Genomic DNA, 115,343 nt, shown 5'->3' on the forward strand with positions numbered 1-115,343 from the left:
ACCAACAGCTCACCGATCAATGGTCTCGCAGACTCGATCAGATCATGACAGCCGTAAAAAGCGGTGCCAAAGTCATCCTCACGAGCCGTGACTACATCTACCAGCAGGCGCGTACGCATCTAAAGGAGTACGCATATCCGCTTCTCCGCGAACAGCGCGTCGTAGTTGACGTTGCGCAACTCTCCAAGGAGGAACGGCGCCAGATTCTCTATAACCATCTCAGAGCTGGAGATCAACCTGCCAAATTGCTTCGGCAATGGCGACCGCAACTGCCTGCGGTGGCGGCAAGCTCTGCCTTTCAGCCGGAGATTGCTCGACGCCTGGGCCGTCAAGCATTTACCAAAGAGGTCACAACCAGCAATCAGATCCTCGATTATGTCGAGCGCCCGGTGGACTTCCTGAAGGATGTAATAGCACAACTAGATCCCGCCGCCCGAGCAGCGTTAGCTTGCGTGTACCTTTCGGGCTACGGACTTCCCATTCCACTCGACCTCTCAGCCCAGCTCACCGAGACAGTTTCCAGGTTGGGAGCCACGGTTCACGAAGTGATTCCTGCCTTTAGTCACCTCAACCAGAATTTCCTTAGTGCGGTCACCGATGCATCCGGTGCGCAACACTGGCGTTTCCGCCACCCCACGCTCCGTGAAGGATTCGCCGCCACCATCGCGGATGACCCTAATGCGGTTGAAATACTGGTCAAGGGTCTAACGGACGATGAGCTAGTCGGGCAGGTCGATTGCGGAGGCTCCCAGGCGGGCACGCTGCTAAGCGTCCCGCCGAGCCTGTATCAAATTGTTGCTGCACGTACAACGATGTCGTTAGCCATAGGCAGCGATTGGTACAGCCCGCTCGCGCAGTTCCTGACACGTCGATGCTCAGACGACTTCCTTAGACTCTGGGCGGCGATGCACACGCGAGGATTGCCCAGCCTCTTGAATTTCACGCACCTTATGGGGTCGTCGTGGCGTCCCGTGCTACTCGCTCGGCTTCGTCTTGCCGAGGCTCTTCCAGAGAATCTACGGAGGAGCGCGGTTGACTTACTTGAAACCCGAGCAATCGAGGACTTTGATGGCACTTGGCTGGACTCTGACATCGTCGGCCTATTCACAGAGAGCGAAAGAACTACGCTCCTGGAAAGCGTCATAAATCAAGTGCTGCCGGACATCGATGACTTCATCTATAGGTCAGCGGACGGATTCGACAGCGATGTTCCGGCGGCGGCGCGGTACGAACAAGCCGAGAATACAGTGACCGCATATATAAATGCTCTCAGCGAAGATCCAGAGGTCTCTGGCGTCCTTAGGGCGGCCCAGCGCATGATCGCGCAAAGAGTGGCCGACGCTGAGGAAGACTTCAGCCCGCCCCGCTCCCACTCATTTACTCCCTACGTACACACGGAAACACCGCCCTCGGACCGAGACCAGTTCGACGACGTACACGTCGGCCACTAGATGACCGTACTTCGCAGAAGCCGACGATTGGCTGCTGCGGCGAAGGATGCAGAGCTTCCCATCACTGGTACCGGCGCAGTCCGACTATGGGCCCGAATTATTCGCCTGGATCTGGTGGTCGTCACGTGGGCAGGTCCTACTCACGTGACGACATCCCAAAGGACAAGTCCTTCTTTCGCACTACAGGCATTGGCACTCCGCACTCAATCGCTGTCCACACATTTCAGAAATAGTCGGCGAAAGCGATGATGACTTCACCATGCGGCTCTACCGGGTTTCTGACGATTTCGAGGCACGTCTGGACATGGTGTCGTTGCATCGAAGCGACCCCTACGGTGAATGGCTGGAAGTTCTGCGCCGAGACCTCGAACGCGGCTGCGAGGCTATTCTCGATACCCGGAAATATGGCCGCTACGAATCCTGGCAGGCGACGGGCACTGCGTGGAGTCTGCCGATATGGTGAGCGCCGTGCGGTAGCAGTAGGCAAACGACGGCAGTCCACGCGGCCCGTGCTGTTCCGCAGGGTGAGATACATGGCGTCCGCTGGAGACGCGAACGCCCAGCGCAACTGTCATCACACGAAGCGGATGGACTCTGTATCCATTTCAAGCTGCGTGTGAGGGGGAGTTTGCGCAGCTGCTCGCCGGTGTGGACCGCATTCGGTGTGCTGATGAGGTCAAGGATCTGGTGCTCGGCGGTCTCCTCGCGGTCGCCGTCCTTAGGCTTTCGGTAGCGCTTGATCTCGACAGCACCGCTGGTTCCGCGATGACCGAGTGAGCGTCGAACAGCCAACCGTTTAGTGCAGCGATCTGGTCAAACTTGTTGGCGAAGTCCATTAGTTGGCCACCAAACGGGCTGCCCGGCATTTATCCTCCTTCGATTGGATTGAGCGCAGGGATAAAGCTTTTATGCTTCCCAAGAATTGCGCCGGATAATCTCAATCGGAAGGTTTGGTTGTGCTATCACATGCAGTCAACTTATAACAGGCGGGCATCTTTCTACAACGCAATTTATTTAACCTAAGGCGCACGCTTAGCCCTGTCAACAGAAAGAGCCCTATCATTTCGCTGCACTACATGCGGCACATTTTTTGCATGAAGTGTTGCCGAGTAAGATCGAGGAAAACGTCGGTGATCAAGGAGACGTGCATCATGGCAAAGGACAGAGACGGTGTTGCAGACGGCATCATCTACGGCAGAAGTCTATCCGTGACGCATCGAGAGTACTCGTCGTACATCGAGAGCATGGAGGTACTCTGGCGGCAAACACCTGAGTACAAGCGGCACAAGAAGAAGCAACAGATCCTGTTCGTATGCTTTCTACTCCTTACGATGATTCTGATAGTTGGGTGGATTTTTCTTTCCACCTGGTTCCAGTACATGAACATATCCCCTGCGTTTCAGATTACGCTGTTGACCACTGTTATATTCGCGGCGAGTGCTATATATGCGGCCCTTGGACCGCTTGAGGGAGCAGCGCAGAAGCGACAGTTTGTGAATTTACGCAGACTTGGAATAGTCGAGAATATACAATTCGAAGAGCAAGAACTAGCGAAAGACGCCGATGCGGGAAACCTCGACCTAGCGGATCTTTGGGTAGCGAATCAGCGGCGCATCGACTACTACCACGAGATCGCCATGGACCAGGCGAAGAGCAGCTTCAGAGCCGGTCGGTGGGCAATGATTGGTGGATTCGTCACCGTCATCCTTCTTGGTGTGGCGGCTGCGCTAGCCGTCAACGGAACGGCTTCCATAGCGGCGGGTGTGATCGGAGTTGCGGGCGCAGCCATGGGCTCCTACATTGGCGTCACCTTTATGAAGGCTCAGGCTGAAGCGTCCGCGCAGCTTCGCCAGTTTTTCCTCCAGCCCGTTGAGTTCTCCCGCATGCTCGGTGCTGAACGGCTTTTGTCGACTCTGGAACCCTCAGATCGAACGGCAGCTGTACACCGTGTCATCGAAACTATGATGGTCCCCACGACGGCGCCCACCGAGGCTCAGAAAAGCAAGCCGGAGCCACGGGGCAAATCGAATCCGCCGTCTTGACCTCCAAGGCGATCGGATTCAGAACGCTCCCTTCTTGCCTAGAACCGTGGTCACCCATACCGCGCCATGTCGACGCCATCGTCGTCAGCCTTTACCGGCTCATCCAGTGAGTTGTCGTTCTTATCCAGCTTCCAGGCGTAATTTTCTTGCTCCCTAACTACGTCGAGGCACGAGGGAGGGACTGTCTGATAAACGCTGTGTGGGGTTCGGCGCCGTTCACTACTGAGTGGTTCTTTCGAACGCGCCCGCGAAGGTAATCGCGAACGCTTTTAGCGCAGGCTTCCACCTCATGACCCAGCGTGCCCGACCGCCGCCGGTGGGATCAAGAGCCCTGGTGACGAGGTACAGGCATTTCACGGCAGCGGTCTCGTTTGGAAAGTGCGTACTGCCCTTCGGTAACGGGCGTTGATCGACTCGATCGCGTTCGTCGTGCAGAGCACCCGCCGGATCTCCACGTCGTACTCCAAGAAGGGCACGAATTCGGCCCACGAGGCTTCCCAGAGCCGCACGATCGCCGGATAGCACTGACCCCATTCGGCGGTGAACTCGGCGAACCGGTCCTTCGCCGCTTGCTCGGACGGGGCTGTGTAGACGGGCTTGAGCGCCTTGACGATGCCTTCGCGGTGCTCGCGGCCGGCGTAGCGGAAGCTGTTGCGGATCAGGTGCACGATGCACTGCTGCACCACCATCCGGTCCCACGTGGTCGTGGTCGCTTCCGGCAGGCCCTTGAGCCCATCGCAGCCGGCGATCAACACATCCTCCACGCCCCGGTTCTTCAGCTCGGAGAAGACCTGCAGCCAGAACCTGGCACTTGCACCGCCGTCGCCGGCCCAGATCCCCAGAATCTCCCGCTCCCCGTTCACGGTCACGCCCATGACGACATAGAACGGGTGTTGCGCACCTGCCCCTCACGGACCTTAACCACGACCGCGTCAACGAAGAGCACCGGATAGAGCGGCTCCAAAGGCCGGGCCGACCATTCGGCCAACTCCGAGGAGACTTTCTCCGTGATGCCGCTGATGGTGTCTTTGGAGACCTTGGCCCCGTAGACCTCCTCGAAGTGCGCGGCGATTTCCCAGGTCGTCAGCCCCCGTGCGGACAGTGAGAGGACGATCTGGTCGATCCCATCCCGACGCCGTTTCCGTTTGGGCACAATCACCGGCTCTCACGAGCCGTCCCGATCCCGGGGCACCTCAATCTCGACCGGGCCAATCTCGGTCAGCACGGTCTTGGACCATCCCCCGTTCGAAAGTTCGGGTTTTCGATAAGTCAGGCGGCATGCAGGAAGGCGCCGCGCCACCCCGCAAATGCATACACTTGGTTCCGACGGTCAACAGCAGAGACGGTGACCGCGATCCGTCTCACCAGCAGAAGATGGCACAATGGCACCGAAGATAGGCCCCGAGACGATACTGGCCGAATGGCTATTCGTCGAGACAGTCGCCGATATCCGACGGCGGAGCGAGGATCCTGGCGGGCGGAGCCGATACGAGCTGCTTGGGATTGCACCCCTTCTGCGCAAGCTCCTCATTGATGCCAGTCCCCTTCTCAACACTGTTCGGGCCGCTCGCCCGGAGGTGCCGACGGAGTTCCGCATCAGACAGTGGACCGTTCCTGACAGGGGCCGCGACGACGCAGACCTGCCGTACCTCCTCCGGCTCGGCGGACCAGAGCTGGTTGGCCGACCTGAGGACCCGGCACTCCCCAAACTGAAACACTTCATTGGGGCGACGGTGGGGTTAGTCCGGGGGCGCCCACTGACCGTCATCGAAGTAGTCAAGTACTACGCCAACGTGGAAGGCGGCGTCCACTTCGGTGTGCCCAAGGAAGATGCCGACCGCGTTCTGAGCGATATGGCTCCCTTGCTGCTCGGGCATTCGACCGGTCAGATCGAGATCCTCGCCCATCTCGGAACTATCGTTGTTGACGCGCTGACGCCGCTGTGCAACTCGATCCTCGCCTTGCCCACGATCGACAACCGGATTCACCAAAGCAACGACCGGGGATTCTACGACGGCCACTGGACTGCGGACCATTACGAGAAGGTCAGCCAGTTGCGATAGCCGACACAGCTCACACTGTGGGTCTGGCTGTCGACGACGGCGGGGACAATAGTGGGATGAGCGGATTCGACTTCTTTACAAGGACTGTCACCGACGCCCCGAAGGCGCCAGTAAGGGTGTCGTCGCGCTTATTCCGAAATGCGATCGAAGAAGCGTTCATCTACACCTACACGCGCCAGGACCTCGAAATTGTACTCGCCGAAGAGCTCAAGCTGTCGTGGCCCAATACGGATCACCAGCCTAGCGACAACGAGTACACTAAGCGCGATGTCATCAAGGGGTACACCGAAGGCTGGGATCTACCCCGGCTAGTGGCCTTGGCGCGCCGTATGGTCAGCGATCTCGAGGTGACCGAACTGCGCCTCGCCGCCCTGACCGCTCTGCTCGCAGAGCACGATCGTGGCGGAGGCGTCGGCACGCCGGCCAAGAACCTTATCTTCGCAGCGAACGGGCCCAAGCCCGAGCTCGTGCTGCGTGATGCCCTCAACAACGACATCGAGATTGTCCGCAACGGCGAATACTGCCTCGTCTATGACCAGCCAATCCCTGCCGATGGCCTGACCTACAGCGATCTCATTCAATGGTGGCGACAGCGACAGGGCCTCACCGACAATGTGTCACAGCGAGATGTCGGCCTGGACCTACACGACCGCCTTCGGACGTCGCTGGGTGACAACTCGGTCGAGCTTCGCGTCTTCGACGCTTACGCGGCTCGCTACAAGGACAATGGATTCGACATCCCCGCGCTAATCCCCCAGGTGTACCTGCACTTTGATCCGGCGACTCAGTTGTCTCGCCGGTCTGCAGGCCAGAGCGGCAGTCCATTGGCGCGGCAGCGGATGGACTCCTCATCTTGTTCTCCAACAGGCATCGTGTGGTCCTCGAAGTCGACGGGAAGCAGCATTACGCGAACGGTGATCTGGCGAGCCCAGCTCTCTACAGCGAAATGGTCTCCGAGGACCGACGGCTAAGGCTCGCCGGGTACGAGGTCTACCGGTTTGGCGGGGCCGAACTGATGAAAGACGACGCAGACAGGATGGTGGCAGAGTTCTTCGACCAGCTCGCCGAACGCATGCGCTGAGGGACGAAAACGGCCAACCAAGACTGCCGGCGGTGAGTTGCGCGGTTTCACGACAACGGCCGAGGAGCTCGGCAAAACCGTCGGAGCGGCAACCCTGATGACCAGTGACGCATGGCGTCTTTGGGATCTCCGGCGGGCCAACCACCTCTGAGCCCACAGGCCTCCACGCCCCCCAGGCGGGCGTTGATGTGGTGCTGGACCGTCCAACGCCGGCGTACCTGGCGACCCGCCAACCATGGACTGGCCGGGGAGTCAGACATCCGCCACGTCCAGAGCTGCATGTCTGACTCCCTCTGGCCGATAACGGCGCATATGTCGGGCCGGAAGCAGCCCCGGCCGCGTCCGCACAGCGATCCCGCCAAGCGATGGCATATGCCGAAGAATTTGACCGCTCACGTCATGACGCCCCACCTCAGCCTGCCAATGAATAGCCAAAAGCAACAACGCTGTTTGTCATTCCGATATTTCGATCATTGCTGGACGGCCCTCCGCGCAACCGGCCGCTGACATGCTATCGCCGATCTGGAAGCTTCGCTCGGCGGGCCTCCGCAACTTGGACCCTTCCGAATTTTCCGGACCTGCCCAGGGCATTCCAGCCCCTTACCAGCGCACAGGCCCTATCAGAACGGCCCACAAGACCAAAGACTCAACGCACGCACAAAGGAAAAGGACGATGAATGCGCTCACAATCAAGGACCCAGCAGATTTGCTGAGCTTTATCGGGCACACCCTAGGGTTCTGGCCCAAGGAAAGCCTGGTCTGCATCACCTTGGACAAAGGCAAAGTCGGAGCCACCCTCCGCATCGACCTCCCCCGACACCCCGGAACAGAACTCCCCTACGCCAGGACAGTCAGCAGCTACCTCACGAGCGACACCAGCACGACGAGCATCGTGTTCGCCCTCTACACCTCACACCACAGCGAACCCGGCCGGCCCAAACCGCACGCCGCCACCATCGCCGCCCTCACCGGGGTCCTTGCCGAAAACGGCATCACCATACGCGACGGGATCTTCGTCGGTGACGACACCTACTCCCCCTACGACACCGAACCCGGCCAAGACATCAGCACCACCGAATACAGCCGAGTCAACGCCGAATTCATCTACCGCGGCAGCACCATAGAACCCACCAACCAAATCATCCTCCCCACACCGACCCACGAAGCTGACCACGCCACCGCCGTCGAAATCTGCATGCTTACCATCCGCGCATTGGCACCCCATCAAGCGGCACTACAAGCGAGCCAACTCTGGACGAACATGCTCGACAGCAATGACTTCCCCAGCGACGAGGACTGCGCCGCGCTCATCGCGAATTTCCAGTTCCCCCACATCCGCGACCGGCTCATGGCCGACATCCCCGGCATCGACGAACCACCCCAACACATCCTCTTCGCCCAAACGGAGACAGCGCCCAAATGGTCACGGATCGAATGGGCCCAACAACTCCTCCTCCACGCCTACACCCGAACCAGCCCGCAACACGCAGCACCAATCCTCACCACCATCGGCTACATCAACTGGTGGGAAGGCCGAGGCTCCAAAGCACACCAATACATGCAACTCGCCCTCGACACCGACCCCGGATACCGCTTCGCACGACTCACCGACCACATGCTCGGCGCAGGAATCATCGCAGGCTGGAACACGAACAAGACCACCGCCTACAAAGCCCGCCTCGACATGCCCTAAGCCAATTCGTCCGAGTCAGAACAGGTTTACCGAACATCCGTTAGCGGCGTTAAAACAACGGGAGTAGAAGTAGCTGCAAAAACTCCCGCTCTTGGCGAATCAGGCGTTCCCGCAGGTCAAGCGGCCTTGTTGGGCATGGGAGTCCTGAAGCCAGTGATTGCGACTATTTGACCACATCGATGACCTTGTCGACCGCGAATACGCTGTCGGCAGCAAACGCTGGCTGCCCCTGTTCCGCTACTCACTGGCGTTCAAAGTCTGTTCTGCCTATGGGCTGCGCCGGCGCGAAATGACCATGCTCGACCTCGAAAACTTCGGGCCGAACCCGCACGTCAGCGGTTACGGCCAGTTCGGAGCTGTCCAGATTCGGTTCGCCAAAGGAACGGCAGGTTTAGGGCCCAGGCGACGTACGGTTCTGACCGTGCCGGAGTTCGACTTGGTCGTGGACCAGCTCAAGTCGTGGACGTCCGGTGGGATGCGGCAGCGTTTCCCGACGGCTGATCGTTCCTCCGCTCTGTGGCCGAGCGAGCGTGGTGCCCGGATGTCCCTTGGTTCTTTCGGGGATGCGTTCGCTGCTGCACGGGATGCCGTCGGATTGCCCTAGGAGCTGGGCCTGCACTGCCTCAGGCATTCCTACGTGAGCACCTGATCGAAGCCGGTTACGACGCGACCTTCGTGCAGACGCAGGTTGGCCACTCCTACGCCTCCGCCACCGGTCTCTACACATCGGTATCGTCCGACTTCAAACAGAAAACAGTGCAGCAGATGATTGCGCGTCGCATTGCGAACCTGGAGGACCTAGATGCCTGAACAGCGCCGGATTGGTTACCGCTGGAACCTGCGAGCCCTGATGAATAAGCGGAACCTGTGAAAACCACCGAATTGATGCCTCTTCTGAAGTCTCGTGGCATTAACCTCTCCGAAAGCCAGGTTTAACTGTTGGTCACGGCCACACCGGCGCGCATTTCGGCCAGAACGTTCGGAGCTTTCTGCGACATTCCGGACTGCACCCCCAACGACCTGTTCGAGCCATTCGTTGAGATGCGCGCCGCGCCGACAGCGAACGCCCCGAAACGCAGAGAAGACCTCGGCATCCAATTAGGCAACCCCATCGCACAACGGGTCCGACTCATCACACCTGGGGATGGTGAGTAGGACCCGATCCGCTGGCCAGTCCTCTGCGGCCGCGGCGGCCAGCACCACCAAACCGTCGTGTGTTGGCCCGACGGCGGAGTCTGCGGCTGCTGCTATCAGCAGGCCAAACGCACCCGCGGCGTCCGCAAATGCGGCCACGAAGGCGTCCTGCCCGGAAATATTGATGAGTGGCCGGCATACCGCAACTGCTCGGGCATCCGGCGTAATATCGACTGCGAGGGCTGCGGCGCCGAAGACGAACTCTACAGCGGTGGACGCTGCTGGACCTGCGTCCTCTTAGACGTCGTAGACAACCTGATTATCAACCCGGCCACGGGATCCATGGCCAAGGAACTGATTCCGCTGGCAGCTGCACTGAAGTCAATAAATCGGGCCAACAGCGGCATGACCTGGATCCGGCAAAAGCACCTCACGGCCTGACTTCGTAACCTCGCTACCGCACCTAAAATCAGCCACGACACCTTTGACAACCTGCCTGAATCACGCACCCGCGAATACGTCTGCGAGCTCCTCATCGAACACGGGGTGCTCCCCAACGTAATGCTTTTCTCATGCGATACGACAGCGGGCCGCGCAAGCCTTAGATCGCGTCAGCGACGGCGACCACCATCGCCGCAGTGCTGTTCGTCGTGTTGCTGCTGCGCACAATCACACGTTGGATCGCCCACGCTGCCCTCGCCGGTGGGTTAGGAGCTCTGCTCGGAATTCTTCCCGTGTGGCTAGCCACGGACGTCTTCAACGTCTTTGGCATCCGATTCAACACAATTGCAGTTCTGTGGGTCTCGGCGCTGTGTGGCTCCTTGGCCCTCGCGGCTCTGAACTTCCGCCACAGCAAACTCTGGCGAAAAATAACGGCCGCTATCTCCTTAGTTGTCTTTGTGGTGACGGCTGGACTGGGCATCAACGCCGACATCGGACTAAACCGCACGCTTGGATCGCTGATGGGCATATCAACCGCCAAAGAAATTAGACTCCCGGAGATAACAAGTCCGTCAGCCGTGCCCGCTGGACCGCTCTGGACCGACTGGAGCCCCCCGTCGGACATGCCTGATAAGGGACTCCAAGGAAAGAAGCACGTCCCCGCAACAGTCTCCGGATTTGTTGCCCGTGACGCGGGGATTTACCTGCCGCCTGCCGCGCAAGTAACCAACCCGCCGCAGCTGCCACTGGTCATCATGCTCATGGGACAACCCGGCAACCCCGACCCCGCAGACATCGCATCAGTTCTGGACGGATTCGCCGGAAAGAACAAAGGACTGGCACCAATCGTGATCGTTGCCGATCAGATCGGCCCCGGCCAAAACGACACCGGCTGCCTGGACACAGACCGGTACGGCAACGTGGAAACGTACATCATCAAAGACGTCGTGAACTACGCCAAAAGCCAGCTAAACATCCTCCAAGAGCCGAAATACTGGACGATCGCCGGATATTCCAACGGCGGTCAGTGCGCTGTATCCCTCGGAGCCAAACACCAGAACGTTTTCGGGAACATCCTCAGCATCTCCGGCGAGGAATTCCCCGGAGCCGAAAACCCCAAAGCAACTCTCAACGACCTCTTCAACGGAAACCAAGCCGCCTACGACGCGCAAAAACCGACGCATCTTCTAACCAAAACCAGATTCAAAGACACCACCGCCGTTTTTACCGTCGGTGCGAACGACACCCCCTACAAACCAGCAGCCCAAAAGCTATACCAGGCAGCCACACAATCGGGGATGGCAACGGCATACCAAGAAGTCCCCAATGCAGGACACTTCGCAGACGCGCTCCAAGGAGGGCTCATCAAAGGATTCGATACTCTGTACCCACGCTTGGGACTAATCCCCTAACTCAAGCCCTCACAGATTCCCAGCTCTGTCGAGCCTCACGGAAACCAACATTGCTCAAGAGCGCATTCGCCCGCCTCAAGCAAGGCGGAACAGATAGATGAAGACGCTCTCGGGCTGACGTTGGCCGGAGCCGATGAACATGGTTCTGTTGATCCAGTTGTAGGGACCTTCCACCTCGGCTGTGAGTCTTGGGCAGCAACGGAAATAGATGTTGTTGGCGTCCACCTTCCCTCCGTCCATCAGGGCCGCAAGATCGGCGGGTGAACCTGTCCTTATGGCATGATTCTCCACCAAAATACGATGCCCGTCCGTGAGCTCCAGAATGTAGCTCGCTGAGAGATAGGCTAGGTCTTCGCTTGGGTACTGCTGGAAGTCAGCTCCGGCGCTAAGGATCCGTCCCGAGAAGGCTGGTCCGAAGACTCTTCCGCCCCGGATGGGGACCACCTTGCGGATGCCGTCGACGGTCTTCCCGATGGTCACTGGTTCGTCTACGTCCACCTCAAGGGTGGCCACATAGTGGAGTCCGGGCGCTTCCGGCGCCTCGAGCGAGGCTGGTTCAGACGAATCGTTCATGCGTGCCTGCCCTGGATGTCCCGAACGCGTACTTTGTTGCGTGCCATGAAGCGGTCCAGAACGTTGGTGGTGATTCTCTCAGTGAAGGGATCGCGACCGATCAGCCCGTTGACCCATTCTGTACTCCCTGCGGTGAACACCTCTCCCAATCCACGCTTGAAGGTGGCCACCATGGCCGCACCCCTTACAGTTCCTGTTTGGTACTCAGGCGGATTGCCCGCATATGCCTCCGCGAGAAGATTGGTGACCTCATTCACCGGCGCGCCGATGGGAACCTTTCCGTCCCACCGATCCTCCGCCCCGAACACGGCAGGTGTCATCGCCAGAATCTCCAAGTTGGTTGGCGCTCCACCTTCGCCCGTCGGGTACGGTAGACCCTTACGGAACGTGTAGTCCACGCCGTCGACCTCAAAAGCGGCTATGCAGATCGGCGCGCCGCCAAAAACATCCCCGTAGTACAGATCTGTGCCCTCCAGCGCCCAATGCTCGGGGCGGTACACCGTGAACCCTCCGCTGGCACGGGGGGAGGCTGAACCATAACGGATGTAGGAGCCGGCGACTCCGCTGAGGCCCATGGTTTCAGCCCCCGGTCGTCCGATCGGTTCCCAGTCCCACATGGTGGTCACCCGGCGGATGTCCGTTTCAATATACGGGTCCGCGAATGGCATCTTGTAGCACGTCTGGGTGGTGGCATTCCCATCCAGACGGACCTGCCAGACGTAATTGCCGGCAAATCGTGCCAGCCGCCCGCCTTGGTCAACGAACGCGTCCACATGGTCCCGCATTTCCCACGTCCAGTATTCGTCGTGCCCCACAATCACGACGCACTCGTACCCGTCCAATTCTGCGGCATTCCGGTGCAGCCGACTCTGCGTCGTATGCCCCACCGTGTACCCCTGTTGTTCGGCCCATACAGTGAACGGCCGTTCGTAGGTTGCCCAACCCGCGTCGGCGTGGTGTCGGCTATATCCATTGTGCCAAGCCCACTCATAGGCTTCGTGGCGTGGTATCCACCCCGGGCCAGGCGTGTCGGTGTGGATGTTCCGCGGAGCGCCCTCCGGCTTTCTCAACATGCCCCGGGCCAGTGGACGCTGGGATGATGAGAATGGCGACGGAACGTCGTTTTGGTGCCCATCTTCCCGCCCACGGTAATGGTTCCCTCCACCCCAGTCGTTGTAGGCCAACAAGGTACTTGTGGTGTGGAGTAGAAGGAAATCAACGTCCGATGGTGAGTCCGGCCGCACAATAAAGAAGCCCTCATGCTCCTTGGCGCGCCCGTCGGCGGAGGCAGTCAGAATCACCAGGTAGAAACCCGGCTCCCAGTCCCGTCCAAGTTCGAACTTGAGGGTGTCTTCCCAACCGCAACCACGCTCGTAGGGTTCCGGCAGGGTCGTCTGTACTTGCCCCGGAATGCCATGCCGCTCGTAAACTGTGACAGGCCGGGACCCATCCTTTACTATGCGTATGTTGAAATTCTGCGCCGTCGTATGGACCTTCAGGCCCACCGTCTCCCCCCGTGCGTAGTCGAACGAGTCCGCGTAGCACCACAGCTCCAGCTCCTGGCCCAGTCCGGGGACTTCAACCAGACCTCCGGGACGAGACCACGCCATATCTGCGGCTTGTCCTGATGAGGGTGTCGTTGTGGGGTCTTGGATACACCGGCTACGGTTGGGAGCGTGCGGGGCAGCGTCTGTTGACATTGACTTTCCTTTGACTGGTTGCAGGCGTACTACGGCTTGTGCTTAGTATCGGGAACAATGCCGACAAAGATCTTCCGAGCGGGTTCAAGAGTGTGCCAGATTCCGCTGAAACCGGCAGGAATAACAAAAGCCTCGCCTGAGCCGAACTCGCGGCGGAGTCCAGCGGTGTCCTCTACAGCTACCCTCCCCTCCTGAATGACGCACACTTCGTGGTAGGGCCAGTTGTCAATGCGGACCCAGCCGGGTTGACCTTCCCAGGCAGCTACCTGCGAACGTGTATTGGAAAGCGGCGCGTGGTGCTCCGCCTCCGACCATTCGCCGGAGGAATCGGAATACAACGAAGAATCGGGCACCACGGAAACGCCCCGTCCTTCAAGGAGTACGTGGATCTGGTGAATGGAAGAGCTTTGCATGTGGGTATCTCCTAGGCTGTTGTCTTCGAGAAAGTTGTTGCATTTTGGTCGTCGCTGCCCGTGCTGGTTTCGATGAAGCGGTTAAGGACGGTGCGGGTGATCTGCTCCGTGAAGGGGTCTGAGAGACGCAACCCGTTCACCCACTCGGTACTTCCGGCTGTGAAAACCTCTCCCAACCCCCGCGTGAAGGTGGCAATCATTCCGGCCCCGTAGCATTCGCCCATGAAGCGCTCAGGCAGGTCGTCGCCGTAGATCGCTGCAATCGCGTCAAGGAATTCGGTTACTGGCGCTCCGAGGGGCACTGCGCCGTCCCATTCGTCCTCTTCGCCCAATGTTGCCGGGGTCATCGCAATGATCTGCAGAGTCTCAGGAGCTCCGTCGACGAACGTCGGTTCAGGCATTCCCTTTCGGAAAGTGAAATCCACGCCGTCCAATTCAAAGGCTGCGATGTTGAAGGGGGCAGCGCCGAAAACGTCCCCGTAGTGCAGATCTGTATCCGCAAAGGCCCAGTGACGTGGTCGGTAAACGGTGAAACCACCAGAGGAACGAGGGGCAGCCGCGCCGTAGCGGTTATAGCAGCCGCCGAGTCCGGTCAGGCCGAAGGTGCGTGCGGCCGGCCTCCCCACAACCGGCGCATCCCAGGCCGTGGTCACGCGCGAAGGCTGCGACGCGGTGAGGGGATCCTCTTGCGGGGTCCGGTAGCAGACCTGGGTTTGTCCGTTGTCCTCCAATCGCACCTGCCACAAGAAGTTCCCACCAAACCTGGCCAGGCGTCCGCCCCTGTCCACGTATCCCTCGGCGGCGTCCCTCATCTCGTGCGTCCAGTATTCGTCGTGGCCCACCACGACGCCACAAGAGTATGGGTCCAGAACGTGGGGATCTTCATGGAGATCGTGTTGAGTGAGGTAGTCCAATTCGAACCCCTCCTTCTCGGCCCAGCGAACGAAGTGACGCTCGTACGTTCCCCAGAAGGCGTCGGCGTAGTGCCGGGAGTATCCATGCGCATGGGCGTACTCGTATGCAGGGTGCCTCGGCACATATCCAGGGCCAGGGGTGCTGGGGTTGGAACTGCGTGGCGCTCCCTCCGGCTGACGCAGCATTCCCCGGGCGATGGGACGTTGCGTTGAGGAAAGAGCTGACGGTACATCTTCCCAAGGGTCATCACCAAGCCCTCGGTAGTGGTTTCCCCCTCCCCAATCGTTGTAGGCGAGCATCGTGCTGGTGGTCAGGATCAACGCCAGAGGCGCAGGTTCAGAAGAGCGGGACCTTTTGATAACCGCAAAATGTTCTCTTTCATGCACGCGTCCTTCGTGCTCGTATTTCATGATCAGCAGATAGAACCCCGGTTTCCAATGATCGGAAACAGGTACCGTTACCGCTACCGGCCAACCGCAGCCAACTGCATATGCGTTGGCCGGCGTTGGGTGTGCCGCTCCCTCAAGGTTCCCGCTGCTCCAGACCATCTCCTGGTGGATTCCGTCCCGTACGAGCGTCAGGGTGTATGACGCGACAGTGGAGTGGGTATGGATGTTGATTGTTTCACCGGGAAAGTAGGAAAAGCGGTCTGTGTAGCACCAGCCTTCAGCCGTTCCCGCTACCCCGGAGGGACGTTCAACTGCGAAACCCGGAATTGACCACGCCATACGGGGTCCCTTCTGCGGGGCATCGATGGCGGTTCGACTGTCGGGGTAGGAGGGGATTTCCATCCGGATCACGCTGGTACTTCCATTTCGCTGGTGGTACGGGTCTTAGCATTGCGGCCCGTGGCGAGGCCGATGATGATGGCGAGCATCAAAGGAACGCAGATTAGGACGTTGCCCACGGGGCCCAAAGCAGTCAGGAGATTCAACTGAGTCAGAATGAGGAGCAGAACGAAGGTCATGACTATTGCGGATAACACGGGCGCGATCAGCCGATTCCAGAGCCGTTCCTGGTGCCGGGCCTTCCGGAGGTAGACCACAGCGGAGATGGACGTTGCGATCTGCAGAAGAAGCACGGCAAGGATGGTGGGGGTGTTTGTCCAGAGAACTACTTGCTTGTACGGATCGAGCCCGATGAGGGCGAAAGCGATGATCGCTACAACAGTTATCGTGGTTTGTACGACGGCGGCCTGGCCGGGGCTGCCGGTGCGGGCGTCAACCCGGGCGAGGCGTGTAGGCATGAGACCGTCGCGGGCCATGGAGAACAGGTAGCGGGTTCCTGCGTTTTGCAGAGCGAGAACGCCGGCAATGAAGCTGGTTACCACCAGCAGCTGCATGATGGATGTCATAGCTCCGCCAAGATAGCCGGTGTTCACGTCAAATACGATGGTCGAAAGGTCTCCGGAGAGGGCTTGGTCGAGATTTTTCGGTCCTATGGCCATGAGAATGATCCATGACATGAAGACGTAGATGATCGTCAGAAGTGCGACGGCAAGATAGGTCGCCTTGGGAACTGTTGTACGTGGTGCTTTCACTTCCTCGCCGTAGACGGCTGTTTGCTCGAAGCCTACGTAGACCAGAAACGAGAGGACCAGGAGCGAGCCCAGTTTAGGGATGTCCCAAGTGGCCGGATCCAGTGCAGTGAAACTGAACCCATTGGGCCCTCCCTGCATTAAGACAGCTACAGCTAAGGCAAAGAGGATGGCGATTTCCGCAAGGAGAAGGACGCTAAGGACGCGGGCGCCGATATTAACCTGAAAGTAAGAAAGCGTACCGGTGGCGAGTCCGATGACCACCGCGCTGATGCCCCAATGGACAGAAAGTCCAAGAAATTGCTGCAGGGCATTCGAAGCGAACAGTCCGGCTGCCGCGCAGAAGCCCATCTGACCCAGCGTGTAGGCCGTATAGGCGAGCAAGGCCGCTCCGGAACCGGCCGTCGGTCCCAGACCTTTACGTATGTAGGCCGAGAACGCACCCGCGTTCTGCACATATCGGCTCATGGTGGTGAAACCCACGGAAAACAATAGGTACACAAGTCCGGCTATCAGGTAACCAAGAGGTGCAAGTTCTCCACCGACCATGTAGGCGATGGGGGCAAAGCCTGCCAGCACCGTGAGCGGAGCCGCTGCGGCCAAAACGAAAAAGACAAGATGCCGGGTGGAAATGGTGCCGCTGCGAAGCTTCGGCACTGTTTGGTTCTGAGTTGTCCCTGTCATGGTGACCTTTCAGACGTCGGATGGCCGTGATGAGCCGTTGGGAGTCGCGCTGGCTTCACTACAACCGCCCGGCGCTCCCCTAATTTATGAGGTGATCCACCTAACGACAATCGCCGATCCGTACAGTCGATGAACTCTATCTGTACAGATGGGCGATACTGAGATGTGGGAATTACATATCAGTCCCTTCGGGACGGCCATTTGGCACTAACCATCGCGTCATCTGAAGCGGTATCGAAAAGAGGCAAGGAAGTCACCGGTGCTGTGGCCTCGGACTCTCTGAGCCCTGGTCTACTGCTCGACGGCGGTGAACTACTTCTCACCGAAGGGAGCATGCTCACTCCTGAAACCTATTGCGCTTATGTCGAAGAAGTCAGTGCAGGCGGGGCGTCGATCCTGGTGCTGCGCATCGGGAAGGACATGCCATTCAGCGCAATTCCTCCAGATCTTATTTCGGCCTGCAATGCAGCCGACGTGACCCTTGCAAGTGTCGCGTCGGATGTATCGTCCAGTACCGTAGTGCGCGCGGTCTACATGGCTCTCGCTTCAGAACAGCGCTTGGCCCTTCAGGCGTCAGTGGACCTGTTTGCAGTGATTTCTGCAGCAGTCGGCAGAGGTGAAGGCGTATCGGGAATAGTGGCCGCGTGGAAGAAGCAAACGGGAGTGCCGGTTCTGGTAGCTGACATGTTAGGCCGTGTCCTTGCCGGAAGCGCGAACGATCTCGACATCGACCCCACTCTCCTCCCCGAACTGGCTCTGCAATCACACAAGCCGCGGACCCCGATCCGCATTCCTGATGCGGACGTGACCATTACCGCACTCGGTTCTCCCAAGCCTAGAGGCCTACTCATTGCGGGGACATCTCCCATGGTCCCCGTTGATCTGGCCGCACTGACGTCCTTCCTGGGACTCGAACTCGAACGCCTCTGGCTGGCAGACGAGCCCTCAAGGCAACGCCGGGCTGAAGTTGTCGGGGCCGTCCTGAGCGCTCGCACTGAAGCTGCAGCCAGATCCAAACTCCGAAGTGCAGGACTTGCCGACAAGCTGTATCACGTCGTCGTCGTGGATCCAGGCGGGGAGGACATCACCCAGTTGGTGGCCGAAGCAGCCCTCCTGTTCCGTGGCGGCATGGCCCGGATCCAAGGACGTTACGTTGAAATCATTGTTGGGCACGAAGATCCGGTGCTTGCCAGTCTCGAGAGACTTCTGCACCCGCTGGCGGCAGGAGTCGGTGCCATGGTGACACCAGGTCATCTTGCTGTCTCACGCACCCAGGCCTTGGCCGCAGTCCATGCAAGTGCCGTGGCTGGACGGCCCATTACGTTCAACCAAGGAATCATTTTTGACTGGCTTGCCGACACGGTAGATGCGGTAGAGGCCCTTGCCTTCTCGGACGCCATTCTGGCTCCCATAGAAGCAGGAGACCCCGAAGGCATACTGCTCGCGACCCTGAGGACCTGGATGGAGGAAAACTGTTCCCTGCAGGGAACCTGCGAACGGATGAACATACACAGACACACTCTCCGCGCCCGCCTGCGGAAAATCGAGGCCCAGCTCGGTCAGCCACTCGAGGCCCTCCAGACGCGGACGGAACTGTGGCTTGCCATTAACATCAGACCAATTACTCGCTGGCCCGAGGTTTGAGACATTGTCCGTAGTCCATGCCGCGCTTATTCTAGCCCTACAGGAGGATGCTGATTTGCTGACTCCAGAATCCAAAGCCCTGCAAACAGCCGTCATTAAAAGGTGAGTCATGTTACATCGGCTCAACCGCTATTCGAAGAAATGAGCATCAGATACCGGAGGGCTGTCGGTAGCACTGGGATCTAAGAGATTGCACGACTCACGGCAATCGCGAGAAATCTACCCAGTCGAAACACCGTCATCTTGAACGGTGGTGGCTAAGGTATTGGGAGAAGGGGACGCGGCTCCGGCTATTCCCACTGTCTGTAATGCTGCCATCGTTGACTCCTTTGTTGGACGGATCTAACTACGATCTTTATTTTCCAAATCCTGATCGGCGACGAAGAAGTCCGACTACTCTCCTAAAGATCAGACAAATCCGCCTTCGCACAAACCGCGGGTTGGGGGGTCTGCTCCTTGAGTGATCAGTGATGCGTCACAGTGAACGCTAGCGCCTGGGAGGTGGAGCCATCCCCCACCGTGACCCGGAACTCCCCTGGCTCCAGTACAAACTCTCCGGCTTCCTTGTTCGTCCAGAACCCCAGGTCATCGGCAGACAGTGAGAAGGGGATTTCCCGGCTCTGTCCCGCAGGAACGTGGACCCGGGTGAACCGGCGGAGCCTGCGTACCGGCTGGGTGATGGAGGCCTGGACGTCCGTGATGTACAGCTGAACCACTTCGTCACCATCCACGTTGCTGGTATTGCGGACCGACGCGATGAAGTCTACGGTGCCGCCCTCTTTAAGAGATGACAAAGACACTGTGTCCGACCCTGCAGCTGTGCTCTCAAGATGGAACGTGGAATAACTGAGCCCAAATCCGAAGTCGAACAACGGACCTAGATCAAGGTCCAGGTACTTGGACTTATAGAAGTCATCCGTGTTGTTGGGACCCGTCAGCCCCACATCGGGTTGCTCGCTGGCCAGGGTTCCGCCATGTCGGGCGGGCCGGCCAGTGGACTCGTGGTTGTAGTACACCGGAATCTGACCCACAGACCGCGGGAATGACATAGGGAGTTTGCCGCCGGGATTGGCCTTGCCCATAAGGACGTCGGCAATGGCCGGGCCGGCTTCGGTCCCAAGGTGCCAGGCCAGGAGCACTGCAGGACACTCGTCAATCCAGTCGCTGAGGATGAGTGGCCGTCCGGTCATAAGCACCACCGCGAAGGGAGTGCCTGTCTCAGCGATCCGGTGGATCAATGCCGTTTGGTCACCCGGCAACGTAATGTCGCTGCGGGAACTGGCTTCGCCTGACAGCGCGCTCGGCTCACCCACTGCAACTATCACTATGTCCGCGTCCTTGGCGGCCCGGGCCGCTTCCTCCTGACGCGCGGGGTCGCTCGCGTAAAAGTCAGCACCCGCAAGAGCGGTGATTTCCGCATCCGGGAGCGCTTCTCCCAGGGACTCCACGATGGACTTTCGGGCAGGGGTGGCAAAGTACTGGACCCATGCCCCCAAATGGTCGGTGCTGTCAGCGTAGGGACCAACAACCAGCACACGGCCTGCCTGCTTCTTCAGCGGAAGGACCTGTCCATCGTTCTTCAGGAGCACTGTGCAACGCACGGCCGCCTCCCGGGCCTTTTCGCGCTGTTCTTCTCCTGCTGTCACGGGCGCTGCGTCCTCATCCACGTAGGGATTGTTGAACAGCCCCAGATCCTGCTTTAGTTTCAGGATCCGCAGCACGGCGTCGTCAATCCTGCGTGGGTCAACGTCGCCTTCGGTGATGATGGGCATGTCCCCGCTGAACAGGGCCCCGCCCATCTCCACATCAAGCCCTGCAGACAACGCCAGGCGTCCGGCTTCGGCCATGTCCGCAGCGACTCCGTGCTCCACCAGTTCACCCACGCCGCCGGCATCGGCAACCACAATTCCCCGATGCTTCCACTCATCTTTCAGAACATCCGTCAGCAACTGCCTGTTCGCGTGCATGGGAACACCCGAAAGGGCATTGAAGCTGGCCATCACCGAGGCCACGTTATTCTTCACCGCAGCGTGGAATGGCTCAAGGTACACGTTCCTGAGCCGTTGGATGGAAACATCTGTGGTGTTGTAATCCCGTCCACCTTCAGCCGCGCTGTAGGCCACAAAATGTTTGGCGCAGGCCGCAATGGATCCAGGCGAGGACAAGTCCTGGCCCTGATAGCCCCGGATCTTGGCTGCTCCGAAGACGCCGGTGAGGTACGGGTCCTCTCCGAAGCCCTCCACCACCCTTCCCCATCGGGGATCACGGGAAACGTCAATCATGGGAGAGAACGTCCAATTCACGCCGGTGCCCCGGGCTTCCGCCGCCGAGACACGCGCATCCACCTCGGCCACGTCCGGGTCGAAGCTCGCAGCCTGGGCCAGCGGTGTGGGGAAAATCGTGAACTGGCCGTGGACAATGTCCAAAGCGATCAGGAGCGGGATGCCATGGGGGCTTTCCTCCACGGCAATCCTTTGGAGCTCATTGGTCTTCGCCGCATCCGCGGGCCAAAAAAGAGCTCCGGCCCCCGTCCTTGCCAGGTGCTGGGAATCTTCATCCTTGGGCTTCCAGACGATCCGGAGCTGGGACAGCTTTTCCTCGAAGCTCATGGCCGCAAGGATCTGCTCCGGGCTTGCTTGTTGTTTCATCATGGTCCGAACCTTCATGCGTTTGCCCGGCCTCCAGCTGCAGATGACGTCCGGCCGGGGGCGTCAGCTGTCAACAACCGCGAGAGTGAGTAAGGATCCGATGAGGCTTCCCCCGAAACGTCGTCGAAGATCATGGTGGTCCCGTGCTCTCCGTACGGTGTCCAGCCTGGGTTGCCGTCCTTGCAGAAGCCCACGATCCCGGCGTGCATGGAATCAGCAAGTGCTACGGGCGGGTTGGCCCCCAGCGCGGCTTCCACCCCGTCGGCGTCGAGCAGCCCAAAAGCGAACGGCAGGTCAACGCAGTGCCCGGAGTATCCCGCGGCCGGAGGTTCCCACTGGAATTGGTAAGTCCACACCGGCGCGGTGGCTTGCCCGGCAACTTGCGGAACAAAGCGGCGGAAGGTCAGATCACTGAGGTAGTTCTCCACGATTCGGGAAGTCGGCGTTCCTGCTGAGCGCTCCGCATACTCCGCTGCCACGTCCGGGCTGGCCCCAACGCGCTCCAGCGCCTGGGTGGCCGGCAGTACATCAACTGCCTTGGCTGCGGGCCGAATAAAACCGGCGAATTCATCACGGGTGGTTCCCACGAGGGTGGGTACGGAACCTCCACCGTCCAGGACTGCGTCAACGTCCTCGGTGATGGGACCGAAGACGAGGCTGGTTGTGACAAAATGCGCCCTGCCCAACGCTTGCTCAGCCGCGCTGCCCGAGAACTCGGGGAAGGGGACCATCTGTGCGTCCAACACGGCTTCCTCGCTGACACTTTGGAAACCGGCTTTGCTCACAGGCACGTTCAGGGCCGCAGCAATCCGTGCGGTGGTGGACTTGGCGGCCTCCATGTCCACAGTCAACGGAGCGCCGGACATGATTAATGCTTGGGAGAAGAGCCCTTCAGCCAGCGGGGAACTCCTGAGCGACATGACCGCACCGCCTCCTGCGGATTGCCCGCCAATGGTGACCTTGTCCGGGTCACCCCCAAAAGCCGCAATGTTGCTCTGTACCCATTTGAGGGCAGCAATCCAATCCAACATGCCTCGGTTCAGGGGTGCGTCCGGCAACCAGCCGAAGCCGTCAAACCCCAGGCGGTAGGAGATGGTCACAACAACCACCCCGTCACGATTGAACGCCGCACCGTCGCTCCACGGGCTTGCCGGGGAACCACCGACAAAACCGCCGCCGTGAATCCACACGAGGACCGGATGGAGCAATCCCTGTCCGCGCCCAGGTTCGTGCCCGGGTCCGGCGGGGACCGTAGGAGTGAAAACGTTCAGGTTGAGCGTTCCGGTCCCTGGAATGCTGGGTTCAGGAATGGTGGTTGCCGCTGAGGGTGTCCTGCGCTGGGGCGTGGGACCGTACTCCAAGGCAGAACGGATGCCGCTCCAACTGTCCGGAGGTACCGGGGCCTCGAATCTCAGGGCACCTACAGGGTCCTTGGCGTAAGGCAGGTTCAGGAATGCCGCGGAACCATCCCGCCAAAAACCTTGCACCTGCCCGTAGGTCGTCTGGACCACACTGGTCTTCTTTGTCATCGTCAGCTCTTTTCTGTCACAGTCGGTGGCTCAGTTGTTGGTAGCCAACAGGCGGACCTTGACCACGCTGATGTGCTCAGCGGAGAGGATCTCCAGACGTTCGTCCCCGTTGATGTACCGGCCTTCACTCAACCCGGCATCGCCCAGCACAAGTTCACGGATTGAATCGAGTTCAACGTCCGCTCCAGGCTTGTGGAAGTCCACTTGCGCTCCCTGGCCCACCACGACGAACTCAGTGGAGTTGATGGCAAGAACCATTCCCAAGGGTCGGCCGTCTCCGGGAGTAGGGCCATGGGTAGCGGCCACCGTTTCACCAGGAAGTTCCGGTGCAGGCGGAACCCTCACGCCAGCGTCAAGGAGCATACCTTCAAGCAGCTTTCTGGCGTTTCGGACGGTGATGGTAATGCCGGCCAGTTCCGAGCTGACGGACTCGATGTCGTCTTCGAGCGCGAAACCGATAATCCGCCCATCGCGCTGTGCATCCACAATTTCCGGGGTGAGGGCTTTGATGATCCGGCTTGCCGTACTGAACTGGTTGCCTTCCCTGCCTTCCTCGATACCAAAGACGTTGTAGCCGAGGCCTCCGAAGCCGCCGATTGCCAGAAACGCATCGCCGGCGCGGAAACGCGCTTCGGGAATAAACAACGGGTTCCGGTCCGAAGCATACTGGCGCATGATTTCTGCCGAGTTGGGCACATAAATATCGGGCGCCAGGAAGTCGATAGCTGGCGCTGCAGCCTGCCACACCGGGATCATGCGTGCGGTTGGTCCTCCGCTGGGATACTGGCCGGGCAGTTCCTGCCCACGTTGGGGTCCGAGCCAAGCGTTTGTATACGCAGGGAGCGGAAGGATGTCCTTTCCAGCCGCCGCCAAGCCACCCACAAAGGAGGCGAAACCCCACGCCATGAAAGTCTCTTCACCAAGCGGGTGGTCATCACCAAAGAGGTCAGCCCAACTCCTGTGAAGGCCTGCATTCGCACTGAATACGCGCACTAATTCGGGGTCAAAAGAATCCGGTGCTTCAGATACCGCTGTGAACAGCGCTTCGGGAACCGGCGCATTCCAGATGGTCTCGGCCAGGGCGCTGCGGTCCCTTCCGGCGCCCAACATGCCAACTTCGTTCTCAACCTGAACCATGATGACTGTATGGTCGGGGTCGATCATGGCCACATGGCGCATCAGCGCAGTGTAAGCAGCCCGGTCCGCTTCAAAGAGATTTCGCGAAAAGACGGAGAGACTTGGCCTCGGCATGGACCCTGGATAGGAAAAGGGTGTTTTCAGGGGTTGGGTACCCTTGTCCGCGCGTGGGAAGCGCACACGGTCGGCACGTACCCAGCTTGGTGCGTAGGTCGAGTGCGCGTTCTTGAACGCCCCAAACCAAATCATCACCAAACGGACCCCGGCGGACCGGGCGTCCTGCACCAAACCGTCCACCACCGAAAAATCGAGACGCCCTTCCACCGATTCCACTTGTTCCCATGTCACCGGAGCTATCACGGAGTTGATACCGGCCGCTGCCAGCTTCTCCCAGACGGGAGACATGTAGTTCCGATCTGATGCACTGGAGTTATGCAGTTCTCCGCCGACGCAGAGAAACGGCTTTCCGTCCACGATGAGTCGGACGTGCCCGCCAGTCCGCTCAAGCCGCGGGAGGTTCCCTCCGGAGGTGACTTCTTCCTGGGCTGCAGGGTTCGGGTATGACATGGTGAATTAGTCCTTTTTGTGGTTTGTGGGCAAGGTGGCGTTATTCAACGGCTGGTACCCGTTCTGTGATGCCCGGATCCTGTCCATGGTTTTCATGATGTCCAACGTGTCCTGCCACGGCATGACCGGGCTTTCTTGCTTCCCGGCGCGAAGTTGCCGGGCGACTTCCATGATTTCGTACCGCAGTCCCGGCCCTTCAATGGGCGTTTTGTAGAGGTGTTCCTCCACTGTGCCCGGCCCATGGGTGTTGTACACGGAGAGGCCCACCTCCTGGGGGCACTGGTGCGGTGCGGGTAAACTGATGTAGCCCGTGGAACCCAGGATCCTGGCCTGGTTGGGCAGGGGACTTGTCACGGACGACCGGATCGTTGCGGTGCCGCGGGAGAACGACAGGAGGGCGGATGTATCAAGGTCCGCACCTGAATCGTTGAGCTGGCTACTGGCCGCAACATCCGTGGGGCGCCCCAACATCCAATGGGCCAGTTGGACGGGATAGACGCCCAGCTCCAGGAGGCTTCCTCCACCCATGCGGGCGTCGTGCACCCGGCTGATCCGGCCGGGTCCCTCCGACGGCATGGGAAAGCCAAAGCTGGCTTCAACCCCACGCACCTCCCCGATGGCCCCGCTGTCCACCAACTGCCGGAGCTTGACGTACGCAGGCAGGAACCGCGACCACATGGCTTCCATCGCAAAGAGGCCACGGCGCCGGGCCGTCTCAACGATTGCCAAGGCTTCGGCGTGGTTGAGAGCGAAAGGCTTCTCGATCAGCACATGCTTCCCGGCTTCAAGGAACGTAATGGTGTGTTCCTTGTGGAGACCGGCCGGCGTGGAAATGTACACCACGTCGATATCGGGATCCGCTGCGAGGTCCTCCAGGGATCCGTGGGATTTCCCAACGCCGTGGAGGTCACGCAGCCCGGCAGAGGCGCCGGAATTGCGGGAGGCCACTCCGGCGATGATGGTGCCGTCCAGTCCGGCGAGGGCGCCCGCGAATTCGCGGGCGATCCCTCCGGTGCCGGCCAACCCCCACCGCAAGGGAGAATCACCCATGCTTGGCCTGCAGTTGCCGGACCAGCGCGTGCTGGCGACGCACCTGTTCACGTCCGCGGTAGGGCTCACGCCGGCCTTCGTATTCGCTGGACAGCCACCCTTCCCATCCTGCGTCCTGGAGGGTCGTCACTATGTCTTCCCATGGCACATGAAGGTCATGCAGGTTTTCATCGATTTCAAAGAACTTGGCCTGGATGAAGTGGACGTGGGGAAGGATCCCAGCCAGGTCAGCCATGGGGACTGCCAGCGGTTCCAGGAAGGCGGGCCGCTTGCCGTCTTCGACTTCAATACCTTCATGCCCGTCATCCACGGCAGCAGTCTGGAAGATGCCGGTATCCACCAGCAGCTTGAAGTGCTTGGAGCCGGTCCGCTCGATGAAATCGATGTAACCCTGCGTTACCGGATGCTTGATGGGTGTGGGGCTGTGGATCTCGGGGCAGATGACGATGTCCAATTCCTGTGCCAGGTCCAGCGACCGTTCAACCACACCTTCCCAGATGGGATGCGGATCCAGCTGGAAGGAGGTCACCCCGAACTTGGGACGGATGGAGCTGAAGCCCAGCTGCGAGGCGAGCCTGAGGTCCAGTTGCAGCTGCGCCGCTCCCTCATCCTCGGTCAGGTCCCGGTCATGCCACATGGCAGTGTCGATCCAGGATCCATAGTTTGTTGGAGTCAGGGAATAGCGCTCCAGCATAGCGTGCCAGTGGTCGATCCATGCGGGATCCGGCGTGGGGTAACCGGGGATGTTCCCTTCGCCCAGGATCTCGATGCCGGTGGCCCCCATGTCGGCAATATCCGCCATCACGTCTTCCAAGCTCATGGACGTGTAGATGTCACCGGAATAGCTGTACGTGGAGACAGCGTGGCGGATTCCCCCGGTGGGGACGGAAGGGACGATCGTGGCTTGCGCAGAAGCGGGGAAGGCGGAACGCGAGACTGCCGGCGGGAAATAGGGCCGGCGGAGGTAGATGGTGACCTCGATCGTGTGGACGCCGGCCGAGAGGCCTCCCGGTTTGGGTACCGTGATGGTTGCGTATTCGTCCAGCTGCCACCGGACATCCGTGGTTGCCTTCAGTGAGTCCAAGGTGTGGGTCTGCCCTTGAAGCGTCCACAGGGGCACGTGCGAGTCCCAGTGCTCACCATCCACCGTGACCTCGACGCCGTCCAGCAAGCTGGCCGCCGTGCCCCGGTAGTTCGGATTGCGCAGGACAACCTGGAAGCCGGTGATGCGACCGTTTTCTTCAACGTTCTTGAATCCACGGCCTTGAATGATGCTTCGTTCCAACATGGTGCTAATTCCTTTCGGCATGGAGGGCACGGACAATGTCCCGTGCACCCCGGATGGCCAGTGCTACGGAGGTGAGCGTCGGGTTGCAGGCTGTTGCGGTGGGAATGACTCCGTTGCCCGCAACATAGAGCCCTGCAACGTCCCAGACACGGGATTCGGGCGAGCAAACAGAGGTCCCGTCAGGGGTCTGTCCCATCCGGACTGTTCCCTGGTAGTGCAACGAGGCTCCTGCAGGGAGGGTGATGGGATCGGCATTCAGTGGCTCCCCCAGGGCTGCAGCCGCGCGCCGGACCGACCTTCCCGCAGCCGCGATGGACTCCTTGTCCCGGTCCGTCAGCTGGTAGTGGATGCTCATGGCGGGCATGCCGTAGGCATCCACGCGGTCATCGTCAAAAGCCACCCGGTCGGAGGCCTGGATGTCTTTCGCGCAGAACCAGCCCAAGCCAACAATGGATCCCGGGGCCGGCACATCAGCCGAGGCCAACGGCACCGGCGAGGCGTCCAGCTGCATCACTTGGCCGTGAAACGGTTCTTCATCGGTGTAAGGGACCCAGCTGACCCCGCTCTGGGGAGTGATGGCGGTACCGCTCGACGGCGTGGAGGTCACCGCTGCTTCGGGGATGTCCCGCAGCCGGACTGCGAAAACGGTCTGGGGTTGGTCGTTGAGGTAGCGGCCCAGAGCTTCGGGGCGGACTCCGGAGGCCCACAACAGCTGGGGCGTCCGCAAACTGTCGCCAGCCACCACCACGTAATCGGCGTGCACGGTGTGCTCGTCCCCGGAGAGCATGTCCCGGACAACCACACCCCTGGCCCGTCCATCTTCGACCAGCACCCGTGTCACCAAGGCATCGGCGTAGAGCGAGTGGTGTGGGTTGGACCTGCCGGCTTCGCCGTACACCACGTCCGATCCCGCCCAGGTGACCGAACCGTCGTCGCCGGTTTCCACAGCCAGGGGCATGACGCTTACCTTGCGGTCAGCGGGCCGGCCCGGGTCCAGGGCACCGGACAAACGACGCCGGACCTCATCAGCCAGCGGCGCGCCGGCGAAAGCGCTGGTGCTGACCTTAAGGAGTCGTTCGCCTTCCGTGAGGAGGTCATCCAGGTCAGGGATAAAGGGAATCCGTTCCTGGCCGCCGGGACGTGGGCAGGCAGCTGTCCAGTGCGCCCCCATGCCGCCAACGTTGCTGGACATGGCCGCGGCCGGCAGGCCATCCTCTCCGGGCTGGCGGTAGCCGGAGTCCAGGAGGTACGTGCCGGGCCGGACAAGCCGGGGAGGACCGTCCACTTCTCCGGACGGGGCACCCGACAGGGACGGCTCCAAACCCTGCGAGCGGCGCTGGGCCGAGGCGCGTTCTTCGGGGTTTGCAATGTTCTTGACGTGCAGGCCCGGGCGCTCCGTCAGCTGGGGACCAACTTCAAAGGAGGCAATGCGGGTTTGCGGGGATTCTTCACTGATGATGCGCGCATATGCTGCACCGGTGGGGCCGCTGCCCACGATGGCAACATCCACGTGTGAGGGGAATTCTCTGGTCATGAGGTGGTCTTTCCTGGGTTTTTTGAGCGCACTGAATCAGCCCCAAGGGTGTTCGTCGCTGGAGTGGACGGCGGATGCCGTGGTGCGTGAGCCGGAGGCCCCGGGCGCATTCGCCCGGAGCCAAAGCCCACCTTCTATGCGGCTTTCATGGACTCCGCCAGTTTCTTGCGTGCAGCGCGGCGCTCAGCCTGGCGGCGGGGGTTGGGAACCGGTGCCGCCAGAAGGAGCTGCTGGGTGTAAGGATGCTGCGGGGTGGACGTCACCTGGGCGGAAGGCCCTTGCTCCACAATGCCGCCGCGGTTCATGACGGCCACCCGTTGGCTGATGTGCCTGACGACGGCGAGGTCGTGGGTAATGAAGAGGTACGCCACGCCTGTTGATTCCTGGATTTCGCTGAAGAGCTCCAGCACCCGGGATTGTGTGGACAGGTCCAGGGCACTCACGGGTTCGTCACAGACAATCAGCTGGGGATCCCGTGACAGCGCCCGCGCAATGGCGATGCGTTGCCGTTGTCCGCCGGAGAATTCCCGTGCCAGCCGCCGGCCGGAGTCGGCAGGCAGGTGCACCCTTTCCAGGAGTTCACCCACTTTCCTTTCCGCCTCCGCTTTGGATGTTCCGGCCACCAGCAGTGGCTCCGTGAGGATGTCCCCCACCACCATGGCCGGGTTCAGGGAAGTGTACGGATCCTGGAAGACCACTTGGATGTCTTTGCTGAGTTGCCGACGCGCACGTTTGTCCACGCCGGAAATGACGCGGCCCTGGAACGTGATGGTGCCCTTGGTGACCGGGGCCAAACCCAGGACGGCTCGTCCCAGGGTGGATTTACCTGAGCCGGATTCACCCACCAGACCCACGGTTTCTCCGCGTCCTACAGTGAGCGAGACGCCGTCCAGGGCACGGAAGGGACGCCCGCGCCATGTCCTGGAGGGGTACTCCACCACCAGGTCTTCAATGGCCAGCAGGGCCGTTGATTCTGCGGATGCCAGGTGCTCGCTCATGGCTGGGGCTCCTTCTGGAGTGCTGGGGTGACGGCTTCCCGGGAGGTGAAATCCATGGTCACGGCGTCGGAGGGCGTCGTGGACTCCAGTGATGCCGCCAGGAGCTCCCGGGTGTACTCGTGGCTGGGATTGTCAAAGAGTTGATCCGCGCTGGACGTTTCAACAATGAGTCCCTGGCGCATGACTGCCACCCTGTCGGCCAGGTCTGCCACCACACCGAAGTTGTGGGTCACCAGGATGACTCCCATGTTGCCTTCAGATTGAAGTTCACGGATCAGGTCCAGGACTTCGGCTTGAACAGTCACATCCAGGGCCGTGGTGGGTTCATCGGCGATCAAGAGGTCGGGCTTGCAGCTGACCGCTCCGGCGATCAGGACGCGCTGCGCCATGCCGCCGGAGATCTGGTGCGGATAGGAGTCGAACACGCGCCGGGGGTTTGCGATTCCCACGCGTTCAAGGAGCGCCAAGGCCTCGGCTTTCGCGGCGGCCCGGGACAAACCCAGGTGGTGCCGCATGGGCTCGGTGAGCTGCGCGCCAACGCGGAAGGTGGGGTCGAGGTTGGACATGGGCTCCTGGGGGATGTACCCGATCCGCTTTCCGCGCAGGGCGTTCATTGCGCCGGAACCCAAGCCCCGCAGGTCCTTGCCATCAAAGGTCATGGTGGCGGCGGATGTCCGAGCGTTCACGGGTAGCAGTCCCAGGACAGAGAACGCTGTTTGGGACTTGCCGGAGCCGGACTCCCCCACGATTGCCAGGATTTCGCCTCGGCGCACCGACAGGTCAACACCATGCACCACCGTGGTTTCTGAACCATCGGCCTGGGGGTAGCTCACTTTCAGGCCTTGGACCGCAAGCAGTGCTTTCTCGTCGGCCTTCCCAGCCTGTCCATCCAGAGCGGCCTCAACCAGAGCGGTACCGCCGTTGACCTGCGCAGGCTGGCGCCGCCGTCGGGCCTTTGATACCCGTGACCCGCCCTCCATTGCGTCACGCAGCGCGTTGCCCAGGAGGCTGAAGGCCGTCACTGTGCAAATGATGGCGATCGCGGGCCACAGCAGAAGCTGCGGACTGGTGTAGATGTTCTGGAAAGCGTCGCTAAGCATGCCTCCCCAGCTGGCCTGGTTTGCCGAGCCCAGGCCAAGGAAGTCCAGGCCGGCCTGGATGGCAACCGCTATTCCGGCCAACTGGGAGATCTGGATGATGGTGGGGGCGATCACCACCGGGAGAACGTGGCGGGCCATGATCCGGCCATCGCTGAGGCCGGAAACCCTTGCGGCGTCAACGTAGAGTTCCTCGCGGACAGCGATGACGGATGAGCGCACCAGCCTGAAAACCGCAGGAGCTATCAGCACGCCAAAAACTGTCATGGCCAGTTCGGTGCTGCGCCCGAACTGTGCAAGAACAACCAGCAGGACAACGATTGCCGGAGCGGCCATCAGCAGGCTGCTGAGCCAGTTCGCCACACCATCAAACCAGCCCTTGTAATACCCGGCGATCAGGCCGGCGGGCAGGCCCAGGAGCACTGCCACACCGGCAACAATCAGGGAGCCCGTCAGGCTGGTGCGGCCGCCGTAGAGCAGTTGGGCGAAGACATCGCGTCCCACACCGTCCGTGCCCAGCGGGGAACCGGGTCCGGCCGGCGCCAGGGCGTTGGCGATCTGTGAGGCGGTCGGGCTTGCGGAGGTGAGCAATGGCGCCGCAATGCTCACCACTGCCACCAGCACCAGGTAAACGAAACAAGCCACAGCGATCGGATCTTTCAGAAGCCTCCGCACCACGCCGGCTCGAGGTGCTGCATTGGGGTTCACGGCCGGACCGCCGGCCTGGATGTTGGTCACAGTCATGATGCCCGTACTTTCGGATTGAGGAAGCCCAACAGGATGTCCACCAGGAGGTTTACGATGACCACCAGGACCACCATCACCACCACGACTCCCAGTACCACCGGCACGTCACCTTGGCCCGCGGCAGAGGCCGCGCGATTGCCGACACCTGTCAGGGCAAAAACCTTCTCAATAATCACGGCGCCGCCCAGCAGGGCGATGAACTGAAGTGACAGAACTGTCAGGGAAGCCGGGGCGGCATTCCGGAGTGCGTGTTTGATCAGGATGCTTCGTGAAGGGAGTCCCCTGCTGCGCAGGGTCCTGATGAAGTCCTTTTGAAGAACGTCGATCATGGAACCGCGCGTTTGGGTTGCCACGGTTCCGATTGCCCCGATGGCCAGGGCGAAGGCCGGGAGGGTGATGGAGGCCAACCACTGACCCGGATCATCGGACGGGCTGACGTATCCCAAGGCCGGGAACATCTTCAGTTGGACTGCGAAAACCAGGGAAAGGATGATTCCCACCAAAAAGTTGGGAACCGCGAAGGCGACGATGGAGATGGTCTGGAGAACCTTGTCCAACCAGCCGCCGCGGACGGCTGCCACGACGCCCAGGGCGACACTGACCACTGCAGTGAGGACGACGGCGGCAATCACCACGGACAGCGACACCGGCAATGCTTGCCCAATGAGCTTGGTGACGGGCTGATTGCTCGCCCAAGACTTTCCAAGATCGCCGGTGATGGCCGATCCCAGCCAGTCGAAGTAACGGGTGAGGACCGATTGGTCCAGGCCGAGTTCAGCATTCTTGGCCGTTACTTGTGCAGGGGTCGCGTTGTTGCCCAGGATGCGGCGGGCGGGATCGGATCCCGCCAGCGCAGTGAGGAAAAAGGTCAGTGTGGAGACTGCGAAGACCAGGATGAGGCCGGCGCCGAGCCGGCGGAACAGGAACGTTATCATGAGTGGCTCTCAGTGTGATGATGGACGTGATCGTTGCCAGCTCGGCGCCAGTGGACTACTTGGCGGGGGCGAAGTTGTAGAGCGGCGGGACGGTGACGTTGGCTTGGCCGGAGGTCTTGACGTCCTTGGATGTTACGTAGGCACCTTCTTCGAAGTACCACGGCGCGAACCAGGCTTGGTCCACCACGTACTTGTTCAATTCACGCAGTGCACTGTCCCGGCCGGCGTCGTCAGAGGTCCTTGCGGTGTCCAGCAGTTGCACAATCTTGGGATCGTTCACGTGGTACGGGTTGAACAAGGCATCCGGCGCCACGGCCAACTGTGTGGAGTCCCACGCTCCGGCCGAGGTGAGGCTGAAGAAGTTCATGGGCCACTTTGCACCGATAATGCTTCCCACCACCTGGTCAGCAGTGATCGGTTCGTAAGTGACCGTGATCCCGATTGCTGCCATGGCTTCGGTCATCGCAGCCTGCGCACCCGGGTACACGGGGGAGAAGTCAGGAAGCTTCATGGAAAAGCCTGACGCGTAACCGGCCTCGGCCATGAGCTTCTTGGCCTTTTCCACGTCGTAAGGATAGGTATTGTCGAGTGAGGCGTCGTAAGCCCCGGTGTTGGGCCCAAATATCTGGGCCGTCTTGGTGCCACGTCCATCGCCCAGGGTCTTCAGGATGGTATCGCGGTCCATCGCGTAGTTGATCGCCTGGCGTACACGGACATCCCCCAAAGCCGGGGTGTTTTTGCCTTCCCGATCCCACAACCAGATCCCCTGAACTGAACCGTTGGTGTAGGAGACAACGTTCATTCCGGCGTCTTTTGCGCCTTTTGCGAGATCGTTGGTGGTTGCAGCCACGCCCTGGAGCTGGCCGGCGCGGAGGCCGTTCAATGCCGCGGCAGAGTTTTCGAGAAGCTTGATATCGACTTCGTTGTAGGGGTACGCATCCTTTTGCCAGTAGTTGGCATTCCGGGTGAAGACATATTTGTCTCCGGCGGTGCTCTTGCTCTGGTCAAGGACGTAGGGACCGGAGCCGATCGGGTTGGTCTTCAGGTCTGCGCTGTCCAGCGCCTTGGGGCTTGCCATGAATCCGCTGGACCGTCCCAGGCTTGCCAGGAGGGAGGGATCCGGATCCTTGAGCTTGAGGACCACGTGGGTGGCATCGGTAACTTCAACGGTGTCCAGGGCTTTCAGCGATGACCCGGCTTCGCCCTTGCCGGCCTTTGCCTTGAGCAGGTTGGCCTTGACGGCTTCTCCGTCCAAGGGTGTCTCGTCAGTGAACTTCACGTCGTCCCGCAGGGTAAGGGTGAGGTTCTTACGGGAATCGTCGTAGGACCACTGGGTTGCCACGTTGGGGACGGGCCCACCGTTCTCGTCCAGGTTCAGCAGGGAATCATAGACAGCTTGGTAGTAGTGGTTTTCAGGTCCTGCAGCAGGCATCTCGCCCGGTACGAACGATGTAGGAACCTGCACCACGCCCAGCGACAGCGAGCCGGTCTGGGAGGCAGCCGATCCGCCACTTTGGGCTCCGCTGCAGCCGGAAGCGGTGATCAGGATGGACACCGCCACTGCTGAGGTCAGGAAACTTCTTCTCTTCATGTCTGCTCCATTGGGACTGAGGACCCCCAGGCTTCGCTTGATCACCTGATGATCCAGGCGGCGGCTGTCGGGGTAGAGGAAAGGGGGAACAACTAAACGGTGCTGGTTAGCTTTGCTCCTGCAACAGACTTTAGTTCCGTAGGAACATATGTGTCAATAGTCACTTTAGCCGGTGATTGTTTGTTCGTCAGTGGCCCGCGGCCAAGCGGTGAAGGTTCGCTGCCTGCCCCAACGGCGATCCCTGCTCAATCCACAACCCCAGCGCGGACTGGGCGAAGAGTTGCTCTACGGCCATGAGGCTGGCCCCCACCACCCCTTCCTGGAAGTCCAGGGAGGCAGTGCGCAGGGTCAGCTTCTCCGTCGCCAGCTTGGTGCTCCGCCTCATCACGGTCTCGGCCAGGGCTTCGAACGCCTGCTCGCCACTGCGGAGCATGCCGCCGCCCACCACCACCACGCCGGGGTTGATGAAGTTGACCAGGCTCGACACCGTTGCGCCTACCGTGCGCGCGCCGTCCACCACCGCACGCGAGGCCAGGCTGTCCCCCCGCGATGCGGCGATGCCGATGTCCTCGGGAGTGAGCTTTCCCCTTTCAGCCAATCGCGACGAGAGATACGGGCTGCTCGAGGCAACCGGCGTCAATTGCTGGACCAGGCCCCACCCGCCGGTTACTGCTTCCAGGCATCCTGTCTCGCCACATCGGCAGTTGAGGCCTGGATCGTCACCGACCTTGACGTGCCCAATATCGCCGGCAGCACCCGTGTCGCCGCGATACACGGACCCTCCGGAAACCAGGCCGGAACCAATGCCCGTGCCCACCTTGACGTAGAGGAGATCGCGCCGATCGGAAGGGTGTCCACGGTGCCACTCGCCTAGCGCCATGAGGTTGACATCGTTATCAACCCACACCGGGGCGTCGTAGCGTTCCCGCAGCCAGGAGCGGACGCTGAAACCATCCCAGCCCGGCATGATCGGCGGTGCCACCAGCTGTCCGGTACCAAAATTGACCGGCCCCGGGACTCCTACACCGATTGACCAGGGCTGCGTCTTTGTCCGCTTGGCAAGCCGCTGAAACATGTCCTGCAGCTGGTCCATGGTGGCTTCCGGACCCTCCGAAATGTCCCAGTCGCGGTGCATCGCTGCAACCGGCGCGCCGTCCAGGTCCGACACGGCCGCCCTTATTTCGCCGGCACCCATCAGCCCTGCGTAAACATGCCCGGCGTCGGCCTTGAAGCGGAGCTGCCTGGGCGCGCGGCCACCACCGGAGGGCGCGAAATCACCGTCTTCAAGCAGCCCCACGGCCATCGCCTGCTGGACGCGCTGGGCCACCAGCTTCCTGCCCAACCCAGTGGCCTGCTCCAAGGCAGGGCGGGTCAACGCTTCCCCGGTCCTAACGAGGTTGACCAGCCGGGCATAGATGAATGCGTCCTGCGGGGACGGTTGGGTATTCACGGCGGCCTCCAGAGCTGCGACGGCTTGTTTCTCCACTTTTGTTCCTGTAGAACATATGTTACATCTCACTTCCCAGGCAGGAAAGCATACGGCTTCTGCCTCAGAGCCTGGAGAACAACACTATGTCCACGCCACCAGTTACCCGGCGCTCCTGGAGCGGAACCACCGGACCGGCGCCGCTGAACACCGATCCCGCTCCGTTGTTCGAACAATTCGTCACGCCCCCGGATGCTGCCCGCCCGCGGGCTTGGTGGCATTGGATGGACGGCAATGTGAATGAAGACGGCATAGACGCCGACCTTGCGTGGCTGAAAGGGATAGGCGCAGGCGGCGTCCAGATGTTCTTCGGTTCTTTTGGGGCACCGGCATTGGTGGAACAGCCAGTGAAGTTCCTCTCCAAAGAATGGCAGTCAGCTGTGCGCAGGGCGGCATCGCAGACCAAGCGACTGGGCATGGAACTGTCAGTGGCAACCTCAGCGGGCTGGAGTGCCACGGGTGGGCCATGGGTTGCACCGGAAGCCGGGATGAAGAAAGTGGTGTGGTCAACCACCGTCATCGAATCAGCGCACCTCCCCTGCCAACTGCCCACGCCACCCGCAGCCTCAGGCCCTTTCCAGGACGTCCCCTGCGCCGCAACGCGCCACGTCACGGCGGAAATACCGGACTTCTACAAGGACATCGCTGTCCTGGCCTTCCCCGCCAAGGAGGGCCACCGCTCCCTGATTCCCGCCTCCATCACGTGCAGCTCAACGGTGACAGGCGGTCCGGGCCTCGAAGACCTGGCTGACGGCACCTTCTGGCCACCGGTGGTGATCGATGCCAGCCCACGGATCACCATCACTGCTGACTACTCAGAGCCGGTGACCGTCACATCTGCCCGTGTGGGACTCCCTGCGTTCGTCGGATTCGGCGGAGGTTCCCTCCCGGAGGCTGTGCTCGAAGCCAGCAATGACAACCAGGCGTTCTGGCCGGTGGCGGATTTCCAAGGAACCAAGGCTCCAGTCCGCTCCTTGTCATTCCCCGCACAAGAGGCCCGCTACTTCCGGCTGGTGATCACCACGCCCCCTTCAGGCAGCGCCCCCGTTGCCGCAGGCATCAAGCCCTTGACGTTTCCCAGTGCCGGCTCCGGCGTCAAAGTGTCGTGCTTCCAATTGTTCGGCGGCTCGCGGGTCTCCCGCGCTGAGGAGAAAGCCGGCTTCGCCCCCGTTGCTGACTACTACGCGCTGGAAGCTGAACCAGCCGACGTCCGGGAGGCCGTGCCCGTGGATGAGGTAGTGGACGTCACCGGCTACGTTAACGCCGACGGGATACTCAGCTGGGCTCCGCCGGCAGGACGTTGGACCGTGCTCAGGCTGGGCTATTCACTCACCGGACATGTCAACGCCCCGGCAGCGGCGGAAGCAACCGGCTTGGAAGTGGACAAACTGGACGCCGGCCACGTAACGGATTATCTGCACACGTACCTCGGCTTTTTCCGGGACGCCCTGAGCGAAGAACCGGAGGCCCTGGCCGGGATCGATGCCCTCCTCAGCGACAGCATCGAGTCCGGGCCGCAGAACTGGACCCACAACATGCTCAGCGAGTTTCAGACCCGTCGGGGGTACAGCCTCCTGCCATGGCTCCCGGCACTGACCGGAATCCTGATGGAAGGAACCCGGGAAAGTGACGCTTTCCTGTGGGACTTCCGGAGGACCATCTCCGAACTCCTCGCGGAAAACCATTACGGAACCATCGCATCAATCGCCGCCGGCCATGGAATGGATTACTACGCGGAGGCCCTGGAGGATCACCGGCCCCAGTTGGGTGACGACCTGGAGATGCGCTCGCATGCCGACGTTCCCATGGGAGCCATGTGGTGCTACCCGCCGGAGAGTGGACCGCGCCCAACCTTCGTGGCGGATCTCAGGGGTGCGGCCTCCGTTTCGCACGTCTACGGCAAGCCACGGACAGGCGCGGAGTCGATGACTGCCTTTGGACAGCCCTTCCGCTACACACCCGCCATCCTCAAGCCGATCGTGGACATGGAGTTTGCCCTGGGCGTGAACCTGATCAACATCCACACGTCCCCGCATCAGCCCTCAGGTGTGGAGAAACCCGGAATCACCCTGGCGCCGTACCTGGGCCAGTCCTTCTCACGCAATGAAACCTGGGCGCATGCGGCAGGACCGTGGATTGACTACCTGGCACGCTGCAGCCAGCTTCTGCAGCAAGGTACCTACGCTGCTGACATCGCCTATTTCTACGGCGAGGAGTCGCCGGTCACCGGGGTCTTCGGTGATGCCCCCGCAGAGGTCCCCCAGGGATATGGCTTTGACTTCATCAACCTCGATGGCCTCAGCAACCACATCACAGTGACACCTGCGGGTGCGCTCCTCAGCAGCGGTGGGACCCGCTACAAAGCCCTCTATTTGGGTGGCACCAGCCAGCGGATGACCCTGGCCATGCTGCGGCGTCTCCAGGAACTGCTCGACGGCGGCGCAACAGTGATCGGGAAACGACCGGAAGGATCGCCAAGCCATGGGGACGACGCCTTGGCGTGGCGGACAGCGGCGGACAAGATCTGGAACGGCGGTCACAGCCGGTTGCTGGATGGTGGGGACATCCATCACAGCAAGCTGCTGCCTGCGGCCCTGCAGGAACTCGGAATGACACCCGACTGGAGCTTCGACGCCGGCGAGGGACACTGCCTGCCGGCCATCCACAGGACCACTCCTTATGGGGAACTGTATTTCATCAGCAATCAACGGGAACGTCCCGAGAAAATCACCGCGACCTTCCGTGCAAGCTCAGGCTCCGCAGAGCTCTGGGATGCCTGCCAGGTTTCGCGGACACCCCTTCCGTCACGCCACTCGGAAGGCCACACCTCAGTGGACATCACCTTGCCCCCCTTCGGTTCCGCCTTTGTGCTGCTGCGGCCGGACGATTCCACCACCGCCAGCGGGGTTGTGTCCGGGGACACCCAGGCCCTCCATGCGTCAGCGGGACTTCGGAGGACAGTACAACTTCAAGGACCGTGGGAACTGACCTTCCGTGACCTTGAGCGTGACCCGGGTTCGCTGACCCTTGATCGTGTGGCTCCGTGGGCCGGCGACGGCGCGTTTGCCCACGGTGATAGCGACATCAGGTATTTCTCAGGGACAGCCGTTTATTGCCACAATTTTGAGGTGCCGTCAGCCAGCACTGAGGCAACGTACGTGATCGATCTGGGAGAAGTACGCGACATCGCCCAGGTCTGGCTCAATGACGTGCCCCTGGGCACAGCCTGGACGTCCCCGTTCCAGGTGACGGCCTCGGAAGCCATCCGCAGCGGGCTCAATCGGCTCCGCGTCGAGGTCACCAACACTTGGTCCAACAGGTTGGCCGGTGACGCCGCGCAGGGCAAAAGCACAAGACCTGGATCCGAAATTTTCCACCCGGATGCGCCATTGCAGAAGTCCGGACTTGTGGGTCCCGTGCGAATCCACACCACCAACCACCCGTTAGGACAGCCATGAATCACACACCAGAGGCCCGGCCCTTGGGTGTGGCCGCTATCGGCTACGCCTTCATGGGGAAGGCCCACTCGAATGCGTGGCGGAACGTGGCAAGTTTCTTCGACGTCCCGGCCTTCGAACAAAAAGTCCTGGTAGGCCGGGACGCCATCCAGGTTGCCTATGCAGCCGGCAAGTACGGTTGGGCTGAGTCCGCCACGGACTGGAGGGAGGTGATCGAACGCGATGACATCCACATCATCGATATCTGCGCACCCGGCTGGATGCACGCCGAAATCGCCATCGCCGCACTCGAAGCCGGCAAGCACGTCCTGGTTGAAAAGCCCCTGGCCAACACCCTGGCCGAAGCCGAACTCATGACCGCTGCCGCCGCGAAAGCCCGCAAGCGTGGAGTCCAGTCCATGATCGGCTTCAACTACCGCCGCGTCCCCGCCTTGGCACTTGCCAAAGAACTCATCGCCGAGGGCCGCCTCGGCAGCATCCGCCATGTCCGGGCCGCCTACCTCCAGGACTGGCTCGCCGATCCCGAGACCCCCATGAGTTGGCGGCTGCGCAAGGAAACCGCAGGTTCCGGCGCCTTGGGAGACATCGCCTCCCACGCCGTCGACCAGATCCAATTCCTCACCGGACAGGCGGTCATGGAAGTTACCGGTACCCTGCGGACCTTTGTGGCCGAGCGCCCCGGGCCCGGCGGCCCTGAGGAAGTGACGGTGGATGATGCTGTGTGGGCCACGCTGGGCCTGACCGGGAATCTCAGCGCTTCCGTAGAGGCCTCCCGGGTGGCCACGGGCCAGAAGAACTCCCTCAAACTCGAAATCTACGGCTCGGCCGGATCACTGACGTTCGATCTGGAGAACCTGAACGAGCTCATGTTCCTGGACGCCACCGTCCCGGTCCGCGAGCAAGGCTTCCGCCGGATCCTGGTCAACGAACCGCAGCACCCCTACCTCGAGGCCTGGTGGCCGCAAGGACACATCATCGGCTGGGAACACACCTTCACCCACCAGGTCCGGGACTTCCTTGTGGCGGTCCGGGACGGAAGCCAGCCATCGCCGTCGTTCGAAGACGGACTGAACGTCCAGCGCGTCCTGGACGCGGTCCAGGAGTCAGCCAACAACAAAAGTGCCATCGCGGTCGTAGGCGGTACAGGCAACAGCCAATCGCACGCAGCGTGATCCCAACCATGGAGATGAAGAAGGAAATGTTGATGAAGGATGCCACACCCACTGCCCTGTCAGAGGGACAGCGTCGCGCCGATCGGGGCGATGGAACGTACCTCAACCCGGTGTTCGCAGGGGACCACCCCGATCCTGCGATTCTCCGCGACGGAGACGACTACTACCTGACCTTTTCCTCCTTCGAATCCTCGCCCGGCCTGATCATCTGGCACTCGCGGGACCTCCTGAACTGGCAGCCCTTGGGACCGGCACTGAAGGATCCCCTGGGAAATGTTTTTGCCGTGGATATGTGCAAGGTGGACGACACCTATTACATCTACATACCCGTCATTCCCACGGCGGCGTCACCGGATCCCGCCGCTCCACCGCTGATCTACGTCATCCACGCACAGTCCATGGCCGGGCCCTGGAGTGAGCCGGTGGATATCGGCGTTGCCGGACACATCGATCCCGGCCATGTGGTGGGGGAAGACGGCCACCGGTATCTGTTCCTGAGTGGCGTCAGCCGTGTCCGCCTCAGCGCCAATGGACTGGCGACAGCCGGCGACATTGAGCATGTGTACGACGGTTGGCGTTACCCGGAGGAATGGATCACCGAGGCCTACGCCCTCGAAGGTCCCAAGCTGATGCAGCGCGGCGGCTGGTTCTACCTGACCACAGCGGTGGGCGGGACCTCAGGTCCGCCCACGGGACATATGGTGACGGTGGCGCGATCACGGTCGGTTCACGGCCCGTGGGAAGAACACCCCCGCAATCCCCTCATCCGGACGTGGACTGAGGAAGAACCGTGGTGGAGCAAGGGCCATGCAACCCTGTTCGAAGGACCCGGCGGCCAATGGTGGAGCATCTACCACGGCTACGAGAATGGCTTTGTGACCTTGGGGCGCCAGATTCTTTTGGAACCCATCGAATGGGGCGACGACGGGTGGCCCCGTGCCGTGGGTGGCGACCTCACCGAGCCAATGCCGACGCCCATCCCGGCGGGTTCGCTGCAGGGTGACCAGGAGCACGGGATCGCTTTGTCGGACGATTTTTCCAACGTGCGGCTCGGGATTCCATGGTCTTTCCATGCCCCCGCCGTTGGCGAGCAGCAGCGCATTTCCCTGGATGACGGGCTGGTACTCCAGGCCTCAGGGACCAACCCGTCGGACAGTCCCCCGCTGACCAGCACCGCCGGAGACCGCCGCTATGAGATCAGCGTCTCGATGGAACTCTTTGACGGAGCCCAAGGGGGACTTCTCCTGTATTACAGCGACCGCTTGTACTGCGGCATGGGCCACGACGGGGCCGCGATGACAAGCTACCGGGCAGGCCGGGCCATCCCTTACTGGCGGGAGCCTGCTCCGGCGGCGCAGACCATCCACCTGAAGATTGAAAACGACAACAACATCGTCACCATGCATTACAGCACCGATGGGGTGGAGTGGACCCGGCACGGGCTGCGCTTCAATGTGGCAGGCTACAACACCAACACCGCGGACGAGCTCCTGAGCCTCCGCCCAGCCCTGTTCGCCACTGGAAGCGGACAGGTGAGGTTCCGTTACTACACCTACAGGTCCTTGGACAAGGCCTAGTCTAGAAGACCTCCCGATGCTCGTTGTCTCGCAACCGCGCTGGCCAGTGGCGCATTCGGCCGCGCCCTAGGGTGCTTCCTGTGCGCGGTGACCAGCATGACATGAGTAAAAGGCCTCGCGGTCTCTCCTGACGTTGTTCAAGTTCATCGTTTGACGTCGTTGTTACAGGCCTCGGGACTGATCCTAGTCTCGCCCCGACTATCGACTACACGTTCGCGCTTGACGGCAATGCCACCCGGACGTTCGAGTCATCGTGGCTGTCCCTGCACACCGCGCGACACTCCTATTTACTTACCTGGTCGAGGCGGGCCGCGCACACCTAAGACCTGACATGGGATCAGGGCACTGAAATGGCATGCCACAAGGATTTCGCGCGGCAGACGCTCATCCCGGTTTACTTCTGTGACCCGCAAGCCCCTGGCTGGCGGCTCGAACGAGAACACAAATGGCTTGCTCCGGCAGTAATTTCCGAAGGGAACACCCTTGGAGAGGACCTCACCTGCAGAGTCACTTTGGGATCGGGCGGACCGATGCTGATCTTGGCTAAGTATCAGCCGGGCGGATCTGAGGTCCGCCATGGACATCGTAATAACCGGGCAATTAAGGGGTGGCCTCATGATCCACGGGAAGGAAGAGTAAACCCTTGGACATCGGTTTTGCCGTCGGCAGCTTTGGTGGTTACCTTGATTGGCCACTGCCACGAGTCCGGGAGCCCGGAATCGGCAGCTCACGCCATTAATCTAGCCGGAGTGCTCCTCGTCCCATATCAACACGTCCCGCTGCCAGTTGAAAAACGCCGGGGAGAGCCTGCAACAGCAGCTGCGATCAATACGAGGCAGCTGGTTCATGGACATTGTCAAGGCAACGTCCAGAGTCTGCCCGGATTCGAGCATGTTTCGTCCTGCTACAGAACGCGCGTGCGGGGGCTGACGCGGGCGGCGATTCGCGTATCTCCATGACGGCGCTTCCCCACAGTGTTCTCGATAGTTCCGATTCCCTCCACGGACATCCGCACTTTATCGCCGGTTTTCAGTGGCGGCGGAGTTTTGGATCCGTTCCGTCCCCAGAGTTCAGCGAGGCAGCCGCTGCCGCAGGTTCCGGATCCGAGAACGTCGCCGGGCCGCACCACTGAGTCCTGTGATGCATAAGCGACAAGCTCTGCAAACGGCCAGCCCATGTTGGACAGCAGATCCTGGCCAATCTGTTCGCCATTGACCTCAACTGCCATGGAGATCGGCAGGAAGCCTTCGTCGTCATGCAGGTGTTCGAACTCGTCGGCGGTCACGATCCACGGCCCTAGGGTGTTGGCGAAGTCCTTGCCTTTGCAGGGGCCCAGACTGACCTTCATTTCACGACGCTGGAGATCCCTCGCCGACCAATCGTTGAGGACCGTGTAACCGAAGATGTGCCGGTGGGCATCTGCCGCGGACAGGTTGCTGCCGTCGCTGCCCGGTACATGTCCGACGACGGCGGCTACTTCGGTTTCGAAGTCCAGTTCGCTGCAACCCGCCGGAATGCCGATCACCTCGCCTGTGCTTGTCACCGTGTGGGGGTTGGTGAAGTAGAACGTGGGTGCCTCGTACCATTCGGCCACCACGCCTGCTACGCCGTCGATGCTTTTCCGGACCCCCTCCACGTGTTCCTCGAAGGCCACGAAGTCCCGGATGGTGGCCGGTTCCAGCGGTGCCAGCAACTGTACGTCTGCGAGGGCGACCGAAGGTGCGCCGCGAAGAGTTTCCGCGGCGATCTCCAGCGTTCTTGCCAATCCGGCACCCAACAAGTGGTTAACGGTTTGTCCCTCCGGCAACCCGAAGCAACTGCCGTCATCCACGAACCCAGCGTGAGTGCCGCCGTCGTAAGTCCAGCGGGCGATCTTGACCATGTGTTCTTCCTTAGGCTGTGGGGCGGGCGGCGAGAGCTGCCGAGGCAGTGATGCCGAGGGCCGCGGCATTGCCGGCAAGAACTCTGGCGGCGTCGGCCGTGGGGAGCCCGGCTGCGTGGACTTCGTCAACAGGATCCCCGGCGCCCATGTCGAATGGGTAATCCGAGCCGAGCAGTACTTGCGCGGGACCTGCCACCTCAACGAGGGCGCGCAGCTCGCGGGGGCTATGCACCAGGGAATCGAAGAAGATCCTCTGAAGATACGTCGACGGCGGTTCGGCGCACCGCTGCGCCTCGGGGCGGACCTTCCAAGCGTGGTCCGATCGGCCAATGGTGGTGGGCAGGTAACCACCCCCGTGCGCGGCGAGGATCTTGAGGTCCGGGTGCCTGTCCAGGACTCCGCTGAAAATCAGGTGGGACAGCGCGACGGCGTTCTCTGCGGGCTGGGAGACGGTGTTGGCCAGGTAGAAGCGGTCCAGTCGTTCGTCCAGGGAGCAGCCGAACGGGTGCAGGAATACGATCGCGCCCAGCTCCACAGCCCGGCTCCAGAAAGGTTCCAGCCGTGGATCGGAGAGTTCAACGGTGCTGTGTTCGGGGTCTGCCGGCGTGGCAGCAAAGGAGCCGATCTCCACGCCTAGGAGTCCACACTCGAGTACGGCATGTTCCAGGGCTTCGACCATGTGCTGCGGGTGCTGGAGGGGGACGAGGCCAAGGCCGTTGAGCCGCTCGGGTGCGCGGTCCACGAAACTGCGAACCGCCTCATTGGCTTGCTTGGCGAGCTCCAAGGACAGCCTTTCGCCGGCAAAGTAATAGAAGTGCGACGGCGAGGGCGAGACCAGCTGCACGTCCACTCCTTGGGCGTCCATGTCCGCCAGGCGACGTTCCAGGTCAGTGAGCTGTGGCCAGCGTTCTTTGATCATGCGGCCGGAGTTGGCCATGGATTCCGGGCCGTTTCGCTTAACTTCCAGTGCCTGGAGGTCGCTGAATCCTTGCGGGTCTTTCTCGGCCACCAACTGCTGGAGAGCAGGTATCAGGACGTGCGCGTGGACATCCACTGTGGGGTGTTGATTGCTGGCGGAGTTGTTCATGCGGGTTCCTTGAGCATGGTGGAGAGCGAGTTCATGAGGCCGGGGACGTCTGCATCTCGGACGCCATCCAACATCCACTGGCCTAGCTGGACGGACGCTGTCACCACCGCAGTTGCCCTCTCCAGTCGACGGTCCTCGAATTCCTTCCAGAGGGTCTCGGTGACGTGGTCTGCTGCGATCAACAGCTCCGCAAGTACCGCGGCGTCTTCCAACGCCATGGCTGCACCCTGAGCAACAGTGGGCGGACAACTGTGTGCTGCATCGCCGATGATCACAGTGCGTCCACGGTTCCAAGGACCCTCCACGAGGTGCGAGGTGAACCACGTGTAGTTGATTCGCGCGCCATGGTCCAGGCTTGAGCGGATCTCGTTCCACGGGCCGCCGTAGGCGCCGGCGAGTTCGGCCATCACCCTGGGACCGTCTTCCTGCTTGCGTTCCTGGGCCTTCTCCACGAGGTAGGCGTAGATGGTGTCAGGTCCGGTGGGGCAGTAGCCGGCGATGAAACACGGCCCCCCGTAGGTGAGGTCGGTCCGGACCACTTCCTCAGGCCGTTCGACGAAGGCCCGCCAGATGCCCATGCCGGTGGGTTGGGGTTCGACGTCGATGCCGATAGCCTTGCGGACAGCGGAGTGAAGTCCATCGGCGCCGATCAGGAGGTCATAGTCCGAGGTGCTGCTATCGCTGGTGCGGACGGTGACGCTGCCGCCGTCGTCCGCTATATCGGTGACTGTTTTGCCATAACTGATCCGGGCGCCGGCTTGCAGAGCCCGGTCCCGGAGGATGGCGGTCAAGTCCGGCCGGTACATTCCGAGCGTTGCCGGAAGGTCGTCGCCACCGGTTTTGATGTCCTCGAGGACAGCCAGGACGGTCCCATCAGGATTGGGAGCCCGAAGTCCGAGGGTGCTGAAGCCGTAGCCCCTTGCTTTCACCTGCTCCCAGACGCCGAGTTCGCGCAGGATCCTCAGGGCATTGCCCTGCAAGGTGATGCCCGAACCCAGCGTCTGCGGCTCGGCGGCCTTCTCCAGAATCTCGACGTCGACTCCCGCGTCGGCGAGGAGGATGGCGGCGGTCAGTCCCGCAGCTCCCGCTCCGACGATTCCGACCTTTTGTACTGCTGCCATCTTTGACTCCTTTATGGTGACGGCGTTACTGCCTATTGTGCTGCGTTTTGCAGGGACTGCTATCGAACAGCGATGGGATTGACCGGTGAGCCGACAGCCCCCGTGATGGGGAGTGGCGCTGCGGTGAGCATGAAGTCGTACTTGCCGTCTGCAGCGCAAGCCTCAGCGAGCGGGTCCGGGTCCCACATTTCGCCCAGGAACAATCCGAGGTTGGGAATGGCGATCTGGTGCAGGGGCTGGAAAGCACCTTCAAACTCGTTGGGACGGACCTCGAATCCCCAGGTGTCCGTGGCGATTCCCGCGATTTCCGAGGCGTGCAGCCACGCCGCCGTAGTGAAGGAAAGGCCCGGAGCGGACCCACCAGCATAGTCACCCCAGCCTTCACGGCGGACCCGGGTGTACTGCCCGGTTCGGATTACCAGAATGTCTCCGCGGCGAACAGCGGAGCTGGTGCCCTGACGTTCGATCGTGCTCTCCAAGTGCTCCGGGGTGATCGCAAAGCCATCGGGTAGTTCCCCATCTACGCCCAGGGCCCGGCCTACGTCCAGCAGCACGCCGCGGGTGACGATCTTCGCCGCGGCGGTTTCAATCCCGGTGACAAGATCGCCCTCGGAGGTGACGACATCGCCTGCGGCCCTGCCGTTCCATGCCTTACCCCGATCGAAGATATGCCCAAGCCCATCCCACTGCGTAGAGCACTGCAAGGGCATGGCGATGACGTCATCAGCCCCGCCGAAGCCGTGCGGGAATCCTTGGTTGCCGCGTTCGGCATCGACTCCGGTGTCGGTCATGGTGTGGACGGGGTTGGTGCGGCGGCGCCATCCCTTTTGGGGGCCGTTGGTATCGAAGGGCTGGGACAAGGAGAAGGCCTCCCCGGTGGTGACCAGCGCTGCGGCTTCGACCCGTTTCGCTGCATCGATGAAGTTGAGCGTTCCGAGAACGTCGTCTTCGCCCCAGCGGCCCCAGTTGTTGAACTGCCCCGCAGCCGCAGCAATGCTGGCCAGCGGGTCGGAGCGCTGGATCAAGGAAGCTTTCGCTGCTTCAGTGGTCACTCTTCGTCCTTGCAGTGGATGAGTTGGGTGCCCAGTCCGGTGATGGTGCCTTCCATGACATCGCCATCCTGGAGGAGCCGTCCCCAGTGCTGGCCGTTCCCTGCGGGGCTGCCTGTAAGGACCAGGTCTCCGGGTCGCAAGGGCATGATCTGCGATGCTTCACTGACAAGCTTGGCGACACCGAAGATCATGTCCTGAGTCGATTCGTCCTGCATGGCCTTGCCATTGAGCTTCAACGTGACCTGTACATCCTGCGGGTCTCCGAAGAACTTGGCAGGCACCAGCAGCGGACCGGTGGGCAGGAAGCCCGGTGCATTCTTGGCGCGGTACCAGTCCGAACCGATGGCGGGCATGTCCTTGCGGAAGACGTACTCGCGCGTGGTGATGTCGTTGACCATGGTGTACCCAAAGACGTAGTCAAGCGCCTCTTCCGGGGTGACCCGGAACGCTTCCTTACCGATCACAGCAGCGAGTTCAAGTTCCCAGTCGTGGGATTTGCTGTACCCCGGCAGGGTGAGATCGTCCGTGGCTGAAGCAATCGCCGTCGGGAGGCCGATGAAGAAGTACGGGGTTCCCTGGCCTGCCCGTTGGTCCATCATTGCAGCGGTTTTCGCGCGCACCTCCTCTGCGTCCTGGCCGGCTTCCCGGTGGGCCACGGCCAGATCGATCACGTGCTTGCGGTAGTTGGCGCCGGTCTGCAGGACCTGCGCCGGTTCAACCGGGGCAAGGACCTCGACGCCGGACAGCGCCAGAGATGTCTCCTCGCCAACCGTTGCGGCCAGTTGGTCGAGCTCGCTTTCAGTGGTTGCCCAGTGCTGGATCAGCGAGTTGATGTCACTGTCCAGGGGCAGGACGCGGTCACCGACCAGCAGGCCGACCTTCGCTTTAGTGTCGCCGGGTTCCTGAAAGCGGATCAGGGAGTATGTTGCGTTGGACATTGGGTTAGCCCCGGCCCTGCTTCGCGTAGGGGTTCAGGAGTGCTTCCTTCATTTCAGCGGAAGCACCTTCTTCCGTTGCGGTGAAGCCTTCGGCGGGCGGGAAGGACTCGGTCATGGAATGCGGCATGGCACCGTTCTTGTAGAAGTTGTTGGAGCCTTCCGAGGGCTTCCAGGTGTTGGCTTCCCAGTCCGGCACATAGTTGCGGTAGCCGCCGGAATTGAGCTCGACGCGGAGACCTGAGGGGTCGCGGAAGTAGAGGAAGTTCTGCTCGCCAACGCCGTGGATGGAGGGTCCGTATTCCATGGGGGTGCCGTTTTCCATCATGACGTCCGCGGTGCGGAGCAGGTCCTCGGTGGCGTCCACCCAGAAAGCGATGTGGTTGACGCGGCCCGGGCGGCTGGAGGTGTCCGCCACGACGCCGAGGTCGTGGGATTTCTCGTTGGTGGTCAGGACGGAGAAGACCGTGATGGGAGCTTCGTCCAGGTCCACGAACGCCATGATGCGGAAGCCCAGGGCTTCGTTGTGCCACTTGGCGAATCCACGGACATCAGAGCTTGCTACCGTGACGTGGTCCAGGAACCTGGGCGCGGCAGCGTGGCTGCTGCGGCGCTCCGGCCGGTCCGGGTAGGTGGACTCGAAGCCGGGCTCGGCCACGAACTTCTCCACGTCATAGAACAGGCGCATGTGGTGTCCGTAAGGGCCGGTGAATTCGTAGGCCTTGCCGAAGCCGTGGCCACCGGCAGTCCAGCTGCCCTGCACGCCGGTTGCTTCAACACGGGCTGCTGCGGCTTCCAGCGCGGACTGGGAATTGGTGCGCCACGCCATCCGACCCAAGGATGCCTCGGGACCTTCCGTGATGACCAGGCTGTAACGGTAGTAGTCGCCCCAGCAACGCAGGTACACGTTGCCATCCACGCGGTCGATGATGCGCATACCGAACTTCCCCTCGTAGAACCGGGCCGAGGCGTCGACGTCCGGAGCGGTGATTTCGAGGTGGGCAAGATGGGAGAGGGGAGTTTCCACGATGAATTCCTTCTGAAGGCTGATGACTGGAACGCTTTTGTTCGCTTCCTGATACAACCATGACTCAGGTCACGTATTTGAAGAAGGGCGAATGCTTGATAGGGACTATTTGTTGAATGGATACATCGATAAGATGCTGAGATGAAAAATCTGGATCTCAATCTCCTGCCACAGCTTCAGGTTCTACTTGAACTCCGGAACGTTTCCCGGGCAGCCGATCGGCTCCAGCTCAGTCAGCCCGCAACCAGCGCCGCGCTGTCCAGACTCCGGCGGCATTTCGACGACGAACTCCTGGTCCGCAATGGCCGCACCCACGACCTCACACCCTTCGCCACGTCTCTGGTGCCGCTGATTGACGAAGCCATTCTGCACGTCCAACGAGCTACGCGCGTTCGCTCAGGTTTCGATGCGGCGACGAGTGAACGTGGATTCGTCATCGCCGCATCTGACTACGCCGCCGCGCTCATCGTCGGACCGTTGCGTGGAATCCTGAAGGAAGAGGCCTCCCACATAACCGTAGACGTGGTACCCACATCCGGGCTCCAGGGCACTATGGCGGAATACACAAAAATAGACCTCCTCGTGGGCCCAACCGGCTACCGCATGCAAGGAGACTCCAAACAGCTCTTCCGGGACAACTTTGTGGCGGTCGCGGATGTGAACAATGAAATCCTTCAATCACCTCGCCTGTCACTGCACGACCTTGTAGCCGTTCCACACGCAGTCGGCTACTTCGGAGAAGGCATCAGCACGCCCGCAGACAAACTATTCGAATCGAGGGGTCTGAGACGCCAAGTAGCCGCCGTCGTTGCCGGGTTTCTTTCCCTGCCGCTCCTGGTCGAAGGAACAGACCTCTTGGCCCTGGTGCCCCGCATGCTCGCCATAAAAGCTCAACGCGGCGCAAACATCGCGGTGCTCGAATTTTCGGAAAAACTTGAGGCCTCACTCATCGAGGCCATGTACTGGCATCCGTCGCTGACAGAAGACCCAGCAAATACCTGGCTCCGCTCCGTCGTACAGCGCGCCTGCTCTCGACTCCATGAACACTTCCCCCCGACAGAATGCCCCGTCCTCGTTTCAGGGGATACCGAAAACGAGGACGCACTATGGCCCAACACAGAGCAGCCGATTGACGGCCTAGACGGACCATAACGGCTAATAGCCGGGATTTGTCTAGAGAGACAGCGTCGCGCCAAGCGTGGCCGGTCAAGGCCTATAGCCCTTACGGCGTTGGGCTGGAGGTCTGTTCGACCTGCGGCCCGTCCGTGAAGCCGCCTTAGCTGTTTCAGCTCGTTGCGTAGAGATAGGGTGCCGATTCCGCGTCGCAAATGTTTTTGGCGCATCTTCAGTTCGATCTCCTTGGGGCTCCCCTTTTTCGTGATCAGTTTCCGGTGCGCATTGTCCTTCTTGAACTCGACAAGCTTCTTGACATACTCGGATCCGAGCAGCCCAGTCGGCTGGCGAGCAGGGCGGTGATCGTGCCAATCCTAGGCATCGCAGACGGCTGTTAATAATCCACGAGTGTAAATTTCATCCGCATAAACTTTCGGCCGTCTTACTTCGCATCTCGACGTGTTCCGCGTCTTGAAGGCATTGCAGGAATTCGTCGACGGCAGGAGAAGGGTTAGCCAAGTGCGCCGCGAAGAGGGACGTCTGGGGGTGCCCCGTGATGCGTTTGGCGACCACGCCCGGCATCTGGAAGCGACTTACGGACTCAGGGAGGATCGAGATACCGAGCCCTGCAGCCACGAGTCCGAGGACGGTTTCCTGGTGGATGGACTGCTGGATCACATTCGGGGACAGCCCTGCTCCATCGAACAGCCGAAGTACCCGTGCTACGAAGCCAGGCATGAGGCGGTACGGGAATAGGATCATTGGCTCGCCTTCAAAGTCCTCTGGTCGAATCTCCGCCCGCGACGACGTCAATGGGTGCGCTTCCGGCATGACGGCAACCAGCTCTTCCGTGCTGACGAATTGCAATGTCAGGCCTGGTACCTCACCCGGGTCGCGGACCACACCTAAATCCAGCTCGCCGTCGAGCAGTTGGTCGAACTGTTCGCCACTGGTGAGCGGTCTCAAGGCCAGTTCGACCCGGGGACGCAGTTCCCTGAAGGCCCTGATCGCTTCGGGGATGGTGGTGTAGCTTGCGGAACTGACGAATCCCACCCTGATCCGACCACTCAGGCCTGCCGCCACACTGGCAACATCTCCTGCTGCGTCGTCCAATTCCATGACCGCCGCTTGGATCCGATTCCTGAACGCCTCCCCGGCCGGAGTCAGAGCGACGCGGCGAGTGGTTCGGTCGAACAACTGGACGCCCAACTCGGTTTCCAAGCGCCGAATGGCCACGGTCAGCGGAGGCTGGGTCAGGTGCAGGCGTTCGGCTGCCCGGCCGAAGTGAAGTTCGTCCGCGACCACGAGGAAGTACCGCAGTTGCCTGAGTTCCATGACCATTCTTTCAATTGACGATAACAATCCTTTCATAAATGATATTGGACGCCGCCCGCCGAGTGGTGAGTAACTGGGTTCACCGCCGAACCTCGGTCATTCAGCACAGGAGCTCCCCAATGGAATCGTTCGAATACGTCGTTGTCGGAGCCGGCCTCGCCGGCGCGGCCACGGCCTGGCAACTGGCCGCCCGCGGCCACGACGTAGCCCTGCTGGAACGGACCACCCCGGCCAATAACGCCGGAAGCTCCCATGGCTCAGCCCGAATCTTCCGCTACGCCTACCCGGACGCTTTCTACACCGGGTTGGTCTTGCAAGCGAAGAACGGCTGGGACGAACTGGCTCGCCTGTCCGGCAAGCAATTCATCACTCCGACCGGCGCCGTTGACTACGGTGCCGTCCGACAGCCCGAGCGCCTTGCGGCTGCCTTGTCCTCGCATGGGATCGAGCACGAACTCCTGACCGCCACAGAAGCCCAGGGTCGTTGGGGTCAAATCGCCTTCGATACCGATGTTCTGTGGCACCCAGGTGCCGGTGTCATCGACGCGCACGATTCCGTTGATGCCATGGTGGCGCAAGCAGTGGCCCATGGTGCGGCACTCCACAACGACTGGGCCGTCGCCTCCGTCAAGGGCGCCGCCGGTGACTACATCCTGACCTCCGAGGATGCCCGTGCGGTGAAGGCAGCGAACGTGATCGTCGCGGCTGGCGGCTGGCTCCGCCAGCTCCTCGACTCCTTGTCCCTGCCCTCCGGTTACCTTGCGGGCATGCCCCACATCGAGGTGCGACAGGAACAGGCCTACCACTTTCCCTACGCCGACCAGTCCTCAAACGAAACTTGGCCCACGTTCATCCACAAGCGTGAGGGCTGGCAGGCTTACGGTCTTCCGGGCGGCAGCGACGCAAATTTCCGAGGGCAAAAGGTCGCCGAGTACAACGGCGGCAAGATCCTGCCTTCGGCCGCGGACCAGGATGGTCTGATCGACCCAGTCAACCGCCGTCGTGTCATTGACTACGTGGAAAGATACCTCCCGGGGCTTACGCCCGAACCATACGCCGAGACCACCTGCCTGTTCACCAACACCCCCACCGAGGATTTCATCATCGACCGCGCCGACGGCATCACCATCCTCTCCCCCTGCTCCGGGCACGGCGCCAAGTTCGCCCCGCTGATCGGACAATTCGCCGCGGACCTCGCCACCGGCATCGGACCGGTCCCCGAACAGTTCCGCCTCGCCGCTCGGGCCATCGCAGCAGGAGCCCGCTAATGCCTACTCAAACCACGGGCAGCCTCACCGCCCAGCCAAGCAAGACGCCGTCAACAGTTACCGGTTTGCTGTCCGACATGTCGACCATTGGCAAGGACGTGGTGCGCGGCGGCTACACCCGCCCTGTCTACTCCACCGCCGAACTGGAACTGCGCGAATGGTTCATCGACGAGGCCACCCAGCGCGGGCTGAGCGTGGAAGCCGACAGGAACGGAGCGATCTGGGCCTGGTGGGATACCGCCGAAAAGGACCGGACCAACGCATTAATCACCGGCAGCCACCTCGACTCCGTTCCCGGCGGTGGCCCCTTCGACGGGCCCCTCGGCATTGCTTCTGCGCTGGTGGCCCTAGACATTCTTAAGAGCCGCGGAACCAACCCCACCCGACCGCTCGCCGTGGTAGTTTTCCCCGAAGAGGAAGGCTCCCGCTTCGGTGTCGCCTGCCTCGGTTCCCGGCTCATGACCGGGGCCATCGACCCCGACAAGGCCCGTAACCTCCGCGACTCCGGCGGCAACACCTTCGCTGCCGTCGCCAAGGCCAACGGCTTGGACCCGCGGTTCGTTGGCCGCGACGATCAACTATTGGGCCAGATAGGGCAGTTTGTGGAGCTGCACGTCGAACAAGGCCGCGGCCTGATCGAACTCGACCAGCCCATCGCCATCGCATCCTCCATCCTCGGTCACGGACGCTGGCGCCTGAGAATTCACGGACAAGGCAACCACGCCGGCACCACCCTCATGGCCGCTCGGCGCGACCCAATGGTCGCTGCATCCCGTACTGTCGTGGCCATCCGCGACACAGCCCTACAACAAGCCCACGCGCGCGCAACCGTCGGCAGGCTCCAGCCCGTCCCCGGCGGAACCAACGTCATCGCCTCCCGCGTAGACTTCTGGCTCGACGTCCGCCACCCCGACGACGCCGTAACAGCAGCAGTCGTGCAAAGCATCCACCAGCAAGCACAACGGATCGCCGCCGAAGAAGGCTGCGTCGTAAGCCTCACGGAAGAATCACTGTCCCCCACCGTCCATTTCGACACCGGCCTGCTACATCAGCTCCAACAAGCGCTGCCCAACGCGCCCATCTTGGACACCGGCGCCGGGCACGACGCAGGCATCCTCTCCGCATTCGTCCCCACCGCCATGGTGTTCGTGCGCAACCCCAGCGGCATCTCCCATTCCCCCGAAGAACACGTGCTGGACGAAGACGCCGAGACCGGGGCGAAGGCCTTGGCCGACGCCCTCGAAACCCTCCTCGCCTGAAGCCAGGCATCATCACAAGAAGTAGCACGCCGGAAACATTCGCTGGACGAATGGGTGACGGCACCAGCATTTACTCGCAGTTACTAATTTTTGTTCCCCGTCAAGAATCAGGATTCCTATGTCTACTCAAATCAACTTCCGTTACCTCAGCGAGCCCGACATGATCGAGGCCGGTGTAGCCGACCTCGTCCGTTGCACTGACGTAATGGAAGAAGCCCTCGTTCTCCTGCGTCAGGGTGATTACCGGATGGCCGGCGAGAACGGCAACTCGCACGGTGCCATGATTACCTTTCCGGCAGCACCCGAGTTCGCAGGCATGCCGAAAGACGGACCCGACCGCCGCTTCATGGCCATGCCCGCCTACCTCGGTGGACGCTTCGGCACCTCCGGCGTGAAGTGGTATGGCTCCAACACTGAAAACCGCGCAAAGGGCCTCCCCCGCTCGATCCACGTGTTCGTGCTGAACGACCGCGACACCGGCGCCCCTTTGTCGATCATGAGCGCCAACCTCCTCAGCGCCTACCGCACCGGCGCCGTCCCCGGCGTCGGCGTCAAGCACCTGGCAAAAGCGGACGCAAAGGTCGCCGCCGTCGTCGGTCCGGGCGTCATTGCCCGGTCGGTTCTGTCCACCACCTTGGCCCTGCGCCCGTCGATCGACACCCTCTACGTGAAAGGCCGCAGCACCGGCAGCACCCAGGCGTTTGTTGACTGGGCCCAGGCCACCTTCCCCCAGCTCACCGAAGTCGCTCCCGCTGTAACCATCGAAGAGGCCATCGCCGAGGCCGACGTCGTCATGGCCACCACCTCCACCGACGCCGCCGGCAGCGTAGCTTTCCCGTACTTCCCGAAGCATGCCATCAAGCCCGGGGCCCTGCTGCTGCTGCCTGCCGCCGCCCGTTTCGATGACGACTTCCTGCAAGGCGGCGCGCGACTGGTGATCGACGCTGAAGGCCTCTACCAGGCGTGGCTCGAAGAATACGGCCCCACCGCCTACCAGATCCTCGGCATCCCGGGATCGCACTGGTTCGGGCTCTTGGAAGAAGGCAAGATCCCGGCGTCGAAGATCGAAGAGATCGCGGACATCGCGACAGGCAAGCTCCCGGCACGCCGGGACGACGATGAAATCATCCTCTACTCCGTCGGAGGAATGCCCATCGAGGACGTAGCCTGGGCCACCGACCTCTACCGCACGGCCGAGGATAAGAACATCGGCACTGTCCTGAACCTGTGGGACACCCCTGCTCTCGCCTAGAACCAAGACCCGCGTGGGGGGCAGAGGTCACCTGCCCCCACGTGGACCAACCAGCCGCACCCGAAAATCTGCTTCGTCAAAGGGGTATCCCATGGATTCGGGAAACGTGGCCTGGCTGCTGTCAGTTCGGTCCTGGTTTGTTTGCATGGAGGCGGTTTCGGACTCCTCGGAACACAGGCCCTCCGCACCGCCGTGACCCGCACACCGTATCGGGCCCATGCAGTTTCTTCCACTCGCGTACGGTTCGCCATCCAGCAAAACGAAACGAGAGGCTCTGTGGAGAGGCGCAGAAACCCGCGTCTCCTTGACACTGCATGGAGCTAACAACCGCGTTAACCGTTGAACTGGGTGATCGTGCCCGTCTGAGCGGCGTTTGTAGCGCCCTCATCTTGGCCATGGTGATGGACGAAGGCGCCATTTGGCTTGGTTGTGGCTCTTGCGGTTCTGGCCTAAACCATAGGGTGGACGGGGCAAGCGTGGCGCCGACGGGTGAACCAATCTGTCGGTGCTCCTGAAGTCGGCCCCGCTTTCCTATTCTCGGGCTGAATGGCGCTCCTTCGCATGTGCGCCGAGGAGCGAGATGACCGTCGAAACCTTAGCACTGCGGGTGCTGGGACGGGTGAGCACTCCCAACCCAAGGGGGGTGACCTGGTCGCTCAGCTCTATGGAGACGACACGTGCGCCATCGGCGGTGAGATCAGTTCCCCAGCGCTGATTGAGGATAGAGAAGCCAACTCCTGCGGCCACGAGGGCTCGCACTGAATCAAGACTTGTCGCACGCACTTCCGCGGGCAGAGGTGCTCCTGCCGAGCGAAAGAGGTCCAGTGACCGGGCGGCCGTGAACGCAGTCTCGTAGTTGACCATCGTGTAAGCGGAAAGTTCTAGAAGACTCACCTGCTCGCTCGCTCCAATTTCGCTAGCGGGAGCGGCGATGACGTACGGCCAAACGTAGGCCAGGTGATGGAAGTCCAGTTGGTCCGGCAGTGACTGGTCGTATACAAGCGCCAGATCCAATTCTCCGTCCAAGACGGCCCGTTGCAGAACGTCTTGGCTGCCCTCTGTGATAGCAAGTCTTGTGTGCGGCGACCCTTCCCGGAGGTCGGCCATCAGTCGAGGGATGTAAAACGGAGTCAGCGGCAGGTAACATCCGATCCGAACCTCGCCTTCCAACTCGTCCAGCTCTCCTCGGGCGGCGTCCTGAAGCCCGTGTACGGCCTCGAGGATGTCGCGCGCTCGAATCGAAATCTTCCGTCCAATGGCAGTGAGGCTGACGCCCTTTGAGCGGTGGCGTACTAGTAGTTCTACACCGAGCCTTCGCTCGAGGTTCCCTAGAGAAATCGAGAGGTTCGACTGGGACGTGTGGAGCATGGCGGCGGCTGTGCTGACGCTTCCGGCGTCGCCCGCGGCGATCAGCGCTTCAAGCTGGGCAAGTGTAACGTCAGGGCGCGAAGACATATGCCCATTAAATACATTTAATCAATATACTTCAACTGGACTATCTATTTGATTAAAGAATTGGCTGCCGACAGACTTAGTGAGTAACCCAGATCACTTGGAGGAATCGTGGCACCTAACGCCGATTTTCACAGGCTTGCATTGTCGCCTGTGTCCGGTACGGAAATCCGACACCGGTTTATCGCCGGCATGGGCAAAGCTACGGCGGCAGTAACCTTGGTCACTACCGACGGCACCGCAGGTCGCTTCGGTCAAACAGTCACCGCGATGATGTCAGTGTCTGCTGACCCGCCTACCTTGGTCATCGGGCTTTATCGCGGCGCTCCGGTAGCTGATGCCGTGCATAGCAACCGGTGCTTCGCCGTCAACGTGCTGTCCACAGGCAATGTTGATATCGCCCAGGACTTCGCTGGTGCGTCCGGTCCCGGTACCCGATACAAGTTTGGTACGGAATGGGGATCGCTCCGCACGGGATCCCCGATCCTCAGCTCAGCGGCAGCATCGTTCGATTGCCACGCCGAGCAGTTCTTGGTCGCCGGCAGCCACCTTCTGATTGTTGGCCGAGTCGTGGATGCCCAGACTCTCGACGACACAAAGACCCTTATCTATGGATCCCGCGCCTACGGGATCCACGCCCCCCTCGAATCGACGTCCACGGAGAAGAAAGCGTAGCCATGAAACAGCTATACACTGACCGCCAGAAGGGGTTTCTCGCCCTGGCTGACCAACTCGTTGAACGGTTCCGAGATCGGGCAGCTGAGAATGACTTGAACAACACCTTCCCGTTCCAGAACTACGAGGACATGCGTGAGGTGGGTCTTCTGAACCTGTCCGTCCCGGAGGAGCTTGGTGGCCTCGGGGCCACCTTGTTCGAGGTAATCCCGGTTGTCGAGCGCATCGCGTCGGCGGACGCCGCGACCGCCCTGGCCGTGAACATGCATTTCACTCCGCTGGCGCAGTGGTCTGCGGTGTGGAGAAAGACGAAGAATCAGCGACTCGAAGGGCTGTTGCGCGAAGCCGCTGAGGGCCGTCTGATTTGGGCTGCCATCACCAGCGAGTTCGGAACGCCGAACCTGATGACCGATGCTCGCACACGGGCGGAACGCGTTGAAGGTGGATTCCGCATCACGGGGCGCAAGAACTTTGGCACGAACTCGGCAGTGGCCACCCATGCATCCACTACGGCGCGCTATGAGGATCCCGAGAACGGTCCCCAGTTGTTGATGATGAAGATTGACCTGCACGACCCGGCGATCACTGTCCACAATGTGTGGAACATGATGGGCATGCGGGCGACTCAAAGCAACGACCTGGAGTTCGACGGTCTTTTTGTCCCAGACTCCGATGTGGTGCATTCCTTCCCTGTCGGCTACCTCGACGCAACGGTCACCGAGACCGTTTTCGGCTCCTCCCAGCCGGCGTTCGGGGCTGTATATGTTGGTCTGGCAACGGGTGCGCTCGACTGGGCCAAGCAGCAGGTGCGCCGACGCGGACTGATCGACGATGCCCGCGCCCAGGATGCGATCGCTGATGCCGAAATCCTCATCGAGAGTGCTCGCGCCCTGCTGTACCGCCACACAGTGCAGTTCGGCACACCGGAGTACTACGAGGAGTTTGACCTCCAAGAAATCGTTGCCCAGAGCGCGATGGTGAAGCATGTGTGCACGACCAATGCCGTCCAGGTCTTCACGCGTCTGGTCGATGTGGTCGGGGGCGCGGCATACGTACGTTCCCTGCCGTTTGAGCGCATGTGGCGCGACGTGCAGGCCGGACGGTTCATGCCCGTGTCCTCCAGCGCCGCCCACGAATTCATCGCGGCCAGCTCCCTCGGACTCGCACTAGCTCCTACTCACGGAAGCCTTCGCGAAGAGGTGCACGCATGAGCAGCCCGGAGACCATGCGCGCGATGATCTGCGTCGGAGTCCGCGATCCCTTCTTCGCTGCAGACGCTGATGAGCGCAAGTTGGTTTTTGAGACGACCAAAGCTGCGTTCTCTGATCTGGCCGGCCGCTTCGGGGTTCGTGTGCTCGCGACCTTCGACGATGACACGCTACAGGTTGGGCCTTCAAGTGCCGCACCTTGGACGGCCTATATCCTTCTAGAGGCCCCAAGCTACGATGCTGTGCGGTCAATCGCCAATATTATCCGTGAGACGCCGATCGGCGACCGCTTGCTGTGGCACTACTACAAGATCGAAGCTCGCCTCGGTCGTGCACTGTTCTTCGGGGCGGAGTAAGCGTGGCCGAGCATCCTATTCGTACCGCATTGGTTACGGGTGCCGCGCAGGGGCTTGGAGCGGCCATTGCCCGGAGGCTTCATGCTGACGGACTTCATGTCGCTCTCGCAGACCTGAACGCGACGGCGGCCGCTGCCCTGGCGATCGAGCTCGACCCGACTGGAGAGACAGCCCGGGCTATAGCCGTCGACGTATCCGACGTTGAGTCGGTGCGGAGTTGCTTCGCCGATCAGACGGCCGCATGGGGCCCCCCCGATGTCCTGGTGAACAACGCAGGGCGCACCCCGCGCGCATCGGTCTGGGAGATCACTCCTGACGAGTGGGACGATGTTTTGGGCACGAACCTTCGCAGTTATCTTCTGTTCTGCCAGCTCGCTGGCGCAGCCATGCGTGAGAAGGGGTGGGGGCGGATCGTTAACATGTCCTCGTTCGCCGGCCAGCAGGGAGGCCTGGTCGCCGGTGCGCATTATGCGGCCTCCAAAGCTGGAGCTCTCGTACTGACAAAAATCTTCGCACGCGAGCTTGCCCCCCATGGGGTGACGGTTAATGCTGTTAGCCCCGCTGCGATTCGCACACCTGCCATGGGCAGCGACGCGGATGCCGCTGAAGCGGGCCGCTCGCTTCCCACAGGACGGGTCGGGACCGCGGAGGAAGTTGCCGCGGCTGTGGCCTATTTGGTCGGGCCCGACAGCGGATTCGTCACTGGCGCCACGCTTGATATAAACGGCGGGGTTTTCATGCGCTGAGGCGTGACTGTGGTCTGTGCCGCTCGGCACAGACCACAGTCAGGGCCGAGCCATTGACCAGGAATATGCTCCGCTACTTGGCCGGTTTCAAAAGTTTTTTCATGGGAAAGCTGACCGCATCCTTGTCCCGAGCCGGGGACGTTGCAGCGTGCTCCTGCTTTGGCCAGCAGCCAACTATTCGTGACCTGCAAAGTTGCCTTGGTCGCTCCGAAATTGAAAGAAACCAATGAACGCATACTCTGCACCCTTCAATTCCCATCCACTAAAGGCCTGGCTGTTAAGCAGGGCGGGACGCGTCCAGTCTTCACATGACAGCCGCAGCGCCAGTCCAGCTTTCGGTATAGATGATCTTGTTGCATCCCCCTGGGTCGGGCTTCACCAAAGACACGAATTTCTACTTCACCATAGGCACGAGATGTTGGAGCCCGTTGTGGCAGCGGACCCGGGGTGGGATATCCTTTCGGTTCGTTGACACGTGGTCTTAGGGCGCTGTAAGAGTGTCATGATCCTTGTATCCGCCTGCGGCGGCCCGTGGCGGGTCCACTCGGTCCACGTCGTCGAAACCATCCTGGAGGACCTGTCCGGCGTCCCGTTCTGCCGCTTTGAACGTATATTTCACGACAGTGAGTAGAGCGACTTCATTCGCGGGTTGTCCGTGCCCGGGCTCAACTTGGTCCAACGAGCCCATCGGCCCATGGTGCCGGGTCGCTCCGGCGAAGCGGCGAGACCGAAATCGGGCCCCTTCGGACCGCTCCAACACAGCGAGGACTGGCGGTGACGTGTTTCCGGATCCAGCGAGAAACCAACGAGTCCATCGGAAAAGCGTCCATGACACCCAGTCGGAGTGCTGCCGGCCGGCCGTCGGCATTGCCCGGCGTGCCCATCCGACCCGCTTCTTGGAGCAGACCGACCAGATGCTGTGGCCGTTGTAAACGTAGGAACTTCGTTCTAGCCACGCCTTCCCCGGAGTTCCTCGGCAGTGCCAAAGAGATACGAAGGCCCTGGGCGTGAGCGTGGTCTGAGACCCAGACAAGGGAACGTGCATAACGCTGCGACATCAGCGACAACGCTCCCTGGATTATTTGCGCGGCATTCCCTCGGCGCCAAAGTGGCCTGAAGCGAGCAAAGCTTGATCCTATTGACCGTCGTCACCCTGGCAAACACGGTCGAAGGATAAGAATATGGCTGGAATCCGTCCGGGAACACAACCGTTAGTGCTTAACACTGCTTGTTGAGGGCCACCGCGCTTTAGGCCGTGGGGGTCGATAGATGCGCTTAGCTGTACAGCCTCATTGCGGGGGGCTGATAGCTGATTGTGGGGGCGCGAGCGTCGTCATGTTCGTCCGGCCACATTCTGTATAAACAGTCCTCGCCTATAAGCAGAAGCTTGCGTTCATAGGTGGCTTTTTCTCTGACCCAAACCACGTTGAGCTCGGGAGCGACCACCTCAATGTCTGCGCTATAGCTGCGCAGTATGCTGCGCACGAAGACAGGCTCACCTTGATTCAGTGTCTTCACGTCAAGCGGAGACTGCTGTGGGTCGGCCATGGGGAAGGCACCTTTCTTTGCGTCGGCAGTTGGGTGACACTTGGCGGTCGCCTTGTATGCCGAGGGAACGCATCGCTATTACTTCAGACCGTCACTAGAAGTGGGTCACGCGCCGTCGGGAGAATGGGAACCAGCCCCTCCACGGCAGCTAGGGACAGCCGGGCGTGATGTCAGACCGCCAGGGGCCAGGGAGTAATGTTGAATCCCCCGCTGCTACCCGATCATCCAACGGTTTAGTTCAATCTGCCGGTTGTCTGGGGCGTCGGCTGGTATGCGATGAATTTCCAATCGCCCAGCTCATTCACCCACACCGCAAGGGAACTGTTGTTCAGGGTTTTTTCGTGCCCCTCCACACTTAACTCTGCATTCATGTGACCCACAACCAGCGCCGTTCCTCCGACGATTAGGACATCCTCGACCGAGCGATCAATCCGGTGGTAGCGGAGGCTACCGCTGCGGAGTTTGCTCATATAACTCTCCAACGAATCTCGGTTCCCACCAGAGTGCGAATACACGAGTCGGGCGTGGCACAAGGCCTCGAATCGTTCATAGTCCTGATCAAGTACTGCCTGATAGCGCTGGTCTTCGAGACTGCGGATCAGAACCTGAGTGGCAGCGTCAGCATTCTTCATGGCGATTCCTGTGAGTTTGAGTTTGGGGGGCAGGAAGGCGAAATGGCTATTCCGGTAGTCATGCTTTTCTGCCGCAAGGTGGACGGTAGCTTCGCACACCGCGAACTGCAACGAGCTCCCGAACAAGAGATCGGGCAGCACATCGCAGACGAGGTGCTGATTTCAGTAGGAAATGACCTGTGGCTGGCCGAGCTGCTTGAGGCCCTCGAGTGCAAATTCGAGACCATAGCCTGAACTCTTGGCTCCGCCAAAAGGGACGCGGGGGTCCGCGACTGCATGCTTGTTGATCCATACAGTGCCCGCCTGGATTTTGCTCGCGATCTCTCGCGCAGTACTTATATTCGACGACCACACGGACGCTCCAAGTCCTACGTCGAGCCCGTTGGCCATCTTGAGGGCTTTCTCGACACTGCTGTACTTGATGATGGGCAAGGCGGGTCCGAACTGTTCCTCACTCACGAGGGGATTATTGTTGTCGATCTCTGCCACTAGTGTTACTGGGTAGAAATATCCTGCTTGGTCTGGGTCCGGGTTCCCTCCAGTTACGATGCGAGCACCGGAGTCACGGGCAGCCTCGACCAGGCGGCTCACAATGTCAAACTGAACCTTGTTCTGCAGCGGACCAAGCATGTTGCGCTCGTCCAGCCCTATGCCCATGGGGACCCGGGTAGCCACATCGGCTAGGGCGTCCACAACTTGATCATAAATGTCTTCGTGAACGTATAGGCGCTTAAGCGCCGCACAGGTCTGGCCTGTGTTGATGAACGCACCCCAGAACAGATTCTGGGCGATCGCCGCGGGATCGGCGTCGGGTAGGACGATGCCGGGGTCGTTCCCGCCCAGCTCGAGAGTCAAGCGCTTCACGGAATCTGCCGAAGAGCGGATGATGGCTTTACCGGTGGTTGTGGAGCCGGTGAACATGATTTTGCTGATCCCGGGGTGGCCGGTCAGGGCCGCCCCGACTTCGCTACCCCCCGAAATCACATGCATGACATCAGTTGGCAAAACGGTGTTGAGAACATGGGCCAAAGCCAGTACCGATAACGGGGTGTACTCGGAAGGCTTTACCACTACTGAATTGCCCATCTTCAAGGCCGGCGCTATCTGCCAAATAGCTATCATCATCGGCCAGTTCCACGGGCCTATAGCACCAACGACACCCAAAGGCTTGTAATGGAGCTCAGCCCGAGTATCCCCTTCATCGATGAGGATCTCGGGCCCGACTTCCATGGCAGCGGTAGCCCGCAACCAGCCGATGCAGCCTTGTACTTCAAAGCGGGCATTGGCTCCATTCAGTGGCTTTCCCTGCTCCCGGGAGAGCAGTTCGGCCAAGGCTTCTGCGTATATCTCAATAGCATCGGCGGCTCGGTTGAGGTACTCCGAGCGCTCACAATGGGATAGGAGTGCCCATCCCGGCTGGGCAGCGTGAGCCGCCGCGATGGCAGCCTGAAGATCATCTATATTGTGCTCCGGCGCCAAGCCAACTACAGCACCAGTCGCGGGATCATGAATCTCCCGGCCTCCCGCCTTGGGCTGGATCACGTCCAAGAGGTGTTCAAAGGTCCGGGTTTGAACCTGGGTATTCATATGTTGATCTCCCGTAATAGTTGTGAATGGAGAGGGATGCTAAGCACTCCGTCGAAAGACCAACGCATGAAAGGTTGGTCTGCGGGTCTGCCAGATGCTAAGCGTCCGCACAGTTACGTCTGTAAAGCGTCGCCCCTCTGAGGGACGCATGCCGCTGCAATGAGTTGGAGCAGCAGTGCATGCGGTCCTGTCCGTTCGTCATTAAAGTTATGCGGACGGCCAAGCCCTGTCTGCGCGCTATCTTCCGCCGCCTTTGCGCAATTCATTGCGTTTGCCCGCCATCCAGTCCGTGCTTTTGGGAATCAACACGATATGGAGAAAGCCGGAGCGTAGCTCGCACAGAAAACACCGGTTCCCCTGAGTAAGGGGGAACCGGTATTTTCTGTTTTCCAGAGCTCGAGCGCATCCTGTCCCGATCCGATGCCTAGAGCAGCTCGATGATGAGTTTCGGGGACTTTGACCTCGACACGCAGAGGGCGATCTGTGTACCCGATTCCTTTTCGGCTTTTGACAGGCAGTTGTCGCGATGATCCGGAACACCCTCAAGCAGACCGCTTACGCAGGAGCCACAAACACCCTCTTCGCAGGACTTGAAGACGTCGATGCCGTTGGCTTCGAGGACTGTCAGGATCGACGTGTCCGCTGGGATGTCGAACTTCTCTCCAGTGTCCAGTTCGACTTGGAATGCGGTGTCAGCGCTGGTGTCGATCTCTGTTCCGTGAAAGTGCTCAATGTGCACGTTCTCGGGACTCGCTACCGTCGTGAAGGTCTTCTCCACCTGCTCCATGAAAGGGACCGGACCACACGTGTAAACATGCGTACGCGCAGTTGTGCCGACGAAGATCTCAGAAAGCAACTGTGGCCGGCTCTCCCGTCGGGTACCGAAGTGGAACCTGACAAAGTCTCGGAACTCCGCTCGCTCCTCAAGAAAGTGCACGAATGCAGCTTCTTCGCGGGAACGGGCGAAGTAGTGCAATTCGAACTCCGCCCCACGCGAGAACAAGTCGTAGGCCATTGAAAGCAGCGGTGTGACACCGATGCCACCGGCCACTAGCAGGTGCCGGTCCGCTTCCTCAGCGATCTTCAGCAGATTTCGCGGCTTCCCAACGAGCAAACGGTCCCCGACCTTCACTTCGTGAAGTGCAGTGCTTCCGGTTCCTTGCGGTTCGCGTTTGACCGCGACCAATAGCGAGGACGGGTCACCTGGAGCGCTGCACAGTGAGTACTGGCGCAGAACGCCGGTCGGTCCCGTGATGTCTACATGCGCTCCAGCTTCAAAGGGCGTGAAGGGACGATCGTCCTCATGCGTGAGGCGTAACGAACGGATGGTGGTGGTTTCCTCGCAAATCTCGGCGACCCTGACTACGACGCCGGTCACAGCAGGAATCCCGCTGCCGGGGTCACGTCCTGGGCATCGACGAGCCGGACCACTTTGAGAACAAGCCGGTCCTCGCTTGGAGTTGTTCCGAAACGAACCCTGTACTCCACGTCGCCGGCCCAAACATGGTGTGTCCCACGCTTGTACGCCACAACGACCTGTGCCGCGCGCAGCAGAACCTCGCTGTCACTGACCTGGGCAGGGATGAATCTGCCAACAGTACGTACGGTCGTCGCCGCATCGACGGCCGAGATTGCGTATCCCTCGCTTAGACGCACAACGCGGGCGCGACGCAATTCGTCGTTGTCGAACACCATGTTCAAGTGACTGGCAAAGTCTTCCGTTTCCGGATTGATTGGGATGACGTAAATGCCGTCGCCGGCGTAGAGTTCCTGCCACTCCTCATAATTCTTGCGGTCCAAGAGCTCGGCCTCGTAATTGATGAGGTCAATGGCGCGGACAACGCGGGGATCAGAACTCGAGACGCCGGCATAGGTCAGCGGTCGCTTGTATGTGCTCCGTCCGGTGAGCCAAGCACCGGGCTTCACTTGCGTGGCAGCTGACTCAGTCATCGCTCATCATCTCCTTCCACTTGTTATAGGCGGCGCGCATCCCTGATTCGTCGGTGACATGTGATGTCGGCCAGTTCTCTGCCGACCTTGTCTCCCTGGCCAATCCACGGTTGACCATGATCGGGAGTTCGGGACCTCCCACCGAACCACGCTGAACGCGGTCCCAGCCCTCGGCGTCGTCCGGGGTGCCGAACCCGAACGGACCTTGAAAGTTCTCATGAGCGCGCATACGCTCCTGATTAACGCGGTCCACAATTTCCGGGGGTCCGTCGGGTCCGATTGCGACGTGTTCAATGATCGTTTCATCGACGGAAATCGGACGGAGGGTGCGGAAGAACGAGATAGACATCGAAACATTCGGGAACAGGTTCAAATTGAACCCGGTACCATGCATTGAGTAGACAAGCCTACGGATTTCATCCTCCGCCACACCGTTGGCACGCAGATCGGTGACGAGTCCATCGAATCGTTCCTGGAGAGGTTCCGTGCCGTCATCGGCGCTCAGATCAGAATGCTCTGGCACCATCTGCATCACCGAATGGCCGTTGCCAAGGACGTGGGTTATCGCGGCCGGGTCGGTCATGAAACTCATCATGTCGGCGGTTTCGCTGTCCACTGTCGCCATCCAAGACCGATGGACGATGGGGAAGTGGTAGCCGTCTGTGGTGTTTTCCAACTGGATCTTCCAGTTGCCCTTGAACGTGAACCTATGTGTACCTAACACTTTCAGCGGGTAGCCGGCGCCTTGGGCCATGAAACGATCGATCCAAAGTTTCACATCGCCCAGAAACTCTTCCAATGGCTCGATGTCGTGGTTGAAGGTTGCGAAGATCATTCCGTTGTACTGTTCGGTACGCAGCTTTTTCAAGCCCATGCTGGCCTTGTCGATGATCCCTTCGTAGCCGTCCGGGTAGGGGATGCCGCGCAGAGTGCCGTCAAGTCCATAAGACCAGGCGTGATAGGGACATGTGAATCCGTTGACAACACCCGACCGGGTTTCGCAAACCGTTGCACCCCGGTGTCGGCAACGGTTTAGAAGTGTATGAATGTTGCCTTTGCGGTCCCGTGAGACGATCACCGGCTGCCTGCCGACGTAGGTCGACTTAAAGGCGCCGGCCCTCGGCACTTCGCTAACGTGCGCCACCCAAACCCAGGTGCGCTCAAAAATCTTCGTCATCTCCTGTTCGAAGATCTCCGGGTCGGTATACATCCGCCCGGCGACGCGATCATCGAGCACCAGCTCTTTGGGCTCCAGCTTGTAGATGTTTTCTTCGGTGAACTCGGCGGTCATCGCATGCCTCCCATCCGTATCGTGGGCTCCACGTTGCCGCCGATTTGGCGGTTGGAGCGTCTCTTTCAGCGTATGGACAGTGTCCCGGGTCCGGAATGCGGGAAGACCGTAGTGCGGCTACGGACTTCCTTAGTAATGGAGGGGAAACTACGACTGCCCCAAGCGGCCGCGCCGCCATAGTCTGGCCATATGCTGGCCCATGATGGATCCTCGCAACCGTGCTCAGAAGAGCTTGTCCATGCCCTCGCGGTGCCCCTTGCCTGCGCCGAAAACTATCTCGCAGGCGTTCGGATACACACGTTGTCCATGGGATGCCAACCGGATGCATCGGACAACAGGGACTTCCGACTTCTGCTTTCTGTGGGTATTCAAGGCGCGATCAGCGATCTGGAGCGGGCGGCAACGATCATCTCCGCCTATGCCACGGCACAGGATGCTGCGACCTGGGCTCCCTCACCGGCTGCGGCCCGGCTGGACACCACAGGGCACGCCGCCGTTTCACTTCCCGATCATTCCGAAAATGACGACCGTAAAGGAGGCCGCTAATGCTTCGGCTTGACACCCCCGACGACCAGCGGAGAATGACGCTGGTGTGCTACAATGACACTTTTGGCTACGGCTGGAAGCACGTCGACCTGTTCACGCACGACCTGGACGGCAACGAACTTAACTGGGTGCACTGGGGTGTGCCCGAGGACGGACCCGACTCGGCGGATAAGGCGACCGCCCGCATCGAGCCAACGCTCAAGCGGGTATCCGAGTGGCGGCACCTTGTCAGCCCAGTTGGCCAGGACTACTGGCTCGCTCAAGTCGAATGGGATAACGAGTGAATTTGTTCCAGCCGTGGCCGCTCGCCCAGCTCGTCCACTCCCTGAGGACCGGTCGAACTGACATCGAGTCGGTCTACGCTCGTGCACGCGGGCGTGTGGCGGACACCGAGGACACCGTGCGAGCCTGGGTGGAATTCGCTCCAGCCGTCCCGGTGCGATCATCTGGATCATTACGTGGAGTGCCGATCGGCGTCAAGGACATCATCGATCTTCGCGGGCTGCCTACACGGTGCGGTTCGTCACTTCGTAAGAATCACGATCCGGCGGAAACCGATGCCGCGATCGTGCAAGCCTGGCGGTCGGCAGGCGCATCACCTCTTGGAAAAACGGTCACTACGGAATTCGCCTTCTTCTCCCCGGGGCCAACCGATAACCCGGCCGCCCCCGGCCATACTCCAGGCGGCTCCTCCAGCGGCTCTGCCGCTGCCGTTGCAGCAGGTCAAGTCCCCCTCGCGATCGGCTCGCAGACAGCAGGTTCAGTGATCCGCCCGGCGTCCTACTGCGGAGTTGCGGCGATGGTTTTGACCCGCGAACGGTTTCCCACGGACGGCGTCGTCGGCCTTTCCGAAAGCCTGGATAGCCACGGATTCTTTACCGCTGGCGTAAGCGATCTAACTGTCGCATGGTCAGCTCTGTCTGGCGAGCGCGTACCGCCGCCCTCTCCCCCGCGTATCCTGCTCTGGCAGGTAAACATCGGCGACGTCTCGGACGCCATGGCCGAGGCTGTCCAACGGTCCGGACACATGCTGGCAGCGTCCGGTGCCGAGGTATCTGAGTTTAGTGACAACGAATTGATAGCGGAATTGGCCGAGGCACACCCGGTCGTGATGGCCTACGAGGCCGCCCGTGAGCGTTCCGTGGAATTAGAGCACGCTGACCAGCTCAGTACTGCACTCCGTGAACTTCTGGTGGGAGGGAGCCATGTCTCGGATGCAGATTACACAGACGCACGTGAACTGATCAGACAGGGAAGCGCACGAATCCGCGAATTAATCGGTCATAGCTCCATAATCCTCGGCCCCGGTGCCTTGGGTGCCGCTCCGGATGGCCACTCCGCTACCGGCGACCCACTACTCAGCAGACCCTGGCAGGCACTTGGCCTGCCCGTAACGGCCATCCCGGGGCTGAGGGACGGACAGGGTCTGCCTTTGGGGCTGCAGGTGGTCGCTGCCCCCGGCGCCGAAGCACAGCTTCTGGCCGGCGCTGCATGGGTGGAAGAGCAGATCAGACGCTAACGCGGTGCAGGTAGCAGTCTCGGACGAGGCGTCCAAGACTGTCTGAACCCGTTTTGGCCCTGATACGTGCACGGTGTACATCAATCGTTTTTACGCTGGATCCCAATGCGGCCGCGATCTGTTGGCTGGCGTGCCCCTCCATGACGAACCGGAGCACCTCGCGTTCGCGCGGCGTCAAGCTCTGGATTCGTGCGCCGAGTGCCCGCTGCTCGTCGCGGGCAGCAAAGGAGCGCCCAGCTACAGTGACCTGCTGCTGGACCGCCTCGACCATGACCTGCGGTTCGTAGGGCTTCTCAAAGAAGTCAGCGGCCCCGCAGCGCATAGCGCGGACGGTCGTGGTGACGTCTCCATGCGCGGAACAAAACAACACGGGTGCGGGATACCCCTTGATTGCGAGATGTTCCTGCAGCTGCAGCCCGCTGAGGCCACGCATTCGAGCTTCAAGGATGACAACCGCGGGTTCGTCCTCGTCGAGCTCGTTGAGAAAGGTCGCCGCATCGGGATAGGTCAGAGCATCAATCCCAACACTACTTAGCAAGTACGCCAGTGACTTGCTAAATTTCTCATCGTTGTCAACGATGTGCACAACCGGCGCGCTTTCGAGCGGATGCACCGGGATGTCGTAAATCCCATTTCGGCCGGACATTGCAACCTACTCGTTCATGAGCACTGACGCGGAGGGAAACGCGTCCGCGAAGTTCTTCGGCAGGGGAGCTACGAAGACGTTCTCAGTGCGGTTTCGCGTATAGCGCCACACGCCTTCGTCCTTACGGAATGCGTTGTTCAACCGGCTTGAACGAAGCAGAGCCGTGCCATCGGAATAGAGCCAGGGCTGCATATGAATCCACTGCCCCGTCGCAGTGTCGCCGTCTACGTGAATTTGCTCCGAAGTCAGGTAGTGCGCGTTGAGCAGGAGTGAGGGATTCCGGTCCTCAGCCCAAAATGATTGAAAGTGACTCTTGATGGCAGCCTTGCCCTCCGCCCGGCCAAACTGGTTGTCGTAATACTCCCCAACGCCCTCCCACACGGCGTCCTCGGCAAATAGCTCGAGGATGAGTTCGATGCGCGCCGAGTCATCGGACACGTGAGCCTCAGGAACGGGGGTGTCGCAGAGGAACATGTACCGCGCCTGCAGACGACGGATATCCGCTTCTGCTTCAAGGACCTCCACGCGCCTTTGCAGACCGGCGAGATCGTTAGTGTGATCAACCATTTGTACTCCCTCAATAAGTGGTACTCGTCCAACTCAGATAGGCGGAACGGTAAGGACTTTCACTGAGGCTAGGCGAGCCGATGGTGTCTACGCGCCGTGCCGGTTCGTTCAGCGAACCGGCGTCCGCTGCAACGCCCGGGAGATCTCGGCTGAGGCGCCCCATAACGCACTGAGTGTTGAAAGGTCGTCCGAGCGGCCAACGGCGACTGTTGCTGAGATGACGGCAATAACGTGTGAACGGGCCGGCGAGTGCACCGGGACGGCCAGGGTCTTCGCGCCAGGCACTACCAGACCATGTTCGCTGGCCCATCGCCGGTCGCGGATCATCGCCAACTCCGTCCGAAGATCGTCCGGGACTGCCGGATCATCATCGCGCATCCAGTAGGCCTGGAGCACTCGTCCCGACACTGTTTGGTCGGCAGGTACAGACGTGCCTACGGCGGCAAGGATCGCAATTTCGCGGCGCCCGCCAATGCGGTCCAAATACACGACGTCGTCGCCGTGCGGTATGGCAAGGTGCACCACAAGCGCCTTTGTCGCAGCCCGGAGGTCCACGAGGGTCGGGCGGGCGACAGTGCGAAGTCTGGATGGGCCCGGCACGAGCTGTCCCATCTCGTAGAGCCACCAACCAAGCTGGTACCCCCTTGGGGTCTTCACCAGCAGCCCGTGCCCAACCAGCTGTTCGGCTAGGCGGAAGGTACTGGCTTTCGAGACGCCGGAACGCCGCGAAAGCTCAGTCAACCCGAGGGTGTGAACACTTCCGGAGAAGGCGTCAAGGAGCAATCGGACCTTACTCAGCACTGAGTCCTCGGGCTCTGACGATGCAGAGATTCCCCCCTTTCTGGGTGGCTGCACCGTTGACTCGTCCATAAGCCCAAGTCTACGGCTACCAACGCACTCCGGTTCGCTCACCAAACCGCGCTAGGGCGGTCGGTCTGTCCGTCCAATAAAAAGGGAGAACTGGTTCCAACCCGTGGCCTACATCCGTTCTTCCAAACGGTCTACGGTCGGCGTTACAGAGTAAAGGGGAGGGAGTTCTGCCCTCGCACCTCCGACATATCCGCTAGCTGAACGTGAGAAACCCATGTCCTTTTCATGAAAAATGCGCCCCGACTGAGGACGACCAAGCGCAGTGCCAGGTTTTCGAGGAGTCGTTGGTGCATCAACCACAGCGCGCCCAAAACGGTCGGCTTCGTCGTTCCTACAGGACGACCAGCCAGGGCACGCCAACATCGAGGCCTTGACATGATGTCTCTTACCAGAAGTTGGCGGACAACGGCTCCATCCGACAATGGCGACCAAAGGGTCTCCCGGACTACACCCCTACACCTGCTATATCCGCAGGTTCCTTTTCGAAAGAGTTATGTCATGACAATGGAGTTCACGCACGAAACACTAGGGCAACGTGTCCTGTTCGGCACAGGTCAGGCCGCCGAAAATGTGGCTTCGGAACTTGCCCTACTTGGTGCGACACAGGCGATGGTCATCGCCGCACCCCCAGAGCGGACCCTGGCAGAAGCTGTCACGGCGTCCATTGTCCCAGCCCTGCTATGGGACGAGGTTGTCCAGCATGTTCCGGCCGACGTGGCTCTGCGTGCCCGCGAGGCGGCCGCGGAGAACGATATCGACGTCATTCTTTCGGTTGGGGGTGGCTCCACAACTGGGCTGGCCAAAGCAGTTGCTCTGGCCACCGGGATTCCGATCGTTGCGGTGCCCACCACATACGCCGGGTCTGAAGCCACCAACGTCTGGGGGCTGACCGAGGATCGCACCAAACGCACGGGGGTCGACGGTCGCGTGCTGCCACGTACGGTGGTTTATGACGCCGATCTGTCCAAGACGCTGCCCGTGGGACTGTCTATCGCGTCCGGGCTCAATGGCCTGGCCCACTGCATTGATTCACTATGGGCTCCGCGCACAGACCCAATCAATCAGGCACTGGCCCTTGAAGGGGCCCGGGCTCTAAATGTGGCTCTCCGGGGGATCGTTGTCGATCCCGATGACATCGCGGCCCGGGAGCAGGCGCTATATGGGTGTTATCTGGCGGCAGTTTCTTTCGCCTCGGCGGGATCAGGACTGCACCACAAGATTTGCCATGTGCTCGGCGGCACTTTCGATCTGCCGCACGCCCAAACCCATGCCACCGTGCTCCCCTACGTGTTGGCATTCAATGCACCTTCTATTCCCGAACTGGCCGGTAGGCTAGCCGCGGCTCTAAGCCATACTGCGAGGACCGACGGTAAGGACAGCCTGAATGTGAGTCCGGACGGTCGCTCGGGGGCCTATGCCTCTAGTGGGCCCGCGATGGCCTTGGAAGCACTCCGGGACTTGTATGCGGAAATCGACGCGCCGCTCCAACTCGCGGACTACGGTTTCACCCTTGCCGACATTCCCGAGGCCGCAGAACGGATAGTCGCCGCCACCCCGGCCTCTAACCCGGTTCCGGTAGACGTGGAGGACATTTCTACCCTTCTCGCCAACGCCCTGAATGGCTCGATTCCGGCGATAACTGCCCCGGTCGCGCTTTGATCCGCTGCGAAACAAACACGAGAAGGACTTCGATGACCAACACCACAACGACCGCGATCAGCCCCGAGCAACAGCAGATTGAGCAGCAGCTCACAGAACAAGTTATTGCCTCCTTCGACAACTGTGATCAGCCGCGGCTAAAACAGCTGTTGCAGTCCCTGACGAAGCACTTGCACGCCTTCATCCGCGAAGTCCGTCTGACCGAGGACGAATGGAACGCAGCGATCGCCTTTCTTACCGCCGCCGGACACATTACGGACGACAAGCGGCAAGAGTTCATTCTGTTCTCGGATGTATTGGGTGCCTCCATGCAGACCATTGCGGTTAATAACCAAGCAGTTGGCAACGCCACGGAGTCCACTGTCTTTGGACCCTTCTTCACCGAGGATGCCCCGCGAATACCACAGGGCGGAGATATCGCCAGCGGTGCAGCCGGCGAACCCTGCTGGGTTGAAGGCACCGTGCGAGACACTGAGAACAATCCTGTGCCCCGTGCGCGCATTGAGGTTTGGGAAGCTGACGAGGACGGGTTCTACGATGTGCAGTACGCCGACGGCCGCACTGCAGGGCGGGCTTGGCTTTTGGCCGATGAAAATGGGGCCTTCAGGTTCTGGGGCCTGACGCCCACCCCGTACCCGATTCCCCACGATGGGCCGGTGGGCAAAATGCTGAAGGCCGTGCACCGCTCGCCGTTTCGGGCCTCCCACCTGCACTTTATGGTCATGGCACCCGGCTACCGGACACTCGTCACGCACATTTTTGTCGAGGGAGATCCGCAGCTGGAGGTCGGAGATTCTGTGTTCGGCGTGAAGGAATCCCTGATCAAAAAGTTCGAACAACAACCTGTTGGGACCCCTACCCCGGACGGCCGGGACTTGGGAAACATAACTTGGGCTCGCACCAGGTTCGACATCGTCCTCACCCGCGAAAACAGCTAACGCCGCATCGGAAGGTCCGTCAGGCAGGCCACCCGGAGTCGTGAGGGCCCGGGCTGGCCTGCCGACGGGAATGAACAAAGACTGCAACCCCTAAAGGTCCCCTTAAGCGAGTTCGGGGCTGGAAAAATTTGCAGGCATGAGGGATGACAACCGCGGATTTATCGGCTGTCTACACACAGACGCTGAGCGAACGCCTCTCTAGATACCCCGGAACTGAGGCGGCCCGGGGATTTCACGGTGACGGCGCCGGGGGCAGCGGTAGTCTCGGAGGGTACGTCGACGGTTCTTCTGGCATCCACGACCAACGCCGCGGACTGTCTTGGGGAAGCTGTGGTCGTCAACAGCGGTGACTTCCGGTGCCCGGCTGCAGGCATGAGGTGCCCCGGATGCTGCTGCTACCAGGCGAGGACTTTATTCTGCTGTACTCCGGCGAGTCATCTTCCCGGACTTACTTGCGATGGTTCGACTCCATATAGGTTCACGGCGAGGGGCCCCCAGCACGCGACCAAGATTAGCAACTGCCAACAGAGCTGCCATCGCCAAAACCAGAGTGCTTCAATTGTCGGGATATCACCCGTTGACGAACCAAGAAACATATCTAACTGTCGCTGACCACGACGGTTACTACGGAACGCTGGGCTGGGCGGCGCCCTAACGGGCTCCACCCTGTGTCAGCTAAGCATTTGCCCAGCACTAAACGCGCCTGTCCGTGACTGCATAGTTTTCTCCTCCCGAGATACGATCCTTGTATGACAACGACGGATTTACGGGAGCAAGGAACCCATATCAAGTATGGAAAAGGCCGCAACGCTCTCATCCGTGCCGTCGTGGATGTGGTTGCAGAGCAGGGGCTGGACGCTCTCAGTTACCGAAAGGTTGCGGAACGGGCCGGGGTCAATAACACCCTTATCCTGCACCATTTTGGAACCAAGGAAGCGCTTCTGGAAGCTGCCACCTCATGGGTAGTGGAGCAGTCACGGAGTTTTGCCGATCAGATTCTAGAGAGCGCCGGTAAGGGGGGATTCGCTAAAGCGTTCACTGACATGGTGGCGGCCGACCCAAATCTGCAGCTCTTCCAGTACTACATGACTCTTGCGGTTCACCGAAGCCCCGAGTTGATGAGAATTTCCGCGGGTCTCTATGGAAGTTACGTGAACGACGTCCAACACTTCCTGGCCCATTTCGGCCATAACGCGGACCGTGCCGCAGCCCGCGCCGTCGCGGCAACGCTGGATGGTCTGGTCCTCCAACAGCTGACGGTGTCCAGCCAGGCAGAAGTCATGAGCTCCATTCAGACCCTGCTCGATGTGCTCGACCGGGGCTAATGCTGGCGAGGACTCATCTCCTAGCCGTTTTGGTCTGCAGGTCATTTCTCAACCGCAATATATGCGGATGCCTAGTGCCCAGGGTAGGAGGTGCATGGCTTCGGTGCCGAAGCCCCATCACCGCCCGATGACGGGCCGAGAGTTCCAAGTTCCGGCGTCCACCTGACCGTCGATGATGCGCGGGCCGCTGACATAGCTCGTTGCACGTACGACCCAAGTAAGACAATGCTCTCGCAACGGGGAACGGCGGCGGTTCTCACGCTCGAGAGAACCGCCGCCGTTTCAGTCATTGCCAACAGCCTTTCGTCGGGAACTTCGTGCTTGGAAAACCTCGAGGGAAACGCCGAGAACGAAACATAAGGGAACTATGGCGAGGAGTACCCCCACGGTCGTTCCTTGGCCCCCTCCAGTCAGCTGACTGAAATTTTCAAAGACCAAGGCCAGTAGTCCCACCAAAAGAATGAGGGCCAAGGAGGGTGCAAGGATTGTTTGCCAAACCCTCCGTTCCTGCCGGTTGCGCCGGAAGTAGACGATGACCGCCAGAGACGTCAGGGAGTAGACCAGCAGCAGTGCGGCCACCGAGACGCCGCCGCCCCAGGAAAACAAGGTGAGTACCGGGTCCAGCCCCAGTATCGCGAACGGTGCCACGAGGAGCAGCGTTACGCTCGATTGAACCAGTGCGGCGGCGGATGGCGCGAGGTGACGGTTTGTCTGAGCCAAGGCCGCGGGAAGGGTGCCGTGCAACGCAAGGGAGTGGAAGTAGCGGTTGACGCTGTTATGCAGTGCCATTACGCCGGCCAGCAGAGACGTCAGTAGGAGAACCTGGCCAACAAGTCCTGCCCACGGTCCTAGTGTGTTCACGAGGGCGTTAAAGACAAAGGAGGTTGAGTCGCCCGATCCGAGAGCCGTCAAAGCCGCACCCTGAACCTCGCTCGCTCCGTAGTAGCTGGTAATCATCCACGTCATGAAGGCGAAGAAGACCGTGATGGCGAAGACTGAGAAATAGGTTGCGCGTGCCACCGTACGACGAGGATCTTTGGCTTCCGTGGAATAAATCGCAGTTGATTCGAAACCATACATTGAAGCGACGGCAAAGACGATGGCTACCCCGGGAGCACCGGCAGCCACCACGTCGGGCGCGAAGCTGCCCATAAAGTTCAGGCCTTCGGGACCTCCCCCGTTACATAGAACTTTGAAGCCGAAAGCTAGAGCAATCATCAACTCCAACCCCACAAGCGCCGCGAGTACGCGCGTACCAAATTCGATATTCCTGGTCCCCATGAAATGAACCAGGGCCACAGTGGCGAGAACGATAAGCCACCAAGGAATCTCAATTCCCAAACTAGCCAGCAAAGTCGAGAACGACGCTCCGTAGAGGCCGTACATGCCTGCCTGAACCGACACATATGTCAACACGGCGAGCGATGCCGCCCCGCCGCCCATTGGGCGTCCCAGGGCAGCCGACACGTAGGCATAAAATCCGCCGTGAGTATCAACCTTGCGGCTCATCGCCACAAAACCGACGGCGAACACCAAGATGATGAGGCCAACCAAAACGTATGCTCCGGGCGCGCCAGCGCCACTGCCGAGACCGAAAGCGAGGGATGTCGCCCCGGCAATCCCCGTCAGCGGAGCTTGTGCGGAAAAGACAAAAAACATGATGCCCAAAACGCCAATCGTGCCGCGGCGGAGGGAGGTTTGCTGCCTTTCGCCGGTCTCAGCGCCCTGCAAGACCGCTTCAGAATTGCTCGTCAACTCTCCGCCTCCCTAGCTGTAGACGAAGAATTCGACTGTAGGCTTCAAAACGGTCCACCGGGTCTTGGCGCCTTGATTGAAGGAAGCCATGGAACCCTCCGTCAGTTCCAACGTTTGACCGCCAAGGACTTCTACGCGCAGGTGGCCGGAGACGATGTATAGCGTCTCGTCCTGGTGAATTTCCAAGTCGGTTGGCTCTGGCGCATCCTCAGGTGTCACCGTCCAGACTCCGCAGGAGAGTTCCCCGCGCTCACCGTCGCCGGGCTTTCGGAGCCACTGGACCTGTCCGGCCTCGAACTGTTCGCTAGATTGGTGGTTCATTTCAGAGTGAAAAACATGTTGAGGCATCAAGATTCCTTCGGGAGATAGGGATGCGAAAGTGGGCGAGATCACGCCCACTAAACTATGCATCCGCATAAGTCTGGTGTCAATAGGATTAAGGGTGCTGACGCATGCCAGACGACTCAGCCGCGGCGAACAAAGGGGTGATTCACCGTATGTCAGCCCCCCCGCGGCCGGTCAGCTGGTATGCAATTGCATAGTTGCATTGGAAGGCCCGCGGAATGGATGCTCCGTTGATGGCGGCGGTCGCGAGATCGGCGGCCTCCGTGTCATCCAAGTACTCGCGTCAGTTAATGCAGCGGCGCCGTCCTGCTCTGGCTTGCATTCGGCGTTGTATCTATGTCCCTCTTCCGTCATGCCTTTCGACTGGTGGCCGGCGCTGATTCTGCCGTTCTTCGCGTTGGCGCTGGGACCGTTCCTTCCCCGCGGGTCTTTCTTCACCGCGGATCTTCCTTCCGGCGAAAGACTAACTATTCATAGCCGCGATGGTCCTCCGCAGCGCGGCGCTCATCATCTTTGGCCTGGGCCTTCAGCACGCAGCCCGAGAGGCAAGTAGTACCTGGCGGAACATCGAGCTATAGGCGCCGGTCTCCTCATTGGTCAGTGGTGCATTGGCCCGGCGTTGTGGACCGGAGTGCCGCTGGATTGTCGCGGGGTCAGGCTGGGTGTGGCACGCCGGATCCGGGGTGCGGTATCCGGGTTGACTATCAAGTCGATAGCGGTGGCCGCAATCTTGTCGGCTACATCGTGGACACTTACGGCATTAGCGTCGTCTTCACCGTGTTCGCAGCAGTTGCCCTCATTGCTGGCCTCGTCACCATCTTCTTCGCCATCGAAACCAAAGGCCGCGTCCTGGAAGAACTCTCACCGTAGCGGCAGCACTTTACAAGACTGAACAAAGCAGCGGCATGGACTTCCCCAAGTCCATGCCGCTGACTTGTACCCCGCGAATATTTGCAGCCTACACAACCCGCCAGTATGGCCACCCGCCCCAGCAGCCCCCACCCCACCGCCATCGAAGGCGGAAAGAAGCCCAGGGCGGGGACTGCTAGAGATACAGTTCCACTACCTTTCTGACGCGGACAGGGCTCTCGCGAAGGGCACCGGAACGATTTTTTGGAGTTCTTCAATGGTGCAGCCGAAGGTTTCGCGGACGTCGGAAACCTGCACGATGGTGTGCTTCGCAGCGGCGGCCATTATTGGTCCGAAATTGCGGGCGGTTTTCCGGTAAACAAGGTTGCCTTTGGCATCGGCCTTTTAGGGCTTTGATCAGGGCAACGTGGGTGCGAAGTGGTGTTTCCAACACTTGGCCGCGACCATCGATGATCCGGGTTTCCTTTTCCTCGGCTAGCAGTGTGCCATAGCCGGTGAGCGTAAAGAAACCACCGATCCCGGCGCCCGCGGTGCGGATCCATTCTACCAAGGTGCCCTGCGGGACCAATTCCAGCTCGATTTCCCCGGCACTTTACTTGGCATCAAAATTCCAGGAGTCGGACTGCCGCGGGAACGAGCAGATCATCTTGCGCACCTTGCCTTCCTTGATCAGGAGCGCAAGGCCCTGATCATCCTGGCAGGCATTGTTGTTCACAATCGTCAGGTCCGTGGCGCCAGTTTCAAGCAGCGCGTCGATTAGTTCGAACGGCTGCCCTGCGTCGCCGAACCCGCCGATCATAACCGTAGCCCCGTCCTTGATGGCCGCAACAGCTGCGCCAACCGAGTCATTGACAATGAGCATCGTCCATACCTTCTTTGGTTTGATTAGCGCCAGGTTCACATCGTGAACGATGGGCTGGGAGCCTGAAGCCAAGCCAGCCATGGCCGGCGAGCACCGCCTCCGACCAGAACACCAAGAGTTCTTTATTCGTATAAGTGTTCGTATCTCGAATATGGCTATTCAGTAGGTATGTGCGAGGAAGATGTCGGGACGAATGAAGTGCTCTCCCGCCGGCCTTTCCGTGTCGCCGGCGGGTCGAACCGGCTCAATGCCCTCCGCTCATTGTTTTCTTCGGAGGATGAGTTCGCCGCACCGCGGCAGCCGCGGACACGTTAAGGTCAGCCAAGGAGCCCTTGATGTGCACCGAGTTCCTCGCGTAGGGCACTCTCGGCTCGGTGTCATATCTGGATTGGCCGCGAAGGTTTTGACGTCCGGGTGCAAGGGCGCTGGAGATTGTTGTCGTGGCGCAAGCGCAGGGAGAGGAAGGGCACGGCCTTTTGATGAGCCGTTCGCGAGCAGGCTGAATGGGATCGGCTCGTGCTGAGTCATGGCATCATGGCCAACAGGATCAATCTGGCATGTGCGCCTGGTCGGGGCGGCATGGTCTTCTCTTTCGCTCTGCCTGTACCGCGGGTCGTGGCATTGAATGGCACCTGCCGGATGATGGGTGGGAGCCGAAGGCCCTCGACGCTGTATTTCATCGGCAAGGGTCTATGAATCCGCCGATTCAGACCGCCACGCGATGAAGCAGGATGTCGCGAGTCAATGCGCCAAGACTCGACGCACCGGTCTTCGACTTGATCCGTGCGCGATGGACGTCGACCGTCTTGACGCTGGCGCCTAGAATCTGGGCGATGCGCTGGCTCGGCAGGCCATTTACGGCGAGCCTGAGAACCTCGCGCTCACGCGGGGTCAAGTCGGACACTCGCTCCGCTACTTCTCGACGAGCCTCATGCTCCACAAAGCGGTTCGCTGAGGATGCCAAATGCCGTTGGAGCAGCTCGAGCATCCGATGCGGGTCGTACGGTTTCTCAAGAAAATCCACGGCACCATGGCGCATCGCACGGACCGAGGTTGGAATGTCTCCATGCGCTGAGCAGAAGACCACCGGCGCAGGATAGCCGATCGACATAAGTTGGTCCTGAAGCTGAAAACCGCTGAGCCCTGGCATTCTTATGTCGACAACGACGACGGCGGGCTCTTTCGGGTCAAACTCCTCCAGAAATGCAGTCGCCGTGGGATAGACGAGAGCCTCGATCCCCACGCTCTGCAACAAAAACGCGAGCGAATCTCGCAATGCGTCGTCGTCGTCGATGATGTGCACGAGCGGAACGGCGCCGACGCCCGCTGAGGGAGAGTCTGGAATAGACAGGGGACTCATCTCGCACCGCCTTCTTGCTGCCGTCGGCGCGATCAGCGCCCGAGGTCAGGATTCCACGGAATGCAGGGACTTGTCAATTGGATAGTTCTTGCCATCTGGCCCGTCGGTCTGCCGTGTTGCGAGGACCTCGCGCAGGGTGTTAAGCAAACGCTGCGTTCTTTCCTGGCTGCCGAAGACGGCTTGATGAAAAACGATGCCGTCGATGGCAACGAAGGCGAGCTCGGTCAACTCGGGGTCATCGATACCGAACTTCTCCAGAGAAGACGCGACGGCGGCTCGATAAGTCGCGTACACACGCTCGATAACGGAGAGAAGTTCCGGTCTCCGCCGGGATTCCAGGGCGAGTTCGTACTGAAACAGCTGCTGCGCAGGATTCTCGGCTACGGCGGCGCCGAGCGCGGCTGCGAACTCAGAAATGTCCCGAGCATCATCCGCTTGGCTGAGTGTCTCGCTGATGCTCTGACGGGCGGAATACTCTAGAGCCGCCTCCACGAGGTTTGCCCAGTCGCCGAAGTGATAGCGAACGGAACCATGAGTCACGCCGGCTGCTGCGGCAACGGATCGATATGTAAGACCGCGCAATCCTTGGTCGGCGACGATCTGGATCGCAGAGGCGAGGAGCGCCTGGCGGCCGTCGCCATACGGGACTTCTCGCATCGGAGTGTCCTTTCGTGTCGTGAATCAAAACGGATGCCGGTTCGACCCCGTGCGGATCGTCACCGAGGAGATGGTTGGGAGAAGGCGACAAATCCAACAGAATCGAGCGCATTTTGAAACAACAATCTCTTTGGCAAAATCTTCCCATAACGATGGACCCCTTCTCGAACGGGTCCAGACCCGGCGCGTACCTCCCATTCTCTGATCCATGTGTTCAACGGAGCCAAGTACCAGCGGCGTTTGACCTCAGCTGGATACCAGTTCTTTCGCCGCCTGGACAGCGAAGGGGGTCGCAACCTCATCAAAGTCATCGTCGAAGAGGTCCGCGTAGGGGTCGTGTGTCATCGCCGTCGACGCGTACGCGGGCATCCTCCGGAGGGACTTCCCCTTGGCGTGGAGCCAGGCCGCAGGATGTCTGAGGTCGTGGAGCGTCGCTCGCGGGAATGTGTCGTCCCTCGTCAAGCAGCGCGTTACGGCAGCGTTGGAGGCCGGGGTGCGAGTTGCCAGCGCGAAGAAAATCCACCGTCAGCGTCCGTAAAAACGGGTTCTCGCGCGCCTCCATCGCAGCACGGTTCGGGCGCTGCCGGTAGGAGTGGTCGCACAGAATATCAGCCCGGGTGGCCTTCCTGTCGATCCTCACCGGCATCATTGTCGCCGTCGGGTCCAAATTACCTACAACTATCCACTTGACAAGATCCATTTGTGGGGCTTTAGTCGTAGCTACAGCAGTCCAAGCCAGCGGTTGGATGTTATCCCCAATCGAAACGCCGCTACTGCCTTGGCCGCAGACCTGCGACAGCCGACGGTGCCACCGTCATTACTGTGCGGGCGACCGAGCGCCAAAACTCCCCCACCAACGCAACAACTCGATGACGAGAATGTGAGCCACAGATGTCCCAGACTCAACTACCCGAGATAGATACCAAGAATGTCGCGCGACACAAAGGGGATTTCATTTCCCGCGGAAGGGCAGCGCTGCTGATCCTCCTAGTAGGCCTGGGGAGCGGTCTCGCGATCGGAGCTTCCGTTGCGCTCTCCCCGCTGCTCAACAGCCTAATGGGTCAGTACAACGCGAGTTTGGCGGAAGTTTCGTGGACTCTCACCATCGCGTCAATCGCAGGGGCGGTCGCGGCCGTCATTCTGCCTCGACTTTCAGACAGCAGCGGCGACAAGCGCATGTTGCTCGTTGGAGCCCTGGCTCTGGTGGTAGGCGCGCTCTTGTGCGCAATCATCGATAACCTCTTCGGCTTGATCGTGGGACAAGCACTCATCGGGTTCGGAGGAATTTCCTCGTTCATCGGAGTGACGATGGTTCGTCGGCAGTTGAAGAGCACATACGCTGCACCCGCAGTTGCCGCTCTCACTGTCGGAAGCGGCGTGGGCTTGGCTGTTGGATACGTTATCGGTGGACTCGCGCTCGAAGTGCTGACACTTCAGCAGTTCTTCTGGGCCAACGCCGGTGTCTTCGCGCTCTTCCTGATCGCACTGGTTGTCTTCGTCCCGAAGGACCACCACGAAGACGTTGATCCCTTAGTGCGCGCCGGCTCGTTGGGAACCATCTTGCTGAGCACCGCGGTTGTACTTTTGCTCTTGGCGTTCGCCCAGGGCCCTGCATGGGGATGGACTGATTGGCGTATCCTCCTCATCGCTGCCGCAGCAGTCGTAGTCGCGATCGTCTGGGTTGCGCACGAACGAAAGACAACGATGCCGGTTTTCGACCGCGAGCTGATCAAGAATCCGGCAGTGCGCGGTGTCGTCGCGGGGTTGTTCCTCATCAACGCCGTCTTCTTCATCTGGCTGGTTCTGGCGCCTACATTCCTGCAGATGCCTCCTGAACTCGGCGGATACGGTTTGGGCCTCTCTCCTTTGCAGGCGGGACTGGCGATGTTGCCGGAAGCGGCAGCTCACGTCATCGGTGTCACCCTTGCAGCAAACGGACTCAAAAGAGGTCGGGGTGTCCTGGGCACGGGGATTGGCGCGTTGGCTGCAGCAGCGGGGCTCGCATGGTTGGCTTTCTTCCAAGGCGGAATGCTTGAGGTGATCATCGGTTTCGTGATCTTCGGCTTCGGCTTCGGAACGTTCGGGACCTCCGCAATCGGCGTCCTTCAGCTTGCAGTCCCGGAGTCCCGGGCCGGCATGGCTATGAGCCTCACGGCCGTCACCACGAGCCTGGGGGCAGGCTTCGGAGCGCCGGTCGCGGCAGTCGTGCTCGCATCGTTCAGCTTGCCCGATGGTCCTCCCAGCGTGGACGGCTTCCTTCCTGCGTACCTAGTGGCCGCTGGGCTCGCTATCATCGCCGGGGTCGTTGCTCTCGATGCCTACCGTCGGACCCGTACCTAACCGACATCCACCCTTACGATGCACGTATGCACCACCCGTTCCTGCCCTTATGCGTGAGAACGCAAGCCTCTACGAAAGGAGGTCCCAGAAAATGAAGATGGGCCTCGCTATAATCCCCCAAGCTCCTGTGGAACAGTGCCTGGAGTGGGCTCGCAAAGCGGACACCTATGGTTTCGACTCGCTCGCCTATACCGACGACATGATGTTCAAACCTGGCTATCCCGTAGCCATGTTGGCGGCGAAGGAGACAACGCGTATCGAACTCGGGATCACACTGAGCAATCCCCATACCAGCCATCCGGCGATCCTGGCATCCAACGCCGCAGTACTCGATGAGGTCTCGGGGGGCCGTGCCTTCTTCGGCATTGGTCGAGGCCACATTCAAGAATTCAAGCGAATGCTGGGTTTGGATCCCAAGAGGTCCCTTCAGGCTGTTGCAGAGTCAATTCAATTTGCCAAGCGGCTCTGGCGAAATGACGAGACCCCATTTAACGGGGAAATTTTCACCGGGACGGAAGCCGCGATGCTGGCGTGGACGCCCGTGCGGCCCGAAATCCCAGTCCTGATTGGCGGCTGGGGCCCGGCTATGGCCCGTGTCGCCGGGGCCCACGCGGACCGCCTTCTCAGCTGGGGCTTGTGGCATTCGGGGTACGCGACTGAACTGCGGCGCCAGATTTCCAGCGGAGCAGAGTCCGTCGACCGGAAAACGGAGGCAGCACAACTTGAAATGGAGCCCATCTTCGCCATCTCGGAAGACGCCGACGAGGCGAAAGCCACAGCTCGCGCCATGCTTGCCGTCTCAATGAAGCTGCTATCTCCCATGAGTGACTTCGTGGTGGAGGTCGACCTTCTCAACCGCATCAACGCGCACATTGCGCTTGGCGAGTTTGAGTCAGCGGGCGAGCTGATCTCGGACGACATTCTCAACAGCTTCACCCTCTACGGAACGCCACATCAGGTGATCGAGAAGATCGAAGCCATGGCTGACGAAGCCAACCTCACGCACTTGTCTTTCGGGATGCCATTCCACCAAGCTGAGATCGATTCCTACATCAACCTGCTAGGGGAGAAGGTGCTTCCGCATTTCCTAGCGATGCGCTGACGTTGAGTCAACACCTCGGTTCGACTCGAACCGAGGTCAGCGAAGACCTCCAGGTGCCTGTGGGTACAGCCTAGCCAACTGCTCCACGGAGGTCTTCGCAACTGTTGGCTTTTGGGTGCAGACTGAAGTCCTCCAAGTCGCCAGCCGTAACTGGATCCATGAGGAGGTTGCGCAACTCAAATCCCAGGGTAAGCACTGGACAGGATCGAAGCAGCGTGACACCTACCCATTCCTGCCGCAGACAAACCTCAGCCCAGCAAGAGCTTCCACGGGACCTGGGGCAGGGCGTGCAGCCGTCGCGTCTGGTGAGATGGGCGCCGGGCGCGTCCCAAGAGGCTGCCGGTGTTGGTTGCGATGACGGCGTCGCACTGATCCACGATGCAGGCTGGGGTGGGTAGGTACCGGAGGAAGGGTTCGAACCCTTCCTGTATCTGCCTGAGGAGCACGTCGAGGCCGATGACACCCACTCTCGTGCCATGGCTCAGGACCGGCTTGCTGAACGTGATGACGTTCTCGTCGGTGCCGCTGGCATCGATGTAGGCATAGCTCATCCTGACCGTATCGTCGGCGTCGTCGGCGGGCCACCAAGGGGCGGTGGAGAGGTCGTAGAATTCGATGTCCGGGTCCAGATGCCGGGGCTCTTCGACGCCGTCCGGCATATAGCACCATTCGGCCATGGGGGGTCTGGAGGCGGATGGTTCGCAGACGAATCCCATTCCGTAGACCTCGGGCGCGAACTTCAGCAGGGCCCGGCGGGCTGCGGTATAGACCTCGGGCATCCTGTCCCTTTTGGGGAGAGTGCCGCGGCCGAGCTCAGCGTGGACGGCCTGCTCAATGGCGTGGATCGCGGCGGAAGCTGTCGAGTGAAGCCTGAGGGCAAAGTCTTCGATGGCCGAGATCGCGGTTTCCGCGTCGGAGTCTGAGGGGGACCCCGTGGGAGGCGAGTCCATGGACATCCGCTGGTCGATGAGGAGATCCATGTCCTGGCGCACATGCGCCTCGGCAAGGGCGCGGGCTGTGGCTCCGTCGCCGACACGGATGGCCTCGACGATCACGGCGTGCTCCGCGGCTGCCCGGGCTCCATGGCCCGGTGCCGCCGCCCAGAGGAGGGGCGCCATCTCGGCCTGCATGGCCATCTCCTGTCTGGTGAGACGCACGGACCCCGCCATCGCGACGAGTTCGATGTGGAATCTGCTGTCCTCCCGGACTCGCCCGGCCGGCTGTGCCGCCGCCTGCACGCGGGTAGCCATCGCGGCCAGACGCCCCACGGCAATCTGCTGGGACCGATCGGCTGCGGCTGATGCGGCGGTGCCGGCGAGGAAAGCTCGGCATTCACGGATGTCGCACAAGTCTGCGAGCGTATAGGCCCCGAGCGTCTCGCGCTGGACCCTGCGATCATCGCCAGTATCCATCTTCACGTAGCTTCCGCCCCGCTTGCCGCGCCGTGTCTCGATCAGACCCTGCTGCCGAAGATTGGCCAGAGCAGCGCGAAGGGTCAAGGGTGCAACGCCCATCCTGGCTGCCAAATCAGCTTCACTGGGCAGCTGGGAGCCGTCTTCGAGGACTCCGAGCTCAATCGCTTGACGGAGCCGCCTCCCTATCTCTTCGCCTCGTTCGACGCTCCCCAGCGGCGCGAACGCGAGCTGCTCTCTCCAGCTGGCCATGGCCCTACCCCTCTCCACTTCACTCCAAGACATACATCAGTGAAGGTCTTTATACATTCAACCATGAATGTCTATTGACATTCACTATTGAAGGTATAAAGTCAAACATATCAACAAGGCGGACGTGGGGGCCGCTGAGCGTCGGATCGTTTGGATCGGGATCACGATGGACACCACCGATGTAGTGCTCGCTTGGCAGCACGCAGGCAACCTCATACCCCTCGAGCGCCTCGGCAGATACGCCCAGGCTCTGACAGCCAGCCACCGTATAGAGGCATACCGCACCCTCAGCGACGCGCAGGAGGATGGGGCCATTCTGGCCCTCTACCGCGTGGACCGACCTCATGCTACGATCGCCGACCTGCACCAAATCGCGCCTCTCGCCCTCTCCAGCTACTATCAGATGCTCCATGACCTCGCCCGCGAGGGCCTGGGACCATTTCAGACGGGACTGCAGCGATGAAGAGCAGAGAGGCCGTCGCTGCCCGGCGCCTCGCTCACCACGACTGGCTCGGCGAACCCGCTGTCCTCTCCTCCCCGGAACTGGCGGAGGTTATCGCGTCCCACGAGGCACCACTCCGCGAGGGCGCTGCCTCGAACATCCCGTACGACATCGACCACGCAAGCTGAAGCCCTGAGCCTCGCTGCGCGGTCAGCATTGAGGATCCCTGAACCAACAGCTAAGCGTCCAGACGCCCGGCAACGCCACCACCCCAAATTCGGTGGTTCTGGGTGAGCGCCGGCTTCGGCGACAGAACGAGCCATAAAGAAAGAGGCAGACAGTGAGAATCATGACACAGAACTTCGCGGTGACGCTGGAGATCAAAAGCCGCGCAGACCTCGAGGACGAGCTCGACCGTCTCGTCGACGACGCCATCCAACACGCACTCTACAACCCCGGGCGCGGCATCCTCGTGACACGAAGCGGTCCAGGCTCCTTCACTATCGAATTGTCTGACGAGGTCCCGCAGGGCGCGATCACCGAGCGCGACCTCGCCTCCCGCTGAGGCCACTCTCTAGCAGCAAGGTGCCTCAAGCTCCTGCTTTACGAAACCAGTATTCTCGGTCAGTTGAGCAGGGCGAGTCGAGACAATGCGGAGGACTCGTTTGAACCAAGCGAGATTCTGACAACGTGACGGGCGAAGTGGCCTACCCGGAGCGGTCCAACCTCGGGGTCGAGGTGTAAACCGCCGCGGAAGAAAAGTAGGCCTAAGTCTCTGAGCGGCCCGGCGATCAAGCGCTCGAATTTCTGCTCAGCTAATAGGCGGCCAGGGTGTCGATCTTAAGCCACTTCTGAACTCTTGCAAGTCTTCTCAGATTGGCTTGTACAGAGCACTCGCCGGGGTAGATGTCGAGGCTCTTTCTTTCCCTATATGCGGGAGCGATTCTCGCAAACTCGATCAGGTCTACGAGTTCTGAGTCGCTTCCGACGTCATGACCAGCAGCCGCGTCGGCGACGTGTCCAACGAGTCCGTCCAGCAGGCACTTGCGGCTCTCAAAGCGTCGTGGCGACCGTGACCAACAGAACATCCTGCGCGAGTTTAGGCCCCAACCGGGAGTGGCCGCTTTGGTGCTCACTCTGCCGAAGCGGTTCTGGGCCACCTTGACTTGAGCAGGTGAGTCTACCCATCCCCTTCGCCGGACGGCTCGAGCCCGACCTAATAACGAGCCGGCACTGTCTGGATCAGCGTCCAACCCCCTAGTTGACACGCATCCCCCTCGGGGAAGCCAAGAAGTGCGGCTACGGCCTCGAATCCAGCCCGAAGGCCTCAAGCACACCGACCAATCACAGATCATAGACGGCTGACTGAAACTGGCGTCAGGAACATTCGGGCACACGGATGCGGCGTAACAGCATTGGGGCTCGACCCGTTGCTGTTTATAGCGCGTTAAGCCGCGCCTCAAATAGGGAATTTCCTTATTGAACGCAGGCTTCCTTCCCAATTCGTAGAGGAAGACCCGATTGGAAGGCTGCAAATGCAGGAATAGCGTGATTCACATTACTGAGCGAAATCATTTGCTAGAAATGAGGGGTCATTATGAGTGTTGAATCCAGCGTGGCATCAGAGTCGGCCGGCACCGCAGCCGAGGCCGGGGCAGAAGCGACCGCCCGTTTCCGGGCTAACAAGACGATCGGCGCGGCCTCGAGCCAGGAACGTGTGGCCCGGCTCGCGGGCCGCGTGATCAAGGCCATCAACGATGCCGTCTTCGAAGAGCAGGTCACCTATGACGAGTACAACGCCCTCAAATCGTGGCTTATCAGGGTCGGCGAAGACGGCGAATGGCCGTTATTCCTCGACGTCTGGGTCGAGCACTCGGTTGAGGAAGTCGCGAACTCCAGCCGTCACGGCTCGAAGGGCACGATCGAAGGACCCTACTACGTGCCGAACTCGCCAGCCCGAAACACCCCCGCCAGCCTTCCCATGCGGGAGAGCGAGCCCGGTACGCCGCTTCTGTTCCAAGGTCAGATCACGGGACTGTCCGGCGCGCCGATTCAGGACGCGAAAGTCGAGATCTGGCACGCCGACGATCTGGGCTTCTACTCTCAATTCGCACCCGGCCTGCCGGAGTGGAACCTGCGCGGAACGGTCCTAGCCGACGCCGAGGGCCGCTTCCAGATCAACACGGTCCAGCCAGCCCCGTACCAGATTCCCACGGACGGGGCTTGCGGGCAGCTGATCGCCGCTGCCGGCTGGCACGCGTGGCGCCCGGCCCACATCCATCTGAAGGTCTCCGCCCCGGGCTATCAGATGATCACCTCCCAGCTGTACTTCCCCGGGGACCCGCACAACACCGATGACATCGCCTCCGCCGTTAAGCCCGAACTCATGCTCGATGTGCGTGAGCAGGAGGACGGCCAGAGCCGTGTCACGACTTACGACTTCCGCCTCGACCCCGAAGACTGATCGAACCGGCGGGGCTCCCGCGACTGGTCTGCCGAGCCCCGCCACCCTGGCCCTTATGGTCGAACGCCGTCAATCGGCTCGACGCCCTTGCCCTCAAACGCTGGAGATCGCACATCATGCCGCCCCTGCTTCGACGCCTCGCTGTTCCCCTTGACCCTGACCTCAGCGGCGTGCCGTTCCCTCCGGAGGACATCAGGGGGCATCTGATGTGCGGCGCGGCTAGTTTTTCGCCATGGGAGGGCTGGTCCTGCGATCCAGCGGCAGGGCAGGGGGCGAGGTGAAGATCGAGCGCATCGAGGCGATCCCGTACTCGATTCCCTACACGCATCCGCTGCGCTTTGCCAGCGGAGAGGTGCACGCCGCGGAGCATGTGCTGGTTCGGATCTACACTGACAACGGCCTCGTCGGGATCGCGGACACCCCGCCGCGGCCCTATACCTACGGGGAGACCCAAGAGTCGATCATTTCGGTGATGAGGGACATCTTCGCCCCGCAGCTGATCGGCCTGGACCCGCTGGAGAGAGAGAAAGCACAACGGGTCATGTCAAGGACGGTGAACAACCCCACGGCCAAGGGCGCGGTCGACATCGCCCTGTGGGACCTGATCGGCAAGTCCCTGGGCGCGCCCGTGCACAAGCTGCTCGGCGGATACGCCGAGCAGATGCGGGTCTCCCACATGCTCGGCTTCCGACCCGCACCTGAGCTACTTGAGGAAGCGTTGCGGTTCCGCGAAGAGTACGGAGTCACGACGTTCAAGCTCAAGACCGGCCGGCGTCCGCTTTCCCTCGACATCGAGGCCGTACGGGTTCTGCGGGAGGGCTTGGGCGAGGAGTCGGAGATCTACCTGGATGCGAATCGCGGCTGGAGCGCAAACGAGGCCTTGGAGGTGCTGCGTCGCACCGAGGGAATGGGTCTTTCGTTGCTGGAGGAGCCCTGCGACGCAGCGGAGGCGATGGGCCGGCGCAGACTGGTGCAGCTGTCCCCGATCCCGGTTGTCGGCGACGAGTCCGTCCCCACCCCCGGGGACGTAGCGCGGGAACTCCTCTCCGGTGGCTGTACCGCGGTGTGCATCAAGACCGCCCGCAGCGGTTTCACGCAGGCGAAGGAGATCCTCGCCCTGTGCACCGGCCTCGGAGTGGACGTGACCATGGGGAACCAGATCGACACCCAGGTTGGCAGCCTCGCAACTGTCACCTTCGGGGCGGCGCACGAGGCCACCCAGCGGCGGGCCGGGGAGCTGTCGAACTTCCTCGACATGGCCGATGACCTCCTGGTCGAGCCGATCGAGATCCGCGATGGAGTGATCCGCGTTAGAGAGGGTCCTGGCGTCGGTGCCGAAATCGACCAAGGCAAGCTCGCCCATTACCGCCAGGACACCTGAGAAAAAGGAACCCAGCATGCTTTTCATGGTCCGCATGGACGTACACCTCCCGCCAGAGATGCCACCGAACCTCGCCCAGGAGATCAAGGCCCGCGAGAAGGCCTACTCACAGTCCCTTCAGCGCGAGGGCCGATGGCCGCACATTTGGCGGGTCGTGGGCGAGTACTCCAACTACTCGGTCTTTGACGTCGCCGGCAACGACGAGCTGCACGACCTTCTCTCAGCCTTGCCGCTCTTCCCTTACATGGACATCCATGTCACGCCCTTGGCCCACCACCCCTCAGACATCAACTGACAGAGCTCTCCTCAGCGCACTCGGGCCCTTCGTTCGGATCTGTCAGCGGGAGGCCGAACCAAAAGGTAGACCCGCCTTCGGGGTTCTCCCCGGCACCGATCTTTCCCCGCTGACGGGTGACGATGCGGTGGCTCAGGGCAAGCCCCAGGCCGCTGCCGTTCTCTTTCGTGGTGAAGGCCCCGTCGAAGATCCGCCCTCCGGGGAATCCGCCGAGACCGGTACCCTTGTCGATGACCCGGACTACGGCCGACTGGTCGTCAACGGCGGTCTCGACTATGACCTTTCGTCGGTCGGGTTCCAGGCGCGCAACTTCCTCGACGGCGTTGCGGCAGAGGTTGACCATCACCTGTCCGATCAGGACTTTCTCGCAGAGCACTGGAAGCGGCCGGGTAGCAAGGTGCACCGAGATCTCGACCCGGTGGCGCTCGGCCGTCAGCTCCATGAAGTACAGGCAGTCCTGGACGATGTCATTGAGGTCCGCGTGCTGCTCCGAGGCCTCTAGGGTGCCGACGTACCCGCGCAGGCTCCTGAGGATCTGGTTGGCCCGGGCAAGCTGCCTCGCGGCGTTCTCCAGCCCAAGGCGGAGGCCGTCCTTCTCGACCTTGCCGTTCTCGACGCGACGGCGTAACCCATCGACGAAGTTGGTCGCGGCAGCGAGGGGCTGTCCGAGCTCGTGCGAGAGCGCCATGGCCATATCTCCCATCACGTTATACCGGGCGAGATAGTTCAGGCGCTCCAGATCCCGCTCGCGTTCGGTCTGCGCCTCGACCTGCTCGGTGATGTCCCGCAGGAAGAGCATTGTTCCCGACAGGTCGCCCTTGAGGTCAATAGCGTACAGCGACGCGCGGAACCACCGCGGCCCTGCGTCCCGGCAGTTCAGCTGGAGGCTGCACGTCGGGGTCTGGCCGGATGCGGCGGCCCTGAGCGCAGCGTCGAGGACCGGCACCGACTCAGCCACACACAACGAATGGAGTGCAGTGCCCACAGCGGTGCCTAACGTCAACGCAAGGAGGGTTTCGACTGCACCGTTGGCATAGGCGATCCGGTCATCCGGGTTGACGACCAGGATTCCCTCGCCCATCTTGCCGATGAAAGTCTGCAGCCGTGCCGAAGCCTGTTCCAGGTCGGCTTTTAGTGCGTGCTCCCGCTCGATGTTGCGGAACTCGACCATCACCACGGGGCGGTCGGCCAGATCCACGCTCACGGCTATGGCCTCTGTGAGAATGTCGACGCCATCGCGGGTGCGGTACATCCACTCGATGCTGCTTGTGCCATGCTCGACGGCGTCCTGAAGCCATCGCCGGCCGATGGAACGGCTGTATTCCTTCGCTCGGCCGCTCATATCGGGTGCCTTAAGCGGCAGGAGCTCCTCCAGAGTGAAGCCGAGCATGCGACAGGCGGCGGGGTTGGCCCAGAGAATGTCCTTCGTCTTCGCGTCGTGGACGAGGATGCAGTGCTGGAGGGCCGAGAGCATGGCGGAAGCATCTGGGCCTGCGGGTCCGAGGTCGGTGGTGCTCATGTTGTTTAGTTCTACCCTCCGTACGGCCAACCTGAATAGGCGATTTCTTCAGTCCCAGCTGGGTTTCCCTGCTGTCGGCGAGGAAAAGCACGGATTGCAGCGCAGTAATGCCGGAAATAGTTTGATCTGCATGACATCCACTGAGGCTACAACAGACGCGCTTGGCAGCGTTCTGGCCCTGATCGAGAAGCGCAGGCAAGAGTTCCAACAGCAGCGGCACGTCCCCCGGGACGTCGTCGTTGAGCTGAAGAAAGCCGGTATCTACCGCGCTGCCGCTCCCCGCTGCTTCGGTGGGGACGCCCTGCCGCCCGCCGAGTTCCTGCGAACGATCGAACGGATTGCAACGGTGGACGCTTCCGCTGCCTGGGTCGCCAGCTTCGGTGCGGCTTTGGTCTACTTGGCGGCCCTGCCGATGGAGACCCAGGCGGAACTCTACAGGGAAGGGCCCGACCTGGCGTTTGCCGGGGGTCTCTTTCCGGTGCACGATGCACCCATCGTCGACGGACTCCACCGGGTCAGCGGTACATGGAAGTTCGCTAGCGGCAGCAAGGGAGCCGACATCTATGGCGTGGGCATCCGCGGCGGCGAGGCTAGCAATGGTAAACCGCTAACCGCCGTGCTGAGACCCGATGAGGTGACGATCAAGGATAACTGGGACGTCATCGGCCTGCGCGGAACCGGAAGCCACGACCTCGTCGTCGAGAAAGCGGCCGTGGCCCCCGAATGGACCTTTGTCCGAGGCGGGGAGCCGACGGTCGACGAGCCGCTCTACCACTACCCCACCGTCGCCTACGCCGCCCAGGTCCTCGCCGTGGTCAACGTCGGCCTCGGTCGCGCAGCGCTCGACTATTCCCTGCGGGTGGGCAGCGGACGCACCGGAATCACCAACGCGCCCAAGCTCGCAGATCGTGCCTACTACCGGATCGACCTTGCCAAAGCCGAGGCGGACCTGCGCTCGGCCCGGTCCTTCTTCTACGAGATCACCGAGGAGACGTACGCCACGGTCGTGTCGCGCGGCGCAGCCACCGACCAGCAAAAAGCTCTCCTACGCCTTGCCGCGACCCACGCCGCCAAAGCGGGGGCACGGGCGGTCCACAGCGCTTACTCACTCTCCGGCACGGCCGCCATCTACGACGGGCACCCGCTGCAGGACTACCTCAGGGACGCATCCGTGGTCACCCAGCACGCCTTCCTCGGCGACGGGATGTATGACGCGACCGGCGCGGTTCTGATGGGTCTGCCCCCTGCGGTACCGGGCTTCCTATGAGCAACACGACACGCACGCAGGAAACGACATGAACGAAAACGCAACAGCGCAACCCCTGCGAACCCTATTCTGCATAGGTTCTTCAGGGCGACGATGGTCGACGACGAGCACGCACTGTGGACCTTCGCCCACATCGAGGCCAGGATGGGCCGCGAGCTCGTCATCCTCGACGGCGTAGGCGTGAAGGAATAACCATGCGCGTTACAGCAGGCGAGAAGACCAGCGTCACTGGCCTCGAGTCCCGCCTCCAAAGCCTCGAAGCCACCGACTCCGTCCGCTGGGTCATGGCCAGGTACATGGAGCTATGCGACGTCCCCCAGCCCGATGTCGACCTGGCAGAGCTCGGTGACCTCTTCACCCTCGACGCCACCTGGGAAGGCGTGGGCGTCGACTACAGCAAGAAGTTCGGACGGCACACGGGCAGGGAATCCATCTTGCGCATGCTGACTGGCCGCCTCCCGGCAGGGCCCCTGCTTGCCAACGCCCACCTCCTGGGCGAGGGCCGCATCAACGTCCAGGGGTCCATCGCCACGGGGAGCTGGATCATGCACCAGATCTCGCATACAGAGGCCGAGGGCGTGCATTGTGCCGTCGCACGAGTGAAGGCGGCATTTGACCTTTCCGAAACATCGGCACGGATCAAGGCATTTAGCACTGAACGTCTCTTCACGGCCGACACCCAACTTCCGGGCCTCCGGTCCGAGCACCCCAACACTTAAGGAGAAAAGCCATGACAACAGAGACGACAGAACCGAGGGCGGACTACTCCGTCCTGACCGGCTTTGACCGGTCAACTCCGACGACTAGGTCACCGCGTCCGATTTCCTCCTCTAGGCGGCCCGAATGACTGAGATGCATCTTACCGTCACCACTGCCCGAGCAACCCGGCAAACCGCCGTCGTTACAGGGGCAACCCGCGGCCTCGGCGCCGTCATCGCCCGGACACTCCACGCCCACGGCTACAACGTCCTCGCCTCGGGAAGCACAATAGAGCCTCTCAGGGCACTCGTCGAGGAGTTGGACCCGACCGGGAAGACCGCAGCTGCCTCAGTGCTCGACGTGCGCCGGAAGGGAGACTTCGAGGAAGCTCTGAGCACGTCGGTGAGCAAGTGGGGAGCCGCCCACGTTCTGGTCAACAACGCCGGGCGTTCGAAGGTCCAGTCCCTTATGGACATCAGACCGGAGGACTTCGGCGAGATTGTCTCGACGAACTTGGACGGAGTGTTCTTCGGCTGCCAGGTCTTCGGTCGCTACTTCAGCGAAACCGGGTACGGACGCATTGTGAACATCGGCTCCCTGGCCGGCCAGAACGGCGGGACGGCCACCGGAGCGCACTACGCGGCGGCCAAAGGCGGGGTGGCAACGCTGACCAAAGTCTTCGCCCGCGACCTCGCCGCCGGCGGAGTAACGGTCAACTCGGTTTCGCCCGGGCCGCTCGACCTTCCCGTCGTGCACGAGTCCGTCCCACCGGAGAAGCTGGCGGCGGTCATGGCTAACATACCCGTTGGACAGCTGGGCTCGGCTGAGTTCATCGCCTCTACCGTTGCTCTGCTAGCATCCCCTGAAGCCGCATTCGTCAACGGTGCGAGCTGGGACATCAATGGAGGGCTGTTCATGCGCTGACCCACGGTGGGACATGAACAGAGTAGTAAGGAGCGCGGACACTTGGAACTGCCCAGGTTCGGGTCGTCGGCGAAGCCAGAACAACAAGTCATTCCGCCTCGAACGTCTCGATAGGAGGGGGCCTCGCCCCTACCCTCCGTGAGCCACGTCTACGTCGTAGGCCCGACCACTGTGATGCGGTCTTGCTCTCCGTGCTGGCCGGAGAGCACCTCGTACCCAATTACGGGCAGGTTCGAGCCCGACTCGCGTGGCGGTTCCGCAGCACCGCATCAGCTTCAGGGCCGAGGCGGCAAGGAACGACCCGGGGAGGGTGATCGCCAGTATCACCGAGCACCGCGAAGACTGCCCTTTTGTCCAGCGACAAGGCCTCGAACGAGCAAAAGGCGGCTGCGCCTCCCTGGCACGTACAGCGCGTCTTACCCTCGAGCTCTTCTAACCCATGGATGGGATGCCCCGATAACGCCCAACGATCGAGGTCCGTCGCATTCCGTCCTAAGCCCGGATAATACTGATACGCCTTCGCCGCCCGCCTCAGAGGCGACCCTAAAGCTACCGACTGATGTCGACTCCGCTGCTGAGGACGTCGCGGACGAGGGCGGCGATGCTGTCAGCGCCCGACTTGACCCGGATACGCGCTCGGTGCACGTCTACCGTCTTGACGCTGGTTCCCAGCCGTCGCGCAATGTTCTGGCTCGGAAGGCCATCGATCACGAGCCCCAGGATCTCCCGCTCCCTCGGAGTGAGCGACTTGAGCCGCCTCAGTACGTCCTCCCGTAGAGCGGCCTTCGCGAAGCGCTCAGTCGCCAGACCCATCGTCTCCTGCACCGCGTCCAACATCTGCTGGGGGTCGTAGGGCTTCTCCAGGAAGTTCACCGCACCATTGCGCAATGCACGCACCGACATCGCCACGTCGGCATGGGCTGAGACGAACACGACCGGGATTGGGGACCCAAGCTGATTGAGCCTGTCCTGGAGCTGGAACCCGCCTGTACGCGGCATCCGGACGTCGAGGATGAGGCACGCTGGGCGCTCCGGATCGAATTCGGCGAGAAACGACTGCACATCATTGAAGCTTTCGGACGAAATGCTCACCGAATCCAGAAGCCAGGAAAGCGACTCGCACAGTTCGACGTCGTCGTCCACGATGTACACCACCGGCTCAGATTCGCCAGCCTCAGTTCTCCACAAAACTCCTCCAAGTCCGGCCTCTTTAGGACTTTATGCCGCCCTCCTCGAAGGGGTCAACGAGACGCAGCCTAAGAGACTAAGGGTTACCCTTACCCGGATGTTATTGATTACCCAGCCACCTGCCGGCGGAGAGAATGGAGCAAGAGGACGTTAACCAGCGAAAGCGCCTAGAGCCCGAGTGAACATTTGTAGAAGATGTCGCAGGATGCCCCGAACTCGTAAAAGTCGCAGAGGTCGGCCGCAGCTATCGCCTGAAAAGACGAACAAGCCTCGGGCCAGGCTCAAATAGCCAGCTTCCGTTTGGGCCGGCCGGCACGTCGAACCCACAACGAAGGCGATTGAAGGCAGCCGTGTACGCCACCTCGCTCCGCGATCTGGTTCCGCAACTTGACCAACGACATCGCGAGATCACGACTTGAAGTACGAGGTTTGTAACCTCAACCGCACCCTCCATCGTGTTGCAGTCGTGGTTGGGGGAGTCGCGCGCCATGGCATCCGTGCGCGGGCTACGCAAAAAATCGCAGCATCCCGTATGAGGGAAAACTCGTACGGGACTCGGGGATCTCACTCATAGCTGTGGCGCAAATCTGTCCTTAATCTAAGATCTATACCTCGGGAGCCGTAGTCACGGCGATTTGGCCGAGATCGATGGCAAGGAGGCCAATCAAGATGGCGCATGCATATGTCAACGGCAAAATATATACAGTGAACCCAAAGCAGCCCTGGGCGGAAGCCCTGCTGGAGGACGGCGGGGAACTGGTATTAGTTGGCAGCAATGCAGATGTCCTCGCCGCGTCGACTGCTGAGACCACCGTTACCGACCTTAATGGTCGGATGGCGATGCCCGGCCTTCACGATGCTCACACGCATCTTCTGTTCAGCGGACTCAAGTTCAGGCATGAAGCCCGTCTCACGTCCATGGCCGGCCCCGAAACGATCGTCCACGATCTGCAGCAGTGCTGCCTGTCAATGGCGGACGAGTCGCACGGGTGGATCGTGGGTGGTGAGTTCAACTCGCTTGCATTCACCGGTCAAGCCCCAGACAAGACGTTTCTTGATGAGGCATACCCAGATCGGCCTGTCTTTCTTTGGGACTCCTCCATTCATCACGGGCTCGCAAATAGCAAGGCTCTCGAACTTGCAGGCCTTTCTGCCGAGTCGGCGGACCCCGCCGGTGGACGATTCGTGCGTCGTCCGGACACCGGTGAGTTGACGGGTGAGCTCGTTGAGACCGCCACGTGGCCCGTGCTGCGTGCTATTCCAGACTACGCCGACGAAGTCTACAAAGATGCGTTGCTTTGGGCCATTGGGAAGTGCAATTCCTTCGGGATCACTTCTCTGCAAGAAGCTTCCGCCACCCGCCAGGAATTGCTCGCACTCCGCGCCCTGGACGCAGAAAAGCTTCTGCCTCTTCGCGTAGCGGCACATCTGGTGTGGCGTGAGGAACGCTTTGGGATGGGCTCCGTCGCCGAACTCGATCGATTGATTGAAGACCGCGCGGAGTACCAGACAGCCCACGTTGACACGCGCTTTGTGAAGCTCTGGTTGGACGGCGCCCCGACGCCTCCTCACTTCACCGATGCTCGTCTCGACGAACACGGCCATCCTGACGAGGGCGCCTTGCTCTTTGAAGAGAAAGATCTGATCGAAGCGCTGAAGCGGTTCGATGCAGCCGGTCTGCATGTGAAAGTGCATTGCGCCGGCGCAGGCGCTGCACGAGCAGCGCTAGACGCCTACGAAAAAGTTCGCGAGGCAAACGGCCACGATGGTACGTCACATGAGATTGCCCACTGCACCTTCGTGGATGGGGCGGACCACCGCCGTTTCGCCGAACTCGGCGTGATAGCCGAGATGTCACCAGCGGTGTGGCACCTCCCGGAATTCGCGGAGATCGTACGCGGCGGATACCAGTTCGACAGCTTACGGCGAGCTGGTGCCGCGCTCACAGTCGGTTCGGACTGGATCATCACCCCGAATCCGAATCTCTTTCCAGCGATCCAGGGCATGCTGCATCGGGACGGGGAATCCGTGGATCTCGAATTCGCGTTGCGAGCGGTCACGATCGCCGGGGCGGAAGCAGTGGGACTTGCCCACCGCCAAGGAACCCTCGAGCCCGGAAAGTCCGCCGACTTTATCGTGCTCGACCGTGATCTCTTTTCGATCCCCGTGGACGACATCGGCGATACTCAGGTCCTCCGCACTGTCTTCGAAGGTCGCGTGGTACATGACGCTGGGGGTATAGCGCAGCCCGTTTGAGTTCGTCGGCGCAGTAACAAGAGGTCGACCGCTTGGGTTGACCCAGATGGCCGCATGAGTCGTCGTCGGCATCATCCGGCCCTCCGAATTACATGATGCGTATGAATTGCAGCGCACAAAGATACAGATCGACGTGCCTCCGCGTTCGTGCCAAAGTGCCAGGCACTAGCCTACGTGCGGCTAGGTCACCATACGGGAGAAGCGCACGGAGGAAGCGAACCCTCCCAGGAGAGTTCGCGGACAATGAGAGGCGGCTGGCCGAAGACGTCCAAGGGGCAATGACCAGTCACTACCCATCCGAAGTCACACATGGTTCAAATTTGCGAACGGCACCACCGGCGAACTGCAACGTCCAACGCAGCGTATCCGGTAGAGCATCGCTTCAATTCGTTCAAACTATTCGCTTGACAAGTATGAGAAATGCAGATTGAGTCTTAACGCGCCCTTGCACCGGCACGGTGCAGGACGGCCCAACCGGCATATCCGCAACCCCAGCAGAGGAGTCCTGATGTCATCCGCCGAGCATGACCTTGTTGCCCAGATGTACGCCAGCTACAACACGCGCGACCTTGACGCCTGGTTGAACGGATTCGCGCCCGACGCTGTCTGGGTGAACGTTCCCACCGCACAGACCTACGTCGGACGGGCCGGGCAGATCGAGAACTATGAGGCACACAACACGCCGTTCCCCCGCGGTCAGGTCGAAAACCTGGTCATTCACGCCGGCGACGGCTTTGTAGCGGCGGAATTCTACGGCGTCGGAGTACACGAAGGGCCGCTCGCCACACCCAACGGCGAGATCCCACCCACCGGACGGTCCACACGAATCCCTTTCTGTGACATCCATGAGATCAAGGACGGCAAAGTCATCAGTACACGCCGCTACTGGGACCTGCTCGGAGCAAACGCAAGCCTCGGAATCTGAGACTAAGGACGATGACGTGCTTTCGACGGGTGAGAAGCGAGCTGGCACGGCGAAGAGCCTGAGTGGTGCGACCTCAAGCCTCGGGGTCGGCTTGGGAGCTCAACGAGGCGTCCGATTCGCAGGTCCTCGCCTGTCTGCAGGGCTGTCTGCCTCAACCCGGACGAGTTCAAAATCCATGGCAGCGTGCTCGCGATCGGTCACCCAGGGCGCATCGTCGGCCCGGAGCCTAGGCTAGGAGGTTCCCCGGAGCGGCTCCGGGGTGGCGGAATTCGCACGCCGCGCCGGCTTCCCTTGGATGGCCGCTGGCCGTTTCTTGTGCATACCGGAGCCGCTAGCGTGTGCGCGTATGTCCGGGTGCGAAAACGTGTGGGACGGCGGAAGCGCTAGGTCAGCCACTCCTCTAGCAACTGCAGTCCTGCAAGGCTCTGACATGGTCGACGTGGCGAGGGTTCCTACCCCGCGCCTCATGAGCGTCGCAGCACCACGGACTTCTTTGTCCGGCGTTTGCGACCGCGGTGGTGCGGGTCCTGCTGGCAGGCCTGACGGAGGCCGAACGGCCGCCCGCTCCTCGACGACTGCACGACCTGAGGAATCCAGATCCCGGTACAAGCGTCCTGGTGGCCGAAGCCAATGAGCGCGATGCTGCTGTTCGTCCTCACCGGGCGGGCAGCGCCGGTACGTCCGTCATGCTCGCGGTTGGCTCGAATTCTGTTCCGCGCGCTGAGGAAAGCATCGCGCGGAAGTCCGCGACCGTCCCCGGCCAGACGAGAGTCAAGCGGCGCGAGCGTTCGTCAATGTACCAGCTGCGGCAACCGCCGGTGAGCCATGGTGTATCCGCCGCTCGCCCGTCGACCATCGCGGTGTATTCTCGTTCGGCTTCGGGCCGCACTCGGAGAACTCCTCCGTTTGAGCGGCGGCCTAGTGCGTCAGCGACGTACTCGGCCTGGGCCTCAAGTATGAGAACCGACGACGTGTGCCCGAGCGACGCGTTCGGGCCGTTGAGCACGAACAGATTCGGGAAGCCCGCGATGACGGTGGAGGCGAACGAGGTCATGCCCTTAGCCCAGTGCTCCTCAAGGGTCACGCCATCCTCGCCGCGGACCAATCGGGCGTAAGGCTGGCGCGTCGTCTGGAACCCAGTGGCGAGAACGATCGCATCAATCGCGGAAAAGCGGGTTCCAGACGCCGCCACCAGATCATCCCCGTCAATGGCCGCCAGTGCACTCGGCTCTAGAGTGACCCGACCAGATGCGAAGGCGGGGTAAAACTCATCCGAGAGCAGTACGCGCTTGCAGCCGAACGCATAGTCTGGTGTGAGCAGTTCGCGGAGCCGCAGGTCGGCGACCTGGGCTTCAAGATGCGCCCGCGCTTGCTGTGCTGCGTCAGCAGTTGCCGGGCCGCCCGACCGGGCCGCGAACCGGGCCTCACCCTCAGCGTGGAGCTGTGCGCGCAGCACAGCGAGCACCTCCGGATACTCCGCGAAGCGGGCCTTCTCGGCCTCGAGGTACGCCCGTCCGCCGCGCGGAACGATCCAGGGCGCGCTGCGTTGGAAAAGGGTGAGGTGGGACGCCGTCCGCACGAGACTGGGCACGAGTTGGACAGCGCTCGCTCCCGAGCCAACGACTGCGACGTGCCTGTCTTCGAGGTCGGCGTCGTGGTTCCAGCGGGCGGAGTGGAAGATCGGACCGCGGAAGGCCTCGAGCCCCTCGATGGCCGGGATACGAGGCTCGGTCAGGCGCCCGCAAGCAAGGACGAGCACGTCGGCATCGACTTGGGCGGGCGCGGTGCCGCCAAAGTTCAGACGCCAGGACGCCGAATGCGAATCCCAATCCGCGCCCTGGAGCGGGGCGTCGAAAGTGACGCTGAGACCCTCGCGCGCCGCGACACGCTCAAGATACGCTTGGATTTCGGCCCCCGGCGCGAACGTTGCAGACCAGCCCGGTTCGGGATGCCGCGCGAAGCCGTAAAGGTGCGATGGCACGTCACACGCAACTCCGGGATACGTATTGTCGCGCCAAGTGCCGCCGACGCGGTCGGAACGCTCGAACAAGGCGACCTCATGGCCGGCGTCCCGAAGCTCCATGGCCGCCGCGAGCCCCGCAAACCCGGCCCCGACAACCGCGACCTCGACCGCAAGACGGATCATGTCCTCCCCTCGCGATAGTCCGTCGCGCGCTCCCGGAGCGGTCGGAAGATCCGGCCGGTGCGCATCGCGGCTGCGGCGAACGGGAACTCGAGGCCCTGCTCTACACCTGTGTCGGGACGGACACGCCCGTCCATTAGCGTGCCGCCGAGATCGTCGCCACCAGCGCGCAACAGATGGATCGCAAGATCAACACCGTGCCGGGTCCATGGGATCTGGATGTGACGGATGCTGCCCGCGAGGAAGAGCCGTGAGACCGCGACCATAGCGCGATGCTCGTCGACCGGCGCGCGTCCGTCGACCAACGGGACGCCGTAGCCGGGAAGCGGGATAGGGACGAACTCGGTGAAACCGCCGGTCGTGTCCTGGAGCGCGCGTAGGATGCGCAAGTGCGTGATGCGCTCGGAGGCGGTCTCGACGTGACCGTAGAAGAGCACCGAGCTCGAGCGCAGGCCCGCGCGATGCGCCGCCTTCACGATCTCTGTCCACCTCCCGATATCCAGGTCGGCCGGTGCGATCTCGGCGCGGACGCGCTCGCTCAGGACCTTGACACCTGTCCCTGGGATCGTTGAGATGCCGACGGCCTTTAGCGCCGCGAGAGCGTCGTTGAGGAGCAGCCCTGACCGGTCACAGAGATCGGCTATGTCCTGCGGCCGGTACGCGTGCAGGTGCAGATTTGGGGTCGCTTCAGCGATCGTGCGGGCGAGCTCGACGTAGAGGCTAGGATCCTCCGATGCCGGCAGCGCGCCCTGCAAGCACATTTCGCTCGCTCCGAGGTCGACGGCGTCGCGTGCGATTGCGGCGGCCTCGAAGAGGCCGAACTCGGGGGGGCCGCTGGGCGTTGCACGCAGATGAGCCGAAGTCAGGTTTCGATTGCGGACCATGCTTACGGCCTCGCCGACGGTATACCGCCGGACCTCATCGGCCATGCCGATCATCGATTCGAGATCTGCCCCCGTCGCAGTGAGGAGAGCGATCCACTCCGAATCGTCGAGATCTGTGGGCCCTTGGGCCGCACGCTCAACCAGCTTCCTCAGGCCGAGCCTTCCCGCTCCGGTATCGGAGTTGATTCCACTTGTACCGGACACGGGCGAAGATGTTGATCCGATCTTGCCGGCACCGCGAAACACTGGCGGAATAGGAGTCGCGTGGTGTCCGAGGTCCGCGGTGTGACCAGAGGCTGCGTTGGTGTTTGTAGTTCCCGAGACGGTGAGCTCGGGGCAGACAGCAGCGAGCCCCGTCTCGGCGTCGGCGAGAGCCGCGACCGCGGTATGCAGCCCGGGGGCGATCCAGCGGTTGGCATCACGTACGTACTCGGGATGGGCAGTCAACCGCTCCTGAAGGCGGAAACCAGATGCTGCGGTAAGCGCCGCAAGGTCGTCGAGGTGCGGCCAAGGGCGTTCCGGGTTCACGTGGTCGGCAGTGAGCGGTGACACGCCTCCCCAGTCGTCGACGCCCGCGCGCACTAGAAGGTCGAGCTCGGAGGGATTGCTGAGGTTCGGCGGAGCCTGGATACGTGCATTTGGACCGAACACGAGCCGCGCCACCGCGACTGTAGCGATGTACTCAAAGAATGCGGCATCCGGAGCCGATCGCATCGCCGTCCCCGGCTTCGCCCGGAAGTTCTGCACGATAACTTCTTGTATATGCCTGTGCTTGGTCTGCAGATCGCGGAGCGCGACGAGCGACTCAGCTCGATCTCTGATTGTCTCGCCGATGCCGACAAGGATGCCGGTCGTGAACGGGATGCCGGCGGCCCCTGCATTCGCAATGACCTGCAGCCGCACCTCTGGGTTCTTGTCGGGCGAGCCGAAGTGTGCTCCCCCGGGCTCATCGAAAATCGCGCGTGAGGTCGTCTCGAGCATCATACCCATCGAGGGCGCCACGGGTCGCAGCATCTGCAGCTCGTCTGCGGTCATTACGCCGGGGTTGAGGTGCGCGAGCAGGCCGGTCTCGGCTGTGATCAGCCTCGCTGCATGCGCGACGTAGTCGAGGGTTGACGTGTAGCCGTGACGGTCAAGCCACGCGCGCGCTTCGGGCCACCGGTTTTCGGGTCGGTCGCCGAGTGTCAGCAACGCCTCTTTGCAGCCGAGCGACTGCCCGGCGCGGACGACGCGAAGGATCTGCTCGTCCGACATGAACAGGGGTGAGCGTTTGAGTCGCAGCTGGCTGGGCGTATCGACGAAGACACAGTAGTGGCACCGGTCGCGGCAGAGGGTCGTAAGCGGTACGAAAACTTTACGTGAGTATGTAATGATGCCGGCGCGACCTGCGGACTCCAGTCCTTCGTCCCGCAGAGCGCCAGCGCGCGTAAGCAGAACCTCAAGGTCATCGCCTTGGGCGTTGAGGAGAGACTCAACTTCGTCGACGTTCATCTGAGGGTGAGGTGTCTGGAGGGGCCATGGAGCCGAGACGATCGCTGCTGATACTTGATCAGTGCGGCCTGAATGTTGAATGCATTCCATCTCAAAAGGCTCCTTCGCCGTTCTCGGCCGCTGCACTGCAGATGCCTATATCTTGGTCAATGCAGCACTAACAGCAATTCACGCCGATATGTGCATGGTCTCGCGACTGCAAGGTGACCAGAATCGATGCTGTCGCTCTGTTGTAGAACTTCTCAAAGAGACACCGCCGCGACGGTTGCGCTTAGCCCAAAGGCGCGGTTTCCAAAGCCGAGTTTATCGATCGCGATCCCATCCCGCGACGGTGATCTTGTGGTTCGCCGTAAAGGATTCTTAATGTTGCCCGCCCCAATTGCAGAGGTCGCGAGTTCTGGGTCGTTGTATTCTGAGACACATTCCCCATGGTGGCGCCGCGGGCCGCCTCGTTAGCAGCTCCTTTCAGTGAAAGAGCAGTCACGACATGTCTCTGGGTTTGGAGTAACAGGATGAACAATCGAGTACTGGTGTGGGCCCTGGCTGGCATACCCGAAGTGAAGCCTGGTTATGACCTGGCCCTCCTTATCGAAGACGCACTTCACGCCGACGGTGGGCTCTTGGTCGACGGTGACATCCTCGTGGTGACCTCGAAGATCGTGTCCAAAGCGGAGGGACGCATTGTCCAAGCCGCGGATCGAGAGGACGCGATCACTGCAGAGACCGTGCGGGTTGTCGCCACTGGTACCCGACCGGACGGTGGCGTGACTCGCATCGTGCAGAACCGGTTGGGCATCGTCGGGGCGGCCGCCGGGGTGGATTCCTCCAACACGGAAGAGGGCACGGTTCTGTTGCTGCCGCTCGATCCCGATGCCTCGGCGCGAGTGCTCGCTGGCGAGCTTCGCCGCTCGCTCGGCGTGCGCGTGGGTGTCGTCATCAGCGATACCTTGGGGCGCCCGTGGCGCGATGGGCAGACCGATGTCGCCATCGGTGCTGCAGGAGTGCGCGTCTTCGATAAGCTGCAGGGCCTGCGCGACAGCGCTGGAAGAACTATGACGGTCACTCAGCCCTGTGTCGGTGATGAGCTCGCCGCGGCTGGCGACTTGGTCAAAGGGAAGCTGAGTAGGAGCCCTGTCGCCGTGGTGCGCGGAATGGGGCGACTGGTGGGCGAACTGGACCTGCCCGGTGCCGCGAGCATCGTGAGAGACGCCAAACGGGATCTGTTCCGAATCGGGACCGACGAGGCCCATCGGGCTGGATATGAAGAAGGATTCGCGGCGGGATACGCCGCGGGACGAGGAGAGGATCAACGATGACTCTGACGCTGGGCTATAAGGCCTCCGCTGAACAGTTCGCTCCGCGAGAGCTTGTAGAGCTTGCGGTTGCCGCGGAAAGGCATGGGTTCGAATCGGTCGCCGTGAGTGACCATTTTCAACCTTGGCGGTACTCAGGGGGGCATGCGCCGTTCTCGATCGCGTGGGCGGCAGCGGTCGGTGAGCGGACGGAGCGGATCCGTATCGGGACTAGTGTGATGACCCCGACCTTCCGGTATAACCCGGCTGTGATCGCCCAGGCGTTCGCGACGCTGGGATGCCTGAATCCCGATCGAGTGTTCCTCGGCGTGGGCACCGGAGAGGCGCTCAATGAGGTCGCCACCGGATTTCGCGGCGCGGGAGAGCAAGATTGGCCGGAGTTTCGCGAGCGATTCGCCCGACTTCGGGAGTCGATCCGGCTTATGCGGGAGCTGTGGACCGGGGAGCGTACAAGCTTCGAGGGCGACTATTACTCGACGCATGGCGCGTCGATCTATGATGTTCCCGAACAGGGTATTCCGGTATATATCGCTGCGGCTGGTCCGCTGGTGGCGAAGTACGCCGGACGCGCGGGTGACGGTTTTATCTGTACGTCCGGGAAGGGGCGCGAGCTCTACGTCGATCAGCTGGTGCCAGCTGTGAGAGAGGGAGCCAAGGCATCTGGGCGGTCCTTCGAGCAAATCGATCGGATGATCGAGATCAAGATCTCTTACGATGAGAATGCAGAACGCGCGCTGGAGAACACTCGCTTCTGGTCGCCTTTGTCATTGTCTAAGGAGCAGAAGCACGACATCACCGACCCACTCGAAATGGAGAGGGCAGCGGATGCCCTTCCGATCGAACAGGTAGCAAAGCGATGGATCGTCGGGACGGATCCTGACACCGTCGTTAGACAGATTAAGGACTACGTGGACTGGGGATTCAACCACCTCATCTTCCATGCTCCCGGCCACGATCAGGAGCGCTTCATGACCTTGTTCGAACGCGATCTTGAACCACGGCTACGCGCGCTGTGAATGCACTTGCGAGACCTCTGACCTGCCATGGCACTGGGACGACGAAACGACGTCCGGTAACGAGGGAACGATGACTGAACGTGTAGTGGTCCTGGCGGGCGGCGTTGGTGGCTCACGTTTCGCCCTGGGCGTGCGCTCAGCGATGGGCGACGGCGCTGAACTTACGATCGTGGCCAACACCGGCGACGATCTGTGGCTCTCAGGCGTTCGGTTGCAGCCCGACGTCGACTCGATCGTGTACGCGCTTGCAGGCGTCAATGACGCCGAGCGCGGATGGGGGCGTGCCGGCGAGAGCGAGCACGTCAGTGGCGAGTTGCGCAAGTGGGGCGCTGGCTGGCCGTGGTTCACCTTGGGAGACCTCGATCTAGGATTGCATCTGGCTCGCACCGGGTGGCTGCGGGAAGGTCTCACACCCACGCAAGTGATCGCTCGAATGGCTGAGAGGTGGCCACTCGGCGCGCGCGTCCTGCCGATGACCGACACAGAAGTAGACACTACCGTCACAGTGCGTAACGGTTCATCGACGCGGACCATGCACTTCCAGGAGTGGTGGACCCGGCATCGGGCGACGCTCGAGCCCCTGCATTTCGACAATCCCGGAATCCGACAAGCGCTCCCTGCGCCGGGAGTCGCGGAGGCTATTGCAGCGGCCGATGTCGTGCTACTTGCGCCCTCCAACCCGGTAGTCTCGATCGGGCCGATCGTCGCTGTGCCGGGGATCGGTGACGCGCTGCGGATCACCTCTGCGCCGATTGTCGGCGTATCGCCGGTGATCGGCGGGCGCGTCGTGCGTGGAATGGCCGACATCTGCCTGGCAGCGATCGGCGTGGCTACCGATGCCTCGGCCATCGCTTCGCACTACGGCTCTCGCGACCGTGGAGGTCTGGTCGACGCATGGCTTCTTGCGGAGGAGGATGCTGCGCTCGCACCGACCGTCGCAGCGGCTGGCATCCGAAGCATCGTGACGCCGTTGTGGATGCGTGATGAGCCTACGGCGAAGGCTCTCGCAGAGGCAGCGCTGGTGGCTGCTCGCGGCTGACTCCGCGGCGATCAAGCAGCAGCGAGGAGCGCGGTCCCAGACCCAACGACGTCGCTGTGTCCAACTGATCGAATGTGTCCACGTCCCGGCGCAGCGAAGAGTCGCGTGGGAGGGCAAGTTCAACGCATCCAAGCGCACGGTGGGCAGCCAAAGACCCTGCTCCGAACGCAGAAGCCCACCTAACACCGGGTGCAGCAGTCACGAGCGTCGAGCCAGTCTCTTCGGCATCCGCAACCACGGCACGCTCGACGGCGGAAGCGGCTCGGAGTGCATCGCAGAGGTCGATGGGGTCCAGCGCTGGCAAGTCTCCGAGGAGCGCGGCTCGAGCCGGGGAAGTCGAAGCAGCGATCCCACGCCCGATTGCGGCGTTTAGCCCGGCACCCGGGTCTGAAACGACTCGGATGCCGAGAGGCAGCAACGAAATCAGGATCTCGTCATCGCTCACAACGATGACCTCCCTGACCAGCTCACAGGCCGCGGCGCTCTCGAGCGTGTCGAGAGCGAAGGCGCGTGCGAGAAATGGTCGGGCATCCCCGGCGTTCTTCAGCCGCGACTTGGCCCATAATGAGTGCTTGACGGGAACGACGACACTCCACATGAACGGTGGCGCCGAATACCGAGTAATCAAAACTTCCGGCTTGACGGCCAGTTCGCACGGCGGGTTTCGCTCAACCCTGAGACGGCGATCAATGATGGCACCTCATGATTTAAAGATTGTCCCTTCCTCTGCTTCCCATAGGCCCATCATGGTTGATCGGATAGGGCGTCGGTTTTTGGTCCCCGTAACGGTATTCACTTTGATCATGGTTGAGATGTCGGTTCGACGTGCAGTGCGGCCGTCGCCGTACTGCACGTCGTAGACTCCGTCCTGGTCCGCTTCGACTAGAGAATGATCGTCACTGTCTTCGCCTCAGTGTTCGCCAGGATCCCCTCGTAGCCCAGCTCCCGACCAATACCGGAAGCCTTCAGGCCGCCCCACGGCAGCTGCGGGGCGAGCGGTGACCATCCGTTCACGCCGACGGCCCCGGCGTGCAATGCAGCCGAGATCTGGTGGGCGCGGTTGAGGTCGTTGGTCCAAACGGTGGCCGCGAGCCCGTACTGATTGTCATTCGCCATACGGATTACGTCGGCGTCGTTGTCGAACGGCACCACGGTCGCCACCGGACCGAAAATCTCTTCTCGCGCGATCGTCATGTCATTTGAGCCCGCAAAAATTGTTGGCTGGACAAAGTATCCGGGGCCTGCAGGGACGCCGCCGCCTGATATGAGAGCGGCACCCTCCTCGGCCCCTTTCGCTATATATGCCAGGACGCGGTCGCGTTGGGCCGAGTTCACCAGCGGCCCCATCGTTGTGTCCGGGTCCATCGGGTCCCCCAGAACCTGTGCGGCTGCGGCACCGGCAAGGCCGTCCAGCACGGCTCCGTGCACGCTGCGGTGCACGAAGATGCGTGACCCTGCAGCACACACCTCACCGGAATTGACGAAGATTCCCATCGCGGCACCCTGGATGGCGGCTTCGAGGTTCGCGTCCTCGAAGATGATGTTCGGGCTCTTGCCGCCGAGCTCGAGCGTGGTGCGCTTGAAGGTCTCCGCGGAGTTGCGGAGGATACGCCGTCCGACCTCCGGCGATCCGGTGAACGAGACCTTGTGTACGCCCGGGTGCGTCGAGAGCGCTTCACCGGCTATGGCTCCCTTGCCGGGAAGCACCTGCAGCACACCTGCAGGGAAACCCGCCTCGGCAGCTAGGCCCGCGAGATGCAGGATCGCGAGTGATGCCTCCTCCGCCGGCTTGACAATGACTACGTTTCCCGTAGCGAGGGCGGGGGCGAGCTTCCAGCCGAGGATCATGAGCGGCGCGTTCCACGGCACAATGGCGGCGATGACGCCGACCGGCTCCCGACGGGTGTAGGCGAATGTGGGCCGACCCATGTAGCCGTCGTTCGGCAGGGTCTCGCCGTTGACCTTGTCCGCCCATCCGGCGAAGTAGCGAAGGGTCGAGATGAGGTTTGGGACGAAGAGTTGCTGCTCCAGACCGAAGAGGCCACCCATCTCCCATGACTCAAGCCTACCGAGTTGCTCTTTATCCCTCTCGACGAGGTCTGCAAGTCGGTTGAGCAGTCGTCCCTTCTCGGACGGGGGCACCGCAGCCCATGGGCCTGTGAGTGCGCGTGTCGCGGCGGTGACCGCTCGATCGACGTCCGTCGCGTCCGCTGCGGCGATCTCAGCGATGGCGTCGCCCGTGGCCGGGTTGAAGGTGGTGAGGAACCCGCCGGCGGAGGGCGTCCATTCGCCGTCGAGGAAGAGCAGATTCGAAAATTCGGTTAAGGCGGGCACAGTATCTCCTTCGATAGCTGTTTGTGCGGAGCGGGACGGCAGGATGGTGCTGCATCCAAGATGGCCTCAGTATGTAGTCGCACGAGCCAACCTGTCAATCGGATAGTTCTTAAGGGAATCCATTGACAACACGCTTCTTCGTCACGGACTCTGGAACTTGTCATTTGTATAGTTCAAAGGAAAGGGTGCCATGACCTTCAAGCAGGATGTCGTTATCGTTGGAGGGGGATTTGCAGGGTTGACCGCCGCCCGAGAACTTTCCCAGCGGGGTCTCAGTGTCACCGTCCTGGAAGGACGCGATCGCATCGGCGGCCGCACGTGGACCGATGAGCGCCTCGGGAGGCGAATCGAGATGGGTGGCACATGGGTTCACCCGACCCAGCCGCACGTCTGGTCGGAGCTCACCCGGTACGGTCTTTCCGTTGACCCCAGTCCGAACGCCGATCGGTACATTGTCTCTACCGATGAGGGGCCGGTGGTGCTCGACGAGGAGACCGCACTCGGCCTCCTCGAGCAAGGCCTCGAGGAAATGCTCGGAGACGCGCGCACTCTTATGCCGTCGCCTGCTGGACCGTTTCTCACGCCCGAGGAGCTGGCGATTCTCGATGGCGAGAGCGTCGGGGACCGCCTAGATGGGTTGGAGATGAGCGAGCTGGGCCGCACGATCGTCAGCTCCTTCTTCGCCGTCGGCTTCCAGACCCCAGATCCCCGCGAGATCAGCCGTGCTCACGGAGTCCGTATCACGGCGCTGTCCAACTGGGACGTCACCACCGAGCTTGAGGCGGCGGCGGCGCTGCGCATCGAGGGCGGTATGGGTGCGCTCACGTCCGCGATCGCTGCCGACTCCTCGGCCACGCTGAATCTGTCGACGACGGTCGCATCGATCACGGCGCATGAGGGACGGTCGATCGTGGAGACGACGGACGGCCAGCAGTACAGTGCGCGGTCAGTGATCGTCACTGTGCCCATCAACACGCTGGGACGCATTGCCTTCGACCCGCCTCTTTCCGGCGCCGCCGCTCAGGTGGCGGCAGACGGGCAAGCGGCCCGCGGCATGAAGGTGTGGGCGCGAGTGAAGGGCCCTCTCGATCCGTTCTTCGCATTTGCGACGCCCGCTCAATCCCCATTCCACGTCGGGCAGTACGAGTTTGACGTCGACGGCGACTCACTCGTTGTCCTTTTCGGTTCGGACAACACGGCCGCAGACATCACGGACCTGGATGTCGTGCAGACGGCTTTGCGCCGTTGGATTCCAGACGTCGAGGTAGTCGCCGTGGACGGCCACGACTGGACGGCAGACGAGTTCAGTCTCGAGACGTGGTCGAACCTAAAGCCGGGCCAGTATGCCGCTATTCCAGACTTCCACGAGCAGGGCGACCAGTTGCTCTTCGCCGGTGCAGATTATGCGACAGTGTGGAACGGCTATGTCGACGGCGCCATCGAGACCGGGCTGCGCGCAGCGCGAACGATTCTACGCAAGGGCTCCGCTGCGGAATGAGTGCTATGAGAGGCCCTCCAGGCTGGGAGGGCCTCTCATGGTGGGTCGCGAGGCCGTGAGACCTGTGCCTACCGTCGGACCAGAGTGACCGGATAACGAACGCTACGAAGACCGAGAAGATAACCCTTGCGCGGTAAGAATGAACGGCCAGGATGGCCCTCGAAACCGTAAATTCTGTCGCTGAGTTCCTCCAAGCGTCACCCAAGCTCCCAGCCTGGAAGGATCTTTGCCGCATCCCAGATACACTTCGGCTTTGCCTTGGCAGCTGCGCGCCCTACCCCCGGCAGCTGTTTTGACTGGCCATTCCTCGAGGTAGACGTATGGGTGCTTATCGGCGTTTGCCTCGTTATCTGAGGATTCAGTCGGGCGACGTCAGGAACGGTCGTGCCCCTCGAGGCCAGACCGTCTTGAGGAAGTGCGCAGCAGCCTGTTCCGCAATCACCCTCCATCGGGCTCAACCACAGGGCCGCCGAACCTCAAGAGGAAGGAATCTATCCGTACCTATCGTCCAGAGAGTGTCCGGACGATTGGTCCTAGAAAGCCAACAAACACGCCATAGCTTGTGGAGCGTTTGGCCCGGCACCCAAGCGCCAACGGCTTCCTCGCATCAGAACGCAGCTATCGACAGTTCTTAGTTTGCCGTTCCAGACCATAGGTCGCGTTACGAACAGAATGCGCCTGCATTGCCACCACGTAGATGACGTCATAGACAACGACGAGCTCTCCCTAGCGACCGCGCCGCCACTCCCCTTCACACCTCTGGCATCCAAGGCAAGCGGACCGTGAAATCATGCGGGGTGTGCGTGCAGCCCACATGAACTGGTGTGAACAAGCAGAGCTCCGGATGCGAGACAATCAGCGAGTCAAATGACAGCGGCCAGCGCATGGAGCGGCTCCTGACCGAGCTGCGATCGCAGTCATCCGAACTCGAACGCCTACATGCCATTTACGGCGAACTGGAAACCAGAAACGGCCTCCTCCACAACGAAGTCTTGCGGCTGAAGCGTGCCCAGCGAACCAATGTCCAAGACCTCGCCCGCGTGGCGGCTGTTTTGCTTCAAATTTCGCGTGCTAAGGGCATAGCCCTCGACCCTGTGACACTCGACATCCTCCGTCGGCGAGGCTGGCTGCCCAGCAGGTCTCGTAAGGGAGTGCGGCCATGACGATGTCCATCGCCAGGCTCTCCGTCCGGTCAGGGCTCAAGTACCTGTTCAAATCCACGATGCTGGACGACGTCTCCCCCGCGCCACCAGACACCATCAGCTATTACATGAAAACCGGAACGCCTCAGGGTCGCTGGCTAGGCAACGGCCTCCAGGGGATCGCCAGAGAAGCCGGAGACATAGTCACTGAATCTGACGCACGTGCTATCTTCCAGGACGCAGTCCACCCCGACAGCAAGGAACCGCTAGGGAGACCCCACGGGCAGCAGCCGATCAACCAACAGCCCAGCAATCACAGCGCGACGAAGCACGCCGTCGCCGGCTTCGACCTCACCTTCAGCGCCCCGAAGTCCGTCTCCACGCTGTGGGCCCTCAGCCCCCGCTTTCTCCAAGAACAGATCCTGCGGACTCACCACGACGCCGTGGAAGCAACGCTGGCGTGGATGGAAGAGCAAGTCATCAACACGAGATCGGGGCGAAACGGAGTAGCCCACGTCGGCACTCGAGGAGTCATCGCAGCAGCATTCGACCATTGGGAATCCCGCGCTGGCGACCCCCAGCTCCACACCCACCTCGTCATCGCGAACAGAGTCCAGCGCGTCACGGACGGCGCATGGGTCACCTTGGACTCGCGTTCCCTATACAAAGCCGTCGTCGCCGCCAGCGAGCACTACAACGGGCTCCTTTTTGATGCCTTGCGCAGGAGCCTTGGAACTGAAACCGACATCCGAGCCCCTGCACAAAACACGCATAATCCAAGCCAGCAACTCACTGGCATCGCCGAAGCCCTTGTCCGCGAATTCTCCAACCGTTCAAGGCTCATTGACATCGAAACCGACAGCCTGGTCAAACAGTGGACCACTGAGCACGGAACTCCGCCGACGGCGACGACCACCGTGAAGTTGCGCCAGCAAGCCACACTCTCGACTCGCACTCCTAAGAATGCTTCGCCGTCACCGTTGCGAACACTGTCCGCACAGTGGCGCGACAGAGCAAAGGCCAAAGGCTTTGATCCCGAATCCGTCGTAGCTTCCACCGTCCGGCGCTCCCGCTCACGTCCGTTCCGCCTCGGCGACTTCGCCCCTGACTGGATTGCCGCCGTCGGGCTTGTCACCCGACAGCGTGTGGCCGCCAAACGCTCAACCTGGAATCGCTGGAACATGATCGCCGAGGGTGAGCGTGTGTGCACAGAGATCCGTTGTGCCTCCCCGGACGACCGCAACGCGTTGATCGATGCCGTGGCCACAGCGGCAGAGCGTCAGTCCGTGCCACTCAACCAATACCGCTACGGCGTCCCAGCGGATGCCGCCGATGAACTGCGATTCGCCGGGCGCAGCGTCTTCGATTTCCACGGGTCGCGCCTCTACACGGATGAGTCAACGCTCACCTTTGAGGACGAAGTCATGGCGGCGAAGAACGACGACGGCGGCCCGGCTGTTCCAGTTGATCTCACCTTTGAAACGCTAACCTCATACAGAAACAGACAGGGGTCACCCCTTCACGATGACCAACTGACGGCCGCGTCGGATGTCCTGCTGAGCTCCAGCCGGCTCGACGCCATCGTTGGACCGGCCGGGACGGGAAAGACGACGACCCTTGGCGCGGTCAAAGCAGCATGGGAGGCAGCGCACGGGATGGGCAGCGTTGTTGGCTTGGCGCCGGCTGCTGCGAGCGCCGAGGTTCTCGGCTCGGAGCTGCGCATGGTTACTGAGAACGTCGCTAAGTGGCTGCATGAATCTGGTGGGTCCGGTGCGGCCGAGCGCGCAGACCGGTTCTTCCAGGCGGACGATCGACTGCGTAGAGCGTCCGTTCCCCGCGCCCCAATCTTTAGTCGACTTCAACAAGAGGTCGCTCGCCTGGCCGCCGAGCAGAATCAATGGCTGTTCCGGCCCAACCAGCTGGTAATAGTCGACGAGGCCTCCATGGTCTCAACATTCCAGCTCGCAGCCCTGGTCCACCAGGCCACAGCAGCCGGCGCCAAGATCCTCTTGGTTGGAGATCCGGCCCAGCTCGATTCCATCGATGCCGGCGGTGTGCTTGGTTGGCTTGATCGGCAAGGGAAAGCAGCACGGTTGAGCACGATCTGGCGTTTCAAGGATCCGTGGGAGCGGTCAGCCTCCCTCGGGCTGCGTGAGGGACGTCCGTCCGTGCTCGCAGAGTATGAGGACAAAGGTCGCATCAGACATGGCCACTACTCGGAAATGGTCGACCGTGCTTACTCCGCGTGGCACTCGGATGTCTTGTCTGGTTTAGTCTCGGTCCTGATCGCGCCGGAAAACGAGACCGTCCAAATGCTCAATGAACGGGCGCAAGCCGACCGGGTAGGTCTTGGCGACGTGGACGCGGAAAGTACTTTAGTCCTTCGGGACGGGCTTCGAGCCGGTCGTGGCGACATCGTTATCGCCCGTCGGAATGACAGATCCGTTCGCGACGATCGGGGTGAGTACCTTCGCAATGGGGCGCTGCTCGAAGTCACGGGAGTCGATAGACGCCACGGTGCTCTAAACGCGATACGTAAAGACACTGGAGCCACCCTACTCTTGCCGAGCAGTTATGTGGAATCATCCGTGGAGCTGGGCTACGCCACCACGGCCCATCGCAGCCAGGGCCTCACTGTCGACACCGGCCACACCGTCGTAACCCCCGGCCGCCTCACGCGGGAACTGCTGTACGTCAGCATGACCCGGGGCCGGCACTCCAACACGGCCTACGTCAGTGAGAACGATCCGGACGAGGACGAGATCCTGGACCCGAGTGCCCGTTCGAGCTGGCGGGTGATCCTTGGCGAGGTCCTTGCTGCTGAAGGTGCAGAGCGAACGGCTCACGAGGTACGGGACTTCGAACGGCAGCACGCCGACAGCCTCGAGCGTCTGAGCCGCGAGTACGATTACCTGGCTCAAATCGCTGCGGGTTTGGATCTCGCGAAAGCTATCGACAGTCTTATGCCCGGCCGCTCTGAGGAGATGCGCGAATCTCCAGCCTGGGGCGCCGCCGTCGCTGCCTGGCGCCGAGCCAGCGACGTCAATCGTCCAGGAGCCATACGGGTCTTGAGTGAGGCTCTGGGCTCAGAAGCCAATGCACGGGACCTGACCGCCGTTGCCCACGCCCGGTTACGCAGGTTCTGCTCTTCGGCGCCTCCACCGCCTACCAATCCGTTGACTGACCTGTTGTCGGTCGACAGGCTAGACCTCGCAGAATTGCTGGACCAGGTACGACGGCGGATTGGGAGCCGTGCGGAGCACGTCGCCAACGCGGCGCTACTTGATGAGCCTGAATGGGCCACAGAACTGCGCCAGGACATCGGTGCGGGGGCAGAACCTTTCGAGTGGGCCGCGTTGCTTAGAGAGGTGGCCGTCTACAGGGATCGTTGGGGTGTCAATAGCGGACCCCTCCCCCTCGGTCCGACTCCAGCGGACTGGGAATGGGAACAGCGAGCGCAGTGGGACTACCTGCAGCGAGCAATCGGCCAAGTTGCCACACCACAGCCAGAGCTAAAAGATGTCCGTAACTCGTATGAGTTCGACTCCCCAATAAGCCTGACAAGCACTGGATGGCAGCTTTAAACTAGAAGCTGGAGCAAGTATGCAGATGAACCCAGTCCTCAAGCCGACAGTAGCCTCACCCGCTCTTATCGTTGCGAGCGCAGTGACGCTGGTGCTTGCTGTGATCCTGACAGTTCTAAGCTTCACGATTTCCGGCACGGC

General features: G+C 61.2%; 92 protein-coding genes and 3 pseudogenes (1 of these 95 running past the window's edge). 48 read left to right on the forward strand and 47 right to left on the reverse strand.

Annotated elements, in window-relative coordinates; translation table 11 throughout:
* Nucleotides 1–1,451: the 3' portion of an nSTAND3 domain-containing NTPase gene (locus tag J2Y68_RS02930; protein ID WP_309989452.1), read on the forward strand. 829 nt of this gene lie to the left of the window's left edge; the window shows 1,451 of its 2,280 coding nt (coding positions 830–2,280); its start codon lies off the left edge, out of view; its stop codon occupies nucleotides 1,449–1,451.
* A gap of 223 nt (nucleotides 1,452–1,674) precedes the next feature.
* On the opposite strand, the gene J2Y68_RS02935 is transcribed toward J2Y68_RS02930, so the two are convergent.
* A complete protein-coding gene (locus tag J2Y68_RS02935; RefSeq protein ID WP_309989454.1) occupies nucleotides 1,675–1,986 on the reverse strand; it encodes a hypothetical protein in 312 nt (103 codons plus the stop codon).
* 616 nt (nucleotides 1,987–2,602) lie between these two features.
* Between J2Y68_RS02935 and J2Y68_RS02940 the strand changes: the two genes are divergently transcribed.
* Nucleotides 2,603–3,493: a hypothetical protein gene (locus J2Y68_RS02940; RefSeq protein ID WP_309989458.1), complete on the forward strand. Its 891-nt coding sequence runs from the start codon at nucleotides 2,603–2,605 to the stop codon at nucleotides 3,491–3,493.
* Nucleotides 3,494–3,712: 219 nt separating this feature from the next.
* Here J2Y68_RS02940 and J2Y68_RS02945 read toward each other — a convergent pair.
* Nucleotides 3,713–4,739: pseudogene (locus tag J2Y68_RS02945) on the reverse strand (IS256 family transposase); the annotation flags it as partial.
* A gap of 136 nt (nucleotides 4,740–4,875) precedes the next feature.
* Between J2Y68_RS02945 and J2Y68_RS02950 the strand changes: the two are divergent.
* From J2Y68_RS02950 to J2Y68_RS02980, 7 genes are all read left to right on the forward strand, one after another.
* A complete protein-coding gene (locus J2Y68_RS02950; RefSeq protein ID WP_309989461.1) occupies nucleotides 4,876–5,556 on the forward strand; it encodes a hypothetical protein in 681 nt (226 codons plus the stop codon).
* Nucleotides 5,557–5,612: 56 nt separating this feature from the next.
* On the forward strand, nucleotides 5,613–6,527 hold the full coding sequence (locus J2Y68_RS02955) for a hypothetical protein (RefSeq protein ID WP_309989462.1): 915 nt from the start codon (nucleotides 5,613–5,615) through the stop codon (nucleotides 6,525–6,527).
* Nucleotides 6,431–6,637, forward strand: a complete 207-nt coding sequence (locus J2Y68_RS02960; RefSeq protein ID WP_309989464.1) for a hypothetical protein — start codon at nucleotides 6,431–6,433, stop codon at nucleotides 6,635–6,637. Before J2Y68_RS02955 ends, J2Y68_RS02960 begins: the two co-directional genes overlap by 97 nt.
* Nucleotides 6,638–7,310: 673 nt before the next feature.
* A complete protein-coding gene (locus J2Y68_RS02965) occupies nucleotides 7,311–8,330 on the forward strand; it encodes a DUF4192 domain-containing protein (RefSeq protein ID WP_309989467.1) in 1,020 nt (339 codons plus the stop codon).
* A gap of 157 nt (nucleotides 8,331–8,487) precedes the next feature.
* The gene (locus J2Y68_RS02970; RefSeq protein WP_309989468.1) at nucleotides 8,488–8,934 is read left to right on the forward strand and encodes a hypothetical protein; all 447 of its coding nucleotides are present in this window, start codon (nucleotides 8,488–8,490) and stop codon (nucleotides 8,932–8,934) included.
* A gap of 608 nt (nucleotides 8,935–9,542) precedes the next feature.
* Nucleotides 9,543–9,905 (forward strand): hypothetical protein, encoded by a 363-nt coding sequence (locus J2Y68_RS02975; RefSeq protein ID WP_309989470.1) that lies wholly within the window; start codon nucleotides 9,543–9,545, stop codon nucleotides 9,903–9,905.
* 197 nt (nucleotides 9,906–10,102) lie between these two features.
* Complete coding sequence (locus tag J2Y68_RS02980) at nucleotides 10,103–11,317, forward strand: alpha/beta hydrolase (RefSeq protein ID WP_309989472.1); 1,215 nt, start codon at nucleotides 10,103–10,105, stop codon at nucleotides 11,315–11,317.
* Nucleotides 11,318–11,392: 75 nt separating this feature from the next.
* On the opposite strand, the gene J2Y68_RS02985 is transcribed toward J2Y68_RS02980, so the two are convergent.
* The 5 genes from J2Y68_RS02985 to J2Y68_RS03005 all read right to left on the reverse strand — a co-directional run bounded on the left by J2Y68_RS02985 (nucleotide 11,393) and on the right by J2Y68_RS03005 (nucleotide 17,139).
* Nucleotides 11,393–11,890 (reverse strand): DUF3237 domain-containing protein, encoded by a 498-nt coding sequence (locus tag J2Y68_RS02985; protein WP_309989475.1) that lies wholly within the window; start codon nucleotides 11,888–11,890, stop codon nucleotides 11,393–11,395.
* Nucleotides 11,887–13,500 carry a N,N-dimethylformamidase beta subunit family domain-containing protein gene (locus tag J2Y68_RS02990; RefSeq protein ID WP_309989478.1) on the reverse strand — a complete coding sequence of 538 codons (1,614 nt, stop codon included), beginning with the start codon at nucleotides 13,498–13,500 and terminating at the stop codon, nucleotides 11,887–11,889. The genes J2Y68_RS02985 and J2Y68_RS02990 overlap by 4 nt, the downstream gene beginning before the upstream one ends.
* 119 nt (nucleotides 13,501–13,619) lie before the next feature.
* A complete protein-coding gene (locus J2Y68_RS02995; RefSeq protein WP_309989481.1) occupies nucleotides 13,620–14,003 on the reverse strand; it encodes a cupin domain-containing protein in 384 nt (127 codons plus the stop codon).
* 11 nt (nucleotides 14,004–14,014) lie between these two features.
* The gene (locus tag J2Y68_RS03000; protein ID WP_309989483.1) at nucleotides 14,015–15,646 is read right to left on the reverse strand and encodes a N,N-dimethylformamidase beta subunit family domain-containing protein; all 1,632 of its coding nucleotides are present in this window, start codon (nucleotides 15,644–15,646) and stop codon (nucleotides 14,015–14,017) included.
* 68 nt (nucleotides 15,647–15,714) lie between these two features.
* Complete coding sequence (locus tag J2Y68_RS03005; protein ID WP_309989485.1) at nucleotides 15,715–17,139, reverse strand: APC family permease; 1,425 nt, start codon at nucleotides 17,137–17,139, stop codon at nucleotides 15,715–15,717.
* A gap of 165 nt (nucleotides 17,140–17,304) precedes the next feature.
* Between J2Y68_RS03005 and J2Y68_RS03010 the strand changes: the two genes are divergently transcribed.
* Entirely contained in the window at nucleotides 17,305–18,783 is a 1,479-nt protein-coding gene (locus J2Y68_RS03010) for a PucR family transcriptional regulator (protein WP_309989489.1), read from the forward strand.
* Between the two features lie 464 nt (nucleotides 18,784–19,247).
* Here the strand turns inward: J2Y68_RS03010 and J2Y68_RS03015 are convergent, their stop codons facing one another.
* The 11 genes from J2Y68_RS03015 to J2Y68_RS03065 form a co-directional block, all read right to left on the reverse strand.
* Nucleotides 19,248–21,434, reverse strand: a complete 2,187-nt coding sequence (locus tag J2Y68_RS03015) for a glycoside hydrolase family 3 N-terminal domain-containing protein (protein ID WP_309989492.1) — start codon at nucleotides 21,432–21,434, stop codon at nucleotides 19,248–19,250.
* Nucleotides 21,435–21,445: 11 nt separating this feature from the next.
* Nucleotides 21,446–22,960, reverse strand: a complete 1,515-nt coding sequence (locus tag J2Y68_RS03020; protein WP_309989494.1) for a carboxylesterase/lipase family protein — start codon at nucleotides 22,958–22,960, stop codon at nucleotides 21,446–21,448.
* A 30-nt stretch (nucleotides 22,961–22,990) separates the two neighbouring features.
* Complete coding sequence (locus J2Y68_RS03025; RefSeq protein WP_309989497.1) at nucleotides 22,991–24,664, reverse strand: GH35 family beta-galactosidase; 1,674 nt, start codon at nucleotides 24,662–24,664, stop codon at nucleotides 22,991–22,993.
* Nucleotides 24,665–24,670: 6 nt separating this feature from the next.
* Nucleotides 24,671–25,714, reverse strand: a complete 1,044-nt coding sequence (locus J2Y68_RS03030; RefSeq protein ID WP_309989499.1) for a Gfo/Idh/MocA family protein — start codon at nucleotides 25,712–25,714, stop codon at nucleotides 24,671–24,673.
* The gene (locus tag J2Y68_RS03035; RefSeq protein ID WP_309989502.1) at nucleotides 25,707–27,002 is read right to left on the reverse strand and encodes a C-glycoside deglycosidase beta subunit domain-containing protein; all 1,296 of its coding nucleotides are present in this window, start codon (nucleotides 27,000–27,002) and stop codon (nucleotides 25,707–25,709) included. Before J2Y68_RS03035 ends, J2Y68_RS03030 begins: the two co-directional genes overlap by 8 nt.
* 4 nt (nucleotides 27,003–27,006) lie before the next feature.
* Nucleotides 27,007–28,536: a GMC oxidoreductase gene (locus tag J2Y68_RS03040; protein ID WP_309989505.1), complete on the reverse strand. Its 1,530-nt coding sequence runs from the start codon at nucleotides 28,534–28,536 to the stop codon at nucleotides 27,007–27,009.
* A 134-nt stretch (nucleotides 28,537–28,670) separates the two neighbouring features.
* Nucleotides 28,671–29,534 (reverse strand): ATP-binding cassette domain-containing protein, encoded by an 864-nt coding sequence (locus J2Y68_RS03045; protein ID WP_309989508.1) that lies wholly within the window; start codon nucleotides 29,532–29,534, stop codon nucleotides 28,671–28,673.
* Complete coding sequence (locus J2Y68_RS03050; RefSeq protein ID WP_309989510.1) at nucleotides 29,531–31,375, reverse strand: dipeptide/oligopeptide/nickel ABC transporter permease/ATP-binding protein; 1,845 nt, start codon at nucleotides 31,373–31,375, stop codon at nucleotides 29,531–29,533. Before J2Y68_RS03050 ends, J2Y68_RS03045 begins: the two co-directional genes overlap by 4 nt.
* Nucleotides 31,372–32,313: an ABC transporter permease gene (locus tag J2Y68_RS03055; RefSeq protein WP_309989513.1), complete on the reverse strand. Its 942-nt coding sequence runs from the start codon at nucleotides 32,311–32,313 to the stop codon at nucleotides 31,372–31,374. The genes J2Y68_RS03050 and J2Y68_RS03055 overlap by 4 nt, the downstream gene beginning before the upstream one ends.
* A gap of 55 nt (nucleotides 32,314–32,368) precedes the next feature.
* The gene (locus tag J2Y68_RS03060) at nucleotides 32,369–33,904 is read right to left on the reverse strand and encodes an ABC transporter substrate-binding protein (RefSeq protein ID WP_309989516.1); all 1,536 of its coding nucleotides are present in this window, start codon (nucleotides 33,902–33,904) and stop codon (nucleotides 32,369–32,371) included.
* A gap of 187 nt (nucleotides 33,905–34,091) precedes the next feature.
* Nucleotides 34,092–35,390, reverse strand: coding sequence for an ROK family protein (locus J2Y68_RS03065; protein ID WP_309989518.1), 1,299 nt, complete (start codon nucleotides 35,388–35,390; stop codon nucleotides 34,092–34,094).
* 86 nt (nucleotides 35,391–35,476) lie between these two features.
* On the opposite strand from J2Y68_RS03065, the gene J2Y68_RS03070 reads away from it, so the two are divergent.
* The 4 genes and pseudogenes from J2Y68_RS03070 to J2Y68_RS03085 form a co-directional block, all read left to right on the forward strand.
* On the forward strand, nucleotides 35,477–38,848 hold the full coding sequence (locus J2Y68_RS03070; protein WP_309989520.1) for a glycosyl hydrolase: 3,372 nt from the start codon (nucleotides 35,477–35,479) through the stop codon (nucleotides 38,846–38,848).
* Nucleotides 38,845–40,020: a Gfo/Idh/MocA family protein gene (locus J2Y68_RS03075; protein ID WP_309989523.1), complete on the forward strand. Its 1,176-nt coding sequence runs from the start codon at nucleotides 38,845–38,847 to the stop codon at nucleotides 40,018–40,020. The genes J2Y68_RS03070 and J2Y68_RS03075 overlap by 4 nt, the downstream gene beginning before the upstream one ends.
* Before the next feature lie 32 nt (nucleotides 40,021–40,052).
* Nucleotides 40,053–41,597 (forward strand): family 43 glycosylhydrolase, encoded by a 1,545-nt coding sequence (locus tag J2Y68_RS03080; RefSeq protein ID WP_309989526.1) that lies wholly within the window; start codon nucleotides 40,053–40,055, stop codon nucleotides 41,595–41,597.
* Nucleotides 41,598–41,923: 326 nt separating this feature from the next.
* Nucleotides 41,924–42,059, forward strand: a pseudogene (locus tag J2Y68_RS03085) (IS30 family transposase); the annotation flags it as partial.
* Between the two features lie 442 nt (nucleotides 42,060–42,501).
* Here the strand turns inward: J2Y68_RS03085 and J2Y68_RS03090 are convergent.
* Genes J2Y68_RS03090 through J2Y68_RS03115 form a run of 6 tightly spaced genes read right to left on the reverse strand, consistent with a single transcriptional unit; the run spans nucleotide 42,502 to nucleotide 48,701 of the window.
* On the reverse strand, nucleotides 42,502–43,479 hold the full coding sequence (locus J2Y68_RS03090; RefSeq protein ID WP_309989529.1) for a fumarylacetoacetate hydrolase family protein: 978 nt from the start codon (nucleotides 43,477–43,479) through the stop codon (nucleotides 42,502–42,504).
* A 10-nt stretch (nucleotides 43,480–43,489) separates the two neighbouring features.
* Nucleotides 43,490–44,566 (reverse strand): amidohydrolase family protein, encoded by a 1,077-nt coding sequence (locus tag J2Y68_RS03095; protein ID WP_309989533.1) that lies wholly within the window; start codon nucleotides 44,564–44,566, stop codon nucleotides 43,490–43,492.
* Nucleotides 44,563–45,687, reverse strand: a complete 1,125-nt coding sequence (locus J2Y68_RS03100; RefSeq protein WP_309989536.1) for an FAD-dependent monooxygenase — start codon at nucleotides 45,685–45,687, stop codon at nucleotides 44,563–44,565. The genes J2Y68_RS03095 and J2Y68_RS03100 overlap by 4 nt, the downstream gene beginning before the upstream one ends.
* 59 nt (nucleotides 45,688–45,746) lie before the next feature.
* Complete coding sequence (locus J2Y68_RS03105; RefSeq protein ID WP_309989538.1) at nucleotides 45,747–46,739, reverse strand: cyclase family protein; 993 nt, start codon at nucleotides 46,737–46,739, stop codon at nucleotides 45,747–45,749.
* On the reverse strand, nucleotides 46,736–47,677 hold the full coding sequence (locus tag J2Y68_RS03110) for a fumarylacetoacetate hydrolase family protein (RefSeq protein WP_309989541.1): 942 nt from the start codon (nucleotides 47,675–47,677) through the stop codon (nucleotides 46,736–46,738). The genes J2Y68_RS03105 and J2Y68_RS03110 overlap by 4 nt, the downstream gene beginning before the upstream one ends.
* A gap of 4 nt (nucleotides 47,678–47,681) precedes the next feature.
* Nucleotides 47,682–48,701: a VOC family protein gene (locus J2Y68_RS03115; protein WP_309989544.1), complete on the reverse strand. Its 1,020-nt coding sequence runs from the start codon at nucleotides 48,699–48,701 to the stop codon at nucleotides 47,682–47,684.
* A gap of 141 nt (nucleotides 48,702–48,842) precedes the next feature.
* On the opposite strand from J2Y68_RS03115, the gene J2Y68_RS03120 reads away from it, so the two are divergent.
* On the forward strand, nucleotides 48,843–49,853 hold the full coding sequence (locus J2Y68_RS03120; RefSeq protein WP_309989547.1) for a LysR family transcriptional regulator: 1,011 nt from the start codon (nucleotides 48,843–48,845) through the stop codon (nucleotides 49,851–49,853).
* A gap of 378 nt (nucleotides 49,854–50,231) precedes the next feature.
* Here the strand turns inward: J2Y68_RS03120 and J2Y68_RS03125 are convergent, their stop codons facing one another.
* The gene (locus J2Y68_RS03125; protein ID WP_309989549.1) at nucleotides 50,232–51,149 is read right to left on the reverse strand and encodes a LysR family transcriptional regulator; all 918 of its coding nucleotides are present in this window, start codon (nucleotides 51,147–51,149) and stop codon (nucleotides 50,232–50,234) included.
* 119 nt (nucleotides 51,150–51,268) lie between these two features.
* On the opposite strand from J2Y68_RS03125, the gene J2Y68_RS03130 reads away from it, so the two are divergent.
* The 3 genes from J2Y68_RS03130 (at nucleotide 51,269) to J2Y68_RS03140 (ending at nucleotide 54,928) form a co-directional block, all read left to right on the forward strand.
* Nucleotides 51,269–52,417, forward strand: coding sequence for an FAD-dependent oxidoreductase (locus J2Y68_RS03130; protein ID WP_309989552.1), 1,149 nt, complete (start codon nucleotides 51,269–51,271; stop codon nucleotides 52,415–52,417).
* Nucleotides 52,417–53,676, forward strand: a complete 1,260-nt coding sequence (locus J2Y68_RS03135; RefSeq protein ID WP_309989555.1) for an allantoate amidohydrolase — start codon at nucleotides 52,417–52,419, stop codon at nucleotides 53,674–53,676. The genes J2Y68_RS03130 and J2Y68_RS03135 overlap by 1 nt, the downstream gene beginning before the upstream one ends.
* A gap of 118 nt (nucleotides 53,677–53,794) precedes the next feature.
* Nucleotides 53,795–54,928 carry a tyramine oxidase subunit B gene (locus J2Y68_RS03140; protein WP_309989558.1) on the forward strand — a complete coding sequence of 378 codons (1,134 nt, stop codon included), beginning with the start codon at nucleotides 53,795–53,797 and terminating at the stop codon, nucleotides 54,926–54,928.
* Nucleotides 54,929–55,459: 531 nt separating this feature from the next.
* Here the strand turns inward: J2Y68_RS03140 and J2Y68_RS03145 are convergent.
* A complete protein-coding gene (locus tag J2Y68_RS03145; protein WP_309989560.1) occupies nucleotides 55,460–56,383 on the reverse strand; it encodes a LysR family transcriptional regulator in 924 nt (307 codons plus the stop codon).
* A 108-nt stretch (nucleotides 56,384–56,491) separates the two neighbouring features.
* On the opposite strand from J2Y68_RS03145, the gene J2Y68_RS03150 reads away from it, so the two are divergent.
* The 5 genes from J2Y68_RS03150 (at nucleotide 56,492) to J2Y68_RS03170 (ending at nucleotide 59,996) form a co-directional block, all read left to right on the forward strand.
* A complete protein-coding gene (locus tag J2Y68_RS03150) occupies nucleotides 56,492–57,055 on the forward strand; it encodes a flavin reductase family protein (RefSeq protein ID WP_309989563.1) in 564 nt (187 codons plus the stop codon).
* Nucleotides 57,056–57,057: 2 nt separating this feature from the next.
* Nucleotides 57,058–58,266 (forward strand): acyl-CoA dehydrogenase family protein, encoded by a 1,209-nt coding sequence (locus J2Y68_RS03155; protein ID WP_309989565.1) that lies wholly within the window; start codon nucleotides 57,058–57,060, stop codon nucleotides 58,264–58,266.
* On the forward strand, nucleotides 58,263–58,619 hold the full coding sequence (locus tag J2Y68_RS03160; RefSeq protein ID WP_309989567.1) for a hypothetical protein: 357 nt from the start codon (nucleotides 58,263–58,265) through the stop codon (nucleotides 58,617–58,619). Before J2Y68_RS03155 ends, J2Y68_RS03160 begins: the two co-directional genes overlap by 4 nt.
* 2 nt (nucleotides 58,620–58,621) lie before the next feature.
* Nucleotides 58,622–59,365 carry an SDR family oxidoreductase gene (locus J2Y68_RS03165; protein ID WP_309989570.1) on the forward strand — a complete coding sequence of 248 codons (744 nt, stop codon included), beginning with the start codon at nucleotides 58,622–58,624 and terminating at the stop codon, nucleotides 59,363–59,365.
* A 502-nt stretch (nucleotides 59,366–59,867) separates the two neighbouring features.
* Nucleotides 59,868–59,996, forward strand: a complete 129-nt coding sequence (locus tag J2Y68_RS03170) for a hypothetical protein (RefSeq protein ID WP_309989573.1) — start codon at nucleotides 59,868–59,870, stop codon at nucleotides 59,994–59,996.
* Nucleotides 59,997–60,640: 644 nt separating this feature from the next.
* Here the strand turns inward: J2Y68_RS03170 and J2Y68_RS03175 are convergent.
* From J2Y68_RS03175 to J2Y68_RS03200, 6 genes are all read right to left on the reverse strand, one after another.
* Complete coding sequence (locus tag J2Y68_RS03175) at nucleotides 60,641–60,913, reverse strand: hypothetical protein (RefSeq protein WP_309989576.1); 273 nt, start codon at nucleotides 60,911–60,913, stop codon at nucleotides 60,641–60,643.
* Between the two features lie 233 nt (nucleotides 60,914–61,146).
* Entirely contained in the window at nucleotides 61,147–61,686 is a 540-nt protein-coding gene (locus J2Y68_RS03180; RefSeq protein WP_309989578.1) for a nuclear transport factor 2 family protein, read from the reverse strand.
* Between the two features lie 21 nt (nucleotides 61,687–61,707).
* The gene (locus tag J2Y68_RS03185; RefSeq protein WP_309989582.1) at nucleotides 61,708–63,132 is read right to left on the reverse strand and encodes an aldehyde dehydrogenase family protein; all 1,425 of its coding nucleotides are present in this window, start codon (nucleotides 63,130–63,132) and stop codon (nucleotides 61,708–61,710) included.
* 424 nt (nucleotides 63,133–63,556) lie between these two features.
* On the reverse strand, nucleotides 63,557–64,510 hold the full coding sequence (locus J2Y68_RS03190) for a PDR/VanB family oxidoreductase (RefSeq protein WP_309989585.1): 954 nt from the start codon (nucleotides 64,508–64,510) through the stop codon (nucleotides 63,557–63,559).
* A complete protein-coding gene (locus tag J2Y68_RS03195; RefSeq protein ID WP_309989588.1) occupies nucleotides 64,507–65,082 on the reverse strand; it encodes an aromatic-ring-hydroxylating dioxygenase subunit beta in 576 nt (191 codons plus the stop codon). The genes J2Y68_RS03190 and J2Y68_RS03195 overlap by 4 nt, the downstream gene beginning before the upstream one ends.
* Nucleotides 65,075–66,373, reverse strand: coding sequence for an aromatic ring-hydroxylating oxygenase subunit alpha (locus J2Y68_RS03200; protein ID WP_309989590.1), 1,299 nt, complete (start codon nucleotides 66,371–66,373; stop codon nucleotides 65,075–65,077). The genes J2Y68_RS03195 and J2Y68_RS03200 overlap by 8 nt, the downstream gene beginning before the upstream one ends.
* A gap of 189 nt (nucleotides 66,374–66,562) precedes the next feature.
* Here J2Y68_RS03200 and J2Y68_RS03205 point away from each other — a divergent pair, with 189 nt between their 5' ends.
* Genes J2Y68_RS03205 through J2Y68_RS03215 form a run of 3 tightly spaced genes read left to right on the forward strand, consistent with a single transcriptional unit; the run spans nucleotide 66,563 to nucleotide 68,438 of the window.
* Nucleotides 66,563–66,919 carry a hypothetical protein gene (locus tag J2Y68_RS03205; RefSeq protein ID WP_309989593.1) on the forward strand — a complete coding sequence of 119 codons (357 nt, stop codon included), beginning with the start codon at nucleotides 66,563–66,565 and terminating at the stop codon, nucleotides 66,917–66,919.
* Nucleotides 66,919–67,203 (forward strand): hypothetical protein, encoded by a 285-nt coding sequence (locus tag J2Y68_RS03210; protein ID WP_309989596.1) that lies wholly within the window; start codon nucleotides 66,919–66,921, stop codon nucleotides 67,201–67,203. Before J2Y68_RS03205 ends, J2Y68_RS03210 begins: the two co-directional genes overlap by 1 nt.
* A complete protein-coding gene (locus J2Y68_RS03215) occupies nucleotides 67,200–68,438 on the forward strand; it encodes an amidase (protein ID WP_309989599.1) in 1,239 nt (412 codons plus the stop codon). Before J2Y68_RS03210 ends, J2Y68_RS03215 begins: the two co-directional genes overlap by 4 nt.
* Here the strand turns inward: J2Y68_RS03215 and J2Y68_RS03220 are convergent.
* From J2Y68_RS03220 to J2Y68_RS03230, 3 genes are all read right to left on the reverse strand, one after another.
* On the reverse strand, nucleotides 68,428–69,084 hold the full coding sequence (locus J2Y68_RS03220; protein WP_309989602.1) for a response regulator transcription factor: 657 nt from the start codon (nucleotides 69,082–69,084) through the stop codon (nucleotides 68,428–68,430). The two genes, J2Y68_RS03215 and J2Y68_RS03220, sit on opposite strands and share 11 nt — an antisense overlap.
* Nucleotides 69,085–69,090: 6 nt before the next feature.
* Nucleotides 69,091–69,651 carry a nuclear transport factor 2 family protein gene (locus J2Y68_RS03225; RefSeq protein WP_309989604.1) on the reverse strand — a complete coding sequence of 187 codons (561 nt, stop codon included), beginning with the start codon at nucleotides 69,649–69,651 and terminating at the stop codon, nucleotides 69,091–69,093.
* 108 nt (nucleotides 69,652–69,759) lie between these two features.
* Nucleotides 69,760–70,521 carry an IclR family transcriptional regulator gene (locus J2Y68_RS03230; RefSeq protein WP_309989607.1) on the reverse strand — a complete coding sequence of 254 codons (762 nt, stop codon included), beginning with the start codon at nucleotides 70,519–70,521 and terminating at the stop codon, nucleotides 69,760–69,762.
* Nucleotides 70,522–71,019: 498 nt separating this feature from the next.
* Between J2Y68_RS03230 and J2Y68_RS03235 the strand changes: the two genes are divergently transcribed.
* From J2Y68_RS03235 to J2Y68_RS03245, 3 genes are all read left to right on the forward strand, one after another.
* Nucleotides 71,020–72,180, forward strand: a complete 1,161-nt coding sequence (locus J2Y68_RS03235) for a maleylacetate reductase (RefSeq protein WP_309989609.1) — start codon at nucleotides 71,020–71,022, stop codon at nucleotides 72,178–72,180.
* Nucleotides 72,181–72,212: 32 nt separating this feature from the next.
* On the forward strand, nucleotides 72,213–73,118 hold the full coding sequence (locus J2Y68_RS03240) for an intradiol ring-cleavage dioxygenase (RefSeq protein ID WP_309989612.1): 906 nt from the start codon (nucleotides 72,213–72,215) through the stop codon (nucleotides 73,116–73,118).
* A gap of 749 nt (nucleotides 73,119–73,867) precedes the next feature.
* Nucleotides 73,868–74,443: a TetR/AcrR family transcriptional regulator gene (locus J2Y68_RS03245; RefSeq protein WP_309989614.1), complete on the forward strand. Its 576-nt coding sequence runs from the start codon at nucleotides 73,868–73,870 to the stop codon at nucleotides 74,441–74,443.
* 282 nt (nucleotides 74,444–74,725) lie between these two features.
* On the opposite strand, the gene J2Y68_RS03250 is transcribed toward J2Y68_RS03245, so the two are convergent.
* Both J2Y68_RS03250 and J2Y68_RS03255 read right to left on the reverse strand, forming a co-directional pair.
* Entirely contained in the window at nucleotides 74,726–76,198 is a 1,473-nt protein-coding gene (locus J2Y68_RS03250) for an APC family permease (protein WP_309989617.1), read from the reverse strand.
* Nucleotides 76,199–76,210: 12 nt separating this feature from the next.
* Nucleotides 76,211–76,519: a cupin domain-containing protein gene (locus J2Y68_RS03255; RefSeq protein ID WP_309989619.1), complete on the reverse strand. Its 309-nt coding sequence runs from the start codon at nucleotides 76,517–76,519 to the stop codon at nucleotides 76,211–76,213.
* Between the two features lie 624 nt (nucleotides 76,520–77,143).
* Between J2Y68_RS03255 and J2Y68_RS03260 the strand changes: the two genes are divergently transcribed.
* Nucleotides 77,144–77,413: an MFS transporter gene (locus tag J2Y68_RS03260; protein WP_309989622.1), complete on the forward strand. Its 270-nt coding sequence runs from the start codon at nucleotides 77,144–77,146 to the stop codon at nucleotides 77,411–77,413.
* A gap of 192 nt (nucleotides 77,414–77,605) precedes the next feature.
* On the opposite strand, the pseudogene J2Y68_RS03265 reads toward J2Y68_RS03260, so the two are convergent.
* The 3 genes and pseudogenes from J2Y68_RS03265 to J2Y68_RS03275 all read right to left on the reverse strand — a co-directional run bounded on the left by J2Y68_RS03265 (nucleotide 77,606) and on the right by J2Y68_RS03275 (nucleotide 80,292).
* Nucleotides 77,606–78,275, reverse strand: a pseudogene (locus tag J2Y68_RS03265) (3-oxoacid CoA-transferase subunit A).
* Between the two features lie 706 nt (nucleotides 78,276–78,981).
* Complete coding sequence (locus J2Y68_RS03270) at nucleotides 78,982–79,635, reverse strand: response regulator transcription factor (protein WP_309989625.1); 654 nt, start codon at nucleotides 79,633–79,635, stop codon at nucleotides 78,982–78,984.
* Nucleotides 79,636–79,680: 45 nt separating this feature from the next.
* Nucleotides 79,681–80,292, reverse strand: coding sequence for a TetR/AcrR family transcriptional regulator (locus J2Y68_RS03275; RefSeq protein ID WP_309989626.1), 612 nt, complete (start codon nucleotides 80,290–80,292; stop codon nucleotides 79,681–79,683).
* 891 nt (nucleotides 80,293–81,183) lie between these two features.
* Here J2Y68_RS03275 and J2Y68_RS03280 point away from each other — a divergent pair.
* Nucleotides 81,184–82,632, forward strand: a complete 1,449-nt coding sequence (locus J2Y68_RS03280) for an MFS transporter (protein WP_309989628.1) — start codon at nucleotides 81,184–81,186, stop codon at nucleotides 82,630–82,632.
* Nucleotides 82,633–82,723: 91 nt separating this feature from the next.
* Entirely contained in the window at nucleotides 82,724–83,734 is a 1,011-nt protein-coding gene (locus J2Y68_RS03285) for an LLM class flavin-dependent oxidoreductase (RefSeq protein ID WP_309989629.1), read from the forward strand.
* Between the two features lie 248 nt (nucleotides 83,735–83,982).
* Here the strand turns inward: J2Y68_RS03285 and J2Y68_RS03290 are convergent, their stop codons facing one another.
* A complete protein-coding gene (locus tag J2Y68_RS03290; protein ID WP_309989631.1) occupies nucleotides 83,983–85,398 on the reverse strand; it encodes a GntR family transcriptional regulator in 1,416 nt (471 codons plus the stop codon).
* A 124-nt stretch (nucleotides 85,399–85,522) separates the two neighbouring features.
* On the opposite strand from J2Y68_RS03290, the gene J2Y68_RS03295 reads away from it, so the two are divergent.
* From J2Y68_RS03295 to catC, 6 genes are all read left to right on the forward strand, one after another.
* Entirely contained in the window at nucleotides 85,523–85,861 is a 339-nt protein-coding gene (locus tag J2Y68_RS03295; protein WP_309989633.1) for a hypothetical protein, read from the forward strand.
* Nucleotides 85,858–86,028, forward strand: coding sequence for a hypothetical protein (locus J2Y68_RS03300; protein WP_309989636.1), 171 nt, complete (start codon nucleotides 85,858–85,860; stop codon nucleotides 86,026–86,028). The genes J2Y68_RS03295 and J2Y68_RS03300 overlap by 4 nt, the downstream gene beginning before the upstream one ends.
* Before the next feature lie 161 nt (nucleotides 86,029–86,189).
* Nucleotides 86,190–86,405, forward strand: coding sequence for a hypothetical protein (locus J2Y68_RS03305; RefSeq protein ID WP_309989638.1), 216 nt, complete (start codon nucleotides 86,190–86,192; stop codon nucleotides 86,403–86,405).
* A gap of 1,032 nt (nucleotides 86,406–87,437) precedes the next feature.
* Complete coding sequence (catA, locus tag J2Y68_RS03310; protein WP_309989640.1) at nucleotides 87,438–88,304, forward strand: catechol 1,2-dioxygenase; 867 nt, start codon at nucleotides 87,438–87,440, stop codon at nucleotides 88,302–88,304.
* A 277-nt stretch (nucleotides 88,305–88,581) separates the two neighbouring features.
* Nucleotides 88,582–89,685, forward strand: coding sequence for a mandelate racemase/muconate lactonizing enzyme family protein (locus J2Y68_RS03315; protein WP_309989923.1), 1,104 nt, complete (start codon nucleotides 88,582–88,584; stop codon nucleotides 89,683–89,685).
* 16 nt (nucleotides 89,686–89,701) lie between these two features.
* On the forward strand, nucleotides 89,702–89,980 hold the full coding sequence (gene catC / locus J2Y68_RS03320) for a muconolactone Delta-isomerase (RefSeq protein ID WP_309989643.1): 279 nt from the start codon (nucleotides 89,702–89,704) through the stop codon (nucleotides 89,978–89,980).
* On the opposite strand, the gene J2Y68_RS03325 is transcribed toward catC, so the two are convergent.
* The gene (locus J2Y68_RS03325) at nucleotides 89,973–91,499 is read right to left on the reverse strand and encodes a PAS domain-containing protein (protein WP_309989644.1); all 1,527 of its coding nucleotides are present in this window, start codon (nucleotides 91,497–91,499) and stop codon (nucleotides 89,973–89,975) included. The two genes, catC and J2Y68_RS03325, sit on opposite strands and share 8 nt — an antisense overlap.
* Nucleotides 91,500–91,629: 130 nt before the next feature.
* Here J2Y68_RS03325 and J2Y68_RS03330 point away from each other — a divergent pair, with 130 nt between their 5' ends.
* The 3 genes from J2Y68_RS03330 to J2Y68_RS03340 all read left to right on the forward strand — a co-directional run bounded on the left by J2Y68_RS03330 (nucleotide 91,630) and on the right by J2Y68_RS03340 (nucleotide 94,389).
* Entirely contained in the window at nucleotides 91,630–92,766 is a 1,137-nt protein-coding gene (locus J2Y68_RS03330) for an acyl-CoA dehydrogenase family protein (RefSeq protein ID WP_309989647.1), read from the forward strand.
* Between the two features lie 194 nt (nucleotides 92,767–92,960).
* Nucleotides 92,961–93,485 (forward strand): nuclear transport factor 2 family protein, encoded by a 525-nt coding sequence (locus J2Y68_RS03335; RefSeq protein ID WP_309989650.1) that lies wholly within the window; start codon nucleotides 92,961–92,963, stop codon nucleotides 93,483–93,485.
* A gap of 124 nt (nucleotides 93,486–93,609) precedes the next feature.
* Nucleotides 93,610–94,389, forward strand: coding sequence for an SDR family NAD(P)-dependent oxidoreductase (locus J2Y68_RS03340; protein ID WP_309989653.1), 780 nt, complete (start codon nucleotides 93,610–93,612; stop codon nucleotides 94,387–94,389).
* A 549-nt stretch (nucleotides 94,390–94,938) separates the two neighbouring features.
* Here J2Y68_RS03340 and J2Y68_RS03345 read toward each other — a convergent pair.
* On the reverse strand, nucleotides 94,939–95,577 hold the full coding sequence (locus tag J2Y68_RS03345) for a response regulator transcription factor (protein WP_309989655.1): 639 nt from the start codon (nucleotides 95,575–95,577) through the stop codon (nucleotides 94,939–94,941).
* A 669-nt stretch (nucleotides 95,578–96,246) separates the two neighbouring features.
* On the opposite strand from J2Y68_RS03345, the gene J2Y68_RS03350 reads away from it, so the two are divergent.
* Together J2Y68_RS03350 and J2Y68_RS03355 are read left to right on the forward strand one after the other, a co-directional pair.
* Nucleotides 96,247–97,833 (forward strand): amidohydrolase, encoded by a 1,587-nt coding sequence (locus tag J2Y68_RS03350; RefSeq protein ID WP_309989658.1) that lies wholly within the window; start codon nucleotides 96,247–96,249, stop codon nucleotides 97,831–97,833.
* Nucleotides 97,834–98,341: 508 nt separating this feature from the next.
* Nucleotides 98,342–98,758, forward strand: coding sequence for a nuclear transport factor 2 family protein (locus J2Y68_RS03355; protein WP_309989660.1), 417 nt, complete (start codon nucleotides 98,342–98,344; stop codon nucleotides 98,756–98,758).
* A 655-nt stretch (nucleotides 98,759–99,413) separates the two neighbouring features.
* Here the strand turns inward: J2Y68_RS03355 and J2Y68_RS03360 are convergent.
* Together J2Y68_RS03360 and cofG are read right to left on the reverse strand one after the other, a co-directional pair.
* On the reverse strand, nucleotides 99,414–100,904 hold the full coding sequence (locus J2Y68_RS03360) for a flavin-containing monooxygenase (protein WP_309989662.1): 1,491 nt from the start codon (nucleotides 100,902–100,904) through the stop codon (nucleotides 99,414–99,416).
* Complete coding sequence (cofG, locus tag J2Y68_RS03365; RefSeq protein WP_309989664.1) at nucleotides 100,901–103,276, reverse strand: 7,8-didemethyl-8-hydroxy-5-deazariboflavin synthase CofG; 2,376 nt, start codon at nucleotides 103,274–103,276, stop codon at nucleotides 100,901–100,903. Before cofG ends, J2Y68_RS03360 begins: the two co-directional genes overlap by 4 nt.
* A gap of 512 nt (nucleotides 103,277–103,788) precedes the next feature.
* On the opposite strand from cofG, the gene cofE reads away from it, so the two are divergent.
* The 3 genes from cofE (at nucleotide 103,789) to cofD (ending at nucleotide 106,644) form a co-directional block, all read left to right on the forward strand.
* Nucleotides 103,789–104,592, forward strand: a complete 804-nt coding sequence (gene cofE / locus J2Y68_RS03370; protein WP_309989667.1) for a coenzyme F420-0:L-glutamate ligase — start codon at nucleotides 103,789–103,791, stop codon at nucleotides 104,590–104,592.
* Nucleotides 104,589–105,605 carry a glucose-6-phosphate dehydrogenase (coenzyme-F420) gene (gene fgd / locus J2Y68_RS03375; RefSeq protein WP_309989669.1) on the forward strand — a complete coding sequence of 339 codons (1,017 nt, stop codon included), beginning with the start codon at nucleotides 104,589–104,591 and terminating at the stop codon, nucleotides 105,603–105,605. The genes cofE and fgd overlap by 4 nt, the downstream gene beginning before the upstream one ends.
* A 70-nt stretch (nucleotides 105,606–105,675) precedes the next feature.
* Complete coding sequence (gene cofD, locus J2Y68_RS03380) at nucleotides 105,676–106,644, forward strand: 2-phospho-L-lactate transferase (RefSeq protein ID WP_309989672.1); 969 nt, start codon at nucleotides 105,676–105,678, stop codon at nucleotides 106,642–106,644.
* On the opposite strand, the gene cofC is transcribed toward cofD, so the two are convergent.
* Nucleotides 106,595–107,242 carry a 2-phospho-L-lactate guanylyltransferase gene (cofC, locus tag J2Y68_RS03385; protein WP_309989673.1) on the reverse strand — a complete coding sequence of 216 codons (648 nt, stop codon included), beginning with the start codon at nucleotides 107,240–107,242 and terminating at the stop codon, nucleotides 106,595–106,597. The genes cofD and cofC overlap by 50 nt on opposite strands.
* Nucleotides 107,243–107,526: 284 nt before the next feature.
* The gene (locus J2Y68_RS03390; RefSeq protein WP_309989676.1) at nucleotides 107,527–108,978 is read right to left on the reverse strand and encodes an aldehyde dehydrogenase family protein; all 1,452 of its coding nucleotides are present in this window, start codon (nucleotides 108,976–108,978) and stop codon (nucleotides 107,527–107,529) included.
* A 190-nt stretch (nucleotides 108,979–109,168) separates the two neighbouring features.
* On the opposite strand from J2Y68_RS03390, the gene J2Y68_RS03395 reads away from it, so the two are divergent.
* Together J2Y68_RS03395 and mobF are read left to right on the forward strand one after the other, a co-directional pair.
* The gene (locus J2Y68_RS03395) at nucleotides 109,169–110,476 is read left to right on the forward strand and encodes a flavin monoamine oxidase family protein (protein WP_309989678.1); all 1,308 of its coding nucleotides are present in this window, start codon (nucleotides 109,169–109,171) and stop codon (nucleotides 110,474–110,476) included.
* Nucleotides 110,477–111,635: 1,159 nt separating this feature from the next.
* A complete protein-coding gene (gene mobF, locus J2Y68_RS03400; protein WP_309989681.1) occupies nucleotides 111,636–115,202 on the forward strand; it encodes a MobF family relaxase in 3,567 nt (1,188 codons plus the stop codon).
* The last annotated feature ends 141 nt before the right edge of the window (nucleotides 115,203–115,343 follow it).

Source organism: Paenarthrobacter nitroguajacolicus (assembly GCF_031455195.1).
Taxonomy (GTDB): domain Bacteria; phylum Actinomycetota; class Actinomycetes; order Actinomycetales; family Micrococcaceae; genus Arthrobacter; species Arthrobacter nitroguajacolicus_D.

Coding starts and splice junctions, on each gene's coding strand:
- J2Y68_RS03130 (WP_309989552.1), top strand. CDS start 51,269: ATGGAATCGTTCGAATACGTCGTTGTCGGAGCCGGCCTCGCCGGCGCG.
- J2Y68_RS03110 (WP_309989541.1), bottom strand. CDS start 47,677: ATGTCCAACGCAACATACTCCCTGATCCGCTTTCAGGAACCCGGCGAC.
- J2Y68_RS03060 (WP_309989516.1), bottom strand. CDS start 33,904: ATGAAGAGAAGAAGTTTCCTGACCTCAGCAGTGGCGGTGTCCATCCTG.
- J2Y68_RS03220 (WP_309989602.1), bottom strand. CDS start 69,084: ATGTCCGGCCGAAATGGGATTTACGACATCCCGGTGCATCCGCTCGAA.
- J2Y68_RS03330 (WP_309989647.1), top strand. CDS start 91,630: ATGACATCCACTGAGGCTACAACAGACGCGCTTGGCAGCGTTCTGGCC.
- J2Y68_RS03015 (WP_309989492.1), bottom strand. CDS start 21,434: ATGATGAAACAACAAGCAAGCCCGGAGCAGATCCTTGCGGCCATGAGC.
- J2Y68_RS03200 (WP_309989590.1), bottom strand. CDS start 66,373: ATGACCGCCGAGTTCACCGAAGAAAACATCTACAAGCTGGAGCCCAAA.
- J2Y68_RS02935 (WP_309989454.1), bottom strand. CDS start 1,986: ATGTATCTCACCCTGCGGAACAGCACGGGCCGCGTGGACTGCCGTCGT.
- J2Y68_RS03040 (WP_309989505.1), bottom strand. CDS start 28,536: ATGACCAGAGAATTCCCCTCACACGTGGATGTTGCCATCGTGGGCAGC.
- J2Y68_RS03170 (WP_309989573.1), top strand. CDS start 59,868: ATGATCCTTGTATCCGCCTGCGGCGGCCCGTGGCGGGTCCACTCGGTC.
- J2Y68_RS03185 (WP_309989582.1), bottom strand. CDS start 63,132: ATGAATACCCAGGTTCAAACCCGGACCTTTGAACACCTCTTGGACGTG.
- J2Y68_RS03055 (WP_309989513.1), bottom strand. CDS start 32,313: ATGATAACGTTCCTGTTCCGCCGGCTCGGCGCCGGCCTCATCCTGGTC.
- J2Y68_RS03035 (WP_309989502.1), bottom strand. CDS start 27,002: ATGTTGGAACGAAGCATCATTCAAGGCCGTGGATTCAAGAACGTTGAA.
- J2Y68_RS03135 (WP_309989555.1), top strand. CDS start 52,417: ATGCCTACTCAAACCACGGGCAGCCTCACCGCCCAGCCAAGCAAGACG.
- J2Y68_RS03275 (WP_309989626.1), bottom strand. CDS start 80,292: ATGCGAGAAGTCCCGTATGGCGACGGCCGCCAGGCGCTCCTCGCCTCT.
- J2Y68_RS03195 (WP_309989588.1), bottom strand. CDS start 65,082: ATGACTGAGTCAGCTGCCACGCAAGTGAAGCCCGGTGCTTGGCTCACC.
- J2Y68_RS02955 (WP_309989462.1), top strand. CDS start 5,613: ATGAGCGGATTCGACTTCTTTACAAGGACTGTCACCGACGCCCCGAAG.
- J2Y68_RS03305 (WP_309989638.1), top strand. CDS start 86,190: ATGACACAGAACTTCGCGGTGACGCTGGAGATCAAAAGCCGCGCAGAC.
- J2Y68_RS03025 (WP_309989497.1), bottom strand. CDS start 24,664: ATGTCATACCCGAACCCTGCAGCCCAGGAAGAAGTCACCTCCGGAGGG.
- J2Y68_RS03325 (WP_309989644.1), bottom strand. CDS start 91,499: ATGAGCACCACCGACCTCGGACCCGCAGGCCCAGATGCTTCCGCCATG.
- cofG (WP_309989664.1), bottom strand. CDS start 103,276: ATGAACGTCGACGAAGTTGAGTCTCTCCTCAACGCCCAAGGCGATGAC.
- fgd (WP_309989669.1), top strand. CDS start 104,589: ATGACTCTGACGCTGGGCTATAAGGCCTCCGCTGAACAGTTCGCTCCG.
- J2Y68_RS03290 (WP_309989631.1), bottom strand. CDS start 85,398: ATGGCCAGCTGGAGAGAGCAGCTCGCGTTCGCGCCGCTGGGGAGCGTC.
- J2Y68_RS03225 (WP_309989604.1), bottom strand. CDS start 69,651: ATGGTTGATCACACTAACGATCTCGCCGGTCTGCAAAGGCGCGTGGAG.
- J2Y68_RS03075 (WP_309989523.1), top strand. CDS start 38,845: ATGAATCACACACCAGAGGCCCGGCCCTTGGGTGTGGCCGCTATCGGC.
- J2Y68_RS03235 (WP_309989609.1), top strand. CDS start 71,020: ATGACAATGGAGTTCACGCACGAAACACTAGGGCAACGTGTCCTGTTC.
- J2Y68_RS03175 (WP_309989576.1), bottom strand. CDS start 60,913: ATGGCCGACCCACAGCAGTCTCCGCTTGACGTGAAGACACTGAATCAA.
- J2Y68_RS03340 (WP_309989653.1), top strand. CDS start 93,610: ATGACTGAGATGCATCTTACCGTCACCACTGCCCGAGCAACCCGGCAA.
- J2Y68_RS03070 (WP_309989520.1), top strand. CDS start 35,477: ATGTCCACGCCACCAGTTACCCGGCGCTCCTGGAGCGGAACCACCGGA.
- cofD (WP_309989672.1), top strand. CDS start 105,676: ATGACTGAACGTGTAGTGGTCCTGGCGGGCGGCGTTGGTGGCTCACGT.
- J2Y68_RS03045 (WP_309989508.1), bottom strand. CDS start 29,534: ATGAGCGAGCACCTGGCATCCGCAGAATCAACGGCCCTGCTGGCCATT.
- J2Y68_RS02990 (WP_309989478.1), bottom strand. CDS start 13,500: ATGGCGTGGTCTCGTCCCGGAGGTCTGGTTGAAGTCCCCGGACTGGGC.
- J2Y68_RS03355 (WP_309989660.1), top strand. CDS start 98,342: ATGTCATCCGCCGAGCATGACCTTGTTGCCCAGATGTACGCCAGCTAC.
- J2Y68_RS02985 (WP_309989475.1), bottom strand. CDS start 11,890: ATGAACGATTCGTCTGAACCAGCCTCGCTCGAGGCGCCGGAAGCGCCC.
- J2Y68_RS03210 (WP_309989596.1), top strand. CDS start 66,919: ATGCTTCGGCTTGACACCCCCGACGACCAGCGGAGAATGACGCTGGTG.
- cofC (WP_309989673.1), bottom strand. CDS start 107,242: ATGTGGAGTGTCGTCGTTCCCGTCAAGCACTCATTATGGGCCAAGTCG.
- J2Y68_RS03020 (WP_309989494.1), bottom strand. CDS start 22,960: ATGACAAAGAAGACCAGTGTGGTCCAGACGACCTACGGGCAGGTGCAA.
- J2Y68_RS03120 (WP_309989547.1), top strand. CDS start 48,843: ATGAAAAATCTGGATCTCAATCTCCTGCCACAGCTTCAGGTTCTACTT.
- J2Y68_RS03270 (WP_309989625.1), bottom strand. CDS start 79,635: ATGAGTCCCCTGTCTATTCCAGACTCTCCCTCAGCGGGCGTCGGCGCC.
- J2Y68_RS03080 (WP_309989526.1), top strand. CDS start 40,053: ATGAAGGATGCCACACCCACTGCCCTGTCAGAGGGACAGCGTCGCGCC.
- J2Y68_RS03300 (WP_309989636.1), top strand. CDS start 85,858: ATGAAGAGCAGAGAGGCCGTCGCTGCCCGGCGCCTCGCTCACCACGAC.
- J2Y68_RS03140 (WP_309989558.1), top strand. CDS start 53,795: ATGTCTACTCAAATCAACTTCCGTTACCTCAGCGAGCCCGACATGATC.
- J2Y68_RS02995 (WP_309989481.1), bottom strand. CDS start 14,003: ATGCAAAGCTCTTCCATTCACCAGATCCACGTACTCCTTGAAGGACGG.
- J2Y68_RS03395 (WP_309989678.1), top strand. CDS start 109,169: ATGACCTTCAAGCAGGATGTCGTTATCGTTGGAGGGGGATTTGCAGGG.
- J2Y68_RS02950 (WP_309989461.1), top strand. CDS start 4,876: ATGGCACCGAAGATAGGCCCCGAGACGATACTGGCCGAATGGCTATTC.
- J2Y68_RS03160 (WP_309989567.1), top strand. CDS start 58,263: ATGAGCAGCCCGGAGACCATGCGCGCGATGATCTGCGTCGGAGTCCGC.
- J2Y68_RS03230 (WP_309989607.1), bottom strand. CDS start 70,521: ATGGACGAGTCAACGGTGCAGCCACCCAGAAAGGGGGGAATCTCTGCA.
- J2Y68_RS03000 (WP_309989483.1), bottom strand. CDS start 15,646: ATGGCGTGGTCAATTCCGGGTTTCGCAGTTGAACGTCCCTCCGGGGTA.
- J2Y68_RS03350 (WP_309989658.1), top strand. CDS start 96,247: ATGGCGCATGCATATGTCAACGGCAAAATATATACAGTGAACCCAAAG.
- J2Y68_RS03095 (WP_309989533.1), bottom strand. CDS start 44,566: ATGAACAACTCCGCCAGCAATCAACACCCCACAGTGGATGTCCACGCG.
- J2Y68_RS03285 (WP_309989629.1), top strand. CDS start 82,724: ATGAAGATGGGCCTCGCTATAATCCCCCAAGCTCCTGTGGAACAGTGC.
- J2Y68_RS03280 (WP_309989628.1), top strand. CDS start 81,184: ATGTCCCAGACTCAACTACCCGAGATAGATACCAAGAATGTCGCGCGA.
- J2Y68_RS02965 (WP_309989467.1), top strand. CDS start 7,311: ATGAATGCGCTCACAATCAAGGACCCAGCAGATTTGCTGAGCTTTATC.
- J2Y68_RS03245 (WP_309989614.1), top strand. CDS start 73,868: ATGACAACGACGGATTTACGGGAGCAAGGAACCCATATCAAGTATGGA.
- J2Y68_RS03255 (WP_309989619.1), bottom strand. CDS start 76,519: ATGAACCACCAATCTAGCGAACAGTTCGAGGCCGGACAGGTCCAGTGG.
- J2Y68_RS03145 (WP_309989560.1), bottom strand. CDS start 56,383: ATGTCTTCGCGCCCTGACGTTACACTTGCCCAGCTTGAAGCGCTGATC.
- J2Y68_RS03205 (WP_309989593.1), top strand. CDS start 66,563: ATGCTGGCCCATGATGGATCCTCGCAACCGTGCTCAGAAGAGCTTGTC.
- J2Y68_RS03050 (WP_309989510.1), bottom strand. CDS start 31,375: ATGACTGTGACCAACATCCAGGCCGGCGGTCCGGCCGTGAACCCCAAT.
- catC (WP_309989643.1), top strand. CDS start 89,702: ATGCTTTTCATGGTCCGCATGGACGTACACCTCCCGCCAGAGATGCCA.
- J2Y68_RS03030 (WP_309989499.1), bottom strand. CDS start 25,714: ATGGGTGATTCTCCCTTGCGGTGGGGGTTGGCCGGCACCGGAGGGATC.
- J2Y68_RS03155 (WP_309989565.1), top strand. CDS start 57,058: ATGAAACAGCTATACACTGACCGCCAGAAGGGGTTTCTCGCCCTGGCT.
- J2Y68_RS03335 (WP_309989650.1), top strand. CDS start 92,961: ATGCGCGTTACAGCAGGCGAGAAGACCAGCGTCACTGGCCTCGAGTCC.
- J2Y68_RS03125 (WP_309989549.1), bottom strand. CDS start 51,149: ATGGAACTCAGGCAACTGCGGTACTTCCTCGTGGTCGCGGACGAACTT.
- J2Y68_RS03005 (WP_309989485.1), bottom strand. CDS start 17,139: ATGACAGGGACAACTCAGAACCAAACAGTGCCGAAGCTTCGCAGCGGC.
- J2Y68_RS03100 (WP_309989536.1), bottom strand. CDS start 45,687: ATGGCAGCAGTACAAAAGGTCGGAATCGTCGGAGCGGGAGCTGCGGGA.
- catA (WP_309989640.1), top strand. CDS start 87,438: ATGAGTGTTGAATCCAGCGTGGCATCAGAGTCGGCCGGCACCGCAGCC.
- J2Y68_RS03240 (WP_309989612.1), top strand. CDS start 72,213: ATGACCAACACCACAACGACCGCGATCAGCCCCGAGCAACAGCAGATT.
- J2Y68_RS03090 (WP_309989529.1), bottom strand. CDS start 43,479: ATGGTCAAGATCGCCCGCTGGACTTACGACGGCGGCACTCACGCTGGG.
- J2Y68_RS02940 (WP_309989458.1), top strand. CDS start 2,603: ATGGCAAAGGACAGAGACGGTGTTGCAGACGGCATCATCTACGGCAGA.
- cofE (WP_309989667.1), top strand. CDS start 103,789: ATGAACAATCGAGTACTGGTGTGGGCCCTGGCTGGCATACCCGAAGTG.
- J2Y68_RS03360 (WP_309989662.1), bottom strand. CDS start 100,904: ATGATCCGTCTTGCGGTCGAGGTCGCGGTTGTCGGGGCCGGGTTTGCG.
- mobF (WP_309989681.1), top strand. CDS start 111,636: ATGACGATGTCCATCGCCAGGCTCTCCGTCCGGTCAGGGCTCAAGTAC.